General features: G+C 44.5%; 121 protein-coding genes, 8 tRNA genes, 1 rRNA gene and 1 other annotated feature (1 of these 131 running past the window's edge). Of the genes, 25 read left to right on the top strand and 105 right to left on the bottom strand.

The features are described from left to right. Window positions 1-956 carry the 5' portion of a helix-turn-helix domain-containing protein gene (locus tag ACFOJ8_RS00650; RefSeq protein ID WP_380651274.1) on the bottom strand. Its footprint begins 298 nt before the window's first position, so 956 of the gene's 1,254 nt are visible here — the first part of the coding sequence; its start codon is at window positions 954-956; its stop codon lies beyond the left edge, outside the window. 110 nt (window positions 957-1,066) lie between these two features. Between ACFOJ8_RS00650 and ACFOJ8_RS00645 the strand changes: the two genes are divergently transcribed. Next, window positions 1,067-2,416, top strand: coding sequence for an MFS transporter (locus ACFOJ8_RS00645; protein ID WP_380651271.1), 1,350 nt, complete (start codon window positions 1,067-1,069; stop codon window positions 2,414-2,416). A gap of 48 nt (window positions 2,417-2,464) precedes the next feature. Here the strand turns inward: ACFOJ8_RS00645 and ACFOJ8_RS00640 are convergent, their stop codons facing one another. Genes ACFOJ8_RS00640 through ACFOJ8_RS00620 form a run of 5 tightly spaced genes read right to left on the bottom strand, consistent with a single transcriptional unit; the run spans window position 2,465 to window position 6,787 of the window. Further along, window positions 2,465-3,364 carry a Cof-type HAD-IIB family hydrolase gene (locus ACFOJ8_RS00640; protein WP_380651268.1) on the bottom strand — a complete coding sequence of 300 codons (900 nt, stop codon included), beginning with the start codon at window positions 3,362-3,364 and terminating at the stop codon, window positions 2,465-2,467. 49 nt (window positions 3,365-3,413) lie between these two features. Further along, window positions 3,414-3,884 (bottom strand): tRNA adenosine(34) deaminase TadA, encoded by a 471-nt coding sequence (gene tadA / locus ACFOJ8_RS00635; protein WP_380656959.1) that lies wholly within the window; start codon window positions 3,882-3,884, stop codon window positions 3,414-3,416. Then, entirely contained in the window at window positions 3,877-4,593 is a 717-nt protein-coding gene (locus tag ACFOJ8_RS00630; protein ID WP_380651266.1) for an HAD family hydrolase, read from the bottom strand. The genes tadA and ACFOJ8_RS00630 overlap by 8 nt, the downstream gene beginning before the upstream one ends. Before the next feature lie 45 nt (window positions 4,594-4,638). Continuing rightward, window positions 4,639-5,583, bottom strand: a complete 945-nt coding sequence (locus tag ACFOJ8_RS00625; RefSeq protein WP_380651263.1) for an L-threonine 3-dehydrogenase — start codon at window positions 5,581-5,583, stop codon at window positions 4,639-4,641. A gap of 13 nt (window positions 5,584-5,596) precedes the next feature. Next, window positions 5,597-6,787 (bottom strand): glycine C-acetyltransferase, encoded by a 1,191-nt coding sequence (locus tag ACFOJ8_RS00620; RefSeq protein ID WP_380651260.1) that lies wholly within the window; start codon window positions 6,785-6,787, stop codon window positions 5,597-5,599. Window positions 6,788-6,923: 136 nt separating this feature from the next. Here ACFOJ8_RS00620 and ACFOJ8_RS00615 point away from each other — a divergent pair, with 136 nt between their 5' ends. The 3 genes from ACFOJ8_RS00615 to ACFOJ8_RS00605 are packed head-to-tail and all read left to right on the top strand — an operon-like array spanning window position 6,924 to window position 10,458. Beyond that, a complete protein-coding gene (locus tag ACFOJ8_RS00615) occupies window positions 6,924-8,120 on the top strand; it encodes an amidohydrolase (protein ID WP_380651258.1) in 1,197 nt (398 codons plus the stop codon). Then, the gene (locus tag ACFOJ8_RS00610) at window positions 8,102-9,292 is read left to right on the top strand and encodes an amidohydrolase (RefSeq protein ID WP_380651255.1); all 1,191 of its coding nucleotides are present in this window, start codon (window positions 8,102-8,104) and stop codon (window positions 9,290-9,292) included. The genes ACFOJ8_RS00615 and ACFOJ8_RS00610 overlap by 19 nt, the downstream gene beginning before the upstream one ends. After that, on the top strand, window positions 9,289-10,458 hold the full coding sequence (locus ACFOJ8_RS00605; RefSeq protein ID WP_380651253.1) for a M20 metallopeptidase family protein: 1,170 nt from the start codon (window positions 9,289-9,291) through the stop codon (window positions 10,456-10,458). The genes ACFOJ8_RS00610 and ACFOJ8_RS00605 overlap by 4 nt, the downstream gene beginning before the upstream one ends. Window positions 10,459-10,542: 84 nt before the next feature. Here the strand turns inward: ACFOJ8_RS00605 and tuf are convergent, their stop codons facing one another. From tuf to ACFOJ8_RS00415, 38 genes are all read right to left on the bottom strand, one after another. Further along, a complete protein-coding gene (gene tuf / locus ACFOJ8_RS00600; RefSeq protein ID WP_380651250.1) occupies window positions 10,543-11,730 on the bottom strand; it encodes an elongation factor Tu in 1,188 nt (395 codons plus the stop codon). A gap of 122 nt (window positions 11,731-11,852) precedes the next feature. Continuing rightward, window positions 11,853-13,934: an elongation factor G gene (fusA, locus tag ACFOJ8_RS00595; RefSeq protein WP_380651247.1), complete on the bottom strand. Its 2,082-nt coding sequence runs from the start codon at window positions 13,932-13,934 to the stop codon at window positions 11,853-11,855. 63 nt (window positions 13,935-13,997) lie between these two features. Beyond that, window positions 13,998-14,468: a 30S ribosomal protein S7 gene (rpsG, locus tag ACFOJ8_RS00590; RefSeq protein WP_160656016.1), complete on the bottom strand. Its 471-nt coding sequence runs from the start codon at window positions 14,466-14,468 to the stop codon at window positions 13,998-14,000. Window positions 14,469-14,514: 46 nt separating this feature from the next. Next, window positions 14,515-14,931, bottom strand: a complete 417-nt coding sequence (gene rpsL / locus ACFOJ8_RS00585) for a 30S ribosomal protein S12 (protein WP_380651244.1) — start codon at window positions 14,929-14,931, stop codon at window positions 14,515-14,517. A 222-nt stretch (window positions 14,932-15,153) separates the two neighbouring features. Then, window positions 15,154-18,777, bottom strand: coding sequence for a DNA-directed RNA polymerase subunit beta' (gene rpoC, locus ACFOJ8_RS00580; RefSeq protein ID WP_380651241.1), 3,624 nt, complete (start codon window positions 18,775-18,777; stop codon window positions 15,154-15,156). A 37-nt stretch (window positions 18,778-18,814) separates the two neighbouring features. Further along, entirely contained in the window at window positions 18,815-22,351 is a 3,537-nt protein-coding gene (rpoB, locus tag ACFOJ8_RS00575; protein WP_380651238.1) for a DNA-directed RNA polymerase subunit beta, read from the bottom strand. Window positions 22,352-22,570: 219 nt separating this feature from the next. Continuing rightward, window positions 22,571-23,176, bottom strand: a complete 606-nt coding sequence (locus ACFOJ8_RS00570; RefSeq protein WP_380651235.1) for a class I SAM-dependent methyltransferase — start codon at window positions 23,174-23,176, stop codon at window positions 22,571-22,573. A 99-nt stretch (window positions 23,177-23,275) separates the two neighbouring features. Beyond that, entirely contained in the window at window positions 23,276-23,644 is a 369-nt protein-coding gene (gene rplL, locus ACFOJ8_RS00565) for a 50S ribosomal protein L7/L12 (RefSeq protein WP_380656956.1), read from the bottom strand. Window positions 23,645-23,668: 24 nt separating this feature from the next. Continuing rightward, window positions 23,669-24,169, bottom strand: coding sequence for a 50S ribosomal protein L10 (gene rplJ / locus ACFOJ8_RS00560; protein ID WP_380651232.1), 501 nt, complete (start codon window positions 24,167-24,169; stop codon window positions 23,669-23,671). Between the two features lie 28 nt (window positions 24,170-24,197). Beyond that, window positions 24,198-24,343 (bottom strand) — a sequence feature (ribosomal protein L10 leader region). Between the two features lie 45 nt (window positions 24,344-24,388). Next, window positions 24,389-25,084 (bottom strand): 50S ribosomal protein L1, encoded by a 696-nt coding sequence (gene rplA, locus ACFOJ8_RS00555; protein ID WP_380651230.1) that lies wholly within the window; start codon window positions 25,082-25,084, stop codon window positions 24,389-24,391. A gap of 77 nt (window positions 25,085-25,161) precedes the next feature. Next, the gene (rplK, locus tag ACFOJ8_RS00550) at window positions 25,162-25,587 is read right to left on the bottom strand and encodes a 50S ribosomal protein L11 (protein WP_145289956.1); all 426 of its coding nucleotides are present in this window, start codon (window positions 25,585-25,587) and stop codon (window positions 25,162-25,164) included. 139 nt (window positions 25,588-25,726) lie between these two features. After that, entirely contained in the window at window positions 25,727-26,266 is a 540-nt protein-coding gene (nusG, locus tag ACFOJ8_RS00545; RefSeq protein ID WP_380651227.1) for a transcription termination/antitermination protein NusG, read from the bottom strand. A 16-nt stretch (window positions 26,267-26,282) separates the two neighbouring features. Beyond that, on the bottom strand, window positions 26,283-26,459 hold the full coding sequence (gene secE / locus ACFOJ8_RS00540; RefSeq protein ID WP_017549978.1) for a preprotein translocase subunit SecE: 177 nt from the start codon (window positions 26,457-26,459) through the stop codon (window positions 26,283-26,285). A gap of 18 nt (window positions 26,460-26,477) precedes the next feature. Continuing rightward, a complete protein-coding gene (rpmG, locus tag ACFOJ8_RS00535) occupies window positions 26,478-26,612 on the bottom strand; it encodes a 50S ribosomal protein L33 (protein WP_380656953.1) in 135 nt (44 codons plus the stop codon). Window positions 26,613-26,652: 40 nt separating this feature from the next. After that, window positions 26,653-27,279 (bottom strand): RNA polymerase sigma factor, encoded by a 627-nt coding sequence (locus tag ACFOJ8_RS00530; RefSeq protein WP_380651225.1) that lies wholly within the window; start codon window positions 27,277-27,279, stop codon window positions 26,653-26,655. Window positions 27,280-27,340: 61 nt separating this feature from the next. Further along, window positions 27,341-27,868 carry an NYN domain-containing protein gene (locus ACFOJ8_RS00525; protein ID WP_380651224.1) on the bottom strand — a complete coding sequence of 176 codons (528 nt, stop codon included), beginning with the start codon at window positions 27,866-27,868 and terminating at the stop codon, window positions 27,341-27,343. A gap of 1 nt (window position 27,869) precedes the next feature. Beyond that, window positions 27,870-28,610, bottom strand: a complete 741-nt coding sequence (gene rlmB / locus ACFOJ8_RS00520) for a 23S rRNA (guanosine(2251)-2'-O)-methyltransferase RlmB (protein WP_380651222.1) — start codon at window positions 28,608-28,610, stop codon at window positions 27,870-27,872. Then, window positions 28,603-29,004 carry a Mini-ribonuclease 3 gene (locus ACFOJ8_RS00515; protein WP_380651220.1) on the bottom strand — a complete coding sequence of 134 codons (402 nt, stop codon included), beginning with the start codon at window positions 29,002-29,004 and terminating at the stop codon, window positions 28,603-28,605. Before ACFOJ8_RS00515 ends, rlmB begins: the two co-directional genes overlap by 8 nt. After that, complete coding sequence (gene cysS, locus ACFOJ8_RS00510; protein ID WP_380651217.1) at window positions 28,997-30,391, bottom strand: cysteine--tRNA ligase; 1,395 nt, start codon at window positions 30,389-30,391, stop codon at window positions 28,997-28,999. The genes ACFOJ8_RS00515 and cysS overlap by 8 nt, the downstream gene beginning before the upstream one ends. After that, complete coding sequence (cysE, locus tag ACFOJ8_RS00505; protein WP_380651214.1) at window positions 30,375-31,031, bottom strand: serine O-acetyltransferase; 657 nt, start codon at window positions 31,029-31,031, stop codon at window positions 30,375-30,377. Before cysE ends, cysS begins: the two co-directional genes overlap by 17 nt. Window positions 31,032-31,293: 262 nt before the next feature. Continuing rightward, the gene (gene gltX / locus ACFOJ8_RS00500) at window positions 31,294-32,748 is read right to left on the bottom strand and encodes a glutamate--tRNA ligase (protein ID WP_380656951.1); all 1,455 of its coding nucleotides are present in this window, start codon (window positions 32,746-32,748) and stop codon (window positions 31,294-31,296) included. After that, window positions 32,745-33,230 carry a 2-C-methyl-D-erythritol 2,4-cyclodiphosphate synthase gene (ispF, locus tag ACFOJ8_RS00495; protein ID WP_380651211.1) on the bottom strand — a complete coding sequence of 162 codons (486 nt, stop codon included), beginning with the start codon at window positions 33,228-33,230 and terminating at the stop codon, window positions 32,745-32,747. The genes gltX and ispF overlap by 4 nt, the downstream gene beginning before the upstream one ends. After that, window positions 33,223-33,909, bottom strand: coding sequence for a 2-C-methyl-D-erythritol 4-phosphate cytidylyltransferase (gene ispD / locus ACFOJ8_RS00490; RefSeq protein WP_380651208.1), 687 nt, complete (start codon window positions 33,907-33,909; stop codon window positions 33,223-33,225). The genes ispF and ispD overlap by 8 nt, the downstream gene beginning before the upstream one ends. A 2-nt stretch (window positions 33,910-33,911) precedes the next feature. Further along, window positions 33,912-34,964: a PIN/TRAM domain-containing protein gene (locus ACFOJ8_RS00485; RefSeq protein WP_380651205.1), complete on the bottom strand. Its 1,053-nt coding sequence runs from the start codon at window positions 34,962-34,964 to the stop codon at window positions 33,912-33,914. A gap of 10 nt (window positions 34,965-34,974) precedes the next feature. After that, the gene (radA, locus tag ACFOJ8_RS00480; RefSeq protein ID WP_380651203.1) at window positions 34,975-36,351 is read right to left on the bottom strand and encodes a DNA repair protein RadA; all 1,377 of its coding nucleotides are present in this window, start codon (window positions 36,349-36,351) and stop codon (window positions 34,975-34,977) included. Window positions 36,352-36,488: 137 nt separating this feature from the next. After that, complete coding sequence (locus ACFOJ8_RS00475) at window positions 36,489-37,784, bottom strand: NAD(P)H-dependent oxidoreductase (protein WP_380651200.1); 1,296 nt, start codon at window positions 37,782-37,784, stop codon at window positions 36,489-36,491. A gap of 14 nt (window positions 37,785-37,798) precedes the next feature. Next, window positions 37,799-38,161, bottom strand: coding sequence for a PTS glucitol/sorbitol transporter subunit IIA (locus ACFOJ8_RS00470; protein ID WP_380651197.1), 363 nt, complete (start codon window positions 38,159-38,161; stop codon window positions 37,799-37,801). Window positions 38,162-38,183: 22 nt separating this feature from the next. After that, window positions 38,184-39,194 (bottom strand): PTS glucitol/sorbitol transporter subunit IIB, encoded by a 1,011-nt coding sequence (gene srlE, locus ACFOJ8_RS00465; RefSeq protein ID WP_380651194.1) that lies wholly within the window; start codon window positions 39,192-39,194, stop codon window positions 38,184-38,186. 12 nt (window positions 39,195-39,206) lie between these two features. After that, entirely contained in the window at window positions 39,207-39,740 is a 534-nt protein-coding gene (gene srlA / locus ACFOJ8_RS00460; RefSeq protein WP_380656948.1) for a PTS glucitol/sorbitol transporter subunit IIC, read from the bottom strand. A 19-nt stretch (window positions 39,741-39,759) separates the two neighbouring features. After that, the gene (locus ACFOJ8_RS00455; protein WP_380651191.1) at window positions 39,760-40,131 is read right to left on the bottom strand and encodes a transcriptional regulator GutM; all 372 of its coding nucleotides are present in this window, start codon (window positions 40,129-40,131) and stop codon (window positions 39,760-39,762) included. Between the two features lie 187 nt (window positions 40,132-40,318). Then, window positions 40,319-40,603, bottom strand: a complete 285-nt coding sequence (locus ACFOJ8_RS00450; protein ID WP_380651188.1) for a hypothetical protein — start codon at window positions 40,601-40,603, stop codon at window positions 40,319-40,321. Next, window positions 40,600-41,364 (bottom strand): SDR family NAD(P)-dependent oxidoreductase, encoded by a 765-nt coding sequence (locus tag ACFOJ8_RS00445; RefSeq protein ID WP_380651185.1) that lies wholly within the window; start codon window positions 41,362-41,364, stop codon window positions 40,600-40,602. The genes ACFOJ8_RS00450 and ACFOJ8_RS00445 overlap by 4 nt, the downstream gene beginning before the upstream one ends. 13 nt (window positions 41,365-41,377) lie before the next feature. Then, on the bottom strand, window positions 41,378-42,061 hold the full coding sequence (locus tag ACFOJ8_RS00440) for an SDR family oxidoreductase (RefSeq protein ID WP_380651183.1): 684 nt from the start codon (window positions 42,059-42,061) through the stop codon (window positions 41,378-41,380). Between the two features lie 14 nt (window positions 42,062-42,075). Further along, complete coding sequence (locus ACFOJ8_RS00435; protein WP_380651181.1) at window positions 42,076-43,104, bottom strand: alcohol dehydrogenase catalytic domain-containing protein; 1,029 nt, start codon at window positions 43,102-43,104, stop codon at window positions 42,076-42,078. Beyond that, a complete protein-coding gene (locus tag ACFOJ8_RS00430; protein ID WP_380651178.1) occupies window positions 43,101-43,550 on the bottom strand; it encodes a hypothetical protein in 450 nt (149 codons plus the stop codon). The genes ACFOJ8_RS00435 and ACFOJ8_RS00430 overlap by 4 nt, the downstream gene beginning before the upstream one ends. Before the next feature lie 18 nt (window positions 43,551-43,568). Beyond that, window positions 43,569-43,853, bottom strand: a complete 285-nt coding sequence (locus tag ACFOJ8_RS00425) for a PTS sugar transporter subunit IIB (protein ID WP_380651175.1) — start codon at window positions 43,851-43,853, stop codon at window positions 43,569-43,571. 56 nt (window positions 43,854-43,909) lie between these two features. Continuing rightward, the gene (locus ACFOJ8_RS00420) at window positions 43,910-45,298 is read right to left on the bottom strand and encodes a PTS galactitol transporter subunit IIC (protein WP_380651172.1); all 1,389 of its coding nucleotides are present in this window, start codon (window positions 45,296-45,298) and stop codon (window positions 43,910-43,912) included. Between the two features lie 4 nt (window positions 45,299-45,302). Further along, window positions 45,303-45,788, bottom strand: a complete 486-nt coding sequence (locus tag ACFOJ8_RS00415) for a PTS sugar transporter subunit IIA (RefSeq protein ID WP_380651170.1) — start codon at window positions 45,786-45,788, stop codon at window positions 45,303-45,305. A 198-nt stretch (window positions 45,789-45,986) separates the two neighbouring features. On the opposite strand from ACFOJ8_RS00415, the gene pdhA reads away from it, so the two are divergent. From pdhA to ACFOJ8_RS00395, 4 genes are all read left to right on the top strand, one after another. After that, window positions 45,987-46,967, top strand: a complete 981-nt coding sequence (gene pdhA, locus ACFOJ8_RS00410) for a pyruvate dehydrogenase (acetyl-transferring) E1 component subunit alpha (RefSeq protein ID WP_380651167.1) — start codon at window positions 45,987-45,989, stop codon at window positions 46,965-46,967. A gap of 12 nt (window positions 46,968-46,979) precedes the next feature. Continuing rightward, a complete protein-coding gene (locus ACFOJ8_RS00405; RefSeq protein WP_380651164.1) occupies window positions 46,980-47,975 on the top strand; it encodes an alpha-ketoacid dehydrogenase subunit beta in 996 nt (331 codons plus the stop codon). A gap of 2 nt (window positions 47,976-47,977) precedes the next feature. After that, the gene (locus ACFOJ8_RS00400) at window positions 47,978-49,252 is read left to right on the top strand and encodes a dihydrolipoamide acetyltransferase family protein (RefSeq protein WP_380651161.1); all 1,275 of its coding nucleotides are present in this window, start codon (window positions 47,978-47,980) and stop codon (window positions 49,250-49,252) included. 75 nt (window positions 49,253-49,327) lie between these two features. Beyond that, window positions 49,328-50,278, top strand: a complete 951-nt coding sequence (locus ACFOJ8_RS00395; protein ID WP_380651158.1) for a sugar-binding transcriptional regulator — start codon at window positions 49,328-49,330, stop codon at window positions 50,276-50,278. 40 nt (window positions 50,279-50,318) lie between these two features. On the opposite strand, the gene ACFOJ8_RS00390 is transcribed toward ACFOJ8_RS00395, so the two are convergent. The 4 genes from ACFOJ8_RS00390 to ACFOJ8_RS00375 are packed head-to-tail and all read right to left on the bottom strand — an operon-like array spanning window position 50,319 to window position 54,767. Further along, window positions 50,319-52,757 carry an ATP-dependent Clp protease ATP-binding subunit gene (locus ACFOJ8_RS00390; RefSeq protein WP_380651155.1) on the bottom strand — a complete coding sequence of 813 codons (2,439 nt, stop codon included), beginning with the start codon at window positions 52,755-52,757 and terminating at the stop codon, window positions 50,319-50,321. 1 nt (window position 52,758) lies between these two features. Continuing rightward, window positions 52,759-53,787, bottom strand: coding sequence for a hypothetical protein (locus ACFOJ8_RS00385; protein ID WP_380651152.1), 1,029 nt, complete (start codon window positions 53,785-53,787; stop codon window positions 52,759-52,761). Further along, complete coding sequence (locus tag ACFOJ8_RS00380) at window positions 53,777-54,295, bottom strand: UvrB/UvrC motif-containing protein (RefSeq protein ID WP_380651149.1); 519 nt, start codon at window positions 54,293-54,295, stop codon at window positions 53,777-53,779. Before ACFOJ8_RS00380 ends, ACFOJ8_RS00385 begins: the two co-directional genes overlap by 11 nt. 4 nt (window positions 54,296-54,299) lie before the next feature. Beyond that, window positions 54,300-54,767 carry a CtsR family transcriptional regulator gene (locus tag ACFOJ8_RS00375; protein ID WP_380651147.1) on the bottom strand — a complete coding sequence of 156 codons (468 nt, stop codon included), beginning with the start codon at window positions 54,765-54,767 and terminating at the stop codon, window positions 54,300-54,302. Between the two features lie 202 nt (window positions 54,768-54,969). On the opposite strand from ACFOJ8_RS00375, the gene ACFOJ8_RS00370 reads away from it, so the two are divergent. Both ACFOJ8_RS00370 and ACFOJ8_RS00365 read left to right on the top strand, forming a co-directional pair. Beyond that, a complete protein-coding gene (locus ACFOJ8_RS00370) occupies window positions 54,970-56,181 on the top strand; it encodes a NupC/NupG family nucleoside CNT transporter (protein ID WP_380651144.1) in 1,212 nt (403 codons plus the stop codon). Between the two features lie 126 nt (window positions 56,182-56,307). After that, on the top strand, window positions 56,308-57,117 hold the full coding sequence (locus ACFOJ8_RS00365) for a metallophosphoesterase (protein WP_380651141.1): 810 nt from the start codon (window positions 56,308-56,310) through the stop codon (window positions 57,115-57,117). 23 nt (window positions 57,118-57,140) lie between these two features. Here the strand turns inward: ACFOJ8_RS00365 and ACFOJ8_RS00360 are convergent, their stop codons facing one another. After that, complete coding sequence (locus ACFOJ8_RS00360) at window positions 57,141-57,428, bottom strand: YerC/YecD family TrpR-related protein (RefSeq protein WP_380651138.1); 288 nt, start codon at window positions 57,426-57,428, stop codon at window positions 57,141-57,143. 160 nt (window positions 57,429-57,588) lie between these two features. Here ACFOJ8_RS00360 and ACFOJ8_RS00355 point away from each other — a divergent pair, with 160 nt between their 5' ends. The 9 genes from ACFOJ8_RS00355 to hisIE are packed head-to-tail and all read left to right on the top strand — an operon-like array spanning window position 57,589 to window position 64,439. Beyond that, on the top strand, window positions 57,589-58,392 hold the full coding sequence (locus ACFOJ8_RS00355) for an ATP phosphoribosyltransferase regulatory subunit (protein WP_380651135.1): 804 nt from the start codon (window positions 57,589-57,591) through the stop codon (window positions 58,390-58,392). Then, the gene (gene hisG, locus ACFOJ8_RS00350) at window positions 58,389-58,994 is read left to right on the top strand and encodes an ATP phosphoribosyltransferase (RefSeq protein ID WP_380651132.1); all 606 of its coding nucleotides are present in this window, start codon (window positions 58,389-58,391) and stop codon (window positions 58,992-58,994) included. Before ACFOJ8_RS00355 ends, hisG begins: the two co-directional genes overlap by 4 nt. Further along, window positions 58,991-60,223 (top strand): histidinol dehydrogenase, encoded by a 1,233-nt coding sequence (gene hisD / locus ACFOJ8_RS00345; protein WP_380651129.1) that lies wholly within the window; start codon window positions 58,991-58,993, stop codon window positions 60,221-60,223. The genes hisG and hisD overlap by 4 nt, the downstream gene beginning before the upstream one ends. Window positions 60,224-60,227: 4 nt before the next feature. Beyond that, window positions 60,228-61,262, top strand: coding sequence for a pyridoxal phosphate-dependent aminotransferase (locus ACFOJ8_RS00340; protein WP_380651126.1), 1,035 nt, complete (start codon window positions 60,228-60,230; stop codon window positions 61,260-61,262). Then, window positions 61,207-61,785, top strand: a complete 579-nt coding sequence (gene hisB, locus ACFOJ8_RS00335; RefSeq protein ID WP_380651123.1) for an imidazoleglycerol-phosphate dehydratase HisB — start codon at window positions 61,207-61,209, stop codon at window positions 61,783-61,785. Before ACFOJ8_RS00340 ends, hisB begins: the two co-directional genes overlap by 56 nt. Beyond that, a complete protein-coding gene (hisH, locus tag ACFOJ8_RS00330; RefSeq protein WP_380651120.1) occupies window positions 61,782-62,357 on the top strand; it encodes an imidazole glycerol phosphate synthase subunit HisH in 576 nt (191 codons plus the stop codon). The genes hisB and hisH overlap by 4 nt, the downstream gene beginning before the upstream one ends. Further along, a complete protein-coding gene (gene hisA / locus ACFOJ8_RS00325; protein WP_380651117.1) occupies window positions 62,357-63,058 on the top strand; it encodes a 1-(5-phosphoribosyl)-5-[(5-phosphoribosylamino)methylideneamino]imidazole-4-carboxamide isomerase in 702 nt (233 codons plus the stop codon). The genes hisH and hisA overlap by 1 nt, the downstream gene beginning before the upstream one ends. Then, window positions 63,055-63,819 carry an imidazole glycerol phosphate synthase subunit HisF gene (gene hisF / locus ACFOJ8_RS00320; protein WP_380651114.1) on the top strand — a complete coding sequence of 255 codons (765 nt, stop codon included), beginning with the start codon at window positions 63,055-63,057 and terminating at the stop codon, window positions 63,817-63,819. The genes hisA and hisF overlap by 4 nt, the downstream gene beginning before the upstream one ends. Then, window positions 63,816-64,439, top strand: coding sequence for a bifunctional phosphoribosyl-AMP cyclohydrolase/phosphoribosyl-ATP diphosphatase HisIE (gene hisIE / locus ACFOJ8_RS00315; protein WP_380651111.1), 624 nt, complete (start codon window positions 63,816-63,818; stop codon window positions 64,437-64,439). Before hisF ends, hisIE begins: the two co-directional genes overlap by 4 nt. Before the next feature lie 111 nt (window positions 64,440-64,550). On the opposite strand, the gene ACFOJ8_RS00310 is transcribed toward hisIE, so the two are convergent. Next, window positions 64,551-64,733 (bottom strand): hypothetical protein, encoded by a 183-nt coding sequence (locus ACFOJ8_RS00310; RefSeq protein ID WP_380651109.1) that lies wholly within the window; start codon window positions 64,731-64,733, stop codon window positions 64,551-64,553. A gap of 152 nt (window positions 64,734-64,885) precedes the next feature. Here ACFOJ8_RS00310 and ACFOJ8_RS00305 point away from each other — a divergent pair, with 152 nt between their 5' ends. Further along, a complete protein-coding gene (locus ACFOJ8_RS00305; RefSeq protein ID WP_380651107.1) occupies window positions 64,886-66,253 on the top strand; it encodes a PepSY-associated TM helix domain-containing protein in 1,368 nt (455 codons plus the stop codon). Beyond that, the gene (locus ACFOJ8_RS00300) at window positions 66,246-66,710 is read left to right on the top strand and encodes a hypothetical protein (RefSeq protein ID WP_380651104.1); all 465 of its coding nucleotides are present in this window, start codon (window positions 66,246-66,248) and stop codon (window positions 66,708-66,710) included. The genes ACFOJ8_RS00305 and ACFOJ8_RS00300 overlap by 8 nt, the downstream gene beginning before the upstream one ends. A gap of 60 nt (window positions 66,711-66,770) precedes the next feature. Here ACFOJ8_RS00300 and ACFOJ8_RS00295 read toward each other — a convergent pair whose 3' ends face one another. From ACFOJ8_RS00295 to ACFOJ8_RS00280, 4 genes are all read right to left on the bottom strand, one after another. Next, window positions 66,771-67,466: an aspartate/glutamate racemase family protein gene (locus ACFOJ8_RS00295; protein ID WP_380651101.1), complete on the bottom strand. Its 696-nt coding sequence runs from the start codon at window positions 67,464-67,466 to the stop codon at window positions 66,771-66,773. 48 nt (window positions 67,467-67,514) lie between these two features. Then, window positions 67,515-69,035, bottom strand: a complete 1,521-nt coding sequence (locus ACFOJ8_RS00290) for a MutS-related protein (protein ID WP_380659866.1) — start codon at window positions 69,033-69,035, stop codon at window positions 67,515-67,517. 209 nt (window positions 69,036-69,244) lie between these two features. Further along, window positions 69,245-70,018 (bottom strand): hypothetical protein, encoded by a 774-nt coding sequence (locus tag ACFOJ8_RS00285; protein WP_380651095.1) that lies wholly within the window; start codon window positions 70,016-70,018, stop codon window positions 69,245-69,247. Further along, window positions 70,008-70,346, bottom strand: coding sequence for a PadR family transcriptional regulator (locus tag ACFOJ8_RS00280; RefSeq protein ID WP_380651092.1), 339 nt, complete (start codon window positions 70,344-70,346; stop codon window positions 70,008-70,010). Before ACFOJ8_RS00280 ends, ACFOJ8_RS00285 begins: the two co-directional genes overlap by 11 nt. Window positions 70,347-70,514: 168 nt before the next feature. On the opposite strand from ACFOJ8_RS00280, the gene ACFOJ8_RS00275 reads away from it, so the two are divergent. Beyond that, window positions 70,515-71,423, top strand: coding sequence for an SDR family NAD(P)-dependent oxidoreductase (locus tag ACFOJ8_RS00275; protein ID WP_380651089.1), 909 nt, complete (start codon window positions 70,515-70,517; stop codon window positions 71,421-71,423). A 44-nt stretch (window positions 71,424-71,467) separates the two neighbouring features. Here ACFOJ8_RS00275 and pdxT read toward each other — a convergent pair whose 3' ends face one another. Continuing rightward, on the bottom strand, window positions 71,468-72,049 hold the full coding sequence (pdxT, locus tag ACFOJ8_RS00270; RefSeq protein WP_380651086.1) for a pyridoxal 5'-phosphate synthase glutaminase subunit PdxT: 582 nt from the start codon (window positions 72,047-72,049) through the stop codon (window positions 71,468-71,470). Further along, window positions 72,049-72,933, bottom strand: a complete 885-nt coding sequence (gene pdxS, locus ACFOJ8_RS00265; RefSeq protein ID WP_380651083.1) for a pyridoxal 5'-phosphate synthase lyase subunit PdxS — start codon at window positions 72,931-72,933, stop codon at window positions 72,049-72,051. The genes pdxT and pdxS overlap by 1 nt, the downstream gene beginning before the upstream one ends. Window positions 72,934-73,033: 100 nt before the next feature. Here pdxS and pdxR point away from each other — a divergent pair, with 100 nt between their 5' ends. After that, window positions 73,034-74,389 carry a MocR-like pyridoxine biosynthesis transcription factor PdxR gene (gene pdxR / locus ACFOJ8_RS00260; RefSeq protein ID WP_380651080.1) on the top strand — a complete coding sequence of 452 codons (1,356 nt, stop codon included), beginning with the start codon at window positions 73,034-73,036 and terminating at the stop codon, window positions 74,387-74,389. A 184-nt stretch (window positions 74,390-74,573) separates the two neighbouring features. Here the strand turns inward: pdxR and ACFOJ8_RS00255 are convergent, their stop codons facing one another. The 34 genes from ACFOJ8_RS00255 to ACFOJ8_RS00090 form a co-directional block, all read right to left on the bottom strand. After that, window positions 74,574-75,656, bottom strand: a complete 1,083-nt coding sequence (locus ACFOJ8_RS00255) for a hypothetical protein (protein ID WP_380651077.1) — start codon at window positions 75,654-75,656, stop codon at window positions 74,574-74,576. A 223-nt stretch (window positions 75,657-75,879) separates the two neighbouring features. Beyond that, window positions 75,880-75,953, bottom strand: a tRNA-Ile gene (locus ACFOJ8_RS00250). 30 nt (window positions 75,954-75,983) lie between these two features. Continuing rightward, window positions 75,984-76,056: transfer RNA gene (locus tag ACFOJ8_RS00245), tRNA-Ala, on the bottom strand. A gap of 29 nt (window positions 76,057-76,085) precedes the next feature. Continuing rightward, a tRNA-Pro gene (locus tag ACFOJ8_RS00240) sits at window positions 76,086-76,159 on the bottom strand. A 12-nt stretch (window positions 76,160-76,171) separates the two neighbouring features. Beyond that, a tRNA-Arg gene (locus ACFOJ8_RS00235) sits at window positions 76,172-76,245 on the bottom strand. Between the two features lie 40 nt (window positions 76,246-76,285). After that, window positions 76,286-76,360: transfer RNA gene (locus ACFOJ8_RS00230), tRNA-Gly, on the bottom strand. Window positions 76,361-76,383: 23 nt separating this feature from the next. Next, window positions 76,384-76,470, bottom strand: a tRNA-Leu gene (locus ACFOJ8_RS00225). 75 nt (window positions 76,471-76,545) lie between these two features. Continuing rightward, window positions 76,546-76,621: transfer RNA gene (locus ACFOJ8_RS00220), tRNA-Thr, on the bottom strand. A 20-nt stretch (window positions 76,622-76,641) separates the two neighbouring features. Beyond that, window positions 76,642-76,717, bottom strand: a tRNA-Val gene (locus ACFOJ8_RS00215). A 134-nt stretch (window positions 76,718-76,851) separates the two neighbouring features. Continuing rightward, window positions 76,852-78,339, bottom strand: coding sequence for a lysine--tRNA ligase (lysS, locus tag ACFOJ8_RS00210; RefSeq protein WP_380651074.1), 1,488 nt, complete (start codon window positions 78,337-78,339; stop codon window positions 76,852-76,854). A 94-nt stretch (window positions 78,340-78,433) separates the two neighbouring features. After that, on the bottom strand, window positions 78,434-78,910 hold the full coding sequence (gene folK, locus ACFOJ8_RS00205; RefSeq protein ID WP_380651071.1) for a 2-amino-4-hydroxy-6-hydroxymethyldihydropteridine diphosphokinase: 477 nt from the start codon (window positions 78,908-78,910) through the stop codon (window positions 78,434-78,436). Beyond that, window positions 78,910-79,275: a dihydroneopterin aldolase gene (gene folB / locus ACFOJ8_RS00200; protein ID WP_380651069.1), complete on the bottom strand. Its 366-nt coding sequence runs from the start codon at window positions 79,273-79,275 to the stop codon at window positions 78,910-78,912. The genes folK and folB overlap by 1 nt, the downstream gene beginning before the upstream one ends. Next, a complete protein-coding gene (gene folP / locus ACFOJ8_RS00195) occupies window positions 79,268-80,056 on the bottom strand; it encodes a dihydropteroate synthase (RefSeq protein WP_380651066.1) in 789 nt (262 codons plus the stop codon). The genes folB and folP overlap by 8 nt, the downstream gene beginning before the upstream one ends. 121 nt (window positions 80,057-80,177) lie before the next feature. Beyond that, window positions 80,178-81,107: a cysteine synthase A gene (gene cysK, locus ACFOJ8_RS00190; protein ID WP_380651064.1), complete on the bottom strand. Its 930-nt coding sequence runs from the start codon at window positions 81,105-81,107 to the stop codon at window positions 80,178-80,180. A gap of 67 nt (window positions 81,108-81,174) precedes the next feature. Continuing rightward, window positions 81,175-82,050: an Hsp33 family molecular chaperone HslO gene (gene hslO / locus ACFOJ8_RS00185; protein ID WP_380656945.1), complete on the bottom strand. Its 876-nt coding sequence runs from the start codon at window positions 82,048-82,050 to the stop codon at window positions 81,175-81,177. A gap of 45 nt (window positions 82,051-82,095) precedes the next feature. Further along, window positions 82,096-84,195, bottom strand: a complete 2,100-nt coding sequence (gene ftsH, locus ACFOJ8_RS00180; RefSeq protein ID WP_380651062.1) for an ATP-dependent zinc metalloprotease FtsH — start codon at window positions 84,193-84,195, stop codon at window positions 82,096-82,098. Between the two features lie 74 nt (window positions 84,196-84,269). Then, window positions 84,270-84,803, bottom strand: a complete 534-nt coding sequence (hpt, locus tag ACFOJ8_RS00175) for a hypoxanthine phosphoribosyltransferase (protein WP_380656942.1) — start codon at window positions 84,801-84,803, stop codon at window positions 84,270-84,272. Continuing rightward, window positions 84,793-86,046: a tRNA lysidine(34) synthetase TilS gene (gene tilS / locus ACFOJ8_RS00170; protein WP_380651059.1), complete on the bottom strand. Its 1,254-nt coding sequence runs from the start codon at window positions 86,044-86,046 to the stop codon at window positions 84,793-84,795. Before tilS ends, hpt begins: the two co-directional genes overlap by 11 nt. Window positions 86,047-86,105: 59 nt before the next feature. Continuing rightward, entirely contained in the window at window positions 86,106-86,486 is a 381-nt protein-coding gene (locus tag ACFOJ8_RS00165; protein WP_380651056.1) for a S1 domain-containing RNA-binding protein, read from the bottom strand. A gap of 85 nt (window positions 86,487-86,571) precedes the next feature. Next, window positions 86,572-86,970: an FtsB family cell division protein gene (locus tag ACFOJ8_RS00160; protein ID WP_380651053.1), complete on the bottom strand. Its 399-nt coding sequence runs from the start codon at window positions 86,968-86,970 to the stop codon at window positions 86,572-86,574. A 69-nt stretch (window positions 86,971-87,039) separates the two neighbouring features. Next, window positions 87,040-87,315 carry an RNA-binding S4 domain-containing protein gene (locus ACFOJ8_RS00155; protein WP_380651049.1) on the bottom strand — a complete coding sequence of 92 codons (276 nt, stop codon included), beginning with the start codon at window positions 87,313-87,315 and terminating at the stop codon, window positions 87,040-87,042. After that, window positions 87,305-88,483 carry a MazG nucleotide pyrophosphohydrolase domain-containing protein gene (locus tag ACFOJ8_RS00150; protein WP_380651046.1) on the bottom strand — a complete coding sequence of 393 codons (1,179 nt, stop codon included), beginning with the start codon at window positions 88,481-88,483 and terminating at the stop codon, window positions 87,305-87,307. Before ACFOJ8_RS00150 ends, ACFOJ8_RS00155 begins: the two co-directional genes overlap by 11 nt. Beyond that, window positions 88,480-91,950 (bottom strand): transcription-repair coupling factor, encoded by a 3,471-nt coding sequence (gene mfd, locus ACFOJ8_RS00145; RefSeq protein WP_380651043.1) that lies wholly within the window; start codon window positions 91,948-91,950, stop codon window positions 88,480-88,482. The genes ACFOJ8_RS00150 and mfd overlap by 4 nt, the downstream gene beginning before the upstream one ends. Further along, window positions 91,943-92,515, bottom strand: coding sequence for an aminoacyl-tRNA hydrolase (gene pth, locus ACFOJ8_RS00140; RefSeq protein ID WP_380651040.1), 573 nt, complete (start codon window positions 92,513-92,515; stop codon window positions 91,943-91,945). The genes mfd and pth overlap by 8 nt, the downstream gene beginning before the upstream one ends. Window positions 92,516-92,578: 63 nt before the next feature. Next, window positions 92,579-93,235, bottom strand: a complete 657-nt coding sequence (locus tag ACFOJ8_RS00135) for a 50S ribosomal protein L25/general stress protein Ctc (protein ID WP_380651037.1) — start codon at window positions 93,233-93,235, stop codon at window positions 92,579-92,581. A 117-nt stretch (window positions 93,236-93,352) separates the two neighbouring features. Next, entirely contained in the window at window positions 93,353-94,327 is a 975-nt protein-coding gene (locus tag ACFOJ8_RS00130) for a ribose-phosphate diphosphokinase (RefSeq protein WP_380651034.1), read from the bottom strand. Window positions 94,328-94,339: 12 nt separating this feature from the next. Continuing rightward, window positions 94,340-95,701 carry a bifunctional UDP-N-acetylglucosamine diphosphorylase/glucosamine-1-phosphate N-acetyltransferase GlmU gene (gene glmU, locus ACFOJ8_RS00125; RefSeq protein ID WP_380651031.1) on the bottom strand — a complete coding sequence of 454 codons (1,362 nt, stop codon included), beginning with the start codon at window positions 95,699-95,701 and terminating at the stop codon, window positions 94,340-94,342. A gap of 130 nt (window positions 95,702-95,831) precedes the next feature. Beyond that, entirely contained in the window at window positions 95,832-96,218 is a 387-nt protein-coding gene (spoVG, locus tag ACFOJ8_RS00120) for a septation regulator SpoVG (protein WP_380651029.1), read from the bottom strand. A gap of 61 nt (window positions 96,219-96,279) precedes the next feature. Beyond that, window positions 96,280-96,660, bottom strand: coding sequence for a RidA family protein (locus ACFOJ8_RS00115; protein WP_380651027.1), 381 nt, complete (start codon window positions 96,658-96,660; stop codon window positions 96,280-96,282). 31 nt (window positions 96,661-96,691) lie between these two features. Further along, window positions 96,692-97,531, bottom strand: coding sequence for a pur operon repressor (gene purR / locus ACFOJ8_RS00110; protein ID WP_380651024.1), 840 nt, complete (start codon window positions 97,529-97,531; stop codon window positions 96,692-96,694). Window positions 97,532-97,594: 63 nt separating this feature from the next. Further along, complete coding sequence (gene ispE / locus ACFOJ8_RS00105) at window positions 97,595-98,440, bottom strand: 4-(cytidine 5'-diphospho)-2-C-methyl-D-erythritol kinase (protein ID WP_380651021.1); 846 nt, start codon at window positions 98,438-98,440, stop codon at window positions 97,595-97,597. 77 nt (window positions 98,441-98,517) lie between these two features. Further along, window positions 98,518-99,216, bottom strand: a complete 699-nt coding sequence (locus tag ACFOJ8_RS00100; RefSeq protein ID WP_380651018.1) for an ABC transporter permease — start codon at window positions 99,214-99,216, stop codon at window positions 98,518-98,520. 1 nt (window position 99,217) lies between these two features. Then, entirely contained in the window at window positions 99,218-100,066 is an 849-nt protein-coding gene (locus ACFOJ8_RS00095; RefSeq protein ID WP_380651015.1) for an ABC transporter ATP-binding protein, read from the bottom strand. Between the two features lie 162 nt (window positions 100,067-100,228). Further along, window positions 100,229-101,140 carry a LytTR family transcriptional regulator DNA-binding domain-containing protein gene (locus tag ACFOJ8_RS00090; protein ID WP_380651012.1) on the bottom strand — a complete coding sequence of 304 codons (912 nt, stop codon included), beginning with the start codon at window positions 101,138-101,140 and terminating at the stop codon, window positions 100,229-100,231. A gap of 194 nt (window positions 101,141-101,334) precedes the next feature. On the opposite strand from ACFOJ8_RS00090, the gene ACFOJ8_RS00085 reads away from it, so the two are divergent. Further along, window positions 101,335-101,898 carry an NADPH-dependent FMN reductase gene (locus ACFOJ8_RS00085; RefSeq protein WP_380651010.1) on the top strand — a complete coding sequence of 188 codons (564 nt, stop codon included), beginning with the start codon at window positions 101,335-101,337 and terminating at the stop codon, window positions 101,896-101,898. 86 nt (window positions 101,899-101,984) lie between these two features. Here ACFOJ8_RS00085 and ACFOJ8_RS00080 read toward each other — a convergent pair whose 3' ends face one another. The 5 genes from ACFOJ8_RS00080 to metG all read right to left on the bottom strand — a co-directional run bounded on the left by ACFOJ8_RS00080 (window position 101,985) and on the right by metG (window position 106,598). After that, window positions 101,985-102,248 carry a Veg family protein gene (locus ACFOJ8_RS00080; RefSeq protein WP_380651007.1) on the bottom strand — a complete coding sequence of 88 codons (264 nt, stop codon included), beginning with the start codon at window positions 102,246-102,248 and terminating at the stop codon, window positions 101,985-101,987. Window positions 102,249-102,325: 77 nt separating this feature from the next. Continuing rightward, window positions 102,326-103,219: a 16S rRNA (adenine(1518)-N(6)/adenine(1519)-N(6))-dimethyltransferase RsmA gene (gene rsmA / locus ACFOJ8_RS00075; RefSeq protein WP_380651004.1), complete on the bottom strand. Its 894-nt coding sequence runs from the start codon at window positions 103,217-103,219 to the stop codon at window positions 102,326-102,328. Window position 103,220: 1 nt separating this feature from the next. Then, window positions 103,221-103,775, bottom strand: coding sequence for a ribonuclease M5 (rnmV, locus tag ACFOJ8_RS00070; protein WP_380651001.1), 555 nt, complete (start codon window positions 103,773-103,775; stop codon window positions 103,221-103,223). Window positions 103,776-103,850: 75 nt separating this feature from the next. Then, a complete protein-coding gene (locus ACFOJ8_RS00065) occupies window positions 103,851-104,615 on the bottom strand; it encodes a TatD family hydrolase (RefSeq protein WP_380650998.1) in 765 nt (254 codons plus the stop codon). A gap of 12 nt (window positions 104,616-104,627) precedes the next feature. Beyond that, window positions 104,628-106,598 (bottom strand): methionine--tRNA ligase, encoded by a 1,971-nt coding sequence (gene metG, locus ACFOJ8_RS00060; protein ID WP_380650995.1) that lies wholly within the window; start codon window positions 106,596-106,598, stop codon window positions 104,628-104,630. Between the two features lie 300 nt (window positions 106,599-106,898). On the opposite strand from metG, the gene ACFOJ8_RS00055 reads away from it, so the two are divergent. Continuing rightward, window positions 106,899-107,177: an AbrB/MazE/SpoVT family DNA-binding domain-containing protein gene (locus ACFOJ8_RS00055; RefSeq protein WP_380650992.1), complete on the top strand. Its 279-nt coding sequence runs from the start codon at window positions 106,899-106,901 to the stop codon at window positions 107,175-107,177. Window positions 107,178-107,197: 20 nt separating this feature from the next. On the opposite strand, the gene rsmI is transcribed toward ACFOJ8_RS00055, so the two are convergent. The 10 genes from rsmI to rrf all read right to left on the bottom strand — a co-directional run bounded on the left by rsmI (window position 107,198) and on the right by rrf (window position 113,530). After that, on the bottom strand, window positions 107,198-108,022 hold the full coding sequence (rsmI, locus tag ACFOJ8_RS00050; RefSeq protein WP_380650989.1) for a 16S rRNA (cytidine(1402)-2'-O)-methyltransferase: 825 nt from the start codon (window positions 108,020-108,022) through the stop codon (window positions 107,198-107,200). Beyond that, entirely contained in the window at window positions 107,988-108,272 is a 285-nt protein-coding gene (locus tag ACFOJ8_RS00045) for a GIY-YIG nuclease family protein (RefSeq protein ID WP_380650986.1), read from the bottom strand. The genes rsmI and ACFOJ8_RS00045 overlap by 35 nt, the downstream gene beginning before the upstream one ends. Then, on the bottom strand, window positions 108,265-108,993 hold the full coding sequence (locus ACFOJ8_RS00040) for a tRNA1(Val) (adenine(37)-N6)-methyltransferase (protein ID WP_380650983.1): 729 nt from the start codon (window positions 108,991-108,993) through the stop codon (window positions 108,265-108,267). Before ACFOJ8_RS00040 ends, ACFOJ8_RS00045 begins: the two co-directional genes overlap by 8 nt. 36 nt (window positions 108,994-109,029) lie before the next feature. Further along, window positions 109,030-109,344, bottom strand: coding sequence for an initiation-control protein YabA (locus ACFOJ8_RS00035; protein ID WP_380650980.1), 315 nt, complete (start codon window positions 109,342-109,344; stop codon window positions 109,030-109,032). Window positions 109,345-109,346: 2 nt separating this feature from the next. Beyond that, complete coding sequence (locus ACFOJ8_RS00030; RefSeq protein ID WP_380650977.1) at window positions 109,347-110,153, bottom strand: PSP1 domain-containing protein; 807 nt, start codon at window positions 110,151-110,153, stop codon at window positions 109,347-109,349. A gap of 5 nt (window positions 110,154-110,158) precedes the next feature. Beyond that, entirely contained in the window at window positions 110,159-111,073 is a 915-nt protein-coding gene (locus ACFOJ8_RS00025; RefSeq protein ID WP_380659865.1) for a hypothetical protein, read from the bottom strand. 12 nt (window positions 111,074-111,085) lie between these two features. Beyond that, window positions 111,086-111,415 (bottom strand): cyclic-di-AMP receptor, encoded by a 330-nt coding sequence (locus ACFOJ8_RS00020; protein ID WP_380650972.1) that lies wholly within the window; start codon window positions 111,413-111,415, stop codon window positions 111,086-111,088. Beyond that, complete coding sequence (tmk, locus tag ACFOJ8_RS00015; protein WP_380650970.1) at window positions 111,412-112,044, bottom strand: dTMP kinase; 633 nt, start codon at window positions 112,042-112,044, stop codon at window positions 111,412-111,414. Before tmk ends, ACFOJ8_RS00020 begins: the two co-directional genes overlap by 4 nt. Further along, window positions 112,044-113,288, bottom strand: a complete 1,245-nt coding sequence (locus ACFOJ8_RS00010; protein ID WP_380650967.1) for an Orn/Lys/Arg family decarboxylase — start codon at window positions 113,286-113,288, stop codon at window positions 112,044-112,046. Before ACFOJ8_RS00010 ends, tmk begins: the two co-directional genes overlap by 1 nt. Before the next feature lie 127 nt (window positions 113,289-113,415). Continuing rightward, a 5S ribosomal RNA gene (gene rrf, locus ACFOJ8_RS00005) occupies window positions 113,416-113,530 on the bottom strand. Between the last annotated feature and the right edge of the window lie 142 nt (window positions 113,531-113,672).

Below are 113,672 nucleotides of genomic sequence, written 5' to 3'. Positions count from 1 at the left end.
TTGAAAAAGCTTCTTCCGAGTATTTCATCTGGATTGTTTTGATACACTTTCTTCATCCTATTTATATAATCCTCATATAACGCTACGTGCTTCTCTTTATCTTTTACCAATACATAGAATGTCGGTATCGGGTTGTTTTCATCTATTATCTCAATTTCATGTCTATCCTGGCGATTGAACTTCAAATAGTTCTGAATATTATTACAACAGATATTGTATTGTGCTTGATTTCCAGTAAGACCATAGTAATAACCAAGTGTAATGTTCTCGGTGAAAAAGTATTTGAAGTTCTCATGCTTATAAGATAATTTGATGGACCAATTCAAAACATTCTCGAACGTCTCCATATCAACAGATACAGCGAACATTCCTTTGACGTAGTAATAATCCAATTCAATTCGAGAATCGTATTCCTTGAAAGATAGGATTTCTTCTTCAGAATCTAATAGGTGATAGAATGCCTCGGTGTAATCCTGACTGAACATAAGAGAGATGGCATCGTCTAGTTTTTCTCGGACTACTAGGTGCTCCATACCTATACTTCGGTAGAAATTGCTGATTTTTTGGGAATAACTGTCTGCTTGGCTATGATTTTTTTTATATCTATAATATATCCGCAAGACATGATAGAGCTCCATCCCTTTTAGGTTTTGGGCGACCTTATCAAGATTAGGTAGAACTTCCTGTTCCACAATTTCAAAAGGGAAAGAGAATGAACTGTAAAAGTCTCTATTTTCAAGAACATTTTTCGTCCATTCTTCATCCCCTTCTTGGGTCAAATAGCCGATTGAGACATTAAGCTTCTTCGCAATATAATTCAGTGTTTCCATAGAAGGTTTTGATTTATCGTTTTCTATCAGACTCAGCATACCCTTTGTGATCTGCTCCCCAGCGAGATCGACGAGGGTCATTTTGCGTTCTTTGCGAAGCTGCCTGATGCGTGATCCAAGACTCATATTCTCAACTCCATATCTTTATATGTTTAATTGTATTAAACTTTTGTTTGACAAGCAAATTTTTTTGACTTACACTAAGTTTAATTAAATTAAACAAAAGAGGTGTAACAATGCTTTTCAACTCCCAATTGCCTTTGAGAGAACGTCTCAATTTTGTTATCTATGCGTTGAGCCGTTTCATCCTGAGTGTCGGCAATTACGTCTATCTATTTGCCGTGAGCTACTACATCATGTATGAAACAGGATCTGCACTTTATTTCTCTATTAATATGGCCATCAGTGTTGTGGTCACTTTGGTTCTGCTCCCATTTTCGGGCGTACTGAGCGATCTTGGCAATAAAAGAAAAATCATCATTTCAGGAGAAGTACTCAACTCCCTGGTGATTTTTGGGTTGTTCCTCTACACCATCATCTACGATATCAATCTGATTGCGATCTATATTGTAACCTTCCTCACATCGATGATCGAACCTTTCGTATCCAACGCCTTTCAAACTGCTATAACGGAGCTATTTCATAAGGATAGGATCCAGCAAATCATGGGCTATACTTCTGCCATCCTATCCTCAACGGTCATCTTAGGTCCCATACTCGGGGGTGTACTGTTTGGCCTGCTTTCGTTTCAACAGATCATCCTGATTTTTCTTATTGCCTTCCTCCTCTCAGCCCTACTCGACTTCTTTTTGAAGTTTGACCTCTACTATGACGAAACGGCATACAAAAAAATACAAACTGATGTCTCAGGCGTTGCTAAGTTCAAGCGAGACATCAGTGAAGGATTCATTTTCATTGCCAGAAACAGAGTATTCAAATCGGTTCTTATCATTGCTGCTTTGGTCAACTTTATGTCGGGTGTCATTTCCATTTTCCCAGAGAAGATGATGATCTATGAGTTGGCCTTTCAGCCAGAAACTGTTGGGATCGTCAATGCCATCGCCGGGGTCGGTGTACTCATTGGCGGACTGACGGTTGCTCGGGTGAAAAACATTGAAAGCCCGCTGGGATTTGTAAAGAAAGGATTCCTTACCTTCGCCATTCTAATTGTACTGTACTTACTACCCCTTTATATGGATGTTGCTCCAATCTTGCTCGTTCTTCTAATTGGTAGTATCGGCCTTGCCATCACCCTGACGATCCAACTCATTAACATACCGATGAACCTCTTTGTACAACTTGTCACGCCCCAACACATAAAGGGAAGAGTATTTTCGACCATTTCGCTTTGCGCGATGAGCATCATGCCTGTTGGCACTATATTCTATGGTTACATGTACGATCTTGAACTCTACTGGATTGTCAACACTGTCAGTGCGCTGCTCATTACTTGTATCGTGCTGATTATCTATAGCGAGAAACTCATTACTACATCAAAAGAGATGTACGACGCAGCAAAGTCAGAGGAAGGTTCCGGTGCAGAAGAAGTTCTGATTGACGATGGAACTGAGCCACATAGTGTATAAGCAGTGAAAAGGCCCCCTCCTGTAATAGGAGACGGGCCTTTGTTTCATCTAATCTTCTGCATGTTCTATCTCTGCTGCCTTACTGTCCAACGCTTCAAGTGCTTCTTCAATGGCGATACCAACACCATCTTCAGTATTCGTCGCCGTCACCTTTGTAGCAATGCCTTTGACCTCTGAAGCAGCATTTCCCATCGCTACAGATATACCAACACGCTTGAGCATAGAGATATCATTCAGGTTATCCCCGACTGCCATGACATCTTTCATATCTATACCCATGACTTCAGCGACATTGGCAAGTGCAATGCCTTTTTGGGCATTTACATGCGTCAGTTCTATGTTGTGAGGAGCAGACGCAGATACGGCAAGATTTCCTATTTCATATAAGCTGTTCTTCGCGCGAACAAGTTTCGCCTTGCTTGGTGAAGAAGCAAGCAATTTCAGTACATTTTCATCCTCGCGGTCGAATACTGCTTTGTAGTCTTCCGTTTCGATCAGTGTGCCACGCTCGAGTCTTTCTTCCATGAAGCGACGGATTCTATTTTCATCCGCCTCGTGCCCCATCTGACTGGCAAGATCCTTGAATATCTCTATGTCTCTTTCTATGCTTGTCGTATATATAGCACGATCTGTATAGATCTGATAGAAGATATCTTCAGTTCTAAATACCTCTGCTGCCTGATCGATCAACTCTGAATTCAATGCATTGGTGGTAACAATCTCGTGAGATTCGTTACGCACTTCTGCACCATTCAGACAGATGTATGGCAGCTTCATATCTATTTTGCTGATAACACCGTGCGCTTCATAGAATGCGCGTCCAGTAGCAACAATAACCTGGACGCCACGTTCCATCGCCTGCTTGATTGCCGCCTGGTTGCGCGGGCTGATTTCGTGGCTCGGAGTGAGCAGGGTGCCATCCATGTCCAATGCGATTAGTTTGACCATAAGCGCTTCAAAACTCCCTTATCATTTTAATTCCATTTTATCAGAAAACTTAATCACCTGGTTGATTTTTTCGTTTTTGTCTCAAGGCTTTGAAAAAAGACTTCAGCATTGTGCTGCATTCCGCTTCCAGTACACCGCTCGTAACGAGTGCACGGTGATTGAATCGTGGTTCATCCAAAAGATGCATCAAACTCTCCACCGTCCCCCCTTTTTTATCATTCGCGCCGTAGACTACGTGAGGTATGCGACTCATTACGATGGCTCCAGAACACATCACACAAGGCTCCAGGGTAACATAGAGGGTGCATCCCTCGAGCCGCCACGATCCCAAAACCTCACTCGCCCGATTGATGGCAATCATTTCTGCGTGAGTGAGTGGGTTCTGCGAGGTCTCTCGGAGGTTATGACCAGTTGCGATGACTTCCCCTTGACGAACCACCACAGCTCCGATTGGTACCTCACCAATAGTTTCAGCTTTTCTTGCTTCTTCAAGAGCCAGTTTCATGTACGTTTCATGCATCATCGCTACTCTTTTCTTCGAAAATGAAACGACCATCGTCGAGGACTTCTGCTACACTCCCGAGTACTAGATCTGCACCCTCGAGATCCTCCTTACGACACGTGCCGCTCAACACACCGATTGTCCTAAGGCCTTCTTTATAACCGAGCATCGTATCTGCCCGGTTATCCCCGATCATTACCATTTTCTCTAAGGGGTGTCCAAACTTTTTGCGTATAGGATCAAGGATACGGACATCCGGCTTATGAAAAGGCGAGTCGTCTCCTGCCACAACTTCGTGCACGACACTCTCCAAGGAAAATTTGCGGATGAAATATTCCGTACTCAAACGACTGTCACTCGTGACGATGATATTTTTGTAGCCTGACGCAGCCAATTGACTGAGCACATCGGATGCCCCCTCTATCAACTCCATACTCTCTCGGAGTGCATCCAGATTTTCCTCATAGAAATCTTTCATCCACTGACCACCCCCCGGTTGGTAGCGTTCGAAATAATCCTGAATGATATCTCCAGTGCCACTCGCCAGTACGGAATTTGGAGCAATTTCCCCATTGATTAATCCCAGTCTGTGCGCCAGTTCATCTTTTATATCATGGCAGTCGAATGCTTCTGCGAAGGCTTCGATGGATCTTTTGGCATAGGGCGTCCACACTTTGTGGTAGTCCATCAATGTGCCATCTTTATCAAATAATATTATATGTGTCATTTTGCCGCCTCCGAGTAGAAAAAATAAGAAGGCAGGTGTGCCTTCCTATTTCTTATTTCTTATCGCTTCCAGCATTGTTTCCGTCATCTTCTCAAGATTATACTCCGGCTGGAAACCCCATTGTCGTCTCGCTTCGCTTGCGTCTATCGCATTCGGCCAGCTGGCAGCTATATCCTGCCTTACGGGGTCGACATCATATTCGAGTGTAAAACCTGGTATATGCTTCTTTATTTCATTGGCTACCATTTCCGGATTGACGCTCATGGCAGTCACATTAAACGCATTGCGATCTACAAGCTGATCTGGATCTGACTCCATCAATTTGATGATTGCATCTATCGCATCATCCATGTACATCATATCCATATTGGTACTTTTGTCGATAAACGATGTATAAGTGCCATTTCTGACAGCTTCAAAATATATCTCGACAGCATAATCTGTCGTTCCGCCTCCCGGCTCCTTCACATGGGAAATTAGACCCGGAAAACGAAGCCCCCTAGTGTCGACACCGAACTTATCAAAATAGTAGTCGCACAACAGTTCGCCGGCAACCTTGTTTACCCCGTACATAGTGGTCGGACGCTGGATTGTGACTTGTGGCGTATTTTCTTTAGGTGTAGACGGGCCAAAAGCGCCAATCGAACTTGGAGTAAAGAATTTGAGGTTGTATTGATGTGCTGTCTCCAAAGCGTTCATCAGACCGCCCATGTTGATATCCCACGCAAACTGCGGATTTTTTTCTGCAGTCGCACTGAGCAGTGCTGCCATATGCATGATTGTATCTGGTCTAAACTCTGCTACAATTGCTCTCATACGCTCCATATCCCTGACATCCAGAATTTCGAATGGCAGCCCCTTTAAACTCTCATCCCTAGGCTCATTTATATCCGTAGGAAGTACATTACTCTCCCCATATTTTTCCCTTAGTTTTAAGGTAAGCTCGGTACCGATTTGTCCAAGCGCACCCGTGATCAAAATTCTTTCCATTGCTGTACTCCTTTTATGAGATTACATCAAGCTCCTTGCCAACTTTTTCATATACTTCCAATGCCCGATCGAGCATCTCCTTTGTATGTGCTGCTGTTGGCATATTTCTCACTCGACCAGTGCCTTTTGGAACAGTCGGAAAGACGATGGCTTTGGCGTATACACCTTCTTGCATCAAGCGCTTTGAGAATTCCTGTGTTGTCTTCTCATCACCGATGATACATGGTGTGATCGGTGTAGCCGAGTTGCCGATCTCAAACCCAAGCTTTTTCAAACCGTCTTTTAAGTAGTTGCCATTCTCCCACAGTTTGTCATGCAGTTCAGTAGAAGCCATGAGCATGCGCACTGCTTCTGTGATTGCGCGTGTATCTCCCGGTGTCAGGGCTGTAGAGAACAAGAACGGGCGGGCGGCAACTTTCAAGTAGTCTATAAGATCTTGGGATCCGGCAATATAACCGCCGACGACACCAATCGCTTTAGACAGTGTCCCCATCTGGATATCGATATACTTCTCAAGACCGAAGTGCTTCACCGTACCGGCACCTTTGCCCATGACGCCGGAACCATGTGCATCATCCACATAAGTGATAAGATCGAATTCCTTGGCGATATCGACGATTTCAGGCAGTAGAGCCACGTCACCGTCCATTGAAAATACGCCATCGGTAATGTACATGACTTTTCTATACTGGCCGGATTCGACCGCTTCTTTCGCCTTCTGTCTCAGGTCAGCCATATCGGAATGGTTGACGCGGATAATTTTCGCACGCGACAGTTTACAGCCATCAATGATTGAAGCATGGTTCAACTCATCAGATAAAATAGCGTCTTCTTTGCCCATAACCGCTTGGATGGCAGCCATATTACAGTTGAAGCCGGACTGGAATGCAACGGTCGCTTCTGTCCCCTTGAATTCAGCGAGCGTGTCCTCCAATTCAACGTGCAGATCAAGCGTTCCGTTGATTGTACGGACAGCACCTGCACCGACACCATGTGAATCTATCGCTTCCTTGGCTACCTTTTTTAGCGTTTCGTCTGTCGCAAGGCCAAGATAGTTATTTGAAGATAAATTGACCAGTTTTTCCCCTTCAATCGTGATTTCAGGTCCATTTGCACCTTCCACTACGTTGATCTCATTATACAATCCATTTTCTTTCAATTCCTGCAGATTCGATGCAAGATACTCATCCAAAATTTTAGACATTCTCAATCTCCTCCTCTTTCTTTTATCATATCATAAGTAAACAGGCACATAGAATTGAAAACATGGGTTTTAATATGTTTCGAAAAGTACGAAAATTTGATAAAATTGTGTAATATAATTTATGGAGGCGAAATATATGGCAACTAAATACATGAGTATAGATGAGATCGTGAAGGCCGTCATGCCTGATATGGTTCAAGACAGACGATACTTGCATATGCATCCTGAAGTTTCATTTCACGAAAAAGAGACCTACAACTACATATTAGAACGCCTGAAGCAATACTCTGATGTGGTTATCAGAGAAGGTGTCGGTGGTGGTGGCCTACTCGCGACAATCGGCACAAAGCCCCACCCACATATTGCGATACGTTCGGACTTCGATGCTCTGCCTATACAGGACGAAAAGGATGTACCCTATAAATCAACAGTTGATGGTGTAATGCATGCATGTGGACATGATGCCCATACAAGCACATTACTCGCCCTTTTTGATTTGGTGCACAGAAATCGAAATGCACTTGATGGCAGTGTCTCATTCATCTTCCAGTTTGCAGAGGAAGTGCAACCAGGAGGTGCCGTCTCCATGGTCGAAGATGGTGTACTTGAAGGCATTGATAAAGTATACGGACAACACTACTGGAGCCAGTATCCTACACATCAGATCAAAACGAAGACAGGCCCTATTATTTCAAGCCCCGATATGTTCAAAATCAAAATTCAAGGTATTGGTGGACATGCGGCCCACCCTCATAATGCGGTCGATCCAATTGTCATCGCAGCTGAACTCATTACCAACCTGCAGACTGTCGTCGCAAGACAAGTCTCCCCTCTCGATAATGCTGTCGTCACAGTCGGAAAAGTCAGTTCTGGGGATGCATTTAATGTCATACCGGATACAGCCGAACTCATCGGTACGGTACGCACATTCAACCACAGCGTCAAAGAGAAAATCAGAGATATCTTCTATAAGGAAGCAGCGCTTACAGCGGAAAAACGCGGTGCAACTGCTGAAGTGCAGTATGACTTCGGATACCCTGCTGTCATCAATCATGAAGCAGAAGCAGATGTCATTCGCCAGGCGGCGGATGAGATTGGTCTCGATTTTGTAGAGGCTAAACCACTCATGATCGGCGAAGATTTCTCCTACTATATCAATGAACGTCCCGGAGCCTTTTTCTTTACGGGTTCAGGCAATACCGAAAAACTCAGTGATTATGTACATCACCATCCAAAGTTCGATATGGATGAGGATGCCATGGCCAGTGGCCTGGCAATGTTCATGAAAATTCTCGAGATCGAGCAGGTGATTGAATGGAAACATCAGTTGTAGAACAACTTTCCCTTGCCCACTATAATGAGATGATACGCTTGCGCCGTCATTTTCATATGTACCCAGAACTTTCTTTCCAAGAAGTCCAGACACCTGCATATATCGCTGAATATTTGAGGGACCTTGGACTGGATGTCCAAGAAGGAGTCGGCGGTCGTGGTGTTGTGGGTCGCCTTACAATTGATCCCGCTCTACCTACAGTCGCTCTGCGTGCTGATTTCGATGCACTACCGATTCAGGATCAGAAAGACGTACCGTATCGATCCACCGTTCCCGGTGTCATGCATGCTTGTGGACATGATGCGCATACTGCTGTACTTCTGACTGTGGCAAGAATCCTATCAGAAAATAAGGAACAACTTCAAGGGAATGTTGTCTTTATCCATCAGCATGCAGAAGAAGTCGACCCCGGTGGTGCCATTCAAATGATTGCAGACGGATGTCTTGAGAATGTCGATGCGATTTTTGGACAGCACATCTCAAGTAGTCTCGATGTCGGTACCATTGGTTACAAATATGGTACTGCAACCGGTATGCCCGATGACTTTACGATTAAAATACGCGGACGAGGTGGCCATGCTTCAAAACCCCATGCGACTATCGACCCTGTTGCCGCCGCTATCACCTTCTGCAACCAGTTGCAGTACATCGTCACACGAAAATCCAAACCAATGGAACCCGTCGTTTTATCCATCACGATGTTCAACGGCGGGCACCAGCATAATATCATTCCAGATGAAGTGGAGGTCGGTGGAACAATCCGCACATTCAATGCCGAAACGCAGAATGTCATGATCACGGAGCTCCAGAAATGCCTCGAGGGACTTGTAACTACTACAGGCATTTCATACGATCTTGACTATATGAAAGGCTACCCACCGGTAGTGAATGATACTGATAAGACCGATCTCGTACTTGCAGCTGCCAAGGAGATCAGCACTGTCAGCGAAGTAGAAGAACTCGCACCCGATCTTGGAGGAGAGGATTTCTCCTATTACTTGCAGCGTGTTCCCGGCACCTTCTACTATACCGGCACAAGAAATGCCAGCTTCAAAGCAGACTATCCGCATCACCACGCAAAATTCGATATTGATGAAAAGGGACTCACTAACGCAGTCTCCGTCATGGTAAAGTCCGTATTCAATTATTTCGAGAAGGAGAATGGGCAATGATTGATCTCACCAATGAAATAGAAAAACACTACTCGGATATGGTAAATATCCGCAGACATATGCATATGCACCCGGAAGTCTCCTTCCAGGAAGAAAACACGAAGCAGTATATATACGATCAGATCAAAGACCTCGGTTTTGATGTTCGACGTAATGTTGGGGGTAATGGCATCGTTGCCCGCTTGCAGGTCAATGATAGTTTCAAGACAATCGGCCTGCGCGCAGATTTCGATGCACTGCCGATTGAGGATGAAAAAGACGTGCCATACAAGTCGACTGTAGCTGGGGTGATGCATGCTTGCGGACACGATGCCCACACAGCGATACTCATCACTGCAGCACGCATCCTCGCTGACCATAAGGATGAATTACCTGTCAACGTCGTCTTCATCCATCAGCATGCAGAGGAACTTCTACCAGGGGGAGCAAAATCCATGGTCGAGGACGGCGCACTGGAGGATGTCGATTATATCTTCGGCACACACGTATCGAGTCAGTTCCCCGTAGGAACATTGGCATATACTTACGATCACGCTTGGGCAAGTCCTGATGCATTTTCAATTGAAGTGGAAGGACGCGGTGGACATGGTGCGGAACCGCACGAAGCCATCGACCCGATTGTTGCTGCGGCTTCGCTCATTCAGCAGCTGCAGAGTATTGTTTCAAGAACAATAGACCCATTGAAATCTGCAGTAGTAACAGTGGCGACATTCAATGGTGGTTCTTCTTTCAATGTCATCCCGAGTAAAACGGTTGTCAGTGGAACAGTCAGAACTTTTGATAAAGATATGAAAGAGATGGTCCGAGGACGTATGGAAGAGATTACTCGTGGTATCGAGTCGAGTTTCGGGGTCAGATGCCACTTGGATTATACCGATGGCTATCCTGCATTAATCAACGACAATGCACAACTGGATCATGTATTGAATGTCTTGGAAGATGCTTCATATGTAAAAGAAAAATTGGAGAATTCACCCTCTATGGGAGGCGAAGACTTCTCCTACTTCCTCCAGAACACTCCTGGTGCCTACTTTTACACCGGTGTTAAAAATAGCGATATAAATGCTGATTATCCGCATCATCATCCGATGTTTGACATCGATGAGCAGGGAATGAAAGCTGGAGTCGAATCACTCGTCAAAGTTGCTCTCGGCTTTAAAAATTAAAATAAGGCTGCTCTCCAAAGGGAGAGCAGCCTTATTTTTGATACAAAAAAGGAGCCTTACGGCTCCTGTTAAATAATCATTCGATTACTTAGTGATTTCAGTTACAACGCCTGATCCAACAGTACGTCCACCTTCACGGATGGAGAAACGTGTACCATCTTCAATAGCGATTGGAGAGATAAGCTCAACAGCCATCTCAACGTTATCACCAGGCATAACCATTTCAGTACCTTCAGGAAGGTTAACTACACCAGTTACGTCCGTAGTACGGAAGTAGAACTGTGGGCGGTAGTTACCGAAGAATGGAGTGTGACGTCCACCTTCTTCTTTTGAAAGTACATAAACTTCTGCTTTGAACTGTGTGTGTGGAGTGATGGATCCAGGCGCAGCAAGTACTTGTCCACGTTGGATGTCGTCACGGGATACACCACGGAGAAGTGCACCAATGTTGTCGCCAGCTTCAGCATAGTCAAGAAGCTTACGGAACATTTCAACACCTGTAACAGTTGTTTTGCTGGATTCTTCAGCAAGACCGATGATTTCAACTTCGTCACCGACTTTGATTTGTCCACGGTCAACACGACCAGTAGCAACTGTACCACGACCAGTGATAGAGAATACATCCTCAACTGGCATCATGAATGGCTTGTCAGAATCACGCTCTGGAGTTGGGATATAAGTGTCCACAGCTTCCATGAGTTCAATGATTTTGTCTTCGTATGACTCATCGCCTTCAAGCGCTCTGAGAGCAGAACCAGCGATTACAGGGATGTCGTCACCAGGGAAGTCATACTCGGAAAGAAGTTCACGAACTTCCATTTCAACGAGTTCAAGAAGTTCTTCGTCGTCAACCATGTCAACTTTGTTTAGGAATACAACAAGTGCTGGTACGCCAACGTTTTTAGAGAGCAGGATGTGCTCACGAGTTTGTGGCATTGGACCGTCTGCTGCAGAAACAACGAGGATACCGCCGTCCATTTGAGCAGCACCAGTGATCATGTTTTTAACGTAGTCAGCGTGTCCTGGGCAGTCAACGTGCGCATAGTGACGCTTTTCAGTTTCATACTCGATGTGGGAAGTATTGATTGTGATTCCACGTTCTTTTTCCTCTGGAGCGTTGTCGATCATGTCGTAGCTTTGCGCTTCGCCAGATCCTCTTTTAGAAAGAACAGTTGCGATAGCAGCTGTCAGAGTTGTTTTACCGTGGTCGACGTGACCGATTGTACCAATATTGGCATGCGTTTTGGAACGGTCGAATTTTTCTTTTGCCATTTCGTATACCTCTCCTTAAAAAGTAATTGTATTTTTATTAAAACTCGAAGCGGGCTTACCCCGCTCGAGGTGTTTCTAAATCACTTATAAATGATTCGGGCTTAAAAATCAAGTGGTGCTGATTATGAGCCTTTATTTTTCTTGATGATTTCTTCAGAAATGGATTTAGGAACTTCTTCGTAGTGACTGAAAGTCATTGTGTAAGTTCCGCGACCTTGCGTGTTTGAACGCAGGTTAGTCGCATAACCGAACATTTCTGAAAGTGGTACGAAAGCATTGACGATCTGTGCGTTACCACGTGCAGCCATACCTTCAACACGGCCGCGACGACTTGTAACATCACCCATGATATCTCCCATGTACTCTTCAGGCATAACAATTTCAACCTTCATGAGTGGTTCAAGGATAATCGGCTCACAGACTTTAGCAGCTTCTTTAAGTGCGAGTGAAGCAGCAACTTTGAAGGCCATTTCTGAGGAGTCAACATCATGGTAAGAACCATCAAAGAGTTTCGCTTTAACGTCTACCATTGGATAGCCGGCAAGTACACCATTTTCCATGGCATCCTTAATACCTGCTTCAACGGATGGGATATATTCACGTGGTACAACACCACCGACAATTGCGTTTTCGAACTCAAAACCGCCGCCGACATCGTTAGGTGTGAATTCAACATGAACATCACCATATTGACCACGACCACCAGATTGACGCGTAAATTTACCTTGAACAGAAGCCTGTTTTTTGAATGTTTCACGGTAGGATACCATAGGTGCACCCACGTTACATTCAACTTTAAATTCACGTTTCATACGGTCAACAAGGATATCCAGGTGAAGCTCACCCATACCACCGATGATGACTTGTCCAGTTTCGTTGTCAGTGTGCGCTGTGAATGTAGGATCCTCTTCCTGAAGCTTGACAAGTGCATTTGACATCTTGTCCTGATCCGCTTTGGATTTAGGTTCTACAGATAGGTGGATAACAGGCTCAGGGAATTCCATTGATTCGAGAATGACTTGAGTCTTCTCGTCACATAGTGTATCTCCAGTTCCAGTATCTTTAAGTCCTACTGCTGCAGCGATATCTCCTGCGTATACAGTTGAAATCTCCTCACGGGAGTTCGCGTGCATTTGCAGAATACGTCCGACACGCTCACGCTTGTCTTTCGTAGTATTTCTGATATATGAACCTGCATTCAGTGTACCGGAGTACACACGGAAGAAAGTAAGTTTACCTACGAATGGGTCACTCATTACTTTGAACGCAAGTGCTGCGAACGGCTCGGAGTCATCCGGCTTTGCGATGATTTCCTCATCTTCATCATCCTTCTTGTGTCCAACAATAGGTTTAACATCAAGTGGTGATGGAAGATAGTCGATTGCTGCATTCAGAAGCAATTGAACACCTTTGTTCTTGAAGGCTGTACCACAGAGTACTGGGTAAAATTCAACATCACATGTTGCCTGACGGATAGCAGCTTTCAGTTCATCAACTGAAATTTCTTCTCCGCCGAGGTATTTTTCCATGATATCTTCATTTACATCTGCAAGTCCTTCAACCAGGCCTTCTCTCAAAGAGTCAACTTTATCCTGATATTCAGCAGGAATTTCGATCTCATTGATTTCAGTACCAAGGTCGTTATTATAGTGGAATGCTTTGTTTTCTACCAGATCAATAATGCCAGTGAAGTTATCTTCGGCACCGATTGGGTACTGGATAGGGTGTGCATTCGCTTGTAGACGTTCTTTAATTGTGTTCACAGAGTAATCGAAGTCAGCTCCGATTTTATCCATCTTATTGACGAATACGACACGGGGAACACCGTAAGTTGTCGCCTGTCTCCAAACAGTTTCTGTTTGCGGCTCAACACCAGACTGTGCATCAAGCACAGCTACAGCACCATCAAGTACGCGGAGGGAACGTTCAACTTCAACTGTGAAGTCTACGTGACCTGGTGTATCGATGATGTTTACGCGGTGACCATTCCACTGCGCAGTTGTGGCAGCAGATGTAATCGTAATCCCACGCTCTTGTTCCTGCTCCATCCAGTCCATCTGAGATGCACCTTCGTGAGTTTCACCAATCTTGTGAATACGGCCTGTGTAATAAAGAATACGTTCAGTCGTCGTCGTCTTACCGGCATCGATGTGGGCCATGATACCAATATTACGCGTTTTTTCTAAAGAGAATTCTCTTGCCATTAGTATCCTTTTCTCCTTCCAGGAATGGGATGAAATTAGGCTGGGCGAATTGAGCGCTGCCTACTACCAACGGTAGTGAGCGAATGCTCTGTTTGCTTCAGCCATCTTGTGTGTGTCTTCACGCTTCTTGACAGCTCCACCTGTGTTGTTGGCAGCATCAAGAATTTCATTCGCTAGGCGCTCTTCCATTGTCTTTTCCCCACGCAGACGTGCGTAGTTTACGAGCCAACGAAGTCCAAGAGTAGTACGGCGATCTGGACGTACTTCTACTGGTACCTGGTAGTTTGAACCACCAACACGACGTGCTTTAACTTCAAGTACTGGCATGATGTTTTCGATTGCTTCATCAAAAACTTCGATTGCATCTCTGCCGGAACGTTCCTGTACAAGGTTGAATGCTGAGTAGAGAATTCTTTGGGATGTACCGCGCTTTCCATCCACCATCATTTTGTTGATAAGCTTAGTCACAAGTTTGGAATTGTGAATCGGATCTGGCAATACGTCTCTTTTAGCAACTGGTCCTTTACGTGGCATAGTTATCCTCCTTTCAAAAGTTTATTATCCTACCCTTATGGATAGATTATTTTTTCTTAGGGCGTTTTGTACCATAGAGTGAGCGGCCTTGCTTACGGTCGTTAACACCGGAAGTATCAAGCGCACCACGTACGATGTGGTAACGTACACCAGGAAGGTCTTTTACACGTCCACCACGGATTAGTACAACACTGTGCTCCTGAAGATTGTGTCCAATTCCAGGGATATATGCGTTTACTTCGATAGTATTAGAAAGTCTCACACGCGCATATTTACGTAGAGCGGAGTTCGGTTTCTTAGGTGTCATTGTTCCGACACGCGTACATACACCACGTTTCTGAGGTGCACTCTCATCCGTCATACGCTTTCTAAGGCTGTTGAAGCCTCTGTTCAATGCTGGTGAGCCTGATTTTTTGCCTTTACTCTGACGAGGTTTTCTAACTAGCTGATTAATCGTTGGCATGGTATTCCTCCTCTCTTCATTAATCCCACACATCCAGGTGGTTCATTTTTAGGGTATAAAAAATGTGTAAGAATTAAATCTTACATTTCAACATTTTGTCTCTCCATACTGATCTCGTTGATCCCATATAGAGTAACCTTAATAATAATAGCATCTGACCTATTTGATGTCAACAATATACACTAAAAAAACAGGCCCTCCCATAGGAGAAGGCCCCCTTTATTAATCTTCGATCAGTACTTCTTCTCTTTCTAGTGCTTGATCGCTCTTATCTACATCAATTTCTACATCGCGATACTTCGGCATACCTGTACCTGCCGGAATCAGCTTACCGATGATAACGTTCTCCTTGAGGCCAAGAAGTTCATCGCGCTTACCTTTGATTGCAGCGTCTGTAAGAACTCTTGTTGTTTCTTGGAAGCTGGCTGCGGAAAGGAAGCTTTCTGTCTCAAGCGATGCTTTAGTGATACCGAGAAGTACGGGCTTAGCAGTCGCCGGTCTCTTACGCTTCTTAAAGATTTCCTTGTTTGCATCTGTGAATGCATGGATATCTACAAGTGAGCCTGGGAGGAGGGATGTGTCTCCGGCGTCGATGATTCTTACTTTTCTGAGCATCTGTCTGACCATGACCTCGACGTGTTTATCGTCGATTTCAACACCCTGCATACGGTATACCTTTTGTACTTCTTTCAAGAGGTACTCCTGAGTATGGTTCAAACCTGCCACTCCGAGAAGCTCTTTTGGTTCAATCGAACCTTCTGTAAGGATTTCACCAGGACCGACCTGGTCTCCGATTTCCACAAGCACACGCGCTGTCGCAGGTGCTGTGTACGTCTTCGTTTCCTGCTCACCCTTAATTTTGATCTCTTGCTGGCGATCTTTAACGACTTCAATGTCCGTAACCGCACCGCGGATTTCGGAAATCATTGCCTGACCTTTCGGGTTACGCGCTTCGAAAAGCTCCTGGATACGTGGAAGACCCTGCGTGATATCACTTCCGGCAACCCCACCTGTGTGGAAGGTACGCATTGTAAGCTGTGTACCCGGCTCACCGATAGACTGGGCAGCAATTGTACCGACTGCCTCACCGACTTCGACTTTTTCACCTGTCGCAAGGTTTTTACCGTAGCATCGCTCACATACACCGTGACGCGTGTTACAAGTGAATGCAGAACGGATGTACATCTCTTCAAGACCACTACTTACAATCTCTTTCGCCAGTTCAGGCGTGATGAGTGCGTTCGCTTTTACAATGATCTCTTTTGTTTCAGGATGTCTTACCGTTTCTTTAGCATAGCGGCCTTCCAAACGATCGATAAACGGTTCAATGAGTTCGGATCCTTCTGTCAATGCACGGACAAGAAGTCCTTTGTCTGTTCCACAATCTTCTTCGCGGACGATAACATCCTGTGCTACATCAACCAGTCTTCTTGTAAGATACCCAGAATCGGCCGTCTTCAGTGCTGTATCGGCAAGACCTTTACGAGCACCGTGTGTGGAGATGAAGTACTCGAGTACTGTCAGTCCTTCACGGAAGCTGGATTTGATTGGGAGTTCGATGATCTGTCCAGACGGGTTGGCCATGAGACCACGCATACCTGCAAGCTGTGTAAAGTTGGAGGCATTACCACGGGCGCCTGAGTCACTCATCATAAAGATTGGGTTGAGACGGTGAAGGGAAGCCATTAGACGATCCTGAATGACGTCTTTGGCTCTTGTCCACAATTCGATGACTGCACCGTAGCGTTCTGCCTCGGTAATCAGACCACGAGAGAATTGCTTTTGAACCTTCTCGACTTTCTCTTCTGTTTCATCGATGATTTGCTGCTTATCCGGCAGAACGACGATATCAGATACACCAACTGTAATTCCAGCTTTAGAGGAGTATTTGAATCCGAGATCCTTCATGCGGTCAAGCATAACTGACGTTTCAGTAATATGGAACTTATTGAAGACTTCAGCAATGATCTGACCCAAGAACTTCTTGTTGAAAGGCTGAACAATCGGCTCGTCCTTGAACTTCTCAGCAAGACCACCTTCACCGAGTGATTCGACAGATACGAAATAACGATCCGGTATCTGGAATTCTAGGTTCTCCCTTGTCGGTTCGTTAAGATAAGGGAAAGATGGCGGCATGATTTCGTTAAAGATAACTTTCCCTGTGGTTGTCATCAGAATCTTGCCTTTATGCGCTTCAGGGAACTTTGCAGATTCGAGTGAATCGGTATGCAGCCCAATTCGTGTGTGCAATTGTACATAGCCGTTCTGATAAGCCATGACGACTTCATTCGCATCTTTGAAGATGTGTCCCTCGCGTTTTGTGAACTCTCTTTCGAGTGTCAGGTAGTAGTTACCAAGTACCATATCCTGTGATGGTGTAACAACCGGTTTACCGTCCTTAGGGTTAAGGATGTTCTGAGCAGCAAGCATCAGCATGCGTGCTTCCGCCTGTGCTTCCTTGGAAAGCGGTACGTGGACTGCCATTTGGTCACCATCAAAGTCGGCATTGTACGCTGTTGTTACCAACGGGTGAAGGCGGATGGCGCGGCCTTCGACAAGCGTTGCTTCGAATGCCTGAATACCTAAGCGGTGGAGCGTCGGTGCACGGTTAAGAAGAACCGGATGCTCTTTGATGACATCTTCAAGCACATCCCATACGTCGTCTTCCATGCGTTCGATTTTGCCCTTAGCGTTCTTGATGTTTGTTGCCATTTCACGTGCAACAAGCTCTTTCATTACGAAAGGCTTGAATAGCTCAAGCGCCATTTCTTTAGGAAGACCACATTGATACATCTTCAGACTTGGTCCGACAACGATTACGGAACGACCGGAATAGTCGACACGTTTACCAAGAAGGTTCTGACGGAAACGCCCTTGCTTACCTTTAAGCATATGCGAAAGGGATTTAAGCGGGCGGTTACCAGGTCCTGTGACCGGACGGCCGCGACGTCCATTATCGATTAGTGCATCTACAGCTTCTTGTAGCATGCGTTTCTCATTCTGAACAATGATGCCAGGAGCACCAAGGTCGAGCAGACGCTTCAGGCGATTGTTACGATTGATTACGCGACGGTACAAATCGTTCAGGTCGCTTGTAGCGAAGCGTCCGCCATCAAGCTGAACCATCGGACGGATTTCCGGTGGGATAATCGGCAGCACGTCGAGAATCATCCATGACGGGTCATTGCCGGAACTACGGAATGATTCGACAACTTCCAAACGTTTAATCGCCCGGGTCAGTCTCTGGCCAGTCGCTGTTTCAAGTTCTTTTCTCAGGATGTCAAGCTCTGATTCGAGATTGACATCCATGAGTAGTTCTTTGATTGCCTCAGCACCCATTTTCGCTGTAAAGGTATTACCGTGCTTATCGTAGTACTCTCTATATTCGCGTTCGGTCATGAGTTGCTTTGGCTCAAGTCCTGTGGAACCTGGCTTGATTACAACATAGGAAGCAAAGTAAATGACTTCCTCAAGTGAACGTGGAGACATATCAAGTAGTAGTCCCATTCTGGACGGGATGCCCTTGAAGTACCAGATGTGGGAGACTGGAGCAGCAAGTTCGATGTGCCCCATTCTCTCACGTCTTACTTTTGCACGTGTTACCTCTACACCACAACGGTCACAAACCATGCCTTTGTATCTAACACGCTTGTATTTCCCACAACTACATTCCCAGTCCTTCGTTGGACCGAAAATTTTCTCACAGAACAAACCATCCCTTTCGGGTTTTAGTGTTCTGTAGTTGATTGTTTCGGGTTTTTTGACTTCCCCGAAAGACCAAGAACGAATCTTTTCTGATGAAGCCAGACCTATTTTCATATATTCAAATCTATTTACATCTATCAATGAGCTTTCCTCCCTAAAGTTTTATCAAGCTCAATCATCATTCAGTAACATCTTCAGTTGCAGCGCTTGTTTTCTCGCTTAAATTCATCTGATTGGATGCATCATCCTCTTCAGTATCACGCATTTCTATTTCGTCGTCGTTCTCATCAAGGATGTTGACATCGAGGCCGAGACTCTGAAGCTCCTTCATCAATACACGGAATGATTCAGGTACTCCAGGTTTAGGGACGTTTTCACCTTTTACGATTGCTTCGTAAGTTTTCACGCGACCGACAGTATCGTCGGACTTCACTGTCAGAATTTCTTGCAGAGTATAGGCAGCACCATAGGCTTCCAATGCCCAAACTTCCATTTCCCCGAAACGCTGACCACCGAACTGTGCTTTACCACCGAGCGGCTGTTGTGTAACAAGGGAGTATGGCCCAGTACTTCTTGCGTGAAGCTTGTCGTCAACCATGTGTGCAAGTTTCAGCATGTACATGACCCCGACAGAAATACGGTTTTCAAACGGCTCACCTGTACGACCATCGTAAAGTACTGTCTTACCATCACGGGCAAGACCAGCTTCCGCCATTGTATCCCATACATCTTCCTCATTGGCACCGTCGAATACTGGTGAAGCCATTTTAAGACCCATGGCACGGGCAGCCATACCGAGGTGAAGCTCAAGTACCTGACCGATATTCATACGGGAAGGTACGCCAAGCGGGTTGAGCATGATGTCGATTGGTGTGCCATCTGGCATATAAGGCATATCTTCTTCCGGAAGGATTCTGGAGATTACACCCTTGTTACCGTGGCGACCACACATCTTGTCCCCTACACTGATCTTACGTTTTTGAACGATATATACACGTACAAGCTGGTTGACCCCAGGAGATAGTTCATCACCATCTTCACGGTTGAAGACTTTGACGTCGAGTACGATACCACCGGCACCATGTGGTACACGAAGTGATGTATCACGGACTTCACGTGCTTTTTCTCCGAAGATAGCATGTAGCAGACGCTCTTCGGCAGTCAGTTCGGTTACACCTTTTGGCGTTACTTTACCGACGAGGATGTCGCCATCCTTAACTTCAGCACCGATGTGGACAATACCACGATCATCGAGTTTCTTCAGTGCATTATCAGATACGTTTGGAATATCTCTTGTGATTTCTTCAGGTCCAAGTTTAGTGTCTCTGGACTCGGATTCGTATTCTTCGATGTGAATTGAAGTATAAACATCATCTTTTACGAGACGCTCGCTCATGATGACAGCATCCTCATAGTTGTAACCATCCCACGTCATGAAGCCGACCACAACGTTCTGTCCGAGGGCCATTTCACCATTATCCATGGAAGGACCATCACCGAGGATTTCACCTTTCGATACGATATCGCCTTTGGCTATAATCGGCTTCTGGTTGTAGCATGTACCAGAGTTTGAACGGATGAATTTAGATAGTTTGTAAACATCTTTTTCTGTTTCAACCTCTTCGCCATTCTCCTCGACAATGCGACGGATATGAATTTCTTTGGCTTCCACGTGCTCAACACGACCTTTGTGGCGTGCAACAACAGCCGCACCGGAATCGCGTGCAGCAACGTGCTCCATACCTGTACCGATGTGTGGAGACTGTGGAATAAGAAGTGGCACTGCCTGACGTTGCATGTTCGCACCCATAAGTGCACGGTTAGAGTCATCGTTTTCGAGGAACGGGATACATGCTGTCGCAGCAGACACGACCTGTTTTGGAGATACATCCATGTAATCCATACGTTCTCTGGCCATTTTCGTATTATTTCCGCGGAAACGGCAGACAATCTCATCTCTAGTAAATGAGCCATCTTCCTCGAGAAGTGCGTTGGCCTGTGCGACAACGTAGCTGTCTTCTTCATCAGCTGTCAGATAGTCGATTTGCCCTGTTACACGGTTTGTGTCTGGGTCGACTCTTCTATAAGGCGTTTCGATGAAGCCGAATTCGTTCACTCTTGCATAACTGGAGAGTGAGTTGATCAGACCAATGTTCGGCCCCTCAGGCGTTTCAATCGGACACATACGACCGTAGTGAGAGTAGTGAACATCTCGCACTTCCATACCTGCACGTTCACGTGTCAAACCGCCGGGCCCAAGTGCAGACAGACGTCTTTTGTGTGTCAATTCAGCAAGCGGGTTTGTCTGGTCCATGAACTGAGACAATTGGGAGCTGCCGAAGAATTCTTTAATTGAAGCAATGACCGGACGAATGTTGATCAGCTGCTGTGGTGTAATGGATTCTGTATCCTGGATGGACATACGCTCCCTAACCACACGCTCCATACGGGAAAGTCCGATTCTAAACTGGTTCTGTAGCAGTTCTCCCACGGAACGCAGACGACGGTTACCCAAGTGGTCGATATCATCTGTATCACCAACACCGTGGAGCAGGTTGAAGAAGTAGCTCATGGAAGCGATGATATCCGATGGTGTAATGGATTTCACTTCCACATCAGGGAAGGCATTTCCGATGATCGTAGTTGTGCCATCTTCTTGGTTCGGCGCCTCTACTTTGATAGACTGCACTTCGATTGGTTCGTCGAGCAGACCATTTTCAAGATGGAATGTTTCAAGATTTGCATCTGCTTCAAGTACTTCAATGATGCCATCCAACGTACGACGGTCAATTGTTGTACCTGCTTCAGCTACGATTTCACCTGTTTCCCTATCTACAATAGGTTCAGCGAGCACTTGGTTGAACAGGCGATTCTTGAGGTGTAATTTTTTATTCATTTTATAGCGGCCAACACTCGCAAGGTCATAACGCTTCGGATCAAAGAACCGTGAGTAGAGAAGGTTTCTAGCATTCTCAACTGTCGGTGGCTCCCCTGGGCGAAGTCGTTCGTATATTTCTAGGAGTGCCTGGTCCACTGTTTCTGTCGTATCTTTTTCAAGTGTATTTCTGATGTATTCATTGTCACCAAGAAGATTGATGATCTCCTGGTCTGTAGAGAATCCGAGCGCTCTAAGCAATATTGTCATTGGAAGCTTACGCGTACGGTCAATCCTTACATAAACAATATCTTTGGCATCAATTTCGTATTCAAGCCATGCACCGCGGTTTGGTATCACCGTCGCACCAAAGCTTGCCTTACCATTCTTGTCCGTTTTTTCTGAATAGTACACAGATGGACTTCTGACAAGCTGTGATACGATTACGCGCTCTGCGCCATTGATGATGAAAGTACCAGTATCCGTCATCAGCGGGAAATCGCCCATGAACACTTCTTGTTCCTTGACTTCACCCGTTTCTTTAATGACTAGACGTACTTTTACACGCAATGGTGCAGAGTATGTGGCATCATGGTTCTTTGCTTCGTCCTCATCGTACTTGGGTTCGCCAAGCTTGTAGTCCACAAATTCCAGGGACATGTTTCCAGTGAAGTCCTCTACAGGCGAAATGTCCTTGAACATCTCAATAAGACCTGTTTCAAGAAACCAGTCATAGGATTTTGTCTGGATTTCGATCAGGTTCGGCAGATCCAATTTCTCTTCGATACGTGCATAGCTTCTGCGTTTAGCGTGTCTTCCATATTGAATCAGTTGACTCATCGACAGATTCACCCCTAATAAAAATTACGTAAAACATTCACCGAAGCAGTTAAACATGTAATAAGACAAAAAGAAAACGGAATCGAAACCAACCCCATTTTCATTTTATTAACAATATTTAATAAGCTCCTGCCAATTGCAGCTCAAAAAGCGCATACGGATTGACATTATATTTTTACATTCTATAACTATACCATAGTACATTTGTCAAGTCAAACTTTATTCTGCTATCTTGATGCCTTTAAGAACATAGTAGCCCTTATCTTTGACGACAGTATGAACATTGCCAAAACGTGATTCGATCTCTTTCTTATATGAGGCCATGCCCTGCTTTTTCTGAACCACCATGTAGAATGCCCCGCCTTCATAAAGATAGGCATGTGCACCCTTGATCATTTCAATCACTACAGACTTGCCCGCACGAAAAGGCGGATTCGTCACATAAAAGGATACAGTTTCAGAAAAGTGTGCATCAAACCCCGTACGGTCCATGACTTCGGCTATAACTTTATTGGTGCGTGCATTCTCTTCGCATAATTGCAGTGCATCCGAATTGACCTCGACCATTATCGGACGCGCTCCCAACACGTCTGCTAAAACGGTACCTACAGGGCCGTAGCCAGCTCCCATATCAATGAATGCATCATCATCGGCTGCGCTCCGATCTTTGGCAACGGCATCAATCAAAATGGCAGAGCCATAATCGATACGGTCTCTTGAGAAGACACCCCGGTCTGTTTTGAAGCGATATGTTTTGTTACTGTAGCGGAACTCAACCTCTTTAAATTCGTGTGCCGTATTGTTTCCAGTAAAATAATGGCTCATGGACATCACTCCTATGTATATAACAGTTGTATAAGATAAGAAAGAGGCTCATTTAAACAATGGATGTTTAACATGAGCCTCAAAGTACCTACACAAAAATTATTTAAGTTCTACGCTAGCGCCAACTTCTTCAAGTTGGGATTTAAGCTCTTCAGCGTCTTCTTTGGAAAGTCCTTCTTTAACGACTTTAGGTGCACCGTCAACGACTTCTTTAGCGTCTTTAAGACCAAGACCAGTTGCTTCGCGGACAACTTTGATGACTTTGATCTTGGAAGATCCAGCATCTGTAAGTTCAACGTCGAATTCAGTTTGCTCTTCAGCTGCTGCTTCTCCAGCGCCAGCGCCTGCTGCTGCTACCGGTGCTGCAGCTGTTACGCCGAATTCTTCTTCAATTGCTTTAACGAGGTCGTTAAGTTCGAGTACGGACATTTCTTTAATTGCTTCAATGATTTGTTCGTGAGACATTATAATTCCTCCATTTTTTAATTTAGTTTAGGCTTCTTCGTTTTCTTTCTCTTCACCGATTGCTTTAACCGCATAGGCGAAGTTGCGTACTGGAGCCTGAAGTACAGAAAGTAGCATGGAAACAAGTCCATCCTTGTTTGGTAGCGTTGCGATCGCTTTTACATCTTCAGCTGATGTAAACGTTCCTTCAATGATGCCCGCTTTGATTTCCAAAGCTTCATGCGCTTTAGCAAATTCGTTGAGGATCTTTGCAGGTGCAATCACATCTTCGTTAGAAAATGCAAGCGCGTTCGGACCTGTAAGGAACTCATTGATTTCGCTAAGTTCAGCTTGTTCAGCTGCACGGCGTGTCATCGTGTTCTTGTAGACTTTGAACTCGATGCCTGCATCACGAAGTTGCTTACGCAGTTCAGTCATTTCTGCTACTGAAAGTCCACGGTAGTCTACAAGTACTGTAGATACAGAGTTCTTGAGCTGATCAGAAATCACGTCTACGTGCTGCTTTTTAGCTTCAATCACATTTGACATAGTTACACCTCCATATTTTTTGTGTATTCGGTGCATTAAAAAAACACCTTTTACCCACGGCAAAAAGTGCTTGAATGTTTTAATATGAATTCAAGTCTTCATCATTTGCCTCGGTAGGATAGTATTTTAAGCACATAGTGCTCCTACTGTCTTCGGGATATTAAAATACAACTGCAACTATACCGAATATAGATGCAGTTGTCAACATTTATATTGCTGTTAGCCTCTTACTTCGCCAGGGTCAACTTTGACACCAGGTCCCATAGTTGAAGTTACTGCTACAGATTTGAAGTAGACACCTTTAGAAGAAGCTGGTTTCGCTTTTAGTAGCGCATCAGAGAGTGCTCTGAAGTTGTCAGCCAGTTTCGCTTCGTCGAAGGAAACTTTACCGATCGCCGCATGGACGATACCAGATTTTTCTGCACGGTATTCAACTTTACCTGCTTTGATTTCTTCAACAGCTTTAGTAACATCCATAGTTACTGTACCTGTTTTAGGGTTTGGCATTAGACCTTTTGGTCCGAGTACGCGGCCGAGTTTACCGACCTCACCCATCATGTCTGGTGTTGCTACGATGACATCAAAGTCAAACCATCCGCCATTGATCTTTTGGATGTAGTCCTGATCGCCTACGTAGTCTGCACCTGCTGCTTCTGCTTCTTTTGCTTTATCGCCTTTAGCGAATACCAATACACGTTGTGACTTGCCAGTACCGTGCGGCAAAACGATTGCTCCACGGATCTGCTGATCGTTTTTACGCGTATCAATACCCAGACGGAAAGCTACTTCTACAGAAGCATCGAAGTTTACAGTGCTTGTTTCTTTAGCAAGTTTGACTGCTTCGTCTACACTATAAGACGCATTTTGATCAAACTTCTCAAGAGCAGCCTGATACTTTTTACTTCTCTTAGCCATTACTATTCCTCCTTGTGGTTATAGCGGGTTATCCTCCCACGTTTGTATTAATACTTTAATCTTATGGTCAATTTAAATTAGTTCTCTACAGTGAAGCCCATGCTTCTAGCTGTACCTGCGACCATACGCATAGCCGCTTCCACGTCTGCTGCATTAAGGTCTTCCATTTTAGTTTCAGCAATTTCACGTACTTGCGCTTCAGTTACTGTTGCCACTTTGTTCTTATTAGGTTCGCCTGAACCTTTTTCAACATTGGCAGCTTTCTTAAGAAGAACGGCTGCTGGTGGAGTTTTTGTAACGAATGTGAAAGAGCGGTCCTCGAATACGGAAATTTCTACCGGAATGATGAGACCAGCGTCTTCTTGTGTACGTGCATTGAATTCTTTACAGAATCCCATGATGTTCACGCCCGCCTGACCTAGTGCCGGACCTACCGGTGGAGCCGGGTTCGCTTTACCTGCAGGAATCTGCAATTTTACTACATTGATTACTTTTTTAGCCACGATGTGCACCTCCTCGTTATCGTGATGTGGTCATAGGATGTCAGTTTTCATCCTCCCACTCGCATCATAAAAAAGATGATCGAACAAAAATTCGACCATGATAATATACCACTATTCACTTGAAAACACAAGACACTTATTACAATTTCTCAATCTGGTCGAACTCCACTTCAACTGGAGTTTCGCGACCGAACATTTCTACTAGTACTGTAAGCTTGTAATGTTCTGCATCGATTGAGCGAATTTCTCCCGTCTGGTTCTTGAAAGGTCCATCGACGATATTGACGGATTCTCCAACCTCGACTTCGAAATCCACTGTACGTTCTGTCATACCCATGGATTTGAGTATAAATTTCACTTCTTCCGGCAATAGCGGATTCGGTTTGCTTCCTGCACCTTGTGAACCGACAAAACCAGTTACACCAGGCGTGTTTCGCACAATGTACCACGATTCATCAGTCATGACCAGCTCCACAAGCACGTATCCAGGGAAAGTCTTTTTCATGGATGTCTTGCGCTTGCCATCCTTCACTGTCGTTTCTTCATCCTCAGGGATGATGACACGAAAGATTTGGTCTTGCATATTCATGGATTCAAGGCGAGCCTCGAGATTCGCTTTTACTTTATTTTCATATCCGGAATAGGTGTGCACAGCATACCAGTTCTTTTCTCCAGACATAGTATCTCTCCTTTAGTTACATTAAGTCTATGATAGCGGAGATACCCAGGTCCAGCGCATAGAAGAACGCTAGAAAGAATATCACTGTGAGCATGACGACGGTTGTATAGCGGACTGTCTCCTGACCAGTCGGCCAGCTTACTTTTTTCATTTCGCTGACGACATTCTGCAGGAAATTTTTATTATTTGCCATCGGTTGCTTCCTCCTGTATCAGATGGAACTCTTATGAGTCGTATGCCGGTTGCACGTCTTGCAGTGCTTTTTCAGAACGAGCCTTTTCTTATGCTCGGTGTCCGTCGTGTAGTTGCGCGACCCGCATTCGGTGCAAATCAATGCCACTTTCATCATAAAATCCTCATTTCAATTCTAATTTACTATAACGATTTCATTCGGCGTTGTCAAATGCATCATTGGCTTGCTCAGCGAGTACAAGGCGTTCTTTTTTGCGTCTGATGCGATGAAGTGTATTGACGACACTTTTTCTCCCGAGTGCAAATTCTCTGCACACGTCTTCAATATCATGCCCTTTGTCAATATGTTCGAGTACCCTTCGCTCAAGCGGCGAACATATGCCTTTTTTACGCATCAAATACTGGAGTTGCTCCTCCTTGACGATCATGTTGATTGGGTCGTCGTTCTTTTCATCGGCACTCTGGATGCCTAAATCATTGAAGACAGCCCCTTCGTTGTGGGATTTCAGGCTATATCTACGTGTGTGGGCCTTCATTTCAAAGCGCAACGTCCGAAGTAAGTAATGTCTGTATCTGCCACGCTCACCTTGATAGCGATAGCAGAGTCTGAGCGCTGCTTCCATCATATCCTGCTCCATGTCTTCCCGCTCGTGAAAATGATTCATGTAACGGTAGCTCATACGGCTGACTTGGGGTCTGAGTGCCATATCAATCTGATCGAAGGCGCTAGTATCACCGTCGCGTACTCGGCCGGCCAACACATCTAGCACATCATCGATGTCCTCCCTGATTATGAAACGAAACTCGGCAATCTGATACATCCTTATCCCTCCTATCCCATATATGAAAATAATAATAAGGAGTGGAGGGGAATTCAATATGCTAAAATCTTCCTCTTCGCCATTTCTCAAGTTTTGCTTGGACATCTTCACCAATGTTCAATTTCTGCCTAGGCATTTTTTCATTAATGGAGTCTATTTTTTTACTGATATTTTTTTCAGCTTCCATCAAGTCCACCCACATTTCTCTTGATGATATGCGGTAGGCACCAAGGGCAAAAATGGCGTTTTGCTCCGTCAAATCACTCGTCACTACACTGATTTCACATAAGTGCGGATGATAGTGGTCATGGACGAAACGTTCGATGTATTCATCAGCCGTCTCCTTTTCTTTTGTATAGACCACTTCCACACCATGGAAATTAAAGATGCTTTCTTTTGAGCGGACCTCATAGGCATCAAAAACACATATGATTTCATAGTTTGCAACTGATTGGTACTCGGCCAGTGCGCCAAGAACCTTCTCTCTTGGGATCTCGAGCGACTGGAAAGATTCCTTGTGTAATTCTTGGTTCGCACCGATCAAGTTATAGCCATCCACTATCAGGATGCGCCGTTTTTTTCGTTGCATATCATCCACGCCCAATGTCGTTTTGTTTGCGAAACACTTCGTACATCAGAAGTGCTGCTGAAACCGAGGCGTTGAGACTTGTAATCTGTCCGACCATTGGAATACGCACCACAAAGTCGCACTTTTCTAAGGTCTTTTTACTGATGCCATTGCCCTCACTGCCTACAACAAGCACTGTATTGACGTCTGCTGCCATCTCCCTGTAGTCCATATCACCAGCACCGTCGCTCCCAGCGACCCAAAATCCTTTTTCTTTCAATCGGTCGATCGTCTGGTTGATGTTGGTCACCCTTACGACCGGTACATGTTCTATAGCACCAGTTGATGTCCGTGCAACGGTGTCCGTGAGCTGGACAGATCGCCGATTCGGTATAATGACACCATCAAATCCAGTGGCATCACATGTTCTCAATATAGACCCCAGATTGTGCGGATCTTCGAGACCATCGAGAATGACGAGGTTCGCTTGCTTGCCTTCAACACGTGCCATCAACTCTTCAAACGGCATGTATTCGTGCGGGCTACCGAGCGCAATAACACCTTGGTGGCGTTCGTCGGTCAATCCATCTAGCTTGGACTTCGGCACAGTCTGGACAATCACCTTCTTGTTTCTAGCAGCATCCATAATTTCCTTAACCTGGCCTTTATTGACCGAATCCTGGATGAGCACCTTGTTAATATCAGCACCACTCTGTAGCGCTTCACGTACGGCATGTCGCCCTGCAATTACTGAATCACTCATTGTTATCCCTCCCTATTTTCAAAATAATTTCCATCAATTCATCAATCCGTTCAAGATTGCCGAGAATATGAAGATGGCCAATTAACGCCTCCAGTCCTGAGGCATTCCTGTAATCTTTTATCGAAGCATTCTTTGCTCTTGTAGCACTCGACTTATTTCTGGCCTTTCTCGCGACGTCCCATTCTTCTTCTGTCAACTCGGTTTTACGTAGGTAATCAAGGGCACGAGCTTGTGCACTTGCATTTACAAGACTATTGGCTTCACGATGAATGGCATCCGGCTTCAGATATGGTTTTTCAAGTAGAAGATGAGCGCGGACATATACCGAATAGACGGCATCTCCGACGAATGCGAGAGAGAGCGGTTGCATGCTATCGGTTCGATGATCAGCCACGTCTGAAGCGCACGCCTTCCTTCGTATCTTCAAGAACGATGCCCTTGTCCTTCAGATCATCGCGAATTTCATCTGCGCGTGAAAAGTTCCTGTTTGCTCTCGCTTCGTTGCGTTCTTCTATCAGCGCCTCGATCTCTTCGTCGAGCAGTACCTCCGCTTCGGTAAGGTCGACACCGAGAACATCACTATAGATGTCAAACGCCTTGATGAAATGGTTCAGAACTTCTGCGGACGTCGTCGTTCGGCGAAGGTATTTATTGAGTTCCGTCGTCAGATCATGCCATGCCGTTATAGCATTGGCAGTATTGAAATCGTCGTCCATATGCGACTCGAAAAGCTCCAGGTTATCCGCTACGATCTGATCAAGCACTTCATCATCGCCGTCACCCACCGCAGTATCGAGACGTTCTTTAGCTTGGCGATAGCTTGATTGGATGCGGCGCAGGCTAGTCTCGGCTGCCTCCACGAGTTCACGGTTGTAGTTGATTGGACTACGATAATGGACACTGATCATGAAGAAGCGGAGTACGTTCGGGTTGATTTCCTTGATGATGTCATGGACCAGTATGAAATTACCGAGGGATTTGGACATCTTCTCGTTATCGATATTGATATAGCCGTTGTGCATCCAGTAGTTTGCAAATGTGCTGTCTGTCATGCATTCACTCTGTGCGATTTCATTTTCGTGGTGGGGGAAGGTCAAGTCCTGTCCTCCGGCATGAATGTCGATGGTATCTCCGAGATGACGGCGTGCCATCACACTGCACTCGATGTGCCACCCTGGACGCCCTTCGCCCCAAGGGGAAGCCCATTTGATTTCATCCGGCTTTGCCTGCTTCCATAGAACAAAGTCGAGTGGATCCTGTTTCTTCTCACCCGATTCAATTCTTGCGCCTACTTTTAGATCATCGACGGATTGGTGCGAAAGCTTGCCGTATTCACCGAAGGAACGCGTCTTAAAGTAGACATCGCCATCTGATGCGTAGGCATGACCTTTGTCAACAAGCACCTGGATGAATTCTATGATGTCATCCATATGGTCCATAACACGGGGGTGATGTGTAGCCTTTTTGACATTCAGTGCCCCTGTATCTTCGAAAAATGCTTCGATGAAACGGTTAGCGATTACCGGTACTTCTTCTTTCAGCTCGATGGAAGCTTTGATAAGCTTATCATCTACGTCAGTAAAATTGGATACATAATCAACCTGATAACCTTTGTATTCCAAATACCTTCTCACAGTATCAAACGCAATTGCCGGACGTGCATTGCCAATATGAATGTAGTTATAGACTGTCGGGCCACATACATACATTTTAACCCTGTCCGCTTCAATCGGTTCGAATCTTTCCTTCTGTCTTGTCAAAGAGTTAAATATGAGAACCATTCTCTACCTCGTTTCTGACTTCGTTCCTGAAGTCTTTGATTTCATCTTCCAAGCCCATGATCATGTCCAGAATCGGATCTGGCAGATCGGCATGGTTCAAGTCTCTTACATTCTTCACTTTTTCTCCCGCCTGCTTGACTACGTAGCCCGGGATGCCAACCACTGTTGAATCTCGCGGGATGTCCTTTAGCACAACAGAATTGGCACCGATCTTCGAGTTTTCGTGGATACGTATATTCCCGAGCACTTTGGCACCTGCTGCAATAAGTACATTATCTTCGATATCAGGATGCCGCTTCTGTTCTTCTTTCCCTGTTCCACCAAGAGTGACGCCTTGATAGATTGTCACGTTGTTGCCAATGCGGCATGTCTCTCCTATAACAGTTCCCATGCCATGATCGATGAATAACTTGCGTCCGATTTGAGCACCCGGGTGGATTTCAATACCTGTCAGAAAACGCGTCAGCTGGGAGATGATACGCGCGCTTGTCGTGAAGTTCCTTCTATACAGTCTATGGGCAATCAGGTGCGACCAGATGGCATGCAGACCTGAAGATGTGGCAAGCACTTCAAAACGATTTTTGGCTGCCGGATCCATCTCCAGCACCATATCTATATCCTCTTTCATCCTACTCAGCATTCCCGGGTCCCTCCTCCCTAATCTAAAAAGGCCCCTGTCCGTTTAGGACAGAGGCGCATAATGCACGGTTCCACTCTGCTTGCAGCGTATGCATACTGCACTCATGAATTATTATTCTGGACACAGAGGGCAATTCTGATCAGGAGACGGTTATCCTTCCACCTACCGGATAATCTCTGGTTTCCGTCATAAAGATCGTACTAGGGTCTCTGTGCTAATAATCATAATCGATTATGTTGCACGCCGCAACTTGTTTGTCCGATTATTTTAACTTCCCAATACGTTCGAGCGCTTTATCTTTGCCGATTAAAGAAATAGCATCCGGAAGTTCAGGGCCCCGTGTCTGTCCAGTGACTGCAACGCGTATTGGCATGAAAAGTTTCTTGCCTTTATAACCAGTCGACTTTTGTACATCCTTTATGGCCGATTTAATCGCAGCAGGTGAGAAGTCCTCGAGTGCCTCAAAACGATCGTACAGTGCAGCCATCAACTCAGGAATATGCGCTTCGGCGATTACCGCATTCGCTGCTTCATCGAATTCAATTTCTTCTTTGAAGAACTGTTCGGAGAGTGTAGTGATCTCTCCAGCAAAGCTCATCTGCTCCTGATACAGTGCAACAAGTTTGCGTGCCCATTCCAATTCCTCATCTGAAGCGTTCTCTTCGATAAGTCCTTCTTTGACAAGGTGTGGCAATGCCATTTGGAATACCGTTTCTGAGTCTTTTTCCTTCATATATTGATTATTGATCCATGTCAGTTTTTGTTTATCGAAGAATGCTGGAGATTTTGAAAGCCTCCGCTCATCAAACAGATCGATGAACGCCTGCTTTGAGAAGATCTCCTCTTCACCTTCAGGTGTCCAGCCGAGTAGTGCAATGAAGTTGAACAGGGCTTCCGGTAAATAACCGAGATCCTTGTACTGTTCAATGAACTGTATAATCGCTCCATCACGCTTTGACAACTTCTTCTTGTCTTCATTGACGATGAGGGTCATATGACCGAACTTCGGCTCTTCCCAACCCATCGCTTCATAAATCATCTGCTGTTTTGGTGTGTTGGAGATATGATCATCACCACGTAGAACGTGCGAAATTTCCATCTCGTGATCATCGATGGCCACTGCAAAGTTGTAAGTTGGCACACCGTCTCTTTTGACGATGACCCAGTCTCCGATGCCATTAGAATCAAAAGACACTTCGCCTTTCACGATATCATCAAACGTATAGGTAACATCCTTTGGTACACGGAAGCGTATGCTAGGCTCCCTGCCCTCAGCAGCGAATGCCTCCTCTTGTTCAGCTGTCAGATTCGCATGCTGCCCACTATATTTCGGCGCCTCTCCACGGGCGATCTGTGCTTCACGCTCCGCTTCAAGTTCCTCTGATGTCATATAGCAGCGATATGCCTTTCCTTCTTCTAGAAGCTTATCAATTACAGGTTGATAGATGTGTTGACGTTCAGATTGGCGATACGGACCGTACCCCCCATCCTTGTCCACACTCTCGTCCCACTCGAGGCCAAGCCACTTCAAATAGTGGAGTTGCGATTCCTCGCCTGTCTCCACATTTCTCGCGCTATCTGTATCTTCGATGCGGATGATGAAATCCCCATCATAGCGACGGGCAAAGAGATAGTTGAACAATGCAGATCTCGCATTGCCGATATGCAAGTAGCCAGTCGGGCTTGGCGCATATCTTACTCGTACTTTATCCATTATGATTCCTCCACTTTTTCAATTAGAACTACCGCTTCAGAAGCAATTCCTTCGCCTCTGCCGGTGAATCCAAGCTTTTCAGTTGTTGTTGCTTTAATATTAACATTTGAGATATCCGTCTTCAAAATGGATGCCGCAACTTCACGCATGTCATCAATATACGGTCGGAACTTGGGGCGCTCTGCCATAATGACAGCATCTATATTGCCAAGCTCATACCCTTTTTCATGCATCATTGCTACGACTTCCTGAAGCAATACTTTGGAATCCATATCCTTGAAGGCTGCGTCAGTATCCGGGAAGAATTTGCCGATGTCACCGAGCGCCAGTGCCCCAAGAAGGGCATCCGCCATTGTGTGGAGGAGGACGTCTGCATCGGAATGTCCTTTAAGCCCACGATCGTGCGGTATTTCGATGCCGCCGATGACCAGCGGGCGACCTGCTTCAAATGCATGGACATCAAACCCGTGACCAATCCTAGACATGCTGGTCCGCCCCTTTCTTAATAATGGACTCCGCCATGATCAAATCTTCCATCGTCGTGATCTTTATATTGTCGTAGTTGGAAGACACCACATGTACTTCTTTGCCAAGCGCTTCTACCATACTGGAATCATCTGTTACCTTGAGCTCATTTCTTTCAGCCGCTCCGTAAGCTTCCATAATCAGATCGTAGGAGAATGCTTGTGGCGTATGCACAACGAAGAGCTTCTCACGGGGGACCGTCTCCGATACTTTACCGTCTTCCACTTTCTTAATTGTATCTATAACATTGACACCGCAGATGACGGCGCCTTTGTGTATGACATTCTGATACAGTTCAAATAGTATATCCTGGGAGACGAAAGGACGCGCACCATCATGGATCAGCACATGATCACACGGCGGTATCTGTTTGAGCACATTATAGATGCTATCTTGACGCTCTTTACCGCCTTCATATATACCTTTGACCTTAGGAGAATCTGCGAACAGATGCCTCATGCTTTCAAGTTCGTCCCTGCGTGCAGCAAGATATATCGCATCGCAGCTGCCATCTTTTTCAAACTGTCTGACTGTCATCTGTATAATTGCGATATCATTGATCTGTATGAAGATCTTGTTATAGTCGTAGCCCATTCTCTTGCCAAGGCCCGCTGCTGGTATCACCGCTACATATCCCATATTTAACTCACTTTCTTCGAGAAAATTATTCTTCCAGAGTTCGTCTGGAGCACGCTTGTCACTTCCACTTTTATTGTCTGGTTGATGTACTTTTTACCATCGTCCACTACCACCATAGTCCCGTCTTCAAGATAGCCGACACCCTGGCCTTCTTCTTTACCCACTTTGGAGACAAGTATAGTTATTCTATCCCCCTGCAGTACAACGAGTTTAATGGCATCTGAGAGTTCATTCACATTGAGCACTTTTATCTGATGCAGCTGGCAGACGCGGTTAAGGTTGAAATCTGTCGTGATGATGTCACCATTCTCTTTCTTCGCAAGGTCAATCAGCTGATGATCTACATCTAGTTTATCATACTCGACCTGACGGATTTCCGTCTGGTCACTGATCTCCTGTAGCTGACTCAGCATATCCAGACCGCGTTGACCTTTATCCCGTTTGATCGGGTCTGTAGAGTCCGCGACAAGCTGAAGTTCATCTAGTACAAATTGGGGAATGACAAGTCGCCCCTCGATGAATCCTGTCTTCATTATGTCAACTATTCTACCATCTATGATCGCACTTGTGTCGAGAAACTTAGCTGAAGGTTCTAGCGCCTCAGGCACTTCCTTGCCTTTATTGCGTACGGGCAAAAGATCCATAATCTCCCCGAGTTTACTGATACCAATCCTAAAGCCAAGATAACCGAGCACTACAGCGAGCACGAACGGTATGATATCACCAATTATCGGTAAAGCAATAGTATTTATTATCAAAGAAATTAAAACAGCAATCAATAGACCGATAATCATACCGAGTGTCGCCAGTGAAATCTCAAGTAGACTTCTGTTCAACAGCAGGCGTTCACTACTTTTTATCCATCGTTCAACGTAGTGGATGGTCCAAGAGAATAAAATGTATACCAGAACCATGCCGAGTATTGCGTTGACGATATTGTTGTTGAGCCATGCTGGTGGGTCAAAAGGTAGCACCTGGTATATGCCAGGTAGCAACCAGATTCCGCCGGATAGGCCAAGCAACAGATAACACGTATAGAGTAAATATCGCAGCATATCGTCCCTCCTAGTCTTTGCTGAACGCTACTTTTAATGCTTGGCTGAGGGTTTTAACCCCAACTATTTCTATTCCGTCGACAGGTTCCATCTTAGCGTTGTTCGAGGCGGGTATAAACGCCCTTTTGAATCCGAGCTTCGATGCTTCCTGCACACGCTGCTCAATTCTTGTCACCCGTCGGATCTCACCGGTCAGACCAACTTCTCCAATGAAACAATCGGTGCCTCTGACGGATCCCGACTTGAAACTTGAAGCGATACTCACAATGATACTCAGATCGACAGCAGGCTCATCAAGCCGCACACCCCCCGCAACCTTCACGTAGGCATCATGCTGCTGCATGAGCAAACCTTCGCTTTTCTCTAGCACCGCCATGAGGAGCGATAGACGGTTATGGTCGATACCCGTGGCCATTCTTCTCGGATTGTGGAAATGCGTCGGCGTTACGAGTGACTGGACTTCTACAAGCATGGCACGCGTCCCTTCCATCGTAGCAACAATTGCAGACCCTGGACTATTCTTCGAGCGCTCCTCAAGAAAAATTTCGGATGGGTTTAACACTTCTTTTAGACCAGTATTCTTCATCTCAAATATTCCCATCTCGTTGGTTGAACCAAAGCGATTCTTCACTGCTCGCAGTACCCTGTGGGTGTGATGTTGTTCCCCTTCGAAGTAAAGAACCGTATCCACCATATGCTCAAGCAAACGGGGACCGGCAATTTGCCCTTCCTTAGTGACATGCCCGACGATGAAGGTCGCGATCTGCTGGCCTTTAGCTATGTTCATAATACTCTGCGTGCTCTCTCTTACTTGCGCGACACTACCGGGTGCACTTGTAACATCGGGGTGGAAAATGGTCTGTATTGAATCGATAATGAGGAAGTCCGGCTCAAGCCGCTTCACTTCGTCATGGATATAGAACAAGTTGGTCTCAGCTAGCACGTTCAGCTCCTCGCTGGACTCTTCAAGACGATCCGCTCGAAGCTTGATCTGCTCCACTGATTCTTCCCCGGAAACATAGAGCACTTTGGCGTTCTCCGCCAAAATCAGTGCTGTCTGCAACAGTATCGTCGATTTACCGATACCCGGGTCGCCTCCAATAAGGATGAGTGAACCCGGAACAATGCCGCCACCGAGCACCCTGTCGAATTCCTGTATCTTCGTCTTTGTCCTCGGTGTATGCTGCTCCTTGACTCTACTTAGCTTCTCACTTTTACTTTTCTTACCATTATCCACCTTGCCAAGTGTCCCTTTGACCTTGGTTTCCTTATGAATTATCTTTTCTTCCATGCTATTCCAAGCTCCGCAATTCGGACACTTGCCCATCCATTTCGGTGACTCGTAACCGCATGATAGACATTCGAAAATATTTTTCGCTTTTGCCATCAAACAGGCCTCCATAAATATAATTATTACTATTATATATTTTCTGGAAGAAAATATATAGTTATAGCTTCTATTCTGGGGATAGCGCAAAAAACAAGGCTGCCTAAAGCAGCCTTGTCCAGTGTAGTGGGTCATATTTAATTTTTCAACAATTCGTCTTGTTTCTTTCTGAGTTCCCAGATGAGTGAGGATTCCCCACCCTTAACGTCTGCGTAGGTGATAACTTCTCCTTGTTTTACATCCCGTTGCAGTACAAGATTGCTGTTCACAAGCCCAATAGGTAATGCATCTTGTGCTTTGGCCTCCTCATACTTGTAGACTTGACCGTAGACCGTGTAGCCACCGATACCATCGAGATGATCTCCCTGTTTGAGGTCCGTTTTGGCAACTGTCACTGTTTCAGCAACCATTCCCTTATAAGGCGCAATGGTCGGTGTACCGCTCAGATATGCTTTCGCAATGGATAGCGGGGTCTCAAGGCTCGTCAGGTGATACGGTCGATAGAGGACATAATTTGGTCCAGGCCCCATGCTCAAGTACTTGAGCTCCGCATTCACTTCTTCCTTGTCAGAAGCGATGATGATGAAGACACCTGGAGCGACACCGTTGATGTACTCAACAATATATTTGTTCTGCACCTTGCCACCGTCTGCCTCGAGTTTGAATATTTCAGGCAGATCTTTCACCCCACCGGAAAATCCGTGCATCCCTGGAATATCTGGAACATATCCGGTTGCATTAGCAACAGCATTCATTTCGACCATGGTCTTCGTACCGTCTTGGAAAGAAGCGATCATTTTCGGGCTGGATCCCTTCTCTTTTGCCACTTCCTTGACGCTATCCGGGTTGGCTGCCAAATTCAAAGGATTGTTTTTACCTTTTCCTAAAGCAACGACATCAAATCCGAGTGCATCGGCAAAGTCGTAGAGTTCCATGATGGCACCTGGCTCATCTCCTGCAGAACCTGTATAGATGACACCATTCTCCTCAGCCAGTTGATAGAGGTAGTAACCGATAGTAATGTCAGCTTCCACATTTAGCATGACGATGTGTTTTTTGTTTTCAATTGCACTGATGGCAACTGATGCACCTACTTCAGGCACGCCTGTCGCATCGACCACTACATCTACACCATCCAATCCACTCATGAGACTGGCATCTGTCAACGCAACGCTTTTCCCTTCGGAGATGGCCTGATCGGCCTCTTCCTTGTTCTCAGCTGCAACGATGTCAGAGGCTTCAATGCCAGCATGTTTATAGGCTGATGTAATGCTCTCAAGATTGATATCCGCTGTTGCCACGACCTTCATACCTTGCATCGAAGCAATTTGAGAAATCATTCCTCTTCCCATCTGGCCTGCTCCGACCAGACCGACTCCAATGTACTTTCCACTCTCTTGCAATTTCTTTAACTCTCTATTTACTCCTAACATGACATCCTCCTTGATTAACTGTTTTTAATGACAATTTCCTGGCCTTCCTGAAGTTCAGGAATCTCCTTCTTTTCAAGACAGACAGTGCCCGGGAGATCGGAATGGCTTTCCCCGTTAAAATTGAAGGTCGCATGTCCAAGGTCTCGCAAAGTTTCGTTGGCGACATCTCCCACAAAGAGGATTTCAAACGATGTATCACCCAAATGCATATAATCTCCGGCAGCCACTGGTTCAGCGACGCCTGAACCGTTGTGGATGACCGCAATATCTTTCAATTCTTGTGGGGCAGTTTCATTAAAGAGGATAAGCATGTCGCCTTCCTTCATCATCTCCCACTCTTTTCCAAGCTCGACGATCGTTGATCTTAGTTTTTCCATGCAATTCGACACTCCTTGATTCCTAATAGATTGTAAAACTCAATGCAAATGCAATCAGTACGGCGACGGGACCAGTAATGACCCGCGAGAACAGGACTGCCGGCACACCGACTTCGATTGTTTCAGGCTCTGCTTCACCAAGTGTCAATCCAACCGGGACAAAGTCTGCACCGACTTGAGGGTTGATGGCAAACAGTGCCGGCAGGGCCATTTCCGGAGGAATGTTTCCTTTACCGATTTCAACACCGATCAAGACACCGACCACTTGCGCAATAACGGCCCCAGGACCAAGTACAGGAGATAAAACCGGCAGAGAAATGATAATCGAGAGAATCAGTAGCCCGCCTATGTTACCAGCAAGTGGTGTAACAAGGTTGGCAATGACATCACCAATGCCTGTGAAGGTGATGATACCAATCAGCATGGAAACGAAAGCCATGAATGGTAGGATATTTTTAATGACCTGATCGATTGTTTCACGGCCAGCTTGATAGAAGACGCTGACTACGCCTCCCATGACGCGGCCAATTTTTTCAATAAAGTTTGCTTTTTTCGGTTCTTTATAATTTTGTGCAACCTTTTGTCTGGCTTCTGTTTTCAGTTCTTGCGCAGTTTTCTTGCCAGCAATTGGTGCATCAGGCAACTCTTCTTGTGCACGGGACTCACCGTCCAGCACTTCGATGTTATGGTTTTTAACACCCGAGACGAAATTATGTTCTTTGATAAACTGCATAAGTGGCCCTGAAGGTCCTGTGCCATGGACATTGATGGTCATAACGTCGTTTTTCGGATATATACCACACCGCGCTGTGCCACCACAGTCGATGACAACACATGCCATTTCATCGTAATCTACTTTTGTGCTGAAAGCGTCGACGGCAGTTGCTCCCGTCTCATCTGCAATATGTTGCGCCAAAGGATGAATGCCGCCGCCAGTCACTGATGCAACGTAAGGTTTATCGTCACTTGGCGTAATGGTGAGGGGACCTCCCCAGCCTCCTGACCCTTTTGAAATTCTGACTGTTCTATACATATGGTAGACCCCCTATTCTTCGTCTAAATATCCTTGTTTTTTCATCATTCTTACTGTAATCATCTCTGTGACGACACCTCTGATCAGGATGACGATCAGTCCAGTCACGAAGTACATGATGGCAAGCGGCCCAAGCGACAGACCCAAGGTCGTCAACCCAGCAGAGATACCCAGGTATACAAAGAGCTCGGCCGGGTTCGCATGTGGAAACAGTCCAGTAATTGGATGAACGAAGGATACCGCTGAATCATAGTATGCCGGTTTCTGCTTTTCAGGCAGGAATCGCCCGAACGTATAGGCCATCGGATTTGTCAGAAAGAATACTGCGAGCAATGGAAACAGCGTATATCTGAAAATAAAGTATTTGGTAAGCTTCTGGGCAAATAGTGCGACCCGTTCTTCTCCAACGAATTTGACTACAGCGTTCACCGCAGTAATCAGAACGATTAAAAGCGGGATGATTCCGGTAACCATACCGATAAACGTTTCTCCGCCAGCTTCGAACATGCCGATGAAACCTTCAGCAATTCTTACAATAAAATCCATGGTCATAACCTACTTCCTGTCATTTTTTCTCTACTTCTATTTTTTCAACTGCCTTGGACAGTGCTTGCTGTGTTTGAGGGTCTGTATTAAAAGCAAGTAATGAAGAAAGATTCTCACCGATTACTTCGGAGTATCTCTCAAATCTTGAGAATACCGTTACACCACTCATTTTTTTAGCATCCACTACAACGTCGTGCTCATCACTTACAAGCACCGTAACAACACCTTTTCCAAACCGTTTCTTACTGACACCAACACCTAGATACCCTGAACCTCTTCGACTCATCTCACTGATGGTGCTGTAATAGTTCTTCATCTGGAAATGTGTCATTACAAATTGCATCACCCATAGTGCTACAAAAACCGCACCGATGAAGATCCATGTCTGCATCCCGACCGCCTCCTTTTACAATCGTTCTCTCTTAGAACTTATGTAAATAATAAAGCGCTTCCAAGTGAATGTCAATAGATTTCTGAAAATTATTAAAAAAATAAATTGCTACTAAGAAGTATTAAATTCTCTTCTTTAAGTAGCAATCTAGTTTATAGAAATATATTCAATTACCCCGTTTTTCCGCCTAACCTTGACCATCCAAGTGTGACTTTATTTGCTGAAAGGCCTCCTTCTCACCAATTGTCGTCATAAAAGGGACACCGTCCACTATAGGTATGTCCGTTTCAAGTACATTCTGTCCTAAAATTACAATCACTTCGGGGGCGGTTTCTTTGAGATTGACTTTGTAAACGTTAGAGGCTAAGACTTCCGCTTCTATGTTGTCAGTACGACAATAGTTTCTGATCTTATCCGCCACTGTATTCATCTTGTTTTCCGACGTACTTGTTGCGACTAAAATAGTATTCATTGCAACATCTCCCTACTTTTCAAATGTGTCCTTCCACCGTCCAAAAACAATACTTGTCCTTGTATGTAGTCTGAGGCGTCAGAGCATAGAAAGTTTATTGCTTCCGTTGTGTCTTTTAAAGTCCCCATTCGCCCCACTGGTATGGAACGAAGTAATGCTTCTCTACTTTCTTGTGTGGGGTAGAGCGTATCAATCATAGGTGTTTCAATAACCCGAGGTGCCACTAGGTTGATATGGATACCCTTTTCGCTGTACGCCTGTGCCACTGCACGCATCAGTCCTATAGCACCCCCCTTAGAGGTGGCATAATGAACACCTCCACCTGAGCCCGTGAATGAAGATCCAGAACCTACGATGACGACTTTGCTCTTGGAGCTTTTTAGAAGAAGCGGTATCGCCCCTTTTACGCTATTGAAGAGTCCCAGTAGATTGATATTCATCGTCCGCTCCCACTGCTCAAGATCCAGTTCATCCCAATTTTTCTTCATTGTTATACCGGCTGAACAGATAAGAACATCGATATTTCCGAAATGGTGCGTGATTTCTTGAAAAACTCTTTTTGTCATTTCTTCTGAAGTGACGTCGTGATGAATATAGTGAAGGTTAGAATTGCTTAAATCATCTATCATTTCCATTCCAGCTTTTGAATTCACATCGGTAGCGACCACACGATCTCCTTTGCTTAGACGGTCGACTACAAAATCTCGCCCTATACCAGAAACCCCACCAATCACAACAACATTCTCAGTTTTTCCCTGCATAGTATTCTCCTTTCTATGCGATGAATATCGTGTCATCGACATTAATAATCTGTCCATTGATGTGTTTTGATAAAGGAGACGATAGGAACGTTGTAGTACTGATCAGCGTACTGATACTGGAAGTATTAGCACGCTCGAAATCAAAACGCAGACAATTGACCCTAAAGCCGTTTGGTGACAGTTCTTTATACAGAGCTGTACTCATCGACTCGAGTGCTGAGTTGGTAGCACAGTGACTTGCGTCACCTTGGTCACCCTTCGTTGCATCTACTGCAGAAATATTTAATACGCATTTGATACCGCTTTTGCGCAAGGTTCTATACAGTTTTTTTATAACTACATAGGGGAGTGTTAGATTGATGATTGTATTTTGTTGCCAGTCACCGAGTGATGTATCTTGAATTCCCTTACTCAGTTTGAAGTTATTAGCATTTAGAATCAGGTCTACCTCTTTAACATGGTCAAGTAGAATATTACTTTTATAAATATGCCTGTAGTCATCAAGCGGTATGCTGAAAAGCGAAGTTGTCCCACGAGTAGTGACCGTACTTAACTCAACTTCCTTCGAAAACCCATTTGTATAGAGATGATATATAATCAAATCTTGTCTCGTATAATGATCGAGAAAAGCTTCACTTAATTCACTATTTGTACTCAACAGAAGTACGTTCCTAATTGTTGAATTGTGTGCTTCCAAAATGTGACCCTCCTTCAATATCCAGTTATAACCACTTTCAGGGAGTGTTCGCCCGGATCGTGGGCACTACGAATGGCAGATTCCAGCTCTTCCAATGGAAATTTATGCGTTATCATTGCTTGGGCATTAATCACTTTGTTTTTTATCATTGTTAGTGCTGGCTCATAATCGAGTGGAGTCGAGGAATAGGCGCCGACTACTTTGATTTCATCTTCAAAAAATCTAAAAGCAGGAATCTGAACATCTTCTTTCTTGAAAGGTGCAAACACCAGAATCTGTCCCCCGCGTTTAATCAGATTCATTGCGTCATTCAGTAGCGTGCTTATACCTGCAGATATGATTATCAAGTCGATCCCCTGACCGTTTGTCATCATAAGCAACTCTTTATGGATATCCTGCTTGGATGGGTTAATTGTGTTGGTCGCACCGAACATTAATGCTTTCTCGAGCCGGAAGTCATTGACGTCGCTGACTATAATCTGATTAGCCAACTTATATCTAGCTATTTGAGATTGAATGATACCGATTTGTCCAGCACCCATGATAAGTACATTATCACCAGGCTCGAGGTCTACTTTACTGAACCCGTGCAGACAGCACGCAACAGGCTCTACCAGTGCCCCTTCTTCGTAGCTAACGCCATCGGGTAGTTTGCCCATGGTGCTGTGTATATGCTTATCGGACACAATGATATAGTTTGAAAATCCACCTGGATCCAAGTTTGTGGCCTTGAACTGTGGGCATAATGAGTAGTTATGTTTCCTGCACTGCTCGCAACTATAGCAAGGCACATGATGTGCAACAAAGACCCTGTCCCCGACTTTGAAATCTTTGACTTCCCTACCCGTCCTTTCTATAATGCCTGACACTTCGTGCCCTAGGACTGTGGGAGTCGACACTGTTTGATCAATTGCTTTATGAACATCTGTACCACATACACCGCAGCACATCATCTTAAGTAGAAGTTCTCGGTCCCCAATTTCTACACTCTCTAGCTCCTCCATCCGAAAATCATCCTTGCCATAGTAGACATTCTTTTTCATAAATTACACTCCACATCCTGGCCCTGTTTCACCTCAGCAAGCCCAAGCAGTGTTGCTTTCAACTGTTGTGAATTTGACATGCTACTTGAAATCCAGTATCTTCCTCCAAAAAATCGGTTGGGACCGTCAATTGAGAAATAGAATTTACCGATATAGGCATAGTCCTTTACTCTGACACTTATCACTTGGTTCCATTTATAGCTGTGCTTAACCCAGCCAAATGAGAGGGTTATACCTTCTTCGTTTATAATTACTTTGGCAGGGTTATTTATACCAATAATAGATACGAACAACATGAAAGGCATGGCGATGAGTATCAAGGTATTTAATGGTGCAGAACCGTTAGTGTAGATGTCAAATACACCCCACACTAAGGCGCCTGCCATAAGTAGTATCGGTACTAGAATTGTAAAGAAAAAGTGCGACAGTGAATATCTACAAGACATGCTCATCGGCTCCTTCTGTTAATATTCCAAATCCAACTCGTTAAATATTTTCTTAATATCCTCTTCCATGCCGATACCAGTAAGAAACGATATGGATTGGATAACAGGCGTGCCCCCGACATTTCCAACCGGTGTTGTGGCCACAATCAGATCAAAGTTTGCAGCCTTGGAAGGTGCTTCCGATGCTTTGCACTGATCAACTTGTACGTCGTGTCCTTTACTCTTAAATACTTCTTCTATCTTCTTAGCGACTACAGTAGATGTTGCGATGGCTGTCCCGCAAGCGACCAATATCCTTTTCATTTTTATTCTCCTTTAGATTATAGTTTTGATTTTTTTGATAAGTGAGTTCTACTTGATCAAGTGTTTTGTTTTTGTGATTCGGCCAAGGCGATCTCCTCAGCAAATTGCTTCCTGATATCCTTTCTGACCCAGAACCAGAGCAAAGAATAGATGACTGCGAAAACAATTGCAGTAATGAAGAGTGGGTTGCTTGGGTCTAGAAGGTTTATAAAAATAAACACCAGAATATGAGAACCTACGTCAATACCTGAAATGAGGGTCGCACCATCCGGTATGTCAAATCCTACAGAACGGCCCATAGTCGTCGTCAGTTCAGCAATGTTTGTTGCGATGAAAAATACAATCATCATGACCACTGTGGCGTTGACAATCCCCCTTATAATATTGCCTCTAGAAGCCGCAACAGCCCAAATTACAGTGAAAGGTAGTACTGCGAGATCGGCAAAAGGTAACATTTCATTCCAAGGTAATATAATCGCTAAAAGTATCGTAATTGGCACCATGATGAGTGCGACTGCCATGTTTGCTGGGTTACCGATAACAATTGCTGCATCGAGCCCAATATAGACTTCTTTTCCTGGGAACCTTTTCGTTATATAATCTCTCGCTCCTTCTGAGATAGGAATAAGCCCTTCCATCAGCAAGGCGACCATCCTTGGCAATAGTACAAGTACCGCTGCCATTTGTATGCCTAATGTCAATACGCCTTGGAGATCGTAGTTTCCGAGCACGCCAATCAGCATTCCTAGGACCAAACCCATTACCAAAGGTTCACCGAAAACACCAAATTTCCTGCTTAGAGTTTCTGGATCAGCGTTCCACTTGTTAAATACGGGAATTTTATCTTCCACTTTGTTTAAAGCATAAGTGATCGGTGCAAAGTTTACCGTCTCCGAGTGTGCGAGTGACACACCTTTTAGTCCAAAGTGATGTTCCACTGCAGGTGCAGTCCAGTCGGCAAGTTTTAGTGTGATTGCTGTAATGATAAGACCGATCGCAATGGCCAGAATGGCGTTATCTGTCGCGATATAAGCGATTGAAGTCGAGAAAATCAAATGCCAGAAGTTCCAGATGTCAACGTTCACTGTTTTAGTAAAGTTAATGGCTACTAAAACGACATTGAAAATTATAATGAGTGGAATCATTAATGGGGCGAGTGACGTTCCGAAGGAAATAGCTGCGCCGACTGGCCACCCGACATCCAGTATGCGCAGGTTCAGGCCGAATCTTTCGACCATTGCTGACGCAGCTGGTCCAAGCGCTTCCGAAAGCAATCCGATTACTAGATTGACTCCAACAAAGCCAATCCCTATCGTTATTGCAGCACGAAATGATTTATTGAACCCCTGTCTAAGTAACAATCCAAAAATTAACATCACGATAGGCAACATTACCGAAGGCCCAAGGCCAAGAATAAAATCTACACCACTTTGCAAAGTCTGCATTGAATCACTCTCCATTCATCATTTTTTGTGTACTGTACTCTCTGATGATATTTATCACGGCTTCCTTGTTCTCGGCATGCTTTATCGATTTAAGCAATTCTTCTTTCTGAATCAAGTCCATGATAATCTGGAGTACGCCTATTTGGTTTTCAGGTTTCTTTATTGCTAGCATGAATATAACTTCTACATCCACTGAAATCTCAGGCATACCCATATGTTCAAATACGACTGGATTCTCCAATATGCCGATACTTATCTTTTCATCATTAACATGTTCGTAATCGGTGTGTGGTATTGCTACGCCATAGGATACTGTTTGCAACCCAGTCGCATATTGAATCTCTCTATCAAGCAAAGCTTTGAAGTAGCTTTCTTTCACAACCCCTCTCTCATATAGATTATTAAACATTATTTTCAGTGTTTCCTCCTTGCTTTTTTGCTCATTAATAAAACAGATATATGCTTCGTCAAAGTAAGAATCAAAGTCCACTTTACCCACCTCCTTATTTACACTTGTAATTTAAAGTGACTTTTGTAAAAATGATAGCGCTTACTTTTATCCATGTCAATAAGTTTTTAGAAAAATTAAAAAGTTTAAAATGTAACGATTGTGTTGCATAATTTCACAGAATGTATTACATTATTATCAAATGTTCTATTTAAGAACAGATGTAAAGGGAGGCATATTATGAATTTCCAGGTTCCTGAGAAAGTAACTAATGAGAAACTGCTTGAGCTTTACGAACAGATGTGGCTGATAAGACTATTCGATGAAAAAGTGGATGAATTCTTCGCAAAAGGAAAAATTCATGGCACGACTCACCTTGCTGTCGGTCAGGAAGCATCAGCAGCGGGTGTATGCGCATTGTTGGACGACACAGATAAAATTACAAGTACGCATAGGGGACATGGTCACTGTATTGCCAAAGGCGCAGACGTAAAAAATATGATGGCAGAACTATTTGGCAGAACGACTGGCTACTGTAAGGGAAAAGGCGGATCCATGCATATTGCAGATCTTGAAAAAGGAAATCTTGGCGCGAACGGTATCGTAGGTGGTGGGTTTGCTATTGCCACAGGTGCAGCACTGACGTCAAAGATGCGCAATGAAGGATATGTCGTTACTTGCTTCTTCGGAGATGGCGCTTCCAATGAAGGTAGCTTCCATGAAGCAATCAATTTAGCATCAGTGTGGAAACTGCCCGTCGTCTTCGTATGTGAAAATAACCAGTATGGTATGTCTGGCTCAGTGAACGATATGACTAATATCGAAAATATTGCGGATCGTGCAGCATCCTATGGTATTCCTGGAAAAGTCGTCGACGGCAACAATATTTTCGACGTTATGAATGGGATGGAAGAAGCGGCCGACTACGCTAGAGAGGGCAACGGACCGAGCATTCTTGAATGTAAGACTTATCGCTGGAAAGGACATTCTAAGAGTGACGCCAAGAAGTATAGAACGCGCGATGAGGAACAAGAGTGGCGTGCCAAAGACCCCATCAAAAGGATGCGCGATAATTTAATCGAGCAGGGTATCTTTACCGAAGAAGATGCGGAAAAAATCAAACAAGAGGCAATCCAAAAAATAGAAGATAGCGTCGAATTCGCTCTCAACAGCCCAGAACCGGACGTGTCAACACTACTCGAAGATGTCTATGCTGAATAGGAGGATATGAGAATGAGGGAAATAACTTATTTGGAAGCAGTAAGAGAAGCACTCTCCCAAGAAATGCGAAATAACGACGATGTCTATATGCTCGGTGAAGATATCGGCGTATATGGCGGTGCGTTCGGTGTATCACGCGGGATGATTGAAGAATTCGGACCAGAACGTATCCGGAACACACCCATTTCAGAAGCAGCCATCTCTGGCGCAGCCATAGGTTCTGCATTGACCGGCATGAGACCGATACTAGAACTCCAGTTTTCCGATTTCATCACCATCGCAATGGACAATCTGGCTAACCAAGCGGCCAAAATCAGATATATGTACGGTGGCAAAGGTACCATTCCGATTGTTGTCCGTACACCGTCTGGCTCAGGAACAGGCGCAGCAGCGCAGCATTCCCAAAGCTTGGAAGCTTGGGTAGCACATATACCTGGTCTTAAAGTAGTCCAACCATCGACAGCAAGTGATGCCAAAGGGTTACTTAAAGCTGCGATGGACGACGATAACCCCGTCATTTTCTATGAGCACAAACTACTCTACAAAACATCGGAAGACGTACCTGAGGAACAGTACAGCATCCCTCTAGGCAAAGCCGACATCAAAAGAGAAGGTAAGGATGCAACAATCGTAGCAACAGGAGTCATGGTGCACAGAGCACTCGAAGCAGCTGAAAAACTTGCAGAAAACGGTATTGAAGTAGAAATCGTCGATCCGAGAACACTCGTCCCATTCGATGTGGATACTGTCGTCGACTCAGTTAAAAAGACAGGGCGGCTACTCGTTGTGCATGAAGCAGTCAAGTTCGGCGGAATCGGCGGTGAAATTGCTTCCATCGTAGCTGAGAGCGAGGCATTTGATTACTTGGATCATCCGATTAGACGCCTTGGTGCTGCTTTTGTGCCGGTACCCTACAACCCTACTCTTGAAAAAGCAGCCATACCGTCGGTTGAAGAGATTATCGCAAACGTTGCTGAGATGGTGAATTACGAGTCTGAGGAGGGATAGAAATGGCAAATGAGATTTTCATGCCCAAGTTGAGCAGTACGATGGCTGAAGGCACCGTCATCGAATGGTTCAAAGAAGAGGGAGATACTGTTGAAGTCGGCGAGCCGATTCTTGAAATCATGACCGATAAAATCAATATCGAAGTCGAAGCTTACAACGATGGAACGTTGTTGAAGAAATACTTTGAAGCGGATGATGTCGTTCCAGTTAACCATGTCATCGGATTCATCGGTGATGCGGGAGAGTCTGTCCCGGATGAAGCACCCGGTGAGAGCGGCAGCGGTGGTTCAAGTGCAACTACAGAGGACGCCACTACTCAGAGTGATAAAAAAGAGGATTCATCGGAAAGTACATCATCTAAGTCCAAAGTATCAGGGCAAAGAGAGTCGATGATTGGTAAAGTCCGGGCGACACCAGCTGCACGTGCGCATGCCAGAAAACATGGTATAAATCTTCAAGACATTACAGGTTGTGGACGGAATGGACGTATCCATAAAGCTGATGTCGAGCACCACCTCTCCGCTCAAAGCAAAGCACCCGTAGAGAAAGCTGAAAGTAAGCATGAACCAGTAGCGAGTCACCCATCAACTCAAGCTGCGGTTCAGACTGAAAAGCTTAAAGGGTCACGAAAAGTTACAGCAGATCGTATGGCTGATAGCAGTTCTACCATACCGCATGTAACATTGAACTTTGAAGTCGAAATGGATCAACTGATTGATTTGAGAAGAGATCTAAACGAAAGACATAACGAAGTAAAGGTTTCCTTTAATGACTTGTTCATCCTCATTGCATCCAAAGCTTTGAGTCTGCACCCGGATATCAACATCACTTTCCAGAATAACGAGATCAGCTATCATGAAGAAAGAAACATTTCATTGGCTGTTGCGTTGGAGAAGGAATTGTTTGTTCCAGTTGTAAAAAATACTGAGAAAATGGGACTGTTTGGTATCAGCAAAGACACCAAGCGTCTGATTGAAGAAACACGCAATCGTAAGCTGTCGCAGGACGATATGACCGGTGGCACCTTCACCATCTCAAACCTCGGCATGTACAGTATCAATAGCTTTACACCAATTATCAATAAGCCGCAAGCTGCGATACTCGGTATTGGTGCAACAAAAGAACAGCCTGCACTTAAGGATGGTGTACTCTACAACAAAAAAATTGCAGTACTCAGCCTTTCATTTGATCACAGGGTCATAAATGGTGCACCTGCTGCGGCATTCTGTGATACGATCAAAAAATTGACTGAAAACCCGATTGAACTGATCCTTTGATGAGAATGCCATCCCTATAATAGGATGGCATTCCGTCTTTGAGGTGGTATAATTTACCTATGAGAGGATGAGTTTATGAGAGCCATTGTAGATGATAAAAAATTAATTGTTAAAGTATGCAAACTCTACTACTTCGATGGAATGACACAAGCTCAAATTGCTAAAAGGATCGGTGTTTCGAGGCCGATCGTTTCCAAAATGCTGTCAAAAGCAAAGGAAGAGAAAATTATTGAAATCTATATAAAAGATGAGAGTGCACATACGGTGGATCTTGAACTGAATATAGAAAAGAAATACGGCATAAAAGAAGCCATCGTCGTGCAAAAGACAGGCTATGAACCATCCGTACTTCTGGATCTGCTGGGTCAGGCAGCAGCTTCCTACGTATCGAAGAAAATAGTCAATATCGATTCTCTCGGCATCAGCTGGGGAAAGTCAGTATCGAGTTTTGTCGAGGCCTATCCATTTGAGAGAAATGAGAACGTAAAAGTGGTTCCGTTGATTGGAGGCATGGGACGTAGCGAACTGGATCTGCATTCCAACATGCTCGCACTTAAACTGGCGCAAAAGTTGCATACTCATTGTAGCTACCTTTATGCACCTGCAATGATTGAGAATGCAGATACTAAAAATAGGTTGCTCGAATCTGAAGATATCAACGGTGTACTTGAGGAAGGAAATGCGGTCGATATGGCCATCGTCGGAATCGGCAATCCCGTCGTTGACTCCACTATGGAAAAAATCGGCTATATATCGGATGAAGACGTGGCCTCCCTCAAACAAGCAGACGCCATTGGAGACATCAATTCCTTCTTCTTCGATATCGAAGGTCTCCCTATTACGCATCCACTGAACGACAGTATTATTGGAGTCGACCTCGAGTCACTTAAAGCCATCGGTACAACTATAGCCATCGCTACCGGGGACAACAAGACCATGAGCATTCATTCGGCACTCCTCGGAGGCGCCGTAGACGTTTTGGTGACAGATGATGAAACTGCACAGAAGATACTAGATATCGAATAAAAAAAGGACGAGCCTTCACTGGCTCGTCCTTTTTGCGATACTATTCGGCTGTCACGCTTTCTTTCGTCGTCACGCTGAATTCATCATCTTTATAATCAATCGTTACAATTCTGCCTTCAAGTTGCTCACCGGAAAGAAGCGACTCACTGAGTCTATCTTCGATATGACGTTGGATGGAGCGGGCAAGTGGGCGTGCACCATATTCCGGATCATATCCTTCGTCTGCAATTTTTTCAGTTGCTGCCTCAGTAACTTCAAGATGAATATCCTGGCTGTCGAGACGTTTGGTAAGCTGGTCGATCATCAGCTTGACGATTTCTTTGAGATGTTCTTTCTCTAGGCTGTGGAATACGATGATATCGTCCACACGGTTAATGAATTCTGGACGGAAACTATTTTTCAATTCCTTCATCATCGTATTGCGGATCGTATCATAGTCACGGGACTGTTCGGTTGTTCCAAAGCCTGCGAATTTATTATCTTTAAGTTCCTGTGCACCGACATTTGAAGTCATGACGATGATCGTATTGCGGAAATCTACAGTACGTCCATTAGAATCTGTCAGACGTCCATCATCCAGTACTTGCAAGAGCATATTGAATACATCCGGGTGCGCTTTTTCAATTTCATCGAATAAGACGAGTGAATAAGGTTTTCTTCTGACTTTTTCAGTAAGTTGACCGCCATCTTCATATCCGACATATCCAGGAGGGGAACCGACGAGACGGGAAACGGAGTGCTTCTCCATGTACTCACTCATGTCCACGCGGATCATCGCATCTTCTTCGCCGAACATTGCTTCACTGAGTGCTCTACCCAGCTCAGTTTTACCCACACCTGTCGGGCCGAGGAAGATGAAGCTACCTATCGGACGTTTCGGATTTTTAAGTCCTGCACGTGCACGTCTGACGGCCTTAGCGATGGATGTCACTGCATCATTTTGGCCAATGACACGGTTATGAAGAATTGATTCGAGATTCATCAATCTATCCGATTCGTCCTCGGCAATCTTGGAGAGCGGGATGCCCGTGATGCCACTGATAACGATTTCGATATCGCTTTTCTTCACTGACTGGGAAGCTTGGCCTTGTTCCTTCTTCCAATCGTCTTCACGTCGCTTCAACTCTTCTTCAAGCTTCGTTTGCTGATCCCTGTAGTTTGCTGCCGCTTCGAACTCTTGGCTCTGCACAGCAGAATCCTTCTCTTTTTTAATTGCTTCAAGCTTACTTTCAAGATCCTTCAAATCAGGCGGTGACGTATAGCTTCTCAGTCTTACTTTAGATGAAGCTTCATCGATCAGATCAATTGCTTTGTCTGGCAGGAATCTATCCTGGACATAGCGGTCACTCATGACTGCAGCTGCTTCCAGTGCTTCGTCTGTAATCGTAATTCTGTGGTGCGCTTCATAGCGGTCACGGAGTCCTCTTAAAATAAGAATTGCATCCTCCACACTCGGCTCATCTACTTGTACCGGCTGGAAACGACGTTCGAGTGCGGCGTCCTTTTCGATGTGTTTACGGTACTCGTCAAGCGTTGTTGCACCGATACATTGCAGTTCACCGCGTGCCAGTGCTGGTTTTAGTATATTAGATGCATCAATAGCACCCTCTGCACCACCTGCACCAATCAAGGTATGCAATTCATCAATGAAGAGCACAACGTTGCCGGCCTTATGGATTTCTTCCATAACCTTCTTCATACGCTCTTCAAATTCACCGCGGTACTTGGTGCCTGCGACGACTGTCCCCATATCAAGCGACATGACGCGTTTATCCTTCAATGTTTCAGGCACTTCATTTTTAATAATCGCCTGCGCAAGACCTTCAGCAATAGCCGTCTTACCTACACCGGGCTCACCTATCAGTACTGGATTATTCTTTGTACGTCTGCTCAATACCTCGATAACACGTGTGATTTCTTTCGAACGACCAATCACCGGATCAAGCATTTCATCGCGTGCAATTTGAGTTAAGTCACGCGCAAGTGAATCCAGTGTCGGTGTATTATGATCTTTTTTCATGCTTTCTTTCTGCTGCAATGCCTCAGGGTTACCGAGCATCTTGATGACAGCGGCACGTGCTTTGGTAATGTTCAGGTCTAGATTGGATAACACACGTGCGGCTACGCCTTCACTCTCTCTAATCAGTCCGAGCAGCAGGTGCTCTGTACCGACGAAATTGTGATGAAGCTTACGTGCTTCGTCCATTGAAAGTTCGATGACCTTCTTCGCTCTTGGCGTATAATGGATTGAAGAAGACGGCTCGTTACCTTCATTGATCAGATTGAATACTTCTTCTTTCACTTTTTCTTCAGTAATATTGAAGGATGCCAATACTTTGGCAGCAATGCCCTCATCCTCCTTAACCAGGCCAAGTAGCAAGTGCTCTGTGCCGATATTGGAATGTTTGAGATTGATTGCTTCTTCCTGTGCATAAGCGAGCACCTTTTGTGCTCTTTCAGTTAATCTGCCAAATAGCATATTATTCCCCTCCTAGTAGTTGTCTCATCAAGGTCGCACGCTCTTCTTCAACAGCACGCTCCAGTGATGCTATTTCTGTATTCTGTTCATTCAGTCGCATCTTGATGAATGCCGGCTGAATCAGTTGAATCCATTTTTGGAATTGAAACGCTTCATGTTCGATCAGTTCAAGATCGATACCAAGTTTGATGTCACTTAAGCATTTTGCCGCTTCCTTAAGCGGCAACTTATAGGCATGTTTCAGTATGCCGTATGAACGGTAGACCGAATCCTTAACTTCAATCGGATGTTCACTTTTAAACTGTGAGCGCATCTCAATTTCTTCTTCTACTATCCGCTGCTTCAGTTCATCCAGATTGCTGATGATCTCCGTTTCATTCTGACCCAGTGTCAGCTGGTTGGAGAGCTGGTATATGTGCCCGAGCGGAATAGATCCCTCCCCGTATATACCTCTTAGTGTAAAGCCAAAGCGGCTCAGATTCGCAGCCAATGTTTGGATTCGATTGCCAAACGTCATGGCGGGCAGATGCAACATGACCGAGGCTCTAAGGCCTGTACCGATATTCGTTGGGCACGCCGTAAGGTATCCGTACTGGTCATCAAAAGCATAACCGACCTCAGACTCTATTTCATCATCGATTTCATTTGCCTTGTTATAGAGTGACATCAGGGGTATCCCAGCACCCATCGTTTGAATCCGCAGGTGGTCTTCTTCATTAATCATGATTGAGACAGACTCTGCTTCATCTATATAGCTGATCAGACCCCGCTTAGTGAACAATGGACTGATCAGATGTTTTTCGACAAGTAATGCCTTGTCTTCAAACTGAAGTGCGTCCATCTGTACACGTCTGTACCCTGTCAGTACGTCATCCAATCTACTTAATACGGGTTCAATCTGTGTAACATCATCCATCATGTGCGGAAAAGGCAAATTACTGATATTTCTGGCTAGACGGACACGCGTCGACATCTCGACAGGCAGTTCTGCTGCGTTTTGCACCCATGGACTGATATGGCTATGCTCCATTATTGCCACCTGCCTGTTCCAGCGCCCTGATTTCATCACGTACGACGACTGCTTCTTCAAACTCCTGAGTTTCAACGAGTTGGGCGAGTCTTTCTTTCAAAGCTTCAATTTTTCTTTTGGTCTGCAGCTGGGCCTGGGATTTCATCGGTACTTTACCGACGTGTTCCGACTGATATGCTTGTACACGGCTCACAATATCCGGCACCTGAGCTTCAAATGTACCATAACAGTCCGGACATCCGAACTTGCCTTTGTGCACGATGCTGTTGAGTGTCGAACCGCATGTTTCGCATTGTTTCGGTTGCTGCTTGGCTTGGTGCAATGATGGATGCTGTGACAGTGATTGTAGCAGTTTCTGGATATTGAACGTATCATCCGGATAACTGAAGTCGTTCTCAAACGATGCATTGGCACATTGTTCACAAAGGAGCTTTTCTGTCTTTTCAAGACCGTTACCTTTTGATATGTGGATGGTTGCTTCTCTTTCGTTGCAGGATTCGCATTTCATTCAATCACTCCTCACTATAGAGAATGACATCAAGCACCCTCATCAGAATATTTGCGCGTAGACGATCACGGTACGGCAAATCGAGCATCAGACTTTCTCTTTCCAGTACTGCATCTATAATTTTTGCTTCTTTGTGCGTAATCACTTTATTCTCCATCAGAGACTGTACAATGCGGCTGGCATTCTGTTGCGATATGCCATCTCCAATGAGTTGCTTCAAGCGGGTCAGATAATCCGATTTGGAGTGTGTTTCTACTTTCGTAATACGGATGTATCCACCACCGCCCCTTTTACTTTCCACCGTGTAGCCATGTTCATTGGTAAAACGGGTTTTTATTACGTAATTGAGCTGCGAGGGAACGCAGTCGAACTTCTCAGCGATGTGTGCCCGTTTTATTTCAACCACTTCACCGCCGGACTGCTCAATCAATTGTTTGAGGTACTGTTCAATTATATCCGACATATTGCGCATTGGATCACCCCTTTTGACCTTCTTTGACTAAATTATATATCCTATATGCGAATATGGCAAATGGAATGTTTTGCAAATTCACTCTTTATATTTGTAACCGTTTGCATTATAATTGATAAGGATGTTCTACAAATCGTACATGTACATAAAGAAACACTCTGTTATATAATGTACAAAACTTACTATTTATGAGGTGACAGATTTGAATATTCTTATGGGTATCGTCGGCATTGCATTTACATTCCTATTGGCATGGATTGTCAGCAGTGATCGTAAGCGCGCTTTCAGCAAATGGAAAAACATAGTGGTTCTTCTCGTAATACAATTAGTTCTCGCTTTTATTCTTCTTTCAACCGGTTTCGGAGAAGCACTAATTGGCGGTCTCGCAGCAGGCTTTAATGCATTGCTCGGATTTGCCGCCGAGGGTGTTTCATTTGTTATGGGTGATTTGACCACACTTGAGGATGGTTCCGCAGCAGACGTTTTCCTATTCAACGTCCTCTTGCCAATCATCGTCATTTCAGCATTAATTGGTATTCTTCAGTTCACCAGAATCTTGCCATTGATTATTCGTGGTCTTGGTCTACTATTGACGAAAATTACGGGCATGGGATATCTTGAGTCCTACAATGGTGCTGCTTCAATGATTCTTGGACAGTCTGAAGTGTTCATTTCACTCAAAAACCAGTTGCCGCACCTTCCTAGACACCGACTTTACACATTGTCAGCACAAGCGATGAGTTCAGTTTCACTCTCCATCGTTGCAGCCTATATGACAATGCTTGAACCACAGTACGTCGTCACAGCAATCGTTCTCAACTTATTCGGTACATATGTCATCGTCCACATCCTCAACCCTTACGAAGTGACGGACAGTGAAGATGCAGCAGACGTCGATGACAATCCCGATGCAGGCAAGTCTTTCTTCCAGGTACTTGGAGACTATATCATGGATGGTGCCAGAGTCGCATTGACCGTAGCAGCAATGCTGATTGGTTACATTGCACTAATCGCCATTCTAAATCAGGTGTTCCTACTCATTCCAGGTATGAACATTACATTCCAAGATGTACTTGGCTATATCTTCATGCCGATCGCCTTCCTAATCGGTGTACCTTGGGTAGATGCCCAGCAGGTCGGTAGCCTGATGGCAACCAAACTGATTACAAACGAATTTGTCGCTATGCTCGACTATACAACGATGGCAGAAGAGCTGAGCCGCAAATCTCAGGCAATGATTTCCGTATTCTTAGTTTCATTCGCAAACTTCTCAAGTATCGGTATCATTGCAGGATCTGTTAAAGGCCTGCACAATGAGAGTGGCGACAAAGTAGCACGTTTCGGTTTGAAACTTGTCTACGGTGCTTCTCTGGTCAGCGTACTGACAGCAGCCGTTGTTGGCTTCTTCGCTTAAATTAAAGAGTATGTAAAAGACAGGCCCAAGGGCCTGTCTTTTTAAATATGGTATTGGACGCGTTTAATTGACTTTACCGCGATATCCGTAGTAACTTTCAGTATAATAATATGACGGAGAGATAACATGAAAATAGGCATCATTGCCGACCTACATATCGATCGGACTAAGACGGAATATACAATCGAAGATTTTAAACGGGTACTCGCATGTGAAATGCTCGCGCGAAACCTCGATTTGCTACTCATCGCTGGCGATATTTCCAATGACTGCCAAGTCACTTCGGAATTCGTCTGGTCTTTGATGACCGCAACAAATATTGACGTTCGTTTCGTCCCAGGCAATCATGACTACTGGCAGCCAGAAAATATGACTAGTTCACAAGTCTACCAGTTCTACAAAGACCACCCGCAAAGCCTGGTTGAATCGCCCCTTGTCCTAAACGATGACTGGGCGATTGTCGGTCATAGTGGCTGGTACGACTACTCTTATGCGGATCCGCGGTTTCCTTTAGAAAAGCTTGCAAGCGGCAAGTTCTACGGCGGTACCTGGCAAGATAAAGTCAGGATTGACTGGCCGGTCGGTGACTCGGAACTCTCGAGGACCTTTGCCAAAACAGTTCAAAAGGACTTGGAGACAGTCAAAGGACTCAACACTATACTGATGACACATGTCGTGACGCATCACAAGTTCGTCGTGCCAACACCACATAGACTGTTCGACTTTTATAACGCCTACATCGGTACATCGGACTTCGACAGTTTCTATAAAGACTATCCGATCCGTTACAGTATCATGGGACACGTCCACTTCCGCCATCGGCTAGAAGCGGATGGTATCCAGTACGTATGCCCATGTCTCGGTTACCAGCGAGAGTGGCGCACGAACGATCTCGCTACAGAAGTACGAAACACACTTGAGGTAATTGAAATATAGGGGGTCTGCGAGGCCCCCTATTTCTAATCCATCCGATCAATGATTGTGTGGTAGCCCTCACTCCCATAATCAAGACACCGCTTGACTCTCGATACTGTCGCACTTGAAGCGCCGGTTTCCTCCTGTACTTTTGAATACGTATACCCTTCCTTGATCATCTTGGCCACCTGAAACCGCTGCTTCAGTGAGACCAATTCATTCGTCGTGCAGAGGTCGTCAAAAAAGTGATAGCAGTCCTCGACTGATTCAAGCTTCAATATCCCCTCGAACAGATCATCCAGCTCTTTGCCCTTCAGTTTATCTATCTGCATATTTTTCCCTCCATTAATACGCTCATCATAACAAAACACTTTAGCGTTTTAAAGTGTTAAACATAATTTCATCAAATGCCTTGTCATTATCAGTGTATTTTGCTATTATCTAATTTATTGATTATTCTTTATCACGCTAAAGTATTAAAGGAGATGTCGCATGAAAAATGAACTGATCATCCGAAGGTTGAAATTCGCACAGGACTACACACAACTGCTTGCTGATGAGAACTATCAGCTTGTCGATATGAATATGGTAGAACCGTTCAATATCGACGATAAACGGCATCATTCTTCTACCATTATCTTCGAGAAAAATGAGCAACTTTTCTCCATCCGTAGTGACTGGACGCGCTCGCTTTTAAACTACAATGAAAACTATACCCTTGATGATCGCTTCTTCGGCTACTTTGGACCGGTAGTGAGAAACTACGAAACCTTCCACCAGGCAGGTGTCGAATTGTATAGCCCGTCTAATGAAGAAGTATTTTCAAGCATTGATATGCACCTGTCCTTCGTTACAGAAAGATATGATGAGAAATTCCAGTCTATCGTCGTCAATGATGATACGCTACTTGACCTCTATATTGAAAAATATGGACTTGAAGACGATATTCGTACGCTCGTCCACGAGAAGAATCTGTCGGAAATAAAGAAGCGCCTTGGCGGCAGCCACTCTCTCTATACTCTACTGACGGCGAAGGTAAGTGACCAGATTGATTTGGTGAATGCTGAATTTGGAGATAGTGATATCATGCGCTTTATTGAAGAACTTAAGCAGCTGCTTGAGAAATACGATATGAAATTTATACTCGACCTGTCGTTTCGTTCTCCCCAGTCCTACTACAATGGTTTCTATTTCCAAGCTTTTCTGAACCATGATTACCCACTTCTCAGTGGAGGGGAATACAACAGCAGCGCATTCGGCATTGCGGTGAATCTATCTAATGGAGGATTGCTATGATTACAGTGGCACTGACAAAAGGACGTCTTTTCAAAGATTTCCTGAAATACATGAATGGGAATGGATTAACTGTCTACAATGAAGCGCTCGAAGAAGAGACGCGCTCCCTATATACTGTCGTCGATAACGTAAAATTCATTTTCGCCAAGGGTCCAGATGTACCGACTTATGTGGAGAGTGGTGTCGCGGATCTCGGAATTGTTGGCTCTGACATCATCACTGAGGAGACGTTCAACATACTAAACGTTTCCCAGCTGCCATTCGGTGAATGTCATTTCTCAGTCGCCGCACTCCCCGATCAGCAGGAGTTCAAAGTCATTGCGACAAAGTATATGAACATTGCTCAAACGCACTTCAAAAACAAAAGACAGGATGTCTCACTGATCCACCTGAACGGTTCGGTGGAATTGGCGCCACTACTCGGTCTATCTGATGGTATCGTCGATATCGTCCAGACCGGCAGTACACTTCGGGACAATGGACTCGTCGAACACGAAGAAATCATGGAAGTTCATGCTAGATTGATTGCCAACAAGCGAACTTTCTACACAAAAGAGGACGAAATTTATAGTTTTATTAAAGAAATCGGGGTGATCGAATGAATGTCGCATCGTTCATATCAACTTTTGACGCACAACGCGGTTCTGCAGGATTTGATGACTACAAAGATGTGATGGAGATCATAGAACATGTCCGGAGCGATGGTGACCGGGCACTGCATGACTATACGGCCCAGTTCGACAATCAGACACTCGACACTTTTAAAGTGGACAAAGCAGCACTAAAGGACAGTTATGATGCCATTTCTAGTGAAGAGCGCGAAGCGCTCGAGACCATCAAGCGACGTATAGAACACTACCAAAAAAGTATAAAGTATACGGACATGGATCACGGCGAATTCCGGTACGTCTACCACCCACTTGAAAAGATTGGCGTCTATGTTCCTGGAGGAACTGCCCTCTATCCTTCAAGCGTATTGATGACGGTCGTACCGGCACTCGTTGCGGGCGTCAAAGAGATTCATGTCGTTACACCCACTTTCGAGGAAAATAATATCACCTTCGCTGCACTATATATCTGTGGTATCGAGAATGTTTATAAAGTCGGTGGTGCCCAAGCGATTGCTGCTTTGGCCTATGGTACGCAAACGGTCCCAAAAGTCGATAAAATCGTCGGACCCGGCAACTACTATGTTGCCCTGGCTAAGAGATTACTTTTTGGTGAAGTTGGCATCGACATGATTGCCGGCCCAAGCGAGATTTTGATCTATGTCGACCAGGACGCCCACATCGACGCCATTGTCTACGATCTATTCGCTCAAGCCGAACACGACGCAAACGCACGCACGTTCCTGATTAGTGAAGATGAATCGATCATAAAAAAGATAGAAGAACGTCTCGAACAGATGCTGGCTAATCAGCCACGTAGTAGCATCATCAGAGCTTCCATAAAAGACAACCACTACGCTGTCGTCGACTCACAGGAAGCACTCATCAGTATGATTAATCACATTGCGCCAGAACATGTTTCTATACAGCATCGAGATGCGGACCGAATCATTCGCAATATCAAATACGCCGGAGCCGTCTTCAATGGGTACTACTCACCTGAAGCCATCGGTGACTATGCAGCGGGCCCATCCCATGTACTCCCGACAGACAAGACTGGCCGCTTCAGTCATGGACTTAACGTCAATGACTTCCTGACAAGCCATGCCGTGATTTCACTCGAGAAAACTACTTATGAAGACATTGTCGAACCAGCGAAAACCATTGCCAGACGAGAACAGCTAGATGCTCATTATCAATCTCTAAACATTCGGACGGAGTGATGACATGATCAGTATGGACCGCAATACCAGCCCGATTTCCCCACTTGATGACAATGCCATTGCTGAAGTCATCAAAGCGACCCGCATCCATGAGTATCCGGGAGATGAAATAGATACCTTTAAACAATTATATGCAGACTATTACAACATCGATAAAACAATACTCGAAGTCGCCAACGGTTCCGACGAATGGATCCAGAAGGCGATTATGACACTGGGCCAAAACGGTGTTATGACACTCGATCCAGATTTCGTCATGTACCATGAATATGCCAATCAAATTGATGTTCCTGTTTACACGGTTGCATGCGACGCACACTTCACTTTCGACTTCGAACAGGTCATCAAGGCCGTCGAACGACACCACCCTTCTCTATTTTTGATATCGGTGCCTCACAACCCGACCGGACAGATGTTCAAAGCAAAAGAACTTCAGTCACTGGCTGACGCAATGGAAGCAGTCGGTGGGTATCTTGTTCTTGATGAAGCTTACTTCGAATTTGGACCTGCATATAAAAGACCTGTTGGCGAACATGTGCTGATCATCCGGACACTCAGTAAAATGTTCGGTGTAGCAGGACTCAGAATTGGCATTGCGATTGCTCAAGAGGAGACTTTCAAAAAGATCACGCGCCTCAATCACCCTTATCCAGTCAACTCGCTGTCTCTGAATCTGGCCAGTAAAATCTTCACAGAGCAGTCTGCACTCGATGACTTCATCCGTTATCAACTCGATTCAAAAGAGCACTTGGTTGCATCACTTAGGCAGGTAGCTGACAAAATAAATATAATTGATTCAAACACAAACTTCGTCCTGACATACGGCGAAAACGCTCGGCACCTCGCCGATTACTTGAAGACGCATGGCTACCAAGCGAGAATATATGATGAACCGCCACTTGAGAATGCTGTTAGATATTCAATCATCGGACTCGAGGACTATGGATCTTTTAACCAACTAATTAAGGAATGGAGCGATCAATATGATTCAAAAGGAACGCAAGACGAAGGAAACGAAAATATCCATATCACTGGATGACGAGCGGTCACCAGACGATTCCGTCCTCTCTACAGGTGTCGGTTTCTTCGACCATATGCTGACACTATTTAGCTTCCACTCCGGTATCTACCTCAATGTTGAAGCTGACGGTGACCTCGAAGTCGATGACCATCATACTGTCGAAGATGTCGGTATCATACTTGGTCAGATGATCCGCGAACTCTATACCGAGAAAGCATCCTATCAGCGGTACGGCACCACCTATATACCGATGGACGAATCCTTGGCTCGAGTCGTGCTCGATCTTTCCGGTCGGCCACACCTCAACTTCCAGGCTCACTTCTCAAAAGAGAAGGTCGGCACCTTCGATACGGAGCTGGTTCTGGAATTCTTCAATGCAGTGAGTATGAATAGTCGGATGACATTGCATATCGATCTGCTCAAAGGCGGCAATACTCATCACGAGATTGAAGCCATCTTCAAAGCCTTTGCCAGAAGTCTAAAGGATGCACTTACAGCAAATAATATAGGCGTGCCTTCATCAAAGGGTGTCATAGAATGATTGGTATCATAGACTACTCCCTTGGTAATATACAAAATATTAAAAATGCACTGGAGAAACTTGGCTACGAATATATACTTTCGAGTAAATATGAAGATCTGAAGCATTGCGATGTCATCCTTCTGCCGGGTGTTGGCCATTTTGGCAATGCCATGGAAACTATCGGACGTTTAGACATCAAAGAGGACCTGTTAGCACTTGCTGAAACGAAGCGTTTCATCGGCATCTGCCTCGGCATGCAGCTACTCTTTGAAGAAAGCGAGGAAGGGAATGCAAAAGGGCTCGGTTTACTGCCGGGTAGAATCATCCGCATGGAAACGCCTCATCCTGTTCCACATCTTGGTTGGAATACACTGAGCAGCCAGAATCCTCAACTGGACAGCAAAGATGTCTATTTCGTCCACAGTTTCATGGCCGAAAGCACGGAAACAGCCGTCGCCACAGCAGAGTACGGCGTAACCATACCCGCAGTCGTTAAAAAAGATAATATCATCGGTATCCAGTTTCACCCGGAAAAGTCCGGGGACCTTGGAGTGGATATGTTAAAACTGGCCATCGAAGGAGGACTATAATGAACATCATTCCAGCAATTGACATCATCGACGGTCAGAATGTTCGTCTGACCCAAGGTGATTACGAGAAAAAAACATCAATGAAGCGTACACCCGAGGAAGCAATCGCCTTCTACAGCAGCTTCGAGCAAGTTGCACGCATCCATATCGTCGACCTGATGGGTGCATTGAAGCAGGATGCGCAGGAATCAACCGTGATACAGGAACTGAAGAAAAAAACAACACTCCCCCTGCAAATTGGCGGTGGGCTGAGAAATACCGAAACACTTGAAAAATACGACGCCATTGGGATCGACTACTTCATTCTTGGTACTCGGGCCATCACGGACTTTGAGTGGCTGAAAACAGTGGTCACAAAATTTCCAGGACGCATTTTTGTTGGTGTTGATGCTAGAGAGAATGACATCTACATCAACGGCTGGACTGAAAACAGTGGTATCGTGATCGATGACTTCGTTCAAAAGATCGAAAATCTTGATGTTGCCGGCATTATCTATACCGATATCAATAAGGATGGCATGAACCAAGGACCGAACTTCGATAATACCAAGCGCATCAATGATTTGACGCGTCACACTGTCATCGCAAGTGGCGGCATCAGGAATAAAGAAGATCTGGATCAACTGGAGTCAATGGGTGTCACTCAGGCTATTGTCGGCAAGGCCAGTCACAGCGATGATTTCTGGAGGGGGATTAAATGATTAAAAAGCGGATCATTCCTTGCCTTGATGTCAAAGAAGGCCGTGTCGTTAAAGGAGTCAACTTTGTCGGCCTTAGAGACGTCGGCGATCCTGTGGAACTGGCCACTCGATATAATGAAGAAGGGGCAGATGAACTCGTCTTCTTAGATATATCGAAGACCCAAAACGGACACGAGCTGATGATCGATGTCATTCGCGCAACTGCCAAAGCCCTATTCATTCCACTGACAATCGGTGGAGGCATCTCGACTGTCGATGATATCCGTCAGCTTTTAAATGCAGGTGCCGATAAGGTCAGTGTCAATTCGGCGGCCATCAGAAATCCGCAATTAATCCGTGAAGCCAGTGAAGTATTCGGTAGTCAGTGCATATGTGTCGCAATCGATGTAAAGTATGATGGCGAGGCAGCAGATTACTTCGTGCATACCCATGGAGGTTCAAAAAAGACGGAAATTCGTGCTTTTAAATGGATTGAGCAGTGTGCCGCACTCGGTGCCGGAGAATTCCTGATTACAAGCATGGATCATGACGGCGTTAAGCAGGGCTTTGACATCGACTTTCTCGCGCGTGCAAATCAAATGGTGGATATTCCAATTATCGCAAGCGGCGGTGCCGGCAATGCACTCCATTTTAAAGCGCTCTTCGAGAAAACTGGCGTCTCCGCTGGACTCGCCGCTTCCATCTTCCACAACAAGGAAGTAGAAATCGAGGATTTGAAAAGAACCCTTAACCAATCAGGAATCGAGGTGAGATTTATATGAGACCGAATTTTGACAAAGCCGATGGCCTGCTATCCGTCATCTTGCAGGACAGTAGTACCGGCCAGGTTCTGATGAACGGCTTCATGAATGAAGAAGCTTACGAGAAGACGCTCCAAGACAACGTTGTATGGTTTTACTCCCGCTCCAAAGAACGGCTGTGGAAAAAAGGGGAAACCAGTGGCCACATCCAGATCGTCAAGAGCATGGCGCTCGACTGCGATGCTGATGCACTACTCATCCAGGTGGATCCACAAGGACCAACATGCCACCTTGGCACACAGAGCTGCTTTGGTGATGATCACTTCAACTTACAGACACTCAGCAAGATTGTCGACCAAAAAGTGGACTATCCGCAAGAAGGCTCTTACACAAGTTATCTTACAGAAGAAGGCCTCGATAAAATTCTTAAAAAATGTGGTGAAGAAATGACCGAAGTTGTCATTGCCGCCAAAAACAATGATCGACAGGAGCTTGTAAACGAAACAAGCGATCTTTTCTACCATATGCTCGTTCTGTTAAAGCAACAGGATGTTTCATTGAAAGAAGTGGAAGACAATCTCGAAATAAGACATGGACAAAACCTTTCATACAAGGTTCGCGGAAACATTGAAGAATGGTAGAGTAGGTGGTCAGGGTTAATTTTGCTCTTCTTTCCTCATCTTAATAAAAATGGACGTTCCAGCTATCTTAGGTAGCTGGAACGTCCATTTTTTATCCTTCACAAAAAGCTTTCAGATGATTCCCATGGAAAGTTTCACAATGCAGGCGATCAGCGAATTGAATAATCCAACACCCAGTATAATACTAAAGAACGCAATCGCGAATATGAACATGGTGGCAACAGATAGCACGGGACTAATACTGTCATTAAAGAGTTCAGTAATCTCAACGATCAAAATAACTGATCCATTCATTCAAAAAATGCGTATATATAATGAGCGATTGCAAAATTAATCAGAATTTCTCCGTCATTCCTTGAATGTTCAATTATATTCTAACTGGATATAAAAGCCAATGTCGTCGAAACAAATTATTTACAAATTTAGCTACTTAAGGAGGAAATGAATTGAAGCAGCCCAATAAGAACCGCTATGCCACCATCTGGCGATGGCATTTATATGCAGGAATTATCATTACACCAATATTGCTGGTTCTTTCATTTACCGGCGCGGTCTATCTATTCAAATATGATATAGAAGCCGTTTTATATAAGGATTATCATCACGTTGAAGCGGTAGGAAATGCGATTACTCCAGAAGATCAAGTGGATATTGCACAGAACGAGGTAGAGGGCAGTGTCACTCGCTATCGCCCAGGAGAAGATCCGGAACGTTCTGCTGAAGTCGGAATTACCGCAGACGATGGTACTTCTTATACAGTCTTCATCGATCCTTATGACGGCGCAGTACTCGGGGTTCTCGATGACGGCAAGCGCGCGATGGATATCGTAGAGAAGATTCACGGCGAACTTATGGCAGGGACGGCCGGAGACAGAATAGTCGAGCTTGCCGCATGCTGGACGATCATCATGATCATCACGGGCCTATACCTCTGGTTTCCAAGAAAATCAAAAGATTTCGGAGGAATACTGATTCCTCGTTTAAGGCAGGGGAAGAAAATCTTGATACGCGATCTCCACGCTGTGACCGGATTCTGGTGGTCTGGCGGATTGATATTCTTTCTCTTGACCGGTTTGCTCTGGACTGGATTCTGGGGAAATGGTGTGCAGAACCTCACGACCATGAGTGGTGCTGGCTATCCTCCATCAATCTGGGTGGGTCCAGCTCCTGAGTCCGATATTAAAACCGAAGAGGTGGCAGATGTTTCCTGGGCAGCGGAAAACCTACCTGCACCGACCTCTGAAAGACTAACAGGACGCATTCCCGTCTCAATCAACGATATCGTCGAGAAAGCTGAGGCGATCGAAGTCCATCCCACATACGACGTCTTCTATCCTGATAGCGAGGAAGGTGTTTTTACTTTATCGACTTTCCCAGATCGGGCCCAAGATGAGGCAACTGTCCATATCGACCAATATAGTGGCGTTATACTCGCAGACTATCGATTCGAAGATTACGGTATCATTGGAAAAATCATGGCACTTGGCATCACTATCCATAAAGGGCTCCAGTTCGGGTGGATCAATCAGCTTTTCGGACTTGTTATTTGTCTTGGACTCATTACCATGGTTATCACTGGTTTTTGGATGTGGCTCAGAAGAAAGCCGAAAAACAGCACTGGTGCACCTGCATCAGACAGATTGATCAATCACAAAGTCCCTTTCCTTATTCTAATGGTACTGGCGCTGGTCTTCCCGCTTGTCGGCATTTCCTTGATTGCAGTGTTCCTGATGGATTTGCTCATTGTACAAAGAAGCCGAAAGCTGAGGAAATGGTTGAATGTCAAAGAAAATCGGAGGTCTGATGATGTATAGGCTATTGTTTGCAATATTCATTGCAGCCCTTCTAGCTGCTTGTAGTAGCGTTGATAGAGAGACTCACGATATGTATACAGAGATTCCCGACATATCCATTACTCTAGATACAAGTGGAATTTCTGAAAAAAAAGAAAGTCAACCCGTTTTCATCGAGATTCGTGACGGAGAAAAAACAATCGACGGTGCAGAAATCGACCTAGAAGTATGGCGTGCGGTCGAAGGTGCCTCGACAAGTGAGAACTATCCCGTTTCTCAAAGGGAGGACGGCGTCTATATAACGAATATCGAGACCGATGTCCCTGGTCTCTATTTTGCCAAAGCCAACATATCAGCAGGAGACTTGAAGGCGGTACCCACCGCGTACTTTATAGTCGGAGAACTTGACTCGCAGGAACATGCACTGCTCGAAGAAATACTTCCTAATAATGAAGATCATGAGAGCGGTCATCATTAGCAGAACACACTTCAAAATAAAAAGTTTTTCGTTCTTCTTTACTGAAGAACGAAAAACTTTTTATTTTTCTTTCAATGCCCATTCCACCGCTTCTACTGCATGGATATAAGTTGTATCAAAGATTGGAACGGTTGCGTCTTCCGGTTTTACCAGTAGACCAATTTCAGTACATCCTAGTATGATTCCCTCAGCACCTGCTTCAATAAGATTTTCAATCACTTGCTTGTAGTACTCTCGGGACGCTTGTTCTATTTTTCCCATACACAGCTCTTCAAATATAACCTCATTTATAGTCGCACGCTCTGCTTCTTCGGGGATGACCACATCGATACCACTGGATATCAGACGTTGCTTATAAAAGTCCTGTTCCATCGTATACCGTGTCCCTAGCAGTCCGACTGAAGTTACGCCATGTGAATTGATTTGTGTCGCAGTAGCGTCTGCGATATGGAGTACAGGAATACCCACTCTTGATTCAATCTCATCTATGACCTTATGCATTGTGTTGGTACAGATGACAATGAAATCAGCACCACCTTGCTCAAGAGACTCTGCTGCATCTGCGAGTATATGTCCTGCCTGCTGCCACTCCCCTAATGCCTGACATCGTTCTATTTCTTCAAAGTCTACACTATAAAGTAGACACTTGGCCGAATGTAATCCGCCCAAGCGATGTCTGACCTCTTCATTGATAAGTCGATAGTACTCTACTGACGATTCCCAACTCATTCCGCCAATTAAACCGATTACTTTCATCATAATACCTCCATATATATTCCTAACAGACTTGCTGATGCTGCTTTCCTACTCCTCTACTTTACGCTTCGCCTCCTGATAGACTTCATCGGGGAACTCATAGAGCCTGAGCAGTTCGATGGCATTGGAAGTCGAGGCCACTCCTTTTAGAAGTTTGTAGTCGAAGTAGATATCGTCACCTTCAAGATGTTCCCTGAAGTGATAGAATGCATACTTATCTCTCAGCAGCTCAGTCAGTTCCATATCATGCGTTGCTGCAATAACGAAGACATTTTCTCTTTGGTTCAGATAGCGCAGTACCGTCTCTGCTGCTGCAACCCTCTCCACTGTGTTGGTCCCTTTGAAGATTTCATCGATGATGCAGTAGATGTTTCCTTCAAAATCTTCCACTTCCTCCATGATGCGCTTCAACGATTTTATTTCACTAATAAAATAGCTGTCGCCTTCGATGACACTATCTGTGATGTCCATCGAGGATATTACTTTGCCAGGTTTGTACTTGAAACGTGCGCTAGTAGATGTATTAAGACCGTTGCTTGTGATGACATTGAGGCCCATTGCCTTCATAAATGTGGATTTCCCGGCAGCATTCGAACCTGTCAGCAGAATATCAGTATCGTATTCAAGATCGTTTTCCACCGGTTCGGTCAGCAATGGATGATAGATTTCTTCACTTACAATCGAGGCTGTCCTGCTGGTTTCCGGAATAGTATAGTAAGGCAAGGTCTCTCGCCATAACGCCACACTATAGTTTACATCCAATCCAGCCAAGTAAAGCCAACTTTCTTCGTATAGGTCATGGTGTCTGCTCAACGATTTAATAATCACATGATAAAGATGGTAGTCCAAAAGGAACGCGGATTTCAGTCCAATGAACAGCTGAAGTCCCAAATTCATTTCACGGGCATTGTCGTCTGTTATTGAAAGCGGACTGATGAACGACAACCGTCTCAATCCTTTACGATTATATCTTGAATCGATCTTTCCAGCGGCAATGATAATATTGATGGCGTGGAAGATGTCTGGATAGTCGAAACCGGTCGAAGATTTATGTTTTTGTGATATGTAAAAATTAGTACCTAGGCCACCGAGTACTGTCATGATTGATAGAAGTGGGTGGATGAAGAACATAAACACACCGATGATGGGGAGCAGTGACAACAGAATGAATGCTGGATTGTGTGTTGACTCCGGTCTAAATGCGTACATGAACTTACTCGTATCAGAGTTTCCCGATTTCCCCAATTGAGCCAACTGGTATGAAATCTTCTCGCGATATGAGCGATCCGTTCTTACCTTTTCAATTAGTACTTCGTCGATCATACTCTTATCGGTCGCATTTCTGAGCGTGGCATATAGCAATTCATCACCAATCGTTGTAAATGTAAAGTTACTTTGGGAGAGTAGTTGACCGACATCGAGATCACTCCAAGTCTGATCATCGACGACATTCCTATTCTCCGTCACTTCATTTTCCATAATGTTGACGAAGTAGTTATGAAAATGGACATATGGGGTGTTGGTGTCAGATAGCGCTCGCTTCCTATACCATAGTGTTTTAATTGCCATTTTTATTTTATATTTCTCGTAAATGCTCATGCCGATTGATAATAGGAAAGTAAACGCAACGACTATAGTAATCAAATATAACGGTTGTATGAAAACCACCTGTTCCAAAAATAATATATACCAACATTATACAGAAGTTGGAAGACTCCATCCAACATTACATTGAGAAATAAATAAAACCTCCCCCATTTTTGGAGGAGACCATTATTTTACCTTTCAGCCTGCTTATCTTCCTTCTTCCCCATGTACAACAAAATACCGACAATGATTACAGAACAGACGAAAAGTGACACACTTGAAATGATCAAATATCTTTCGCTCATCGGCGAAGCGCCGTCGGTAGCAAATTTCGCTATGAGTTCGGGTGCAGATAATAAGAGTAAGAGTACGGCAAAGAACCATCTCTTCATAAATAACGTAATGACCAGGAAGAGACCAAGGAGCGATAGACCGATAATAAAGTTCAGATTTGGATTCCCTTCGTAAAAAACGAATCCTGGGTTTGAGCGAATGATAAACTGTCCACCGATCATCCCGGCAAATATCAACGCCCCGTAGGACATAGCGTAGATGTATGTCTTTTTACTATCGCCATACTTCAGGATCATCTCTTTAATGACATAAAGTGAGCCAAAGCCCATAAATAGGATCACAAGAAAATAATATATAAGCAATGAAGTCGACAACTCGAACTGTCCGCTGAGTAGGCTCGGTATAGTAAACAGTCCGAGAATGTAGAGAATAAGCTGCATGCCTTTCTTTTTAAGACCAGGTTCTAACGAAAGTTCTTCTGATATCGACCGTATATAGTCTTTTACAGAACCACCTGTAACACTGTCCACGCTCTCGCCATTCGCCTCGGCTTCAGTCAAATGATCTCTCAGTTCTTCCTCCATTTCTTCGATCTCTTGACTGTCCTTCCCTCGCACCATCAATTCGATCCTCAAATCTAGCAGAAACTTCTCAGATTGTTTACTCAGCATTTTCATCACTCCTCATCAGATTATTCATTCCGTGGTTAAGATAAGTCCACTTATCTCTAAAAACTGCCAGTTCCTCAAGACCACTTTCAGTAATGGAATAGTACTTCCTTTTTGGTCCACCCGTATCCGACGTTTTCATCTGTGTGCTCACGTATCCTTTCTTACTTAACCTTAGTAGTACTGGGTATATACTGCCATCACTGATTTCTGGAAAATCCTTTTCTTTCAGCTTTTCCAGAATTTCATAGCCATAGGTTTCACCTTGTGCAATCAGCCCGAGTATGGCACCATCCAGCAAACCTTTCATCATCTGTTTCGATACTGTCATAAGTTTCCTCCTACCAACTATCTTATAATGTAATATAGTTGGATATGGCCAAGTTGTCAACTATCTTATATAAAAAGGTAGTTCTTTTCATCTATTCATCAGTTGAACGAATACTTAAGGGTATTAAGGGAAAAAGATATATATTTACTATAGATGGGAGAATACAATATGAGTAATCGTGAAGGGCTGACCGTAGTTATTGCAGGAGCTTCAAGTGGATTTGGCAAGGAAACAGCAAAACAACTTGCCCAAGAAGGGGCGAATGTGGTCATCGGTGCCCGTCGCACGCATCTGATTGAGGAACTCGCTGACCAGTTGGGTGAATCTGTCATTGGAGTCACAATGGATATCAGTCAGGAAGCAGATGTTAAAAAGCTTTACGATGCTGCTGTAGATAATTTCGGGGATATAGATGTGTGGATTAATATGGCGGGGGTTGGATTGATCGGCTCCTATACTGAAATACCCGTTGAAGACATGAAGCGCATGCTTGATGTCAATGTTCTAGGGACGATGATCGGCAGTCAAGTGGCACTGAAGCATTTTAGACAGCAAAAGAAAGGGACTATCATCAATATCGGTTCCGTAGCAGCCAAAGTACCGTTCCCCTACTATACAACCTATAGTGCAAGTAAACACGCTGTCTCCTCACTGAGCTACGCACTACAACGCGAAATGGAAGCAGATGGTTATGACGACATCCATGTCTGCACCGTCCATCCATGGGCGACTGATACTCCGTGGTTCGATCATTCAGGCAACTATTCCGGTCACCGCGCTCAGATGCAACCGATGGATAAGCCGGAGAGTGTCATCAAAGCAATCATCGGTTTAATAGATGAACCCGAGGAGAGTGTGGAAGTGGGCATCAAGACAAAAGGGACAGGCATTTCGGAGAGTCTGCTGCCAGGTCTGACTGAGAAGTTTAATGCCAATCATGTCAAAAGTGTTATTGAAGATGCACCTGAGGCTCCTTACACTTCAGGCAGTCTACACGAACCAATGGAAAGTGGTACTGAGACTTCTGCAGGTATGAAGGAACGGATAAAAGCAGATAAGAAAAATAAAGATGACTAATATGAAAAACTGCAAAATCTTTAATAAGATTTTGCAGTTTTTTTCTATACGATTATTTTATGTGAAATATCTTCTGACACCATATCCATGAAATATCGATGGAACACGAGGGAGTTTGTCAATTCTGGATGGAAAGAGATGCCAAGGTGACGTTTGGAGCGCACAGCTACAATTTTATCACCGACTTCAGAAAGTACTTGTACACCATCTCCGATCCTGGCAATATGTGGCGCTCTGATAAATACTGCGAGTGCACGTGTCTCAATCCCTTTGACTATAAGTTCAGCTTCGAAGCTGTCCACTTGTCTACCGAACGAATTTCTTTCCACCGTGATATCCAGTTTATTGAGATGACCTGATTTCTGGCCCACTACCTCGTTGGCTAAAAGGATGACACCAGCACATGTTCCAAACATCGGCAGTTCACTCGAACGCAATGCTTCTGTAAAACCGTAGCGGTCCATCAGTCTTCTGATGGCAGTAGACTCTCCGCCAGGGAGAATAAGTCCGTCGATTTCAGCCAGAGTTTCTACTCTCTTGACTGGGACGGCTTCCTCACCACAAGCTTCCACCATCTGCTGGTGCTCCCGGACAGCCCCCTGCAGAGCCAATATGCCAATCTTCATTACCAGCCACGCTCCTGCATTCTCTCTTCAAGTGAAAGCTGGTTGATATCCAGGCCCTTCATGGCTGTACCGAGTTCCTTGGCGAGTTTGCCGATCAGTTCATAATCTTGGTAGTGTGTAGTTGCTTCGACAATCGCTTTCGCAAACTTTTCGGGGTTATCCGATTTAAATACACCAGATCCGACGAATACGCCATCGGCACCAAGCTCCATCATCAATGCCGCATCCTGTGGTGTTGCGACTCCACCTGCTGCAAAGTTGACAACTGGCAATTTACCGAGTGCCTTGATTTCTTTCAAAATATCATAGGGCGCACCGTGGTTCTTCGCTTCAGTCATCAGTTCATCATCATTCATTACAACAATCTGACGTACTTGCTGATTGACCATCCGCATATGTCTAACCGCTTCGACGATGTTACCTGTGCCCGGTTCCCCTTTCGTTCTGAGCATGGATGCACCTTCCGCGATGCGTCTTGCCGCTTCACCGATATTACGACAGCCGCATACGAATGGCACTTTGTAATCGTCTTTTTTGAGATGGAATACTTCATCCGCTGGTGTCAGTACTTCTGACTCGTCTATGTAGTCGACACCCATCGCTTCAAGTACTCTAGCCTCCGTGATGTGACCAATTCTACATTTTGCCATGACAGGAATAGACACAGCATTCATTACGTCTTCAACAATTCTTGGATCACAAGCCCGGGCTACACCGCCTGCTGCCCGGATATCAGATGGTACACGTTCAAGCGCCATCACTGCCACTGCTCCTGCAGCTTCAGCGACGCGTGCCTGTTCTGCATTCACGACATCCATTATGACGCCACCCTTTTGCATTTCCGCCATACCTCTTTTTACTCTCTCAGTGCCTGTCTGTTGCATTAGAAAAGACTCCTTTATTTTCAGATTATAATACCGTAGTATAGAGATAAATCTGATTACCTAAAAGTGTCAGTTTATAATAATTTAAGGAGGTCAGATTATGCTGATCACCCTCGATCGCCAATCGGATATTCCACTTTTCGAGCAACTATACAATGCACTCAAATCACAGATACTTGAAGGAACATTGGATAGTAACAAGAAACTACCCAGTAAACGTCTGTTGCAAGCCGATCTCTCCATCAGCCAAACGACTGTTGAACACGCATACCAACTGCTGCTCGATGAGGACTTGATCTATAGCCGAGAGAAGAGTGGGTTCTACGTTTCAGCCATTGATCAACTCAGACAGACTGCATCTCCTGTGGCTGCCCGGATCAAAAGACCGAAACAAAATGAACAAGCACTACCGATTGATACGATTGACACTACACTTGTTCAGAGTGATGTTCTCAAAAATATCGCCCGGGAGGTTTATACTATCCCGGAACTTCTAAACAAAGGAGATGACAGTGGCGAAACGGTACTCAAAGAACAAATTCGACAGTATCTTCGTATTAACCGAGGAGTGACTTGTGCAGTCGATCAGATATTCATTGGGCCTTCCACAGAATTCTTACTGGAGCAGGCATTATATTTACTTGGACATCCAAGAGTAACCATCGAAGATCCAGGTTACCCTGTAGTCCGTAAAGTATTAGATCGCCTGGATAATGGTATGGACAGTGCTAGGGTACTTCAAGATGGCATCGATATTGATCAGGTCAAAGCCTTGAACAACCCCGTTGTCCATGTTACACCTTCGCACCAATTTCCAAGTGGCGCTGTGATGTCTCTCCAAAAACGCATTCGGCTTCTGAATCATGCGAGCAGTCAAAATCATTACATCATCGAGGATGATTATGATAGTGAATTTCGTTACACTGGTCGACCTCTCCCTTCCCTTCAAGGGTTAGATCAAAATGATCGGACCATCTACATGAGTACTTTCTCAAAATCACTTTACCCTTCATTGAGGTTAGCCTGTATGGTCCTGCCAGCTGCATTGGCAGAGAAATATTATGACAATGCACTTTCTTGCAACGTACCAAGGCAGATGCAGCATATTGTTGCGAACTTCATGGTGCAAGGATATCTGAATCGTCATATCAATCGCATGCGGAAGATTTATAGGAAAAAAATGAGAGATGTAACCCAGTGGCTTCAAACATTCGAGGGTGTAGAAATATATGGAGACCATACAGGGATGCATTTTATGCTCAGAATCCCCGGAATTGACATTGAAAGTTTCGCTAGAAGCCACCATCTGGTGCATGGTAATGTTTATTCCGAGACCGGAGTTCTCAGTGACACGGTAGTTATAGGGATCGGAGAAAAAGACACTGGGGAAATTATTAAAATACTTGATGCCTTCCTGAAAGACTGTCAGACATCCGCAGTAAAGAAATCGCCTTAAAGCTAATCTTTATCACTACACACTGGAAATCGTCTGCGACCTCCGTACATATAGAACTATTCGTTTTATGTAAACTAAAAGAGTGGCGGTAAAATAGTCTTGGACTCTCCCCGCACATCTTTTAGTTTTTATATCTACCTTTAATCTTGAGTCCAAACGATGTGTATTACTGTTCTTCGCCACTTTATTGCTCAATCAATGGGTACTTGACATTCTCTTTCAAAGTATCATTCACTAAGTACAGCTCAGATGCATGAAAATCAAGCGCTGCGAGTTGGATTGCCCTTTCGAATACAATACGGTCTGCTTCGGTTACGTGTGTCTCATCCATCACATACTCTACAGATGCGACACCATTCTCATATGAAGCATCTACAACTTCCAACCCCTCCACTATAGCTGAACCGTAAAACGTTGCTTCGTTTTCTACTGTGCCCATCGCCTCTATAGTTTCCGGGAAAGACAACAGTTCATCGTTAACATCCACGATACTCTCATCCAATACACCACCAGGCAGGAATAGTGTTTGTTCTAAGTGTGCGTCGTAGATAGTGTAGTATCCACGTGTTTCCCCTCTTTCATCTTTAACAATTATTGGTGCGTCGACCAGCCGTTGAGCCACAGTGATGTCCTGCTCAGATTCTGCATTGAAAAATTGGATTTCTTCAATTCCATACAGATCACTGATTCCTATCAATGAATCGTAAAATAGTGTTGTTTGAGCAGTCGTCGTAGACAACTCATTCTCTTCAGCATCAAAGTAAATTTCAAGTGTGGGCCACTTTGTTGATAAATCAGAGAATGACTCGAAAATATTCTGTTCTGAAGGGTCACTTTCTATAAGAGAAGTATGCAGACGTTCGTCAAATTGAATACCTGAGCCCTCGTTACGATCAATTAGAAACGCAGTTAGAAACTCGTGTCCAGAATCATATGTGTGCGATTCCACAAAATAGTTGGGTGATTCATCAAAATCTGAATATGAACCAGCGGTTTCGATATTTTCTTCACTTGATGATTCCTCCTGATCTTCATTGTTTGATTGTTCCTCACCACTTTCTCCCATTTCATCATTGATGGTCTGTTCAGTTTTACTTTCATCATTGCCCTCGCCTGTCTCTATCGATTCATCAGCAGGTTGAACTTGACTTTGATCAGCCTCATCCTCAGGTGAAACGTCTTCGCTCTCTTCACTTTCGGAACTTTGACAGCTACTGAGCAAAAACACTAAAAAAATTAAACCGACTGCTTTACCTATTATTTTCATCTAAATCCCCATTCCTTTATATGTAATACAACAATGACAGTGTCCATACTTCTGACTGTTATTTTATTAATATTGTTCACTATCTTCGTAGTTCTAAACGTCCCACTTAGGCTTTATGACGATTGTTTTAATTGATGCATTAGAGTCTATCCGGACTATACTACCCGGATACGGTATATAAAATTCCACAAAAAAAGACATGGATATTTCCATGTCTTTTGAGTGGGCCTAAGTGGACTCGAACCACCGACCTCACGCTTATCAGGCGTGCGCTCTAACCAGCTGAGCTATAGGCCCCTATCATATATGTATTGAAAATAAAAAAAGTGGAGACTAGCGGGATCGAACCGCTGACCTCCTGCGTGCAAAGCAGGCGCTCTCCCAGCTGAGCTAAGCCCCCATCGTAAGATGAAAAAATTAAAACAAGAGTCGGGAAGACAGGATTCGAACCTGCGACCCCTTGGTCCCAAACCAAGTGCTCTACCAAGCTGAGCTACTTCCCGTGAATTACTGAGCGCGCCCGAGAGGAGTCGAACCCCTAACCTCTTGATCCGTAGTCAAACGCTCTATCCAATTGAGCTACGGGCGCATGAAAAAAATAAAAACGGTATCCACCGCTTAAAAAATAATGGAGCGGAAGACGGGATTCGAACCCGCGACCCCCACCTTGGCAAGGTGATGTTCTACCACTGAACTACTTCCGCATGTAATTATAAAATTGTATATATGGTGCGGGTGAAGGGACTCGAACCCCCACGCCGATTAAGGCACTAGATCCTGATTCTAGCGCGTCTGCCAATTCCGCCACACCCGCATATATTAATATAGAGGAAATCTCCCCTAGAATGATCACTACTGCCTTGTCAAGCTATTGTCGAATCGAATCAGATGGTGCCGGCCAGAGGAATCGAACCCCCAACCTACTGATTACAAGTCAGTTGCTCTGCCAATTGAGCTAGACCGGCTGAATCAACAAGTTTATAAATGGTGGAGAATGACGGGCTCGAACCGCCGACCCTCTGCTTGTAAGGCAGATGCTCTCCCAGCTGAGCTAATTCTCCTGGAAGGTCGAGTTGATTAACAACGACTGTTATATATATTACTATATTTCAGCATAAAGTCAACAACCACAACCATTTAAAAAAGGAAATAATACACTCAGAGCCTTTACTGAGTGTATTATTATTTATAATGATTATTTTTGTCTCATATAAGGGAACAACAAAACATCACGGATGGATGCGGAATCTGTCAGTAGCATGATAAGGCGATCGATGCCGATACCGAGACCACCGGTCGGTGGCATGCCATATTCGAGTGATTCGAGGAAATCTTCGTCCATTTCGTGTGCCTCGTCGTTGCCTGCTTCCTTCTCTGCAACTTGAGCTTCAAAACGCTTTCTCTGGTCAATTGGATCGTTAAGCTCTGTAAATGCATTCGCATGCTCTCGCCCTACGATGAACAGCTCGAAACGATCTGTGAATCTTGGATCTTCCGGATTCTGTTTAGCAAGCGGGGAAATTTCAATCGGATGTCCGAAAATGAATGTCGGCTGAATAAGTGTTTCTTCCACCTTCTGTTCGAAAAATTCATTCAGAATATGCCCGTATTTCATTGTGCTCTTCACTTCAATACCATGTGCTTCCGCAAGTTCATGCGCTTCTGCATCGGTTTTGACCTCGTAAAAGTCGACTCCGGTTTGTTCCTTTACCGCATCAACCATATGCACTCGTCTCCACTGTGGCGTTAGGTCGATCTCTTCACCACCGTATTCGATGACTGTCGTGCCATTGACGTGCTTGGCAATGTGCGCCACCATTTCTTCCGTGAGATCCATGATATCGTGAAAATTAGCATAAGCTTCATAGAGCTCGATCATTGTAAATTCAGGATTATGGCGTGTGGAAACACCTTCGTTCCTGAATACACGGCCGATTTCATAAACTTTCTCCATACCACCGACAATCAGACGTTTCAAATGAAGTTCAATTGCGATACGCATGAAAAGTTCCATATCAAGTGCATTATGGTGCGTAACGAATGGACGTGCCTGAGCGCCCCCTGCAATGGTATGCATCATTGGCGTCTCTACTTCAAGGAATCCGCGCTGATTGAGATAGTTACGCATTTCCTGGATGATACGACTGCGCTTAATGAATGTATCTTTGGAATCCTCACTTGTAATCAAATCGAGGTAACGTCTGCGATAGCGTTCTTCAACATCTTTCAGACCATGATATTTATCCGGCAGTGGACGCAATGCTTTCGTCAGCAATGTAAACTCCTGTGCTTTGACGGAAAGTTCACCTGTATTTGTCTTGAACATGACACCTTTGACACCAACGATATCTCCAAGATCCGCTTGGTTCCATATATCGAACGCTTCGTCACCCACCTGATCTTTGCGGACATACAATTGCAACTGTCCTTTAATATCCTGGATATGGGCAAATCCTGCCTTACCCTTGCCCCTCTTCGTCATCAGGCGTCCGGCAATTACTGTAGTCGATTCCGACTCTTTATCTGCCAGTTCTTCTTTTGAAAATCCATCCCAAGATGCTTTTAGTTCGTCCGTGTAGGATGTACGTTCAAATTTCTCACCGAATGGATCGATACCTAGATCGATGAGTTGCTGCATTTTTTCTCTTCTGACTGCTATTTGGTCATTTATTTCTTCACTCAATGGTTTTCTCTCCTATACTATCAATTATTTTTAATTTCATTTCATATGTCGAGCAGGTTTTACTTGATTCATCGTCGAAATGAACAGAAAGAGCCTAGTGGCCTGCTTCCTCTGCTTCCAGCTCATGTTTCAGCGTCTCAATCGTTTTGCCGAAGCGAGGATGGACCACATCTCCTGCAATTTCCGAAAGCGGTCTGAGAACGAACCCACGCTTGTGCATCTCCGTGTGGGGAATGTTCAGATCATCCAAGGACAACTCCAGGTCTTCATAGAGTAGTATGTCTATGTCAATCGTACGTGGCCCCCATACTTCTTTCCTCACACGTCCCATGTCATGTTCAACAGCGAGGACAATCTCAAGAAGGTCCAAAGGAGAGACGCGCGTTGCAATCATGATACACATGTTCATGAAGTCTGGCTGATCTGTTTTTCCATAGGGTGCTGTCTCAAGGATGGATGAGCGTTTGACCACTTCGATTGATTCATGGTCCTCAAGCCTGTTTATGGCAGTTTCGAGGTTCTCCCTGCGATCTCCCAGGTTACTTCCAAGTCCCAAATATACAACCGCCATTAATCTTCCCGCTTTCTATTCAATGTAATGCTGACGTTATCATAGTTACCCTCTATCGGAGGGTTTGTTTTAGTGATGGTCACTTCTGTCTTTATTATTTTATCATACTGGTCAAACAGTGCCGTAGATACCTTTTCGGCAAGATGTTCGATAAGATCTACCGATTCTCCTTTAACGATCTGCTCAATCATCTGATATGCTTCGCCATAATGTACTGTCTCGGTCAGCTTATCCGTTTTGGAGGCAGCTGACAGATCCAGATACATGACAACATCGGTAATGAAGAACTGGCCGAGTATACGCTCTGCTTCAAGGACACCGTGATAGGCGTATGTTTTGATACCATTGATTTTGATATTATCCATCGAAATCCTCCTTGAGCTTAATATATGCATCAGAAAGTTTTCGGTTGAGAGCCACATTATGTACCCTCACTGCACTGACGCCTTTATCGATGCCGTAGATGGTTGTAGCTGCGGTCGCTTCATCCCGCTCCGTAGCTGTCGTTTCCTGATCAATCAGTTCCTTGATCATACGCTTGCGACTCGTCGCAAGCAACACAGGATACCCTGTTGCTACGAGCATTTCCAAGTGACGCATCACCGCCAATTCCTCACTCCGCGATTTAACGAAGCCAATGCCTGGATCAAGCCATATATTCTCACGTGGAACACCGTGGGATTCTGCCAACGCCACTGAATCCATCAGTTCTCCAATCATCTCTTCTACAACATCGTTGTATGTAGCGTGAGTATTGTTGTGCATCAGGAATATCGGGACATTATAGTCTCTTGCTACATCCAGAATGGTTTCATCATATGTTCCCCGCCACTGGTCGTTGATCATCGTCGCTCCTGCTTCTATTGCACACCTTGCCACAGGCCCTCGGAAAGTATCGATTGAAATGTCTGGACCGATGTCCCGAATCGCCTCGATAACAGGAACAATTCGCTTGATTTCTTCTTCCGTACTGACCTCACTATGCCCAGGTCGTGTGGAATAGCCTCCGACATCGATGATATCTGCACCTTCTTGGGCCATTCGCCTTGCTTGAGCCACCGCACCTTCCACAGAATGGTATTTTCCGCCATCACTGAAGGAGTCCGGTGTCACGTTCAGTATGCCCATGATCTGAAGTCGTTTCATACTATCCCTCTATTCCGTAAGAATAGCAATATTATAACATGTATGGATATCGAAGCATAAGACTCCGTTGTTGAAAATAAAAGACCATATCCCAGTCGGGACATGGTCTTTGTGCAATGCATCAGTCTTCGAAGTTAAATAGTGGGGTGGACAAGTATCTTTCACCATTCGATGGCAGTACTGTTACGACACTTTTGCCTTTGCCGAGCTTCTTCGCGACTTCAAGGCTCGCTTTTACTGCTGCGCCAGAAGAGATCCCACCAAGGATACCTTCCTTCGCTGCCAGTTCACGTGCCCATTCCATCGCCACCTCATTACCAACTTGAATAACTTCGTCGTATATTTCCGTATTGAGGATTTTTGGCACGAAGCCTGCACCGAGACCCTGCAGTTTGTGCGGCCCTGGTTTTCCACCACTCAAGACAGGGGAATCTTCAGGTTCCACTGCATAAATCTTAAGATCCGGATACTTCTCCTTGAGCACTTTGCCGGCTCCAGAAATAGTACCACCTGTACCAATACCTGCGACGAACGCTCCCATATCTAAGCCTTCCGTCTGTTCAACAAGTTCAGGTCCTGTTGTTTTTTCGTGGATTTCAGGATTGGCCATATTTTCAAACTGCTGGGGCATAAAGTAACCGTTCTTCTCAGCAAGCTCTCCGGCTTTGCCAATGGCCCCTTTCATGCCTTCCGCTCCTGGGGTCAAAATGAGTTCTGCCCCATACGCTTTGAGTAGGTTGCGTCGTTCCTTACTCATCGTATCCGGCATGACAAGTATTGTTCTGTAGCCTTTACTTGCTGCTACCATCGCCAGTCCAATACCGGTATTACCGCTTGTTGGCTCGATAATTGTCGTATCTGCAGTGAGTACGCCTTCCTTTTCAGCGCGTTCAATCATGGAGAGCGCAATGCGGTCCTTGACTGAACTTCCGGGATTCATGAATTCCAACTTTACATAAATATCAGCCATGCTGTCGTCTGTCAGGTTATTAAGCTTCACAAGTGGCGTGTTGCCGATCACTTCTGTAATGCTATTATAAAGTCTACTCATAACAGTCTCCTTCATCCCTACTTATTTACTATGAAAAATATACCATTTTCATTGTCGAAAATCAATTCTAATGCGCGATAAGTTCCTGGAGTTCTTCTTTCTCGATCCAGACTTTATTACGGCAGAAATGACAATCCGCTTCCGCACCACCATCTTCTTGGATCATAGCAATAATCTCAGATGGATCAAGTGATGCGATGGCGTTCAGGAATCTATCCTTCGAACAACTACATTCGAAGTGGACCGGCATCTCATCGAGTGATCTCCAGTTCTCTTCTCCTATCGCCTCATTGATGATCTCCTCTGGAGATAGCCCCTGATCGATCAATTTCGACACAGGTGTCATTTCCTTGGCACGTGCATCAAGATAGGCCATTGTCTCATCACTCGCACCCGGCAGCACCTGTATGATGAACCCACCGGCAGCTTTGATTGTATTGTCTGGGTTTACCAGCACACCAAGCGCGACGATGGATGGAATCTGCTCACTCGCGTAGAAGTAGTATGAAAAATCTTCTCCCAGTTCGCCGGACACTATTTCAGTCGAGCCCGTGAAGTGATCCTTCAAGCCAATGTCCTTAGCTACACTCAGGAAGCCATCTGTACCAACAGCCCGTCTTACATCAAGCTTTCCGATATCATTGAGTGGGAAATGCACTTTCGGGTTCCCAAGATAGCCACGCACGCTCCCTTTAGCATCGCTATCGACTACGATTGCACCGATTGGGCCGCCGCCCTGGACAGTAATTGTTACTTTTTCCTCGTTTTTGAGCATTGCACCCATCATCAGACCTGCTGTCATCGAGCGGCCGAGAGCTGCTGCAGCTGTTGGATAGGCACCATGTCTACTTACTGCTTCGTTTACTGTATCTGTTGTATCTACGGAAAAGATACGAATTTCATCGTTCATTCCAATTCCTCTGATCAGACGATCCATTGGAATTCCTCCTTATAAATAACCAAAAGTCGCCCTAAGGGCGACTTGGCATTAGTTTCTTCGGTTATCTTCTTCCCACCGCTGTTCTCTTTCTCTTTGTTCATTCAGAGAACGATCTTCCTGTGGGTTTTCTCTACGTTCAACCGGTTGTTCGCCAGGTTCAACGAAGCGAGATGTTTCTTCTTTTTCTGCTTCTTCAGCAGGATCTTCCTCAGAGCGTCTATTGGCTTCCTCTTTGGCCTCTTCGAAAGATGGGCCAATTTTTTCATCTGCTTCGTCATCACGACTCTCTTCGTAATTACGCTCAGGCAATTTACCGTTGTGGAAAAGCCCTTCAATCTGTTCACGATCAAGCGTCTCTACTTCAAGCAGTGTTTCGGCGATCAGATTGAGCTGCTCTTGGTGATCCGTCAGAATCTGGCGGCAACGTTCGTACTGTGTCTTGATGATATTCTGCATTTCCTGATCAATTTCATAGGCGATGCTATCTGAGTAGTTCGGATCGGATTGCATATCTTTACCAAGGAAGACTTGGCCATTGGAATCGCCAAACTGTAACGGTCCAAGTTTATCACTCATGCCGTACTCCGTCACCATGCTACGTGCAATGCCAGTTGATCTTTGGAAGTCGTTGTGTGCACCTGTAGACACTTCACCGAAAGTAATCTCTTCGGATACACGACCACCAAGAAGACCGACAATCTTGTCTTCAAGTTCCGGCTTCGTCATGAAGTAGCGATCTTCTTTTGGAAGCATTACTGCATAACCGCCTGCCTGACCGCGGGGAACGATTGTCACTTTGTGGACCATATCCGCATCATCTAGAACCATGCCGATGATGGTGTGGCCAGCTTCGTGGTAGGCAACGATATTACGTTCTTTCTTCGAAATGACACGGCTCTTCTTCGCCGGGCCGGCGATGACCCTGTCTGTCGCTTCATCGACATCTCGCATGTCAATTTTCGATTTTTCCTGTCTGGCAGCGACAAGTGCTGCTTCATTCAGCAGATTCTCAAGATCTGCACCTGAGAAGCCAGGTGTTCTCGCAGCCAATGCAGCAAAATCAACGCTGTCATCGAACGGCTTATTCTTCGCGTGTACTTTAAGTACTGCCTCACGGCCTTTAACATCAGGGCGACCGACCGGAATCTGTCTGTCGAAACGACCTGGGCGCAGTAGTGCTGGGTCCAAAATATCTGGTCTGTTTGTCGCTGCAATCATGATGATGCCTTCGTTTTCCCCGAAACCATCCATTTCCACGAGCAGCTGGTTCAACGTTTGTTCACGCTCATCGTGACCGCCACCGACACCTGCACCACGCTGACGGCCAACGGCATCGATTTCATCGATGAAGATGATACATGGCGCGTTCTTCTTGGCGTTTTCAAAGAGGTCACGTACACGGGAAGCACCAACACCGACAAACATCTCAACAAAATCGGAACCACTGATTGAGAAGAACGGTACCCCCGCTTCTCCAGCGACCGCTTTTGCGATTAGCGTTTTACCTGTACCCGGCGGGCCGACAAGCAGCACACCTTTAGGTATTTTTGCACCGATGCGGTCAAAACGACGTGGATCCTTCAGGAAGTCCACCACTTCGACGAGTTCTTGCTTCTCTTCATCTGCGCCCGCCACGTCTTCGAAACGGACTTTCTTCTTGCTTTGGTCGTAGAGCTTCGCTTTACTCTTACCAAAGTTCATCACACGGCCGCCACCGCCACCGCCGCCTTGTGCCTGACTCATCAGGAACAAGAAGAGGAAGAGGATAAGCAACAAGGGAATGAATGTAAACAGCATGCTTGTCCAAGGACTCTGCTCTTCTGCAGGTTCAATCGAGAAGTTGAGGCCTTCTTGGGCCCTTGCTGTATCCAGAATCTGATTCAGGTCCTCGGTACTGTTGTAAGGAATTACAGAGGTAAAGGATTCCTGTTCATTCTGTCCGGACAGACGACCTTCAACGAGATAGACGTTCTGTTCAGGCTGTATCGTGAGTTCTTCTATGTTACCGGCATCCAACTGCTCAAGGAATTCACCATAACGGAGTTCCTCTTCAAGAGCTGAATTGCCATTGAAACTTTGAAATATACCAAACATGATGACTGATAGGATGAGTATCAGTAAAATGTTACGGCCTACATTCTTAGGCATCCGTAAACCTCCATTTCTAATACGACTAAGAGAAATAATACCATAATTTCACAAAGTTATTCCACTGTTTTGCCTTACTGGTAAAGCTCGGGCTTCAATAGACCGATATACGGCAGATTGCGATATTTTTCATCGAAATCCAGTCCGTAACCGACGACGAAACCATCAGGTATTTCCGTTCCTACATACTTCACATCAACTTCAAGCTCTCTGTTTATCGGTTTATCCAACAACGTCACTATTTCAAGTGATGCTGCATTTCTGTATTCGATCAGATCAATGATTGAATTCAATGTTGTGCCGGTCTCTATGATGTCTTCCACTACAAGTACATGACGACCATCCACCGAAGTGGAGAGATCTTTTAGAATTTTCACTTCACCGGAAGATTTTGTACCGACATAGCTTGAAACATCCATGAAATCAATTTCCAGATGTGTATCTATGTACTTGATCAAGTCTCCCATGAACATGATGGAACCTTTCAGGAGGCCGACCAGTATTGGCGTTTTTCCTTCATAGTCTTCAGTAATCTTTTTGCCGAGCCGTTCTGCTATATTCTGAATTTCTTCTTCAGACAGCACAATCTCGCTAATATCATTTCTCAGGCTCATTCGTAAACTCCTTTTCAATAATTAATTGACGCTTCTTTTCCTTGCTATCCATTATATTATAAATTTCACCCAGTGCAATGATTTGACGGTTTTTATCCACAACGACAGGCATCCTACAGCGCTCATCAGCAGGTACCTTATTATCAATGAAAATGCGCGACAGTTTCTTCCTGCCCGTACCGGGAACCGCCATGCGGTCACCCTCCGATTTCGTCCTGACAATCAACGGGTAATAGCTGTCCGCCATATGCGCTGTAATCTTGTATCCATTGAAATGATAAGTACCGTCGCCATAAATTTCTAGCATCTCCATTTTTTCATTCTGGCTTTGTACTTTTAGTACAAGATCGTATGATAGGACGATGCTGACCGCACCTGTTTCAAAGGATGCGTTGGGGATATCCGACTCAATCGCATCGAGGATGGACTCGATATGACGACGTCTTGGTACCTCGCCGTGCGCGGCAAGCCAAGTTGTCAGTATGTACAACCTGACGATGCGTCTTTCCTGATTGAACACGCGACGGTCGATGTGTGTGTTGTAGCGCGCCAGGAAAGCATCTGCTCGGTCCTTCAAAAGCGCATCCACATCAGTCATATCCTGCTGGACACGAAGGAGCTGTTGCTCATGAAGATGCCGGCTCTCCCGAATTTGTGGCATGAGTCGATGACGGATGTAATTTCTTGTGTAGTCGGTCCGGACATTCGTTTCATCTTCGAAATAGACCACATCGTGCGCTGTGGCATAGTCCACAATTTCTGTGCGTGACGCGTCAATCAGTGGACGGACAATGGTGTAGTCGACCATGTGCCTTTGCACTGGAATCCCCATCCTACCAGGCAGATGACGCCCGGTAAGTAGGGCATGGAGAATGGTTTCATACTGATCATCGAGATGATGTGCTGTAAGCAGTACTGACGCACCGTGTCTTACCATCATTTCACCAAAAAAATCATACCGCGCTACCCTAGCCTTCTCCTGACTAAATTCGGCCGATAGTATATCGAGCGTGACCGTTTCACATAGTTGGCCGTTTCGTTGTGCCATATCGACGATATATTCCGCCTCGTCAAATGAAGCTGTTCGTTGTCCATGATTTACATGGAGGAGGAGGAGCGTATCGTAGGTCTCTTTATAAACCGTGTTTAAAAGCTGATACAGAACCATGGAATCTACTCCGCCCGAAATTGCGAGCGCAACCTTTTCCTCCGGGTCCCAAGGCGTGAAGAGTTCCATAAGATCATCCTTCTCAGAAAATAAAATAAGACGATTACTGGAATCGTCTATGTCTCTATCTATTTCTTGCCTCGTCCACCACGACGTGATTCGGCCTGTCTCTTGATGGTTGACATGCGGTCTTCGCTATCTTTTAGGAAACTCGAGAGCTTCTTCTCGAAATCTTCCGGAGACGGCTCTTTGCGTGGTTTCGGCTTAGGTTTTTGCTCTTTCGCTTTTTTGATGGACAGACTGATTTTGCCGTCATCTCCAACGGTCAGGACCTTGACTTCCACTTCTTCCCCTACACTAAGGTGCTCATTGATATCCTCTACATACTGATCTGCAACCTCACTGATGTGAACGAGCCCTGTCTTTCCTCCCGGAAGCTCTACAAATGCTCCGAAATTCTTGATACCCGTGACTTTCCCTTTTACTTTACTGCCCACTTCGACTGACATCGTTATATATTATCCTCCCAATTATCATTTAATCTCTTCTTATCATATCATTAAAGAGAAAAATAATCATTACATATTGTAATGATTATTCCTCGTTCTCATTTTTTTCAGACTGCGCTTCCGCTTCTTCCGAGTCCGCAAGATTGAACACAATCTCACCCTCTTCAGAAAGGAAGAATTCGCTTCTTGCAATACGTGTAATATAGGTATCATCATTCAGTTGTTTGATCTGCTGTTCCAGATCCTTCGACTCATCTACGCGCTCGTCCAATACAACCTGTGCCTGGACAAGCTCTTCGTGAAGCAACTGATTATGATTCTTTTGACTAAAAGCGACAATGAGCAGAATGCCTGCTATTACAAGCAGTACACTTCCAAACAATAATGTTCGCTTCTTCGCTGCAAGATTCTCGTTCTGTTTTGTCTTCTTCTCATTTTCGCGTCTTTTCGTGTAATTATTGATGACCTTGACTACCTTGCTCACGGCTCTACACCTTCAATCTGTCCGTTGTCTGCTATCTATCTATAAAATACACTATAAAAACGTTGTTTACTAGAGAAAACTGGTATCCTTTTCAATTTTCTGTTCTTTTACCACTTTGTACATGCGCTCTGCGTCTTCCTTGCGGGCATGTGCACCGAGCTGCAGTACTTCAAGTGTGACAATCTTTCTACCGAATTCGATTTCTACAATGTCTCCAACCGAAAGATCTGTGCCTGCTTTGGCTGTTTTGTCGTTGACCTTGACGCGGCCATCATCACTGATCTCCTTGGCTAACGTCCGTCTTTTGATTACTCTGGATACTTTGAGAAATTTATCAAGTCTCATCTTTATATCCCCTCTCTTTCAAAATGTCCTCAAGCGGTTTCTCTTGATGGATGGTTTGCTGCATCCATTCCAATACAATACCACCATAGGCTTTTTCATACTTTATTTTGTTCTTTTTTCCTTCTTTTGCCTTAGCTTCTGCCCACACACGGTCGAGATCATCAAGGGACTCAACAGAGACATCGCCGAACACGTGCGGATGGCGTCTGATGATTTTAGCCGTCACACTGTCCAGAACATCGAAGAAGTCGAAATAGCCATCCTTTTTGGCGATGGCACTGTGAAGTGCGACTTGCAGGAGAATATCACCGAGCTCCTCGACGATGCCTTCGTCGTCCTCTCTTTCGATTGCCTCGATTACTTCGTAGGTTTCTTCAATCAAGTGGCGCTCAATCGATTTGTGGGTCTGCACCTTGTCCCATGGACACCCATCCTCACTGACGAGCCGATCAAACACCTCCGTCATATAGTGGATATCACGCTGTGATATGCGCGCATCTTCAACTTTCGGAATATAGAGACAGAGCAGGTTACTCTGAATACCTACGTGATCGATTTCATGAAGCGGCAAATCTATGACCTGTTCTCCAGTGCCGCCTGCAGCATCGACGAGCTTTACTCGGGTTTCAGGTGGATAATATTCAAGGAGTGACAGTTTGACTTCGCCAAGGCTGTACTGGTCATAGACTTGTGTAACCAATGTGTGTTTATGATAATCCAGATTCTCAATATTGAAAGTCATGCCATCAAGTACTTGGAACCCTTCATTCACAGGAACGCCGACAGCAGCAATGACCGCATCAATAAAACTTTGACCGCCGGATATCGACACTTCAAGTTCACCTTCTTGCTGATGTGCAAGCAACAGCTCGGTCGTCGTTTCGTAGAACATTGGGTGACCAGGCACTGCATAAAGTACCGCTTCATGTTCTGCTGCTGTCAGAAGCTTATCTACTATCGCATGATATGTTGCTTCGAATGTTTCATTCTGCTCATACATATGATCCAAATTGATCAGCTCAGTCCCACTCTCCTTGAGCGCTGTCACTGCCGGGTGATCTTCAGTTCGCAGATATACCCGTTTAGCTTGTTCGAGACGTCGCCAGACGCCAAGCGGCATCTGGTCGAGATCGGAACTCCCAAGTCCAATCACTTCTATGTGCTTCATAGTACTTCCTCCATCCTACTGTTCTGCACCGCTTCCAGAATATTGACAAGCTGATTGACATCCTTGTTCCGAATCGTAATCAGCATCTCCCCGTTCTGCACGGATATCTTCATAATTCTGCCATAGTCCTGCGTATCGTTGAACAATTTCTCACCATCGATCTGACCTGTCGCTTTCTGTGAGACATTGAGATAGAAATTGCGACTGTCTTCTTTGACTTGATAGATGCCAAACATTAATGCAAAGACTTTGATACGGACAAGCTGAAGCAGACGTTCCACTTCGACAGGGTATTCCCCGAAGCGATCCAACAACTCATCTTGTATATCACGTATGACATCAATCGATTCCGTTTTTCTCAGCCGTTTGTATATATCGATCTTGGACTGTTCGTGTGAAATATAGGATGCCGGTATATAAGCATCCAACGTGATATCGATCGGTATATTAACTGGTTCTGGCTCAGGTTCAAGCCCCTGCTTCTCTTTGACGGCACTCTCGAGCATCTCAGAGTAGAGCTCATACCCAACAGAGTCGATGAAGCCCGACTGGTGCTTACCGAGGAGATTGCCGGCACCACGGATGTTGAGATCGCGCATCGCAATCTTAAAACCACTACCAAGTTCCGTATATTCTTTGATGGCCTCAAGTCGCTTCTCTGCGACTTCGGTCAGCACCTTATCTGGCTGATGGAAGAGATAGGCATAACTGATACGGTTACTCCGGCCGACACGGCCGCGCAACTGATACAGCTGACTCAGTCCGAAGCGGTCTGCATCCTCGATAATCAATGTATTGGCATTTGGTACGTCAACCCCCGTCTCGATGATTGTTGTTGTCACCAACACATCGTACTCGCCGTTGACAAAAGCAAGCATCGTCTCCTCAATCTCTTTTTCGTTCATCTTAGCATGCATGACGCCGACTTCTGCATCTGGGACCATTGCTTCGACATGTGCTTTTTTCTGATAGATTGTATCTACCCGATTATGCAGATAGAACACTTGGCCATCGCGCGAAAGCTCACGCTCTATTGCCTCCCGTACAAAGTCACCCTGGTATTCGAGGACGTATGTCTGGACTGGAAAACGGTTTTCAGGCGGTGTCTCAATGACAGAAAGATCCCTGACGCCGGAGAGGCTCATGTGGAGTGTTCTTGGAATTGGTGTCGCTGTCAGTGTGAGGACATCAACGTTTGTTTTCAGTTGTTTAATCTTTTCCTTATGCCTGACACCAAAGCGCTGTTCTTCATCGATGATGAGCATGCCGAGATCCTTAAACTCGATGTCTTTTGCCAGTACTTTGTGGGTCCCGACGACGATATCGACTGTGCCCTTTTTCAAGCCTTCCTTCGTCTTTTTCAGCTGACCTGCGGTTCTAAAGCGGCTCATCATGTCGACGTTGACCGGGAAGTCCTCGATTCTTTCGATCAGACTTTCATAGTGCTGCGCTGCAAGTATGGTTGTCGGTACAAGGAACGCCACCTGTTTGCCATCCTGTACAGCTTTGAATGCAGCCCGTATGGCTACTTCGGTCTTACCATATCCAACGTCTCCACAGAGCAGCCGGTCCATGGGCTGGATTGACTCCATATCTTTTTTGATCTCGCCGACTGAAGCCACCTGATCGGGCGTCGGTTCGTAAGGGAAGCGTTCTTCAAAAGCCGTTTGCATATCTGTATCCATCGAATATGCGAACCCTTCAGCCTGACTCCGCTCTTGATACAGCTTGATCAGTTCATCTGCAATTTCATTGACATTGGCCTCGACCTTCGCTTTTGTCTTTTTCCAATCCGTGCCACCAAGCTTGTGCATCTTCGGCTGTCCATCGTCGCTAGAGACATACTTCTGCACAAGATTCATCTGGTCAACTGGAATGTAGAGCTGATCTGTACCTTTATACTGCAGCTTCATATAGTCGTTATGAATACCGCTGATTTCAAGGGTCTCAATACCGAGATAGCGTCCGACACCGTGGTGGACGTGAACGATGTAATCTCCGACATTCAGTTCCTGGTAGGACTTGATCTTTTCTGCATTGGATATTTTTTTGGTCCGTTTCTTCTTGCGCGATGTTTTATTGTAGAGCTCCTTAGAACCAAGCACTGCTACTTTCATGAATGGTAGAATAAAACCTTTTGACAAGACACCTCTCGTCAGTACAATCCCAGAATCCACCGGAATTTCCTCGATATAACTCGGGATTTTCAAGTCTTCAAGCAACTGGTGTGTCTTGTCGACCTCATCCTCATCCCTTAGGACCAAGTTGATCATATATCCATCATTCAGCATCTTGTTGAGGTTTGAAGCAAGAATATCGTATTGACCATAGTAGACTTCAGTCGGCCGGACTGATATTTTTACGATATGACCGATCTCGACTGGCATGCTTTTTGTGAAAAGGTTGAAATAGGTGCTGCCTCGGAGCGATAATAACCGTTCATATTGTCCTTCGAGGAAATTACCTCCTCCTTTAAACATACGGCCAGCTTCGATCATAGATTCGTAATAGCTACTGACTGAATTGAACTCCGATTCATATGCGGCTGCCATATTTTTAACCTCATCGACGATCACGCGATGTGCATCACTAATGTAATCGACTATGGAAATATCGCGGTCGGTCAGCAGACGACTGTAGTGGACCAGATGGTTGAACGTCTGATCTGGATGGGTAACTGTGTCGTAATACTCGTCCAGCGCCTCCTTGGCCGTCTGATCCAGATGTACTCTAGTATTCTGATGCATCTGCTCGACCTTCTTAAGCAGTCGGGCGCGTTCATCCTGTTCGATGATATACTCAGCATGCGGTTTCATCTGGAAAGCATCGATATTCTCTATGGAACGCTGTGTTTCCGGATCGATTGATCTAAGGGAGTCCACTTCGTCATCAAACAGCTCAATCCGGATCAGTTGCTCGGACATATAAACATCAATGATGTCCCCACGAACTGCAAACTCTCCGAAGTGTACGGCCTGATTCATTCTTCTATAACCGAGACTTACCAAATCTTCAATGAATTGATCGTATTCGAGAATACTTCCTACTTCTATCTTCTTCTCAAAGTTAAGAAGCTTCTCCTTTGGCATTAACGGTTTTAAAAGCGCATGAACGGGGACGATAAATAGCCCTGGCTCATTATGTGCCAGAGCAAAAAGACTGCTCATTCGTGCTTTCATGAATTCGGGACTCTGTTTGGCATGATTCTCTATCATGATATCCCCAACCGGGAAAGTATGGACATTGTCCATCATATCCATCAGGGGCGCAGCCAATTTTTCCATCTGATGGTTGTTCTGTACAAACAGGACAATCGGACGTCCTTCCGATTGTACCAACTCATATAACAGAGCTGGTTTGAAGTCGTCATTGATGCCAGTAACCATCATGTTCAGCGAATCTTTATGATTGGCGACTTCTAGAAAACGCTCATCATTCTGTATTCTTTTTGACACTTTATCATTCATCTACATCACCGTTGTATTCCGTCATCACTTCTTCGAACGACTCTGTCAAAAACGCAGCCGAGGCTTCGGAAGAACGTGTGACCACTTTTTCAATTACAGGTTGTTCGGTTTTGGAAAATCTACCGAGCACGTAGCTCGGAATCGAGCCTCCGGGCCCGGGTCGATCTATACCGATACGAATCCTTTTATACTTTTCTGTACCCAGATGCTGGTTGAGTGATTTAATGCCATTATGGCCACCACCACTTCCCTTTTTCCGTAGACGCAGTCTACCGACAGGGAGGTCTAGATCGTCGTATAAAACGAGTATGTCTTCAACATCAATCTTGTAGTAATCGAGAAGCGGGCGCACACCTTCGCCACTCAGGTTCATAAAAGTCTCTGGCTTGACGAGCATTACTCTTTGCCCTTTATAGTAACCTACACCAAAAAGGCATTTAAATTTTTTGCTGGAGAGATCGATGCCGAGTGCATCCGCCATATGGTCGATTACCATAAAGCCGATATTATGTCTTGTATAGTCATACTTCTTCCCTGGATTTCCAAGTCCAATCACACATTTCATTCCATCACCTCATAGAACGTTAAAAAAGGCGATGGGAAGTCCACCGCCATAATCAAACATATATTACGCTTCTTCTTGATTGCCTTCTTCGGAAGATTCCTCAGATTCTGTTGCTTCTTCAGATCCTTCAGTTTCTTCACTTTCTGCCGCTTCATCCTCTTCAGGCTCTTCTGCTTGAGGTGGAACGATAGAAATAATTGCCTCGTCGTCTTCGTTCTCAATTGTGTAGTTACCTTTGGAACGGATATCAGATACATAAAGTGTATCGCCAATCTGCATTTCTTCAATATCCACTTGGATGGATTCCGGGATGTTGTCTGGTGTTGCTGTAACGGAAACTTCGAACACTGGGTGCTCAACTACGCCGCCTTCAGCTACGCCAGCTGCTTCTCCGACTGTCTCGATTGCAACATCAACTGTCACTTCGGACTTCATGTTGATCGCTACGAAGTCGATGTGTGTGATCTGATTTTTCAGGGAATCAGCCTGATATTCTGTAACCATTACTTTTACTGGATTACCGGACACGTCAAGATCAATGACGCCGTTTCGTCCAACTTCACGGATAACCTTGATAAATTCATTTTCGTCTACAGCGACTGCAGTGTTCTCCACTTCATAGCCGTACACAACAGCAGGGATTTTACCCTCTGCGCGCAATTCAGTAACTTCTGAACGCTTTGCTTTGCCTTCTCTATTCGTTGAGGCTAATTTTGCCATGGTATATTTCCACCTTTCATCTACAGACAGTTTTGCATTACTTCATTTAACACATAGCCATGCATAATAATAGCATATTACCCGCATGTTTGTAAAAAAAACATCACGGGAACTGCTTTAATTATCAAAAAGTAGGCTTACAGACTCCTCTTCATAGACGCGAACGATGGCCTGTGCCATGAGCTCGCCCACTGAAAGCTCTACAATTTTACTGCTTTTCTTTTCTTCAGGCAACTGTATGGAGTTCGTTACTACCAGTTCCTTGATGACCGATTCTTCGATCCTCGAAATTGCGGGGCCGGATAGTACCGCATGCGTACAGCACGCATAAACTTCTTTCGCACCTTTATCAAGAAGAGCCTGGGCTGCAAGCTTCATTGTACCGCCAGTATCGATGATATCATCGATGATGATCGCAGTACGGCCTTCGATTTCACCTACAATATTCATCACCTCTGCCACGTTCGGCATTGGGCGGCGTTTATCAATAATGGCGATTGGCGTCTTTAGACGATCTGCCATCTTGCGGGCACGTGTTACCCCACCATGATCCGGAGAGACAACGACAACCTCATCAAAATTGAATGACTTGTTTTCCTGGAAGTAATCACTCAGAATCGGTACCCCCATAAGGTGGTCGATCGGAATATCGAAGAAGCCCTGAAGTTGCGGTGCATGAAGGTCGAGAGAAATCACACGATCTGCTCCAGCCGTCTCTATCAAGTTGGCAACAAGCTTCGCAGTGATCGGCTCACGCGAGCGGCTCTTCCTATCTTGACGAGCATAGCCATAATAAGGCATTACGATATTGATTGTAGCAGCAGAAGCACGCTTCAATGCATCTATCATGATCAATAGCTCCATCAAGTGTTCGTTGACCGGCTGACTTGTTGGCTGGACAACGAACACATCACACCCACGCACACTCTCTTCTATGTTGATCTGAACCTCTTCGTCAGAAAATCTCTTAACCTGACACTTTCCGAGAGGAATTCCGATATGTTCTGCAATTTCTCTTGCGAGTGGTTCGTTTGCCTGTAGAGAGAAAAGGCGTAGGTTTGAATTTTTATAGTGATTGCTAGAAGCTAACATGTTCTTCCTCCATTAATTATCTTTTTTATAGTATCCGTCTTTTGTCGTCTGCCTGTTCCTAGCAATCGCCAGGCTATCCTCAGGCACCTCTTCTGTAATTGTGGAACCCGCAGCTATGAAAGATCGGTCACCTACTTTGACAGGTGCTACAAGATTAGAATTGCACCCGATAAATGCATCTTGCCCGATTTCCGTTCTGAATTTGTTCTTACCATCGTAGTTTACAGTTATGGTACCGCAACCGATATTGGACCGGGCACCAATAAAAGCATCCCCGATATAGCTGAGGTGGGAGACTTTGGATTCATTTTCAAGTGTGGCTTTCTTGATTTCAACAAAGTTTCCGATTTTCACTTCTTCCCCAAGTTCCGATTCCGGTCTCAGTTGGGCAAATGGTCCGACCTTTGTCCCTCTACCTACTTTCGACGATGTCACAACAGACTGTCTGATCTCAACATCATCACCTATGATGGAGTCCTTTATTTCTGATCCTGACGAGATTATTGCATTTTTGCCGATTTCGGTTCTGCCGCGGAGGATTGCACCTGGATAGATGATTGTATCACTACCGATGACAACCGATTTGTCGATGTATGTTACATCAGGATCGATCAGCGTTACACCATTCTGCATATGCAGTGTATTGATACGCTTTCTCATCACCGACTCGGCATGGGCTAAAGCAACCTTGTCATTGATACCAAGAGTTTCTTCAAAGTCAGGCGTTACGTAAGCTTCCACTCGCGCCCGTTGTTCACGAAGAATGGAGATGACATCCGGGAGATAGTATTCGTTTTGGACATTATTGTTATCCACCTGCTCAAGTGCCTCAAATAATGTACGATTATCGAAAATAAAAGTTCCTGAGCTAACCTCTTTGATTTCACGTTCCAGATCAGTCGCATCTTTCTCCTCAACGATACGTTTGACTGAACCATTCTCTTTTCTCACTATCCGACCATAGCCGAGGGGCATCTGTGTACGCGAAGACAAAATAGTGGCTTTCGATCCAGTTTCAAGGTGATAGTTCATGAATGCCTGCATCGTCGTTTCACTTATAAGCGGTGTATCTCCGCATACGACCATTGTATGGCCGTCCTTATCCTGAAGCGAATCCTGCCACTGACGCACTGCATGCGCTGTCCCAAGCTGTTCTTCCTGGATCGTCGTATGTATACTGTCGCCCAGATAGCTGCTGACTGTTTCAGACCCATGTCCAAGAACCGCGTAGATATCTGAAATACCGGCTTCTCTCAAATTGCCAATGACGTGCTGGATCATCGGTGTACCACATACCTCATGCAGTACCTTGTATTTCTCGGACTTCATCCGTGTACCTTTTCCGGCTGCAAGGATAATTGCTCTCGTCTGCATAGTTTACCTCCATTTTATAGCTATCCTCAATTATATTTTAGAAATGTGGGAGTTTCAAGTTGTAAGCGGATACATTAATAAAGTTGTTGATCGCAAAAAACCCACAAAGCATATGCTTTGCGGGTTGATACTATCTATCTTCTCTCATACCATTTTGTTCTGACTGATGGTACTCCTCATCCTCGCGACTGACAGCGTCCTTTGTAGGATCGACAATCGTTTCTGACGTATCAGGTGCCTCTTCTATTTGTGGCTCAGGATCTTCTGTCTCTTCGTAGACTCGCATCACTTCTTGTTGTACATGCTGACGCATATCGGAGTGGATTGGGTGGGCAATATCTCTAAATTCCCCATCAGGCGTCCTTTTGCTCGGCATTGCTACGAATAATCCGTTATTTCCCTCGATGACCCTAAGGTCATGGATGACGAATGCATCTTCAAACGTAATTGATGCCAGTGCCTTCATTCTAGTATCTTGGTTATTTACTTTCCGCAGTCTAACATCTGTTATTTTCATCGTATGTTCCCCCAATAATAGTTATTGTTGGATCGTATGTGTACTGCTTCAGTCAACCAATCTATTCGTTCGTTTCAGATGCAATCACTTCAATCTCGACTCTTACATCTTTAGGTAAACGACTGACTTCTACACATGATCTTGCTGGTAGTTTACCCGTAAAATACTCACCGTAAACTTCATTGATCAGTGGGAAATCATTCATATCGCTGATGAAAATCGTTGTTTTGACAATGTTCCCGTAATCCAGATTCGCTGCCTCAAGAACATGCCCGACATTCTTCATAACTTGTGTAGTCTGTTCCTGTACATCGTCCGAGACGATTTCACCCTCTAGATTCAGCGGAATCTGACCCGATGAATAGAACATGCTACCTACTTTCATACCATGGCTGTATGGTCCGAGTGCTTCTGGTGCTTTTGAAGAATTAATGGCTTCCATTAGTATAGGACTCCTTCTGACTTGTAGAATTTTATTTTTCGTTCCCATTCTCAATATACTCTAAACAATTACCCTCTTCCACTAGGAAGGATTGATTGAATTCATCGATTTCCGAAACCTTCAACAATGAAGTGTAATCGTTGAAACGACGGTTTTCTACTTGTTTCGCTTCGACCAACACACTGACCCCAACCACTTCTGCAGAGAATTCCTCCATTAGATTAATCACACCTGTTATCGAACCACCAGCGCGCAGGAAGTCATCCACGACTAGAACTTTGGACCCTTCTTTTAGCGTACGCTTCGATAGGACCATTGTCTCTATCTTGCGCGTCGAACCTGATACGTAATTGACGGAGACGGTGGAACCTTCTGTCACCTTATTGTCTTTACGGATGACAGCTACTGGTACATTTAGTTTTCTGGCCACTGCATTTGCGAATGAAATACCTTTAGTCGCGATTGTGACGACCGCATCAATCGTCTCATCACCATACATTGTTGCTATTAATTCCCCGATATCATTCATCAGATGGGGGTTGCCCATGATATCCGACATGTAGAGGTAACCGCCAGGAAGAAGACGCTCCTTCATCTTCAGCACTTCCATGAAATGGCTGACAATCTCTTCAGCTCGCTCATAACTGATTTTCGGCTGAAATGTAACACCGCCTCCTGCGCCTGCTGTTGTCTGTACAGTGCCGATACCTTCATTTTCAAAGACGTCCTTGATGATACGGATGTCCTCGCTGATTGATGATTTCGCTTGCGTAAACTTGTCTACGAAATATGTAAGTGGAATCAGCTGATTCGGATGGGAAGTGAGGTGTTGGGTCATGAAAACCAACCGTTCACTGCGTTTGAATTTCATAAAATAACTCCTGATACCGTATTTAATACAGTGATTTTACCATAAAAGTTCGGTTTTCAGCAATCACCCAAGCAATCTTACTTTATAAACTTCGTGACAACAGCCTTTAATTGCATTGTAGAGTTGGGTCGCCTGCCGCTCCTTATGGGTGAATCCAAAAACTGTAGGACCACTCCCACTCATCATCGCACCATCTGCGCCATTGTCGAGCATCGTATCAATGAGCTTTTTGACATCTGGATGCTTTTTCATAGTCACTTCCTGAAGATCATTCTTCATCAGCTTCATCATCATCTGGTAGTTGCCAGCTTCAATTGCTTCAACCATATTTTCTGAAGCTGGTCTGTTCTTCCCAGGTTGTAAAGCTTGATAAATGGTTTTTGTCGACACATTCACTTTTGGCTTGGCTAAAACCACCCAGGCGTTCGGAGGTTTACATAGGTGCTCGATTCTTTCACCTCTGCCAGTTGCCAGTGCTGTTCCACCATATACACAAAAAGGAATATCGGAACCGAGCTGACCAGACAGTTCGGCCAGCTCTCCGATATCAATACCAAGGTCATACAGTTCATTGATACCCCTGAATGTGGCCGCTGCATCTGCCGAGCCTCCTGCAAGCCCTGCGGCAATAGGGATATTCTTTTCTATTACGATAGTGACCCCTGTATCGATGCTGTACCTGCGAATCATCAGGGCTGCAGCCTGATAGGCTAGATTGCGACGATCGGAAGGTACATACTGATGCTCCGTCTCGATGACGATTTTCTTATCATTTCGCTTCTCAAATGAGAGCTGATCATTCAGATCGACAGTCGTCATGACCATGTTCACTTCATGATAGCCGTCTTCTCTTTTGAAAAGTGTATCCAATGTCAAATTGATTTTTGCTGGTGCAGTTTCAAAATGCATACTTTCACATCCATTATACGGTCATTTTTGTATCATTTTATCATAAATTGGAACGATACAATATGACTTTGGGACATCTATTTCTTCTCATCACTCATACGTTTTCTGAAACTCCAAACAACGTATAGGAAACTGACAAGTGTCCATGCGACAAGAATGACCGGAGGAACAGCTATTTCACCTTCGTGAATAGCGATATTTTGGTAGATTGGAAGATAGTCGGCGATTCTTCTTGCTAGGTGTTCCGGGTCCTGTACAATCAGTTCTATCATTGGTGTAAACCCAAATATGAACATTACGGGAAGAAGGTAAACACTCGTTGTAGCTACACTATCTACAGTGAGCCCTACTGCAATACCTATGTTGAGGAAAAACAGCCCCAACAAGATTAAACCAGCTAGCACAGCCGGAGACCACTCAAACCCTGTATTCATCAGGATGAAAGAAACAATGAGTGAACCTACCGTCATCAAAACGACAACGAGGCTTTTACCAACTAGAATATCCATCATCGAAGCTGGCGACTGCACTAGCCCTCTCAATGTATTTTTCTCATTCTCTTCTGCCATCATTGCCATAATTCCACTACACAATATTCCCGCAAAAGCAACGCCGACCACCAGATATACAATCATTGGTGGAAGCACCTCCTCCCCCATGCGGGAATATATAAATGCTAGAAAAATGGGTAGTAGTATTGTCGTGAAAAGCATCATATTACGTGTAAATTCTTTTATATCTTTCTCGAAGATCGCCATAATTCTTCCTGCATTCATATTAGACAAGCTCCTTTCCAGTCACTTTTTTAAATACCTCACCGAGCGTCGGGTAGTCACTTTTCATATTGACCACATTTGCATCGAACATTGCGGCTTCTAACTGTGCTTTGTTTTCAAGATTCAAAGCAATCTGTTTTGTCGTACCATCGTTATATGTGATATGCATAGCGTTACTCCTGTAAGACTGCCTCAAAGCATCGGGCGAGCCATCATCAATGATGACGCCATCGTTTAGAAACGCCACTGTATCGCAAAGCTTCGTTGCTTCATCCATATTATGCGTTGTCAGCATGATTGTCGTTCCCCTCGATTTGATCTTAAGCAACATAGTATGAATACTCTCTGTTGTAACGGGATCGAGTGCACTTGTAGGCTCATCGAGGAAAAGTATTTCAGGTTCGTGCAAGACCGCTTTACATAAAAGTATGCGTTGCTTCATACCTTTTGACAAATCCTTTACACGTTTGTTGATATGGCTTTCAAGACCCACTTCTTTTAAGACCTGATCCACTTTTTTCTGTTCCGTGCCATAAAGTTTCCTGAACAAAGTCAGATTATCCTTTACAGTAAGACGTTCATAAAGGGAACTATTGTCAGAAAGTATACCGAGAGATCTGACGTAGTCCGATTTTTTAAATGCTTCGTGAGAGTAGCCGAGCACCTCAACTTGTCCTGCTGTCGGTTCCAGTTCTCCTGTGAGTATTTTAATTGTCGTTGTTTTACCTGAGCCGCTTGGTCCGAGCAGCCCAAATATTTCTCCTTGAGCTACTTTAAAGGAAATGCCCTTCAACGCTTTTTCGTTATTAAAATGCTTTTCCAACGCTTTTACACTTATTCCAGTTTTCATAAATTAAGCCTCCGTTTCTAGGATGTCTCCACTCTAGAACCGGAGGCTGGATACTGCGATGTATTTAAGATGAGACGTCGCTATGATGCTATGAAATGTATAAAATCATCAATAAGCAACTCGGTCATCCGATGAAACGTACTTCTGTTGGTGCAAAGTGTACTAGTGAAGGATGAGCAGTTCTTGAATTTCATTATATTTTGCTCTAGACAACGGAATTTTTGTCTTATCAGGGTTATCTATGACAATCGAATATGTATTTTTCGACCAGTTGATGATTTCCTTCACCTTTTTCAGATTGACGATATAGGATCGATGACACCTGTAGAAACCGTAATCCCTTAGTCTATTCTCAGTTTCTGTCATATTCCCTTCTATAGCGAACTTTTCCCGGGAAATATTTATATAGACCTTACCTTCATTACTTTCCATGTACTCAATATCCTCTAGATCCACGAAAACTGTTTTATCTTCCATCTTCGCCTTTATTCGGTTAAAAGCACTATGTGGTTGGACGGTTGGTTCCTCGGTTTCCAACGTCTTGAGCCCCTGATTGTTGAGTTTTGATATGTTCTGGGAAATGACCAACGCATCTTCCGTGCTATGTGTGATAACCATAATGCTCTTGCCCATCTGCTTCATCTGTTCGATTACACGGTGAAAAATATGTATATTTTCAATGGTTGCCCCGTATAATGGATTGACTGCCAACACAAGTTTTTGATTGGACATCATAGCTTGAACATAAGCCATTCTCTGAGCGATTTCATCGCTACATTTTCGAAGCCTCATCTTTTGAAAAGACTCCAGATTAAACTGCTTCAAAATAGAATCGATGTCCATTTTGCTACCATACCATTTGTTGAAAAATTTAAGGTGTTCTCGCACTGTCAGACGCACATAGTTTTGAGTTGAACTTTCTAGATGAAAAATTGTTGATGAATGCTCGGTTAGCTCCGTAATCTTCTGGAGATATTCGATAGGCATTTGAATAACGGTTAAATCTTCCTCGCCAAATCTTATGTATTGATCACTCTTTTCACCTATTACTTCTGATACTTTAATTTCTTTCATGGTTAACACCTCATCGCCCTATATTCATTTCTTATTATATTACACTTACTGAGCCATTGCTTCATGCCGAATAAAATATAGGATCTGATCAAATAATTTGAAATTCCCAAAATTTACTTTAATATATATAAAGCAAGTTACTTTTAAATACTATATATGCATTATCTAATCGACGGATATCGGAGGAATAACTTATGGTTAAAATAGGGATCATTACAGGTAGTACAAGACCGGCGCGTGTAAATCTTCAAGTCGCAGAATGGGTGAAAACATTTGCGGAAAACCTCAAGCTCGATGCACAATTTGAAATCATCGATATAATGGAATATGATTTTCCAATGTTTAGCGAAGACCTTCCACCAATAATGGCAAATAAGCAGTATTCTACAGACGAGATCAATGCGTGGTCTAGAAAGATAGATGAGATGGACGGCTTTATCTTCATTACACCTGAATATAACAAAAGTATTACAGCTTCTCTCAAAAATGCAATTGATTACATTGGTCCAGAATGGGCGAATAAAGCGGCTGGAATCGTCGGTTATGGCTCTACCCTTGCTGTAGCGGCGACATTATCACTTCGTCAGATTCTTTCCAACTTGAATATCGCTACTGTAACGCCATTTGGTGCATTCAGTCTCTTCAATGACTTTGAAAACATGAAGACGTTTAGACCATCAGATATACACCATGCAACTATCGAAAACGTTGTTACAATGACAGTCAAATGGTCAAAAGGTCTCAAAACTATACGGTAAGAAAAAAACAAGGAACAGGCAGTTATCTGTCTGTTCCTTGTTGATACAAAAAGGCTACTATCCTGAGGATAGTAGCCACCGTTCGATTATTGGATTACAAATGCTTCTCTCTGTTCATTATAGAATGTCACTTCAACGTTAGATGTCAATACGTCAGTATATGTATATGACACTCTTTCAAAGCTGTGTTCCTCCTGATCGAGTTCTACGACGAAGACAGAAGGATATGTCTCTCTCAGAATACCTCGTCGTTCAACCAACTTCTTGCGTCCTCCATTTGCACGGAGTAAAACTGGACAACCCAATTGACAATCAAGAATTTTTTTGATGTCGACTAAAGTTTTTGGCATTTGACCCACCTCACTATTCACAGTATAGCAAGTTTACATAATTCTGTCAAAATTCCCCGTAAATTCTGTCACTTCTACTATATCTCAGCCAGCTTCAAATCAGGCGTAGCTTTGACCTCTCGATATATTTTCGCAAAATCTTCGATAGAGAGACTCTCTCCACGCCTCCTTGGGTCAATACCTGCTTTTTCAAGCATCTGGTGGAGCGCTTCCTTCTTCTCTTTCCCCTCTTCAAAGATGCTCGAATAGTTGTTGAGTATCGTTTTCCTCCTCTGACCAAATGCTCCTCTTGTCAGTTTGAAAAACAATGGCTCGTCTTCAACATCTACTTTCGGCTTCTTGCGACGCACCATCTCAACAATGATAGAATCTACGTTTGGGGGTGGCATGAAGACAGATTTAGGTACGTTCTGAACAACACGTGCTTCTGTATAATAGTCGATGGCAATGGAGAGCGATCCATATGCTTTACTGTTTGGACGAGCACTAATCCGTTCTCCAACCTCCTTTTGCATCATGACATAGTAACGTTGGATGGGCAGGTTCTGCTCGAGGAAATGCATCAGTATCGGTGTAGTAATGTAGTAAGGTAGATTGGCTACAACAATCACTTCCTCGCAATCCGACAACGATTCGGAGATGGTTGTTGCGACATCCGCTTCCAATATATCCGCATTTACTACCTCAACGTTATCGTATGGAGATAATGTATCTTGAAGTACAGGAACTAGGCGCTGATCTATTTCAAATGCAACAACCTTTCTAGCACGTTTTGCAAGTTGTTCTGTAAGGGAGCCGATTCCTGGCCCGACTTCGATGATACCCGTTCGGTCTGTAATATTCGCCTTGTCCAGGACTTCTCGGATTACGTTCAGATCCACCAGAAAATTCTGTCCCAGACTTTTCTTGAAGGTAAATCCGTGTTCACTCAATATTTGTTTTGTTCTGCCAACCGTTGCAATATCCTTCATTCTATTCACCTTTTAGTTCATTTAATGTCTGTTCGATTCGCTCGTGCGAAATACTGTAGCGGTTCAGCTTCTTCCGCAGCTGCCCTGCATTTGCATAGCCAATATTCAACCGGTCACATAAGTATGTCCTGCGATTGGAAGCTTCCCTGTTCCCGGATAGGCGCCATCTTACCATATCCTGTATGGTGATATTCTCCTCATAACGGGAAACGCTCGTATATACCTTGGACAGACTATCTACGATATCCTCAACAGATGCGTGCTCTATACCAATACCACCATTTTTGCCTTTTGCTTTTTCACGTGGCATGAAAGCTTCTTTAATGTCAGGAAAACGCTCAATTATTGTATTTCTTATTTTTTGGCCCGGGTAGTCTGGGTCTGTAAATATGATGGCGCCACGCGTAGATAGTGCCACTTCGATTTCGCGCATCACCGTCTCATTAATGGCAGATCCGTTAGTCTCAATTGTTTCACAGGAAACAGCTTCATTCAGACGTCTTGTATCGTCCTTGCCTTCAACTACAATGATTTCCTTAACTATAGGTTTTTCCATTCATGCACCTCATTTTTATCATATCATACTTTTAATATAAAAAATGAAATCACCGTAATGACGGTGATTTCATTCCTATATCTTAAAGAGTGCCCGGGCATTTTCTGTCGTCTGTTTCGCCAAATGCTCATAGGGTATTTCTCGAAGTTCTGCTATTTTCTCTGCAACAAGCTTTACAAGAGCAGGCTCATTTCTCTTCCCTCGATACGGATGAGGAGTCAAAAACGGCGCGTCTGTTTCGACAAGCAACCTGTCGATTGGTACATGTTTGGCGATTTCCTTTGGATCTTTAGCGTTCTTGAATGTAACGGGACCTCCTAGGGAAATATGGAAACTCATCTCAATCACTTCGTCTGCAACGTCTGGTGTTCCACTAAAAGCATGCATGATACCGCCAATTTCCTCGGCACCTTCTTCTTTTAGTATATCGACACAATCCCGAGTCGCTTCACGATTATGGATAATAATCGGTAGGTTCACTCGCTTTGCGAGAGCAATCTGCTTTCTAAAGACCTCTTTTTGGATATTCTTAGGCGACTTATCCCAATGATAGTCGAGGCCTGTTTCGCCAATACCAACTATTTTTTCATGAGCAGATAGCTTTTCGATCCATTTGAGATCTTCATCAGTACAGTCCACCGCATCCACCGGATGCCAGCCAATGACCCCATAGATATTATCGTATTTATCAATCAGTGTCATAGTTCGTTCAATCGTTTTCCGATCGAAACCTACAACGACCATCTTGTCGATGCCAGACTCTGCCGCTCGATTGAGGACTGCTTCTAGATCTTCATCGTACTGGTCAGCATTCAGGTGTACATGTGTGTCTATCAGCATAATACTCCTCCTCTATTTGACTATACTGCCATTTTCAATACCATTTGGCACTGAGATCAATGTGAGACGTTTACCCATTTCCGCCGTCAGTATCATTCCCTCCGACATCTCTCCTCTGAGCTTCACAGGCTCAAGGTTCGTCACTACAAGCACTTTTTTACCGACGATGTCTTCTGGTTCGTATGCTTCGCGTATACCCGAGACAATCTGTCTTTTTTCTTCACCGAGATCCACCTGAATCTTAAGCAATTTGTCGGCTTTCTTGATGCCTTCTGCGTGGATGACTGTCGCAACTTTGATTTCGACTTTATTGAAATCATCAATTGTAATCTTTTCGGATACCACTTCCTCGACTTCCTCTGGTGGGGCATCCGGTGTCATTAAGTCTTTTAGATGAGTGACTTCAGCTTCCACATCAAGACGTGGATAAATCGGCTCAGGCTTTGCAATCATCCTACCTGTCGTACTGATACTGCCATAAGTCATGATAGACTCAAATGTCTGAAGGTCTGCATCTGTCACATTCATCTGTCTGAAGATCTCGTTCGGCCCATGAGTCAGATAAGGTTTCAGAAGAACCGCAACGATACGGATATTCTCAGCCAAGTGCACCATGACGTTACCGAGTGCCTGTTGTTTCTCCTGATCCTTAGCAAGTACCCAAGGGGCCGTTTCATCTATATACTTATTCGTACGGCTGACAATGGTCCATACTGCTCTAAGCGACTTGCTGAATTCTGTCTCTTCCATACTTTCTTCATAAAGTTTGATATTTTCCTGGACCGTCTGTTCGAGGTCTTTATCAAATTCCGTTTCATGACCCGTATATTTTGGCAGTTCACCATCAAGATATTTATTGATCATGGAAATAGTACGATTGACCAGATTCCCGAGATCATTGGCAAGGTCAAAATTTGTCCGATCAACAAATGCTTCCGGCGTAAAGACGCCATCAGAACCAAATGGTACCTCGCGCATCAAGTAGTAGCGAAGGGCATCGAGTCCGTATCGCTCAACAACCGTTTCAGGGTAGATAACGTTACCTTTTGACTTCGACATCTTGCCATCTTTCATCACCAACCAGCCATGGCCGAGTATTTTCTTCGGCAGAGGGAGATCAAGCGCCATCAGCATGATTGGCCAATAGATGGCATGGAAACGTACAATTTCCTTACCTATCATGTGGGTATCCGCCGGCCAGTACTTCTGGAAAAGCTGATCATCATCTGTGCCATAGCCTAAGGCAGTAATATAGTTACATAGTGCATCTATCCATACGTAGACGACGTGCTCAGGGTCGGACTCGACAGATATGCCCCAATCGAATGTTGTCCGGGAAACTGCGAGATCCTCAAGTCCTGGACGGATGAAGTTGTTAAGCATCTCATTCTTACGGGACTCTGGCTGGATGAAGCCAGGATTATCTTGGTAGAACTTTTCAAGACGGTCTGCATATTTACTCATTCTAAAGAAGTAACTTTTTTCTTTTACAAGTTCCACTTCATGTCCGCTTGGCGCTACGCCACCAATCATTTTGCCTGCTTCATCTCGGTACACAATATCGAGTTGAGTTTCTGTGAAGAATTCCTCATCCTCAACGGAATACCAGCCTTCATACTCACCAAGATATATATCACCCTGCTCATAGAGCTTGCTGAAAATCTTCTGAATTGCCGCCTTGTGATCCGGACTTGTTGTACGGATGAACTGATCGTTAGTAATTTCTAAGAGTGACCATAGGTTCTGCATATATGCAGCCATTTCATCCACATAATCCTGAGGAGATATCCCCATTTTTTCCGCTTTTTGTTCTATTTTCTGACCGTGCTCGTCGGCACCAGTCAGATAGTAGACATCAAAGCCGCGCATGCGTTTGTACCTAGCCATGACATCACATGCAATAGTTGTATAGGCGTTGCCGATATGCAGTTTTCCACTCGGGTAATATATCGGTGTGGTGATATAATAAGTTGGTTTTTCCATGCTCTTCCTCCTATTTGTTCATTTACTAAATATAACGAATTTAAGGCAGATTTTCAATAATATCGGTTGTTTATGTTGGCGTAAGAAGAGGCAATGTGCTATAATCAGCAGGAACTCAACAGAAGGAACATATGTGTTCATTGACATAAAACGTTCTTTATGTTAAGTCATGTTTCAACCGATTCATTTTGGGTAAGCAATCTAAGTACCGATTTTCCCCTCTTCATGATATCTTCTGAAGACATAGATAGAGAGATGGAATAGGTCATGTGGATGAATGAAAATTTGGAGGGATTCTTTATGAAATCAACTGGAATTGTACGTAAGGTGGATGAACTTGGTCGGGTAGTCATCCCAATAGAACTCAGACGCGTGCTTGATATCGAAGTTAAAGATGCACTTGAAATATATACTGATGACGACACAATCATACTGAAGAAATACAAACCACAGATGACATGTGCTGTTACCGGAGATGTCTCCGAACAAAATATGCGCCTCGCAGACGGACGCATCATTCTAAGTCAAGAAGGTGCAGAAAAACTGATTGAAGAACTCCAATCAAAAATGGACAAATAAAAATAAGCGGTATATACCGCTTATTTTTTTGTTTCATGAAATTCATCATATACGTCCTGCTTTTTCAAATCTCGAACCTCCGCCACTTTCTTTATTGCTTGTTTTGGCGTCATACCTTCTTTTATCAGAGCTTCCACATGTTCTGTGACCGGGATGTCGAACTCGATGGCTTCTGCTTGTGCCCCTTCGATAACAACCACAAACTCTCCCTTTAATGGGATTTCATGACCCAAAAGTTGGAGCATCTCATCGGCCGGACGTCTGACGTGTTGCTCGAATTTCTTAGTAATCTCCCGCGATATACTAACCATCCTACCGCCATCAATATTTACGATTGCAGTCAGTGTATCCATAATCTTGTGAGGAGATTCATACAGGACGGATGTCTGTTCATAAGACATTATTTCTTGGATCTTTTTCCGGCGTTTTGCATTTGCTTTGGGTAGAAAACCAAAATAGGTGAATTCATAGGACGGAATGCCGCTTGCGACAAGAGCAAGCGTAAAAGCAGAGCCCGATGGGATGATGGAGTATTTCAAGCCAGCATCCTGCATCTTAGAAACAAGCTCGAAACCAGGATCGGAAATAACTGGCATGCCGGCATCTGTTACGAGGGCGAAAGTCCTTCCATCTTGCATCTCCTCAATGATTCCGTCTTCTACTCCCCCTTTATTGAAATCGTGATAGGCTCTGAGTGGTGTGTCAATATCGAAATGGGTCGTCAGCTTGCGTGTGGTACGTGTATCTTCACATAGTATGACATCGACATTCCTTAATGTTTCAATCGCTCGGTAAGTCATATCATCCAGATTACCGAGTGGTGTGCCTGTGATATACAGTTTCATTTACATCTCTCCTGATTAATGCCAATTTCTGCTGCCTAGTCAACCTCTTGATTTCATATTCACGTTTCAGTGCCTCACTTTTTGTCTCGTATGACTCCGAATGTACAAGATGGACCGGCCCCCGATTTCTAGTATACTTGGCTCCATTTCCACTGTTATGCTTGGCGATGCGTGCTTTGATATCTTTAGCATAACCGGTATATAGTGTATTATCTGCGCATCTTATAATATATACGTAGTGCTCATCCATAGTAGACTGTCATCATTTCTTTTGTATATTTGCCTTCAGAGTCATATATGTACAGTGGTTTCAAGACGTCCGCATAGGCCTGGCTATTGAATATTGCTTCTACTAGAACAAATAATGCCGTAGCAGAAGACTGGTCGTTGTAAACGTACTGCACTCTTCTGATGCGAAAACCGGCATTGAACATTTCATTCGCCACTTCCATGCTACGCTCTGCACGATGTACCATATACAATCGGCCTTTGTTCTTGATAAGAAAACGCGCCGCTTCTACCACACCCTTTAGATCAATATGTATCTCATGACGCGCGATACTATGCGGTCCTTTATTTTTTATGGGTTGGTTATTGGTAAAATAGGGTGGATTCACTGTGACGATATCAAAAGTCGAATGCGTATGTATTTTCTTTATATTTCTGATATCTCCTTGCGCTATAGTAATCTGTTGCTCCTTATGGTTCATCCGAATACTGCGCGCTGCCATATCGACAAGTTCCGGCTGGAGCTCGAGACCCATGATGGGGAGTTCAGTACGATGGGACAACAACAGTGGAATGATTCCGTTGCCTGAACATAGATCGATAATCGTGTGGTCCCTCTTTAGGAAGCGTGTAAAGTTTGCAAGTAGCAGTGCATCGACCGAAAACGAAAACACTTCACTGCTCTGAATAATCTGCATAGACTCCCGGAACAATTCGTCTACACGTTCTCCTTCTCTTAACATATATTCACCCTCAATAAATAAGACGGCCGAGGCCGCCTATTTGTTCCTATGTTGAAGGAATCCCTGGCAAAACAGACAGTCCTCTCCATGCCGATGTGTTCCAAAATGGATACTACACACATGAAATCCTTCATCATATAGATTGTTTAATGTATTCTGCTTGAATGATTTTGCTTTCTCCGACTCTTCTTTTACCAGAAGCTGTTCATAGTTCTCCTTTTCCATCTGTAGACTGACATTCTCTTCTACCAGACGGACCGACAGTTCCTTTAAAGTCTGAAGCTCATCGTACATATGATTCATGTCCGCTTCCATCTTGCTGATGTGCGTGAACAGTCTCTCGCGATCCATTATTACACCTCGCCCACTGCATTCAGTTCATCACAATGATATTCCCGGATATAGTCATCTTTGTACTTCACCTTGACGACAAGATCAAGTATATTCATACCGATGACTACAGCACGCCCATCCGGAGTATCGATTGTTTGGCCGACGTCAGGCATCTTTTCACGCGCATCTTCATAGTACTCGTCTTCATAATTCAAACAACACATCAGACGACCACATGCACCTGAGATCTTCGTCGGGCTAAGAGAAAGATCCTGATTCTTCGCCATTTGAATACTAACAGGTACGAAGTCACCCAGAAAAGTAGAGCAGCAGTGTGCACGCCCGCATGGACCAATTCCCCCCAAGTATTTTGCTTCATCTCTCACACCAATCTGACGAAGCTCAATACGTGTTTTGAAACGGTTTGCGAGCGTACGTACAAGACTTCTGAAATCTACACGCTCATCTGCAGTGAAATTGAAAATCAACTTCTTACGATCTAGCGTATATTTTGCATTGACCAGCTGCATATCGAGTTTTTCCTGTACCACAGCTTCCTTACAAAAACGCAGGGATTCTTTTGCCATATTGTCATTCTTATGGAACGTCTCCACATCTCCATCTGTAGCAGTGCGGATAAATCTGCCATCCGGCTCTACGATGTTATCTTCAGGAACTTTATAGTTGGCCTTCACAACACGTAGCATTTCATACCCACGTTTTGTCTCTGCAACGATGTAGTCATCGCGTTCCACATTAGTTTCTTTCATTTCTATATATAAGTTATCAAAAAAGTCGAGTTGGGTCGCTGTGATGAGTTCTATCATATTGTTCAACCTTTCGAGCAGATGACCATGCTTTCGAATACAAGCATCGGGTGCACATTTGACTGGAGTAGACGATTTGCTGTCTGTACTTCTTCCAGCATGCGCGACAGTCGTTCAAGACGCTGCCCTGCTACTGTTTTATTCACTTCGTCACCAAACGGCCTAAAGTCCTCGAGTTCCAGTAGTTCATGCATGCATTGTCTCACGTAACCGTCGATTATCTGCAATAGCAGTGCATGATCTTTCCTACTCTGCCCGAGATCAAGCATCGGCTTGAGTTCAATTAAAACGAGTGGATGATTACCAAGCCACTTCGCCGAAAATTCCATGGCTGTCTGCCTCAACTCCGAAAACGAAGAACCAAGTTCCCTGACGTGCTCGGCGTTCAAAGCTAATATATCCACAGTATTCAATTCCGCTTGACTTAGACCGTCGAGTGTTTTGATGCGGTCATCGCGTTCCCCTTTGATGTGGATGTGCTGTGCTCTTGAATGAATGGTGGGAAGAATGCTGCTTTTATCAATTGTAAGCAGGATTGCGATTGTCTTCTCGGGCGGATCTTCAAGAAATTTGAGCACACTGTTTTCTGCTTGTGGTGTTAGTTTTTCAAAAGCTTCAATTACATAAACTTTGTATTCCGATTCTGTCGGTTTACGGTTCATTCTTCTAACAAGATCTTCAACAGCTTCTTTCTTAATGCTTGTTTCCTGTGTCTCGAGATAGAAGAAGTCAGGATGATTCCCTTCTGAAATGAGCATTTCATTTCTTCCATTATTACCAAGAATATTTAACGCGAAGTATCTGCTATAGCGCTTCAATGTTTCTATTGCATCGCCTTCAAACATATAAGTATGGCTCAAGCGGCCATTTTCAATAATTCTGTTCAATTGGTTTTCCACACCGCTATTTTCAGCTTTCATCACCAATTGCACTTAGAATCTTTCAAATTGTTCGATAGGCAGGACGAATACTGTCGCGCCGCCCACTTCTACTTCCACGGGGTAAGGAATATAAGAATCTGCATTCCCACCCATTGGGGTTACCGGAGCAACCGTCTGTTCCCTGTTGCCACATGTTTCGTCGATCACTTTGAGCAACTCATCTACACGTGCATCTTCTAGACCACACAGGAAAGTCGTATTGCCTGCTCTCAAGAAACCACCTGTTGAAGCAAGTTTCGTACTTCTAAAGTTGTTCTTTGTTAATCGATCAGACAATCTCTGACTGTCATGATCCTGTACAATTGCAATTACCATTTTCATGACTGATTCACCTCTTGATTCAAGTATTGGTTAATTATCTCTATTGCATCTTTCATCACCTTTTCCGGTGATTGACTTGCATCTATAATTTTGATTCTATCTGGATAATTTTCTGATAATTCATTATACCCTGAAACAACCGATTTATGAAAGTCTATTTTTTCGGCATCCAACCTGTTATGATCTCTTTGATTGCTAGAAATTCGATCGAGACCAATTTCTGGATCCAGCTTTAGGTATAGTGTTAAATCGGGCATATGGTCCTCTATCGCAAAGCGGTTAATTTGCATTACTGCTTCAGTCCCTATGCCCCGAGCATACCCTTGATAGGCAATAGAACTGTCTATGAAGCGGTCACACAGAACAATTTTACCGGCTTCAAGTGAAGGTATGACCTTCTCTATGAGGTGCTGGCGCCTGGAAGCTGCGAACAGCAATGCTTCAGTCCGTCCATCCATATCGTTACCCTCAGCCAGTAGGATTTCCCTAATCATCTCGCTGATTCCTATCCCCCCCGGCTCACGCGTCATGATAACTTCATGCGACTTTGAAAGCTGTGTGTGGACCTTGGAGATGAGTGTTGTCTTACCTGAACCCTCCGGACCTTCAAATGTTATGAAATAACTCATTAGTCATCCTCATTCTTGTAGTGTTCTAAATTTGCTTTTACACCTTCTATTCTAACATGATTATTTAGGTAATGCGCAATGGATTTGACAGCACTCGAGGTAATCCGCTCCCCTTCGTGTACAAGTGGTACACCGGGAGGATAAGGTATGATGCTCTGTACACAAACACGGTTCTCCAAAAAATCAATGGAAACTTCTATAGTGACTGATGTACTCTCAGTGATATTCATTGTACAAATACGTTCCAGTAGTAAACGAAACGGGAATCGGTCGTTGTCATGAAAAAGCGGCAAGCAGAAAAGTACACCTTCGTCTCCCCACATCTCTGGATAGATACCTTGCGCAATAAAGCACTCCGCTAGGGATCGCGGGGTAATTACAGGATGAAATAGTAGAAGCTTAGCAGGGTCAGCCTGCATCCTTACTTCAATATTTCTTTCTTTAAGCACTTCAATCAACTTTTCCCTTTTATGAAAAAACTTTTCAGCATTGTAATCGTTATAGAACCCATGCGCTTGTTCAATCGAAGCCATTACAAGATACGAAGGGCTCGATGTTTCAAAGTAATCGATATATTTCATAATACTTTGGTAGATTAACCGATCTCTTACAAAAATTACCGAAGCCATGGTCAATGCTGGAAGCATCTTATGGTAGGACTGGATAGTCACATCGGACTGGTAATTCATCGATGATGTTGGAAAACCTTCGGCAATATCAAAGTGTGCACCATGAGCCTCATCTGTAATAACTATTCCACCAAGTGAATGCACATGGTGAATAATACTTTCAATGTTGAAGCATTCGCCTATATATGTGGGATATGTTATCAACAAAACATCATCTGTAGTAAAAGAAAAAAAGACACATTCTTCGATTGTTACACTTATATAATCAACTCCAGCAAGTTCCAGGGCATGGTAAATCGACTTGTGGGCACCTTCTGCAATAATGAAACGTTTATGACTTTTCGATATCGCATAGATTGCAGCAAGTAAGCCATTGGTAGTGCCATTGACCATCATTTGTGCCGTGTATCCATCATATTTCTTACTAAGCTCACCATTCAAACGTTCCAGTACACCATTCGGTTCATGAAGATCATCAAGTCCTTCAATTTCCGTCATATCATACCGCCAATCGATTCTTGGTAAATATCCAATGGTATTGTTTTTATGACCCGGTACATGCATAGATATACTCTCTTCATCGATCATTGCAGTCAGTTTACGATATAGCTGCATTGTTCCACCACTATCTTTCTTGATCTTATTTCTTCCTATTATAATGAATAAAAACAATAAACCAAAATCTTATGTCAAAGTACAAAAAAAGGACTCCTTATAAAAGGAATCCTTTTTCTATGTAATTGCCCGGCGGCGTCCTACTCTCACGGGACGTCAGTCCAACTACCATCGGCGCTGGAGAGCTTAACTGCTGTGTTCGGCATGGGAACAGGTGGGGCCTCTCCGCCAGTGCCACCGGACAATATGAAATTGAAAGTACATCGGTAACGCCGCTGGTGCGGCGTACTGACCGGCTAAATGCTGAAGCATTCAACCGCGCATGCACATTCAAAACCGGATAGAAACAATGCGCTGCGCAGAAAACCCACACGGTTTTCATTA

Source organism: Salinicoccus sesuvii, from assembly GCF_042648145.1.
In the GTDB taxonomy this organism is placed as follows: Bacteria; Bacillota; Bacilli; order Staphylococcales; family Salinicoccaceae; genus Salinicoccus; species Salinicoccus sesuvii.
This window is presented reverse-complemented; position numbering and strand designations above follow the sequence as displayed.

Excerpts from the sequence above, each read along its gene's own strand:
- ACFOJ8_RS00030 (WP_380650977.1), bottom strand. The coding sequence starts at position 110,153 with ATGATAGAACTCATCACAGCGACCCAACTCGACTTTTTTGATAACTTA.
- ACFOJ8_RS00165 (WP_380651056.1), bottom strand. The coding sequence starts at position 86,486 with ATGTCAGTCGAAGTGGGCAGTAAAGTAAAAGGGAAAGTCACGGGTATC.
- ftsH (WP_380651062.1), bottom strand. The coding sequence starts at position 84,195 with ATGCCTAAGAATGTAGGCCGTAACATTTTACTGATACTCATCCTATCA.
- ACFOJ8_RS00355 (WP_380651135.1), top strand. The coding sequence starts at position 57,589 with ATGAAAAATGAACTGATCATCCGAAGGTTGAAATTCGCACAGGACTAC.
- ACFOJ8_RS00090 (WP_380651012.1), bottom strand. The coding sequence starts at position 101,140 with ATGAAAGAAATTAAAGTATCAGAAGTAATAGGTGAAAAGAGTGATCAA.
- ACFOJ8_RS00530 (WP_380651225.1), bottom strand. The coding sequence starts at position 27,279 with ATGTATCAGATTGCCGAGTTTCGTTTCATAATCAGGGAGGACATCGAT.
- ACFOJ8_RS00010 (WP_380650967.1), bottom strand. The coding sequence starts at position 113,288 with ATGCAGCTATATCGTAAACTGACTGCAATGATCGATGAAGAGAGTATA.
- rsmI (WP_380650989.1), bottom strand. The coding sequence starts at position 108,022 with ATGAAACTGTATATCACAGGCACACCACTCGGTAATCTGGATGATATG.
- ACFOJ8_RS00310 (WP_380651109.1), bottom strand. The coding sequence starts at position 64,733 with ATGAATGGATCAGTTATTTTGATCGTTGAGATTACTGAACTCTTTAAT.
- hisH (WP_380651120.1), top strand. The coding sequence starts at position 61,782 with ATGATTGGTATCATAGACTACTCCCTTGGTAATATACAAAATATTAAA.
- ACFOJ8_RS00425 (WP_380651175.1), bottom strand. The coding sequence starts at position 43,853 with ATGAAAAGGATATTGGTCGCTTGCGGGACAGCCATCGCAACATCTACT.
- ACFOJ8_RS00055 (WP_380650992.1), top strand. The coding sequence starts at position 106,899 with ATGAAATCAACTGGAATTGTACGTAAGGTGGATGAACTTGGTCGGGTA.
- ACFOJ8_RS00475 (WP_380651200.1), bottom strand. The coding sequence starts at position 37,784 with ATGTTAGGAGTAAATAGAGAGTTAAAGAAATTGCAAGAGAGTGGAAAG.
- pdxR (WP_380651080.1), top strand. The coding sequence starts at position 73,034 with ATGCTGATCACCCTCGATCGCCAATCGGATATTCCACTTTTCGAGCAA.
- ACFOJ8_RS00390 (WP_380651155.1), bottom strand. The coding sequence starts at position 52,757 with ATGCTATTTGGCAGATTAACTGAAAGAGCACAAAAGGTGCTCGCTTAT.
- tilS (WP_380651059.1), bottom strand. The coding sequence starts at position 86,046 with ATGGAACTCTTCACGCCTTGGGACCCGGAGGAAAAGGTTGCGCTCGCA.
- hisB (WP_380651123.1), top strand. The coding sequence starts at position 61,207 with ATGATTCAAAAGGAACGCAAGACGAAGGAAACGAAAATATCCATATCA.
- hisIE (WP_380651111.1), top strand. The coding sequence starts at position 63,816 with ATGAGACCGAATTTTGACAAAGCCGATGGCCTGCTATCCGTCATCTTG.
- cysE (WP_380651214.1), bottom strand. The coding sequence starts at position 31,031 with ATGCTGAGTAGGATGAAAGAGGATATAGATATGGTGCTGGAGATGGAT.
- ACFOJ8_RS00285 (WP_380651095.1), bottom strand. The coding sequence starts at position 70,018 with ATGCTGAGTAAACAATCTGAGAAGTTTCTGCTAGATTTGAGGATCGAA.
- pth (WP_380651040.1), bottom strand. The coding sequence starts at position 92,515 with ATGAAATGTGTGATTGGACTTGGAAATCCAGGGAAGAAGTATGACTAT.
- metG (WP_380650995.1), bottom strand. The coding sequence starts at position 106,598 with ATGGAAAAACCAACTTATTATATCACCACACCGATATATTACCCGAGT.
- tmk (WP_380650970.1), bottom strand. The coding sequence starts at position 112,044 with ATGAGTTATTTCATAACATTTGAAGGTCCGGAGGGTTCAGGTAAGACA.
- pdxT (WP_380651086.1), bottom strand. The coding sequence starts at position 72,049 with ATGAAGATTGGCATATTGGCTCTGCAGGGGGCTGTCCGGGAGCACCAG.
- folB (WP_380651069.1), bottom strand. The coding sequence starts at position 79,275 with ATGGATAATATCAAAATCAATGGTATCAAAACATACGCCTATCACGGT.
- rpsL (WP_380651244.1), bottom strand. The coding sequence starts at position 14,931 with ATGCCAACGATTAATCAGCTAGTTAGAAAACCTCGTCAGAGTAAAGGC.
- ACFOJ8_RS00445 (WP_380651185.1), bottom strand. The coding sequence starts at position 41,364 with ATGCAGGGAAAAACTGAGAATGTTGTTGTGATTGGTGGGGTTTCTGGT.
- ACFOJ8_RS00400 (WP_380651161.1), top strand. The coding sequence starts at position 47,978 with ATGGCAAATGAGATTTTCATGCCCAAGTTGAGCAGTACGATGGCTGAA.
- ACFOJ8_RS00405 (WP_380651164.1), top strand. The coding sequence starts at position 46,980 with ATGAGGGAAATAACTTATTTGGAAGCAGTAAGAGAAGCACTCTCCCAA.
- hisA (WP_380651117.1), top strand. The coding sequence starts at position 62,357 with ATGAACATCATTCCAGCAATTGACATCATCGACGGTCAGAATGTTCGT.
- rlmB (WP_380651222.1), bottom strand. The coding sequence starts at position 28,610 with ATGAGTGATTCAGTAATTGCAGGGCGACATGCCGTACGTGAAGCGCTA.
- ACFOJ8_RS00430 (WP_380651178.1), bottom strand. The coding sequence starts at position 43,550 with ATGTCTTGTAGATATTCACTGTCGCACTTTTTCTTTACAATTCTAGTA.
- radA (WP_380651203.1), bottom strand. The coding sequence starts at position 36,351 with ATGGCAAAAGCGAAAAATATTTTCGAATGTCTATCATGCGGTTACGAG.
- ACFOJ8_RS00085 (WP_380651010.1), top strand. The coding sequence starts at position 101,335 with ATGGTTAAAATAGGGATCATTACAGGTAGTACAAGACCGGCGCGTGTA.
- tadA (WP_380656959.1), bottom strand. The coding sequence starts at position 3,884 with ATGCATGAAACGTACATGAAACTGGCTCTTGAAGAAGCAAGAAAAGCT.
- ACFOJ8_RS00065 (WP_380650998.1), bottom strand. The coding sequence starts at position 104,615 with ATGCTGATAGACACACATGTACACCTGAATGCTGACCAGTACGATGAA.
- hisF (WP_380651114.1), top strand. The coding sequence starts at position 63,055 with ATGATTAAAAAGCGGATCATTCCTTGCCTTGATGTCAAAGAAGGCCGT.
- ACFOJ8_RS00640 (WP_380651268.1), bottom strand. The coding sequence starts at position 3,364 with ATGGTCAAACTAATCGCATTGGACATGGATGGCACCCTGCTCACTCCG.
- ACFOJ8_RS00420 (WP_380651172.1), bottom strand. The coding sequence starts at position 45,298 with ATGCAGACTTTGCAAAGTGGTGTAGATTTTATTCTTGGCCTTGGGCCT.
- ACFOJ8_RS00625 (WP_380651263.1), bottom strand. The coding sequence starts at position 5,583 with ATGGAAAGAATTTTGATCACGGGTGCGCTTGGACAAATCGGTACCGAG.
- rnmV (WP_380651001.1), bottom strand. The coding sequence starts at position 103,775 with ATGGAAAAACCTATAGTTAAGGAAATCATTGTAGTTGAAGGCAAGGAC.
- srlE (WP_380651194.1), bottom strand. The coding sequence starts at position 39,194 with ATGTATAGAACAGTCAGAATTTCAAAAGGGTCAGGAGGCTGGGGAGGT.
- secE (WP_017549978.1), bottom strand. The coding sequence starts at position 26,459 with ATGGCAAATAATAAAAATTTCCTGCAGAATGTCGTCAGCGAAATGAAA.
- ACFOJ8_RS00470 (WP_380651197.1), bottom strand. The coding sequence starts at position 38,161 with ATGGAAAAACTAAGATCAACGATCGTCGAGCTTGGAAAAGAGTGGGAG.
- ACFOJ8_RS00630 (WP_380651266.1), bottom strand. The coding sequence starts at position 4,593 with ATGACACATATAATATTATTTGATAAAGATGGCACATTGATGGACTAC.
- tuf (WP_380651250.1), bottom strand. The coding sequence starts at position 11,730 with ATGGCAAAAGAAAAATTCGACCGTTCCAAAACGCATGCCAATATTGGT.
- ACFOJ8_RS00360 (WP_380651138.1), bottom strand. The coding sequence starts at position 57,428 with ATGCAGATAGATAAACTGAAGGGCAAAGAGCTGGATGATCTGTTCGAG.
- ACFOJ8_RS00525 (WP_380651224.1), bottom strand. The coding sequence starts at position 27,868 with ATGCAACGAAAAAAACGGCGCATCCTGATAGTGGATGGCTATAACTTG.
- ACFOJ8_RS00295 (WP_380651101.1), bottom strand. The coding sequence starts at position 67,466 with ATGAAAGTAATCGGTTTAATTGGCGGAATGAGTTGGGAATCGTCAGTA.
- ACFOJ8_RS00135 (WP_380651037.1), bottom strand. The coding sequence starts at position 93,235 with ATGGCAAAATTAGCCTCAACGAATAGAGAAGGCAAAGCAAAGCGTTCA.
- ACFOJ8_RS00045 (WP_380650986.1), bottom strand. The coding sequence starts at position 108,272 with ATGGATGAGCACTACGTATATATTATAAGATGCGCAGATAATACACTA.
- ACFOJ8_RS00455 (WP_380651191.1), bottom strand. The coding sequence starts at position 40,131 with ATGCAGACATGGATCTTCATCGGTGCGGTTTTTGTAGCACTATGGGTG.
- ACFOJ8_RS00385 (WP_380651152.1), bottom strand. The coding sequence starts at position 53,787 with ATGGAGCATAGCCATATCAGTCCATGGGTGCAAAACGCAGCAGAACTG.
- rsmA (WP_380651004.1), bottom strand. The coding sequence starts at position 103,219 with ATGAAGGATATTGCAACGGTTGGCAGAACAAAACAAATATTGAGTGAA.
- srlA (WP_380656948.1), bottom strand. The coding sequence starts at position 39,740 with ATGGATTTTATTGTAAGAATTGCTGAAGGTTTCATCGGCATGTTCGAA.
- ACFOJ8_RS00035 (WP_380650980.1), bottom strand. The coding sequence starts at position 109,344 with ATGGATCGCGAGAGACTGTTCACGCACATCAGCAAGATGGAAGCGGAC.
- ACFOJ8_RS00605 (WP_380651253.1), top strand. The coding sequence starts at position 9,289 with ATGATTGATCTCACCAATGAAATAGAAAAACACTACTCGGATATGGTA.
- rpoB (WP_380651238.1), bottom strand. The coding sequence starts at position 22,351 with ATGAGTCAACTGATTCAATATGGAAGACACGCTAAACGCAGAAGCTAT.
- ACFOJ8_RS00340 (WP_380651126.1), top strand. The coding sequence starts at position 60,228 with ATGATCAGTATGGACCGCAATACCAGCCCGATTTCCCCACTTGATGAC.
- ACFOJ8_RS00020 (WP_380650972.1), bottom strand. The coding sequence starts at position 111,415 with ATGAAAATGGTAATTGCAATTGTACAGGATCATGACAGTCAGAGATTG.
- ispF (WP_380651211.1), bottom strand. The coding sequence starts at position 33,230 with ATGTCTAGGATTGGTCACGGGTTTGATGTCCATGCATTTGAAGCAGGT.
- folP (WP_380651066.1), bottom strand. The coding sequence starts at position 80,056 with ATGAAACGACTTCAGATCATGGGCATACTGAACGTGACACCGGACTCC.
- ACFOJ8_RS00290 (WP_380659866.1), bottom strand. The coding sequence starts at position 69,035 with ATGGCAATTAAAACACTATGGTATAGGAAGCGAGCGCTATCTGACACC.
- ispE (WP_380651021.1), bottom strand. The coding sequence starts at position 98,440 with ATGCATTTTGAAACTGCACCAGCAAAAATCAATTTGACATTGGATACA.
- ACFOJ8_RS00280 (WP_380651092.1), bottom strand. The coding sequence starts at position 70,346 with ATGACAGTATCGAAACAGATGATGAAAGGTTTGCTGGATGGTGCCATA.
- ACFOJ8_RS00620 (WP_380651260.1), bottom strand. The coding sequence starts at position 6,787 with ATGTCTAAAATTTTGGATGAGTATCTTGCATCGAATCTGCAGGAATTG.
- ispD (WP_380651208.1), bottom strand. The coding sequence starts at position 33,909 with ATGGGATATGTAGCGGTGATACCAGCAGCGGGCCTTGGCAAGAGAATG.
- ACFOJ8_RS00130 (WP_380651034.1), bottom strand. The coding sequence starts at position 94,327 with ATGTTAGCTTCTAGCAATCACTATAAAAATTCAAACCTACGCCTTTTC.
- fusA (WP_380651247.1), bottom strand. The coding sequence starts at position 13,934 with ATGGCAAGAGAATTCTCTTTAGAAAAAACGCGTAATATTGGTATCATG.
- ACFOJ8_RS00040 (WP_380650983.1), bottom strand. The coding sequence starts at position 108,993 with ATGTTAAGAGAAGGAGAACGTGTAGACGAATTGTTCCGGGAGTCTATG.
- rplJ (WP_380651232.1), bottom strand. The coding sequence starts at position 24,169 with ATGTCAAATGTGATTGAAGCTAAAAAGCAGCACGTAGACGTGATTTCT.
- ACFOJ8_RS00485 (WP_380651205.1), bottom strand. The coding sequence starts at position 34,964 with ATGCTGCGATATTTACTCTATACGTGTTATCTGTTGCTTGGCCTATCC.
- purR (WP_380651024.1), bottom strand. The coding sequence starts at position 97,531 with ATGAAATTCAAACGCAGTGAACGGTTGGTTTTCATGACCCAACACCTC.
- glmU (WP_380651031.1), bottom strand. The coding sequence starts at position 95,701 with ATGCAGACGAGAGCAATTATCCTTGCAGCCGGAAAAGGTACACGGATG.
- ACFOJ8_RS00275 (WP_380651089.1), top strand. The coding sequence starts at position 70,515 with ATGAGTAATCGTGAAGGGCTGACCGTAGTTATTGCAGGAGCTTCAAGT.
- ACFOJ8_RS00080 (WP_380651007.1), bottom strand. The coding sequence starts at position 102,248 with ATGCCAAAAACTTTAGTCGACATCAAAAAAATTCTTGATTGTCAATTG.
- cysS (WP_380651217.1), bottom strand. The coding sequence starts at position 30,391 with ATGGTTCTCATATTTAACTCTTTGACAAGACAGAAGGAAAGATTCGAA.
- ACFOJ8_RS00435 (WP_380651181.1), bottom strand. The coding sequence starts at position 43,104 with ATGAAAAAGAATGTCTACTATGGCAAGGATGATTTTCGGATGGAGGAG.
- ACFOJ8_RS00450 (WP_380651188.1), bottom strand. The coding sequence starts at position 40,603 with ATGAATACTATTTTAGTCGCAACAAGTACGTCGGAAAACAAGATGAAT.
- folK (WP_380651071.1), bottom strand. The coding sequence starts at position 78,910 with ATGGCGGTTGTATATTTGGGACTTGGAAGTAACCTGGGAGATCGCAGG.
- ACFOJ8_RS00300 (WP_380651104.1), top strand. The coding sequence starts at position 66,246 with ATGTATAGGCTATTGTTTGCAATATTCATTGCAGCCCTTCTAGCTGCT.
- ACFOJ8_RS00365 (WP_380651141.1), top strand. The coding sequence starts at position 56,308 with ATGAAAATAGGCATCATTGCCGACCTACATATCGATCGGACTAAGACG.
- ACFOJ8_RS00100 (WP_380651018.1), bottom strand. The coding sequence starts at position 99,216 with ATGAATGCAGGAAGAATTATGGCGATCTTCGAGAAAGATATAAAAGAA.
- ACFOJ8_RS00255 (WP_380651077.1), bottom strand. The coding sequence starts at position 75,656 with ATGAAAATAATAGGTAAAGCAGTCGGTTTAATTTTTTTAGTGTTTTTG.
- ACFOJ8_RS00150 (WP_380651046.1), bottom strand. The coding sequence starts at position 88,483 with ATGAAGCACATAGAAGTGATTGGACTTGGGAGTTCCGATCTCGACCAG.
- ACFOJ8_RS00395 (WP_380651158.1), top strand. The coding sequence starts at position 49,328 with ATGAGAGCCATTGTAGATGATAAAAAATTAATTGTTAAAGTATGCAAA.
- ACFOJ8_RS00375 (WP_380651147.1), bottom strand. The coding sequence starts at position 54,767 with ATGCGCAATATGTCGGATATAATTGAACAGTACCTCAAACAATTGATT.
- rplA (WP_380651230.1), bottom strand. The coding sequence starts at position 25,084 with ATGGCTAAGAGAAGTAAAAAGTATCAGGCTGCTCTTGAGAAGTTTGAT.
- pdxS (WP_380651083.1), bottom strand. The coding sequence starts at position 72,933 with ATGCAACAGACAGGCACTGAGAGAGTAAAAAGAGGTATGGCGGAAATG.
- ACFOJ8_RS00570 (WP_380651235.1), bottom strand. The coding sequence starts at position 23,176 with ATGAGCCATTATTTTACTGGAAACAATACGGCACACGAATTTAAAGAG.
- nusG (WP_380651227.1), bottom strand. The coding sequence starts at position 26,266 with ATGTCTGGAGAAAAGAACTGGTATGCTGTGCACACCTATTCCGGATAT.
- ACFOJ8_RS00645 (WP_380651271.1), top strand. The coding sequence starts at position 1,067 with ATGCTTTTCAACTCCCAATTGCCTTTGAGAGAACGTCTCAATTTTGTT.
- hisG (WP_380651132.1), top strand. The coding sequence starts at position 58,389 with ATGATTACAGTGGCACTGACAAAAGGACGTCTTTTCAAAGATTTCCTG.
- ACFOJ8_RS00095 (WP_380651015.1), bottom strand. The coding sequence starts at position 100,066 with ATGAAAACTGGAATAAGTGTAAAAGCGTTGGAAAAGCATTTTAATAAC.
- hisD (WP_380651129.1), top strand. The coding sequence starts at position 58,991 with ATGAATGTCGCATCGTTCATATCAACTTTTGACGCACAACGCGGTTCT.
- rpmG (WP_380656953.1), bottom strand. The coding sequence starts at position 26,612 with ATGAAAGTGGCATTGATTTGCACCGAATGCGGGTCGCGCAACTACACG.
- ACFOJ8_RS00380 (WP_380651149.1), bottom strand. The coding sequence starts at position 54,295 with ATGAAATGCGAATCCTGCAACGAAAGAGAAGCAACCATCCACATATCA.
- cysK (WP_380651064.1), bottom strand. The coding sequence starts at position 81,107 with ATGAGTAGACTTTATAATAGCATTACAGAAGTGATCGGCAACACGCCA.
- ACFOJ8_RS00115 (WP_380651027.1), bottom strand. The coding sequence starts at position 96,660 with ATGGAAGCCATTAATTCTTCAAAAGCACCAGAAGCACTCGGACCATAC.
- mfd (WP_380651043.1), bottom strand. The coding sequence starts at position 91,950 with ATGAATGATAAAGTGTCAAAAAGAATACAGAATGATGAGCGTTTTCTA.
- ACFOJ8_RS00155 (WP_380651049.1), bottom strand. The coding sequence starts at position 87,315 with ATGAGACTTGATAAATTTCTCAAAGTATCCAGAGTAATCAAAAGACGG.
- ACFOJ8_RS00615 (WP_380651258.1), top strand. The coding sequence starts at position 6,924 with ATGGCAACTAAATACATGAGTATAGATGAGATCGTGAAGGCCGTCATG.
- spoVG (WP_380651029.1), bottom strand. The coding sequence starts at position 96,218 with ATGAAAATAACAGATGTTAGACTGCGGAAAGTAAATAACCAAGATACT.
- ACFOJ8_RS00025 (WP_380659865.1), bottom strand. The coding sequence starts at position 111,073 with ATGAAAGCTGAAAATAGCGGTGTGGAAAACCAATTGAACAGAATTATT.
- pdhA (WP_380651167.1), top strand. The coding sequence starts at position 45,987 with ATGAATTTCCAGGTTCCTGAGAAAGTAACTAATGAGAAACTGCTTGAG.
- ACFOJ8_RS00610 (WP_380651255.1), top strand. The coding sequence starts at position 8,102 with ATGGAAACATCAGTTGTAGAACAACTTTCCCTTGCCCACTATAATGAG.
- rpsG (WP_160656016.1), bottom strand. The coding sequence starts at position 14,468 with ATGCCACGTAAAGGACCAGTTGCTAAAAGAGACGTATTGCCAGATCCG.